A 114,060-nucleotide genomic window follows, 5' to 3' on the forward strand; every position below is an offset into this window, starting at 1 on the left:
AGTGGACATTCGCTACAGCGCGAGCTTGCGCGAAATCCACCTGCTCAGCGGTGAGATCCAGATCGAGACTGCGCCAGACCAACAGGCACGGCCCTTTATCGTGCATACCCCATCGGGCAGCATTCGCGCCCTGGGCACCCGCTTCGTGGTGCGCTACGACGCGCAGCGCACGCGGGTCAGCGTGCAGGAACATGCGGTCGAGGTGCGCAGCGCAAACAGTCTCGGTCCGGCCGTGCGAGTGGATGCCGGGCAGCAGCTCGACTTCGACAGCAATGATACCGGCACGGCGCAGCGCTCCAGTCCCCAGGTCGACGCCTGGACCCGCGACATGCTGGTGATCGATGACTGGCGCCTGGAAGATTTCATCACCGAATTGCAGCGTTACCGTCCAGGTCATCTGGGCTGCGCTCCAGCGGTCGCCGACCTGCGGATTTCCGGCGCGTTTCACCTCGGTAGCAGCGATGCCATCCTCGATAACCTGACCTCGACCCTGCCCGTGCGGCTGCGGCGTTTCAGCCGTTATTGGACACGCGTCGAAGCCATTTGAGGGTTTTTGCAGAAAATTTATCGAAGGGGGTTGTTGATTTTGATTCTCGTTCGACTTTGTAGATAGAGGCGCAAATAGACGCCGCCATTTACTGCCATCGGGCGAAAGGAAACCGCATGATCCCCCGCACCCCCCAGCTGCGCAAAGTCTTCCGCAAGTCTGCCGTCAAACCCCTGAACCGCGCGGTGCATATCGCGCTGCTGGGAATGGCGCTCGCCTTGCCACTGGGTACGGTACTGATTGCACAGCCTGCCTGGGCACAGACCAACATTGAAACCAGCTTTGATATTCCGGCCGGAGCCCTGGGTTCGGCACTCACCCAGTTCGCCGCGACTGCTGGCGTGACGATCTCGTTCGATCCGGTTCACGCCAGCGGGCAGAAGACCGCCGGGCTGCGCGGCCGCTACACCACCGATGCCGGCCTGCAGAAGCTGCTGGCCGGTAGCAGCTTGCAAGCGGTTCTCCTGCCGAGCGGCAGCTACTCGCTGCTGCCAAGGGTGCCGGGCGCTGCGCTGCAGTTAGGTGCTACCACTATTTCCGGCCAGGCCATCGAGTCGGCCTATGGACCGGTCGACGGTTATGTCGCCACCCGCAGCGCCACCGCGACCAAGACCGATACACCGATCCTGGAAATCCCCCAGGCGATCAACGTGGTGACGGCCGATCAGGTCGCCGTGCAGGGCGCACGCAACCTGACCCAGGCCCTGCGCTATACGCCGGGCTTGAGCACTGGCGGTTTCACCGACCGCAATGTTATCGCCGACGAGATCACCAGCCGAGGTTTTGCCCCGACCCCGTTGTACTTCGATGGCGCCTACGTGCCTTATGCCGGCAGCCTGGGCGGGGCTCCGCAAATCGACCCCTACACCCTGGAGCGCATTGAGGTGCTCAAGGGCCCCTCCTCCGTGCTGTTCGGGCAGAACCAGCCGGGCGGCCTTATCAACCTGGTGTCCAAGCGACCCACCAGCGAACAGCGCAGCCAGGTCAAGCTCGGCGCGGGCAGTTACAACCGGGTCAATGGTGCATTCGACACCAGCGGCCCGCTCGACGACCAGAAGGCATTCACCTATCGCGTGGTGGGCCTGGCGAAGAAAGGCAATGAGCAGGTCGCGCACACCAATACCGAACGCATGCTGCTGGCGCCCAGCCTGACCTGGACGCCCACTGACGACACGTCGTTGACCCTGCTGGCGCAAATCCAGCGCGACGATGGCCTGGCCGATTATCAGGCGCTGCCGCGGGTTGGCTCCCTGGATCGCGGTCCGACTGGCCAGAAAATCAAACGGGATTTTTTCTCCGGGGATTCGCGCTACAACGACTACAAGCGCGACCAGTACATCTTGGGCTATGACTTCAGCCACAACCTCAGCGAAGACCTGACGTACCGGTCCACTGCGCGCTACACCGACGTACGTGACCAGTACAAAGGCTTCTACCTGCGCAGCTTCGTCACCGATGATGCCGGTGTGGTTGATCAGACCCAGGCCAATCGCGTCAAGCTGGACTGGCGCCAGCACAACATCGCCTACACCGTCGATAACAACCTGGAATACAAATTCAACACCGGCGCCCTGGAGCACACCACGCTGGCCGGGGTCGACTATCGTCACTTCAGCCGCAAGTACGACGGCTACAACGCCTACAACGTGTTGCCGGTCGACCTTTACGGCAAGAACAACTACGACACCGCAAGCGTAACCCCGGTGCTCGATACCAAGTGGGACAACACCATTCGCCAGACGGGTGCGTACCTGCAGGACCAGATCAGGCTGGACAAGTGGATCCTCACCATCGGCGGCCGCCAGGACTGGGCGGAAATCGACAACAAGGACCTGCTGGCCCATACCGTCACGTCACAACGGGACAACCAGTTCACGGGGCGAGTGGGCCTGACCTACGTCACCGATTTCGGCCTGGCGCCCTATGTCAGTTATTCCGAGTCCTTCCTGCCGACCCTGGGCACTGCCGCACCCGAGCGCGGTGGCAAAGCCTTTGATCCAACTGAAGGCGAGCAGTACGAAGTCGGGGTGAAATATCAGCCGTACGACAAGACGCTGATCACTGCCTCGGTGTTCCAGGTCAAACAGAAAAACGTGCTGACGGGCGACACCGAGTACCCGCAATACTCGGCGCAGAATGGCGAAGTGCGCTCTCGTGGCATCGAACTGGAAGCCAAGTCCAGTCTCGATAATGTCGACGTCATGGCCGCGGCCACCTACATCGACTCCTTCTACACCAAAAGCACCTATGGCGATCAGGGTAACCGCAGCGAAGCCACGGCACCGGTCTCGGCCTCGCTGTGGGTGGATTATCATTTCACCCAGGCGACCATCGATGGCTTGACCTTCGGTGCTGGCGCCCGTTACACCGGACGCAAGCCGGGTGACTCGGCCAACTCCTTCGACGTGCCGGCCTTCGTGGTCTACGACACCACGGTCAGCTATGACCTGGGCAAGCTGGACACCGGCCTGCGCGGCGTGCGCACCAGCCTCAACGTGCAGAACGTCTTCGACCGAGAGTACGTCTCGGACTGTAACTATGCGTTCGGCTGCTACTACGGTCAGGAGCGAGTGGCGTCGGTGGAATTGACCTACGACTGGTGATTCCTTGGGGCAACGAGGCAGCCTTCGCCAGGTGCACAAACACTTCGGTGTCCGATTGCGCAACGCCTGCACCCACGCAATCTATTGGCGAGGCCGGGTGCATGTGGAGCGCAAGCGGACCTTGGCGAAGGCCTGCGTTCCATAAACCCCACCTACTGCATGCCTTGGATATGGAGTCAGGTACCCGAGTTGGAGGCATGCTCCGCTTGAGTTCTCACCCCAAACAGCCGATCGGCTATTTGGCGGCCTCGTTCCATCCCTTCCGGCGTCAACCAGATGGATTTGCTCTTGTTTACCGGATCACGGATGAATCCATGCTCTTGCAATCGGTTCGTGATCTCGAAATCGTACCCTTTCCAAGTATTTCCGTTATCCGCACTGAAGGTTACCAACAGGGCGAGAACGGCTTCTTCAATCAAGCTTTCGTCGTATTTCATGATCGCTGCTCCACTCGTACTCTTTAACTTCCCGTGAGCCCGGAACTCGAATGGTAACTCGAACGAACTCGAACGGGGACGGATCTATTTTTCCCTCTTTCGCACTGGACGATAAAATAAATCCGTCCCCATTTATGGTCCCCATTTATGGTCCCCATTTATGCACGTCCCCATTTATGCATGCCATGAATTCATCCAGCTGGCGTACCATCGGCGCGTCGACAGAATGGAGGTTGATATGGGCAATACTCAGGGCAAACGAGTCGTAGTCGTTGGTGCAGGTATCGTGGGCGCATCACTGGCGCACCACCTCGCGAGTAAAGGCGCGAATGTCACCGTGGTCGAGGCTGAAGGTATAGCGTCGGGAGTGACGGGAAGTTCATTCGCATGGATCAACACCTCACACGGTGAACCTGACCCCATTGCGCAACTGCGCGGTGCTGCAATCAAGGAGTACCGCCGCCTCGAAACGCAGCTGCCGGATCTCGAGATACGGTGGACAGGCGCTTTGTCTTATAGCGCGATGCCGAATGGAGCGCTGCAGGCTTCAGCTAACCAGGTGTCTCGATCGCAGATTCTCGACCTTGAACCCAATCTAAAAAATCCCCCTCAGTCTGCTTTGTATGCGGCTGAAGAAGGGGCGCTGGACGCCGTGGCAGCTACCCATGCGTTGATCGCCGGCGCCAAGGCATTCGGGGCGAAGATTCTCACTCAGACGCGAGTTCTTGGTTTCGTAACCCAGCGTGCAAAGGTAACCGGAGTCGAAACAACACAGGGCATCATCGATGCCGATGTTGTGGTATTGGCCGCCGGGACAGGTATCACGAAGCTGACAGATAGGCTTGAAGTGCCCCTTCCAATAGAGGCCTCGCCTGCCATTTTCATCCGTTACAAGGTCCAACCCGACCTCGTGCACACCCTCATCTCCAGCCCTGAAATGGAAGTGAGGCAAAGTTCGGATGGTGCGTTGCTGGCGGCAGAAGATTACCTGGACAACACCATGGAGAATCAGCCAGCAGCGATAGCGCTCCGCACTGCCAAGACCATCCGCAACGAACTCCATGGGGTTGTTTCCATAGAGCCGCAATGGGCTTGTGTCGGGCTCAGGCCCATGCCCGCCGATGGCATCCCCATCATCGGTTATCTACCAAAAGTCAGCGGCGTCTATGTGTGTGCAATGCACCCCGGAGTTACTTTGGCGGCGATAGTGGGACGTCTTGCCAGCGAGGAGATCGTCGACGACAAAGCGTCCAGTGCCCTTGGCCCATGCCGGCCCGATCGGTTTTTGCGAGCGTAGTGGATGCTCTTCCGGGGCAACTGTCAGTTGCGCCGCAGTCTCCATCGCACTCAAGGGGCTTGACCCTATAGCGGCTATAACCCTCACGCTAGTAGCCAGTTCGTCTCAAATAGGAATTGCTCATGGACAACCGCATCCCTCCGCCGCTGGTTGCTGCCCTGTTCGGTCTGTTGATGTGGTTCGCAGCTCGACACTCACCGGGCACCCTGGAGCTGACTATCGAGTGGCGCATTGCCCTGGCGCTGGTGGTGGCGCTGGCAGGCGTAGCCATTTGTCTAGCCGGCGTACTGTCCTTTCGTCGTGCCCGCACCACGGTCAACCCGCTGAAGCCGCAAACCGCTTCGGCCCTGGTCAGCTCGGGCGTCTACAGATACACACGCAACCCGATGTACTTAGGTTTCGCCACAGTCCTGATAGCCTGGTCAATCTTCCTCGCCTGGCCGCCGGCACTGCTGGGCGTGCCGGGCTTCGTGATGTACATGAACCGCTTCCAGATCGGGCCGGAGGAGCGGGCCCTTGCCAGCCTTTTCGGCAGAGAGTTCACGCAATACTGCAGCCAGGTCAGACGTTGGCTCTAAAACAGAGAACCTCGGTTTCTGGCCGATAGCAGCCCAGCGCAATGAGCAACAGGCCGCCAGAAACCAAACCACCCATTACCCACCCCCACTCGGCACATCCAACCCAACCTTCACCCGATCCAGCGCCACAATCGTCTTGAACCAGGTGACGTTGGTATTCTCCGCAAACAGGCGCCTTGCCAGGGCCTGGTACTCCTGCATGCTGGCGACGGTCAGCACCAGGACAAAGTCCACTTCCCCGGTGACGTAATAGCACTGTTGCACCTCGGGCACTGCGAAGTGGGCCTTCATGGCTTCCAGAGCCTCCAGGCTGGTGCGCTCGGCCATCACTTCGACAATGATGGTAATCGGTCGGCCAACGGCGGTTGGGTCGACGATGGCGACGTTGCCGGTGATCACGCCACCCTCCTCCATGCGCTTGAGGCGTCGCTGGACGGCGGCGGTCGAGAGGTTGACCTGCTCGGCGATCAAGCGCAGCGCCATGGTGTTGTCGCGCTGGACCAGGTCGAGGATCGCGCGGTCGAATTTGTCCAGGGCTTGGCTTGTTGCAGTGGTTTTTATCATGCTGGCTCGCGAGAAATTTTCTCGAAAACTAGCAGAAAACCGCGACCCTTTATCCACTGCCGCGAAATATTATCTTGGCCACACACCGCACCCGCGGCTGTCCGGGCACCCACACAGGATATTATTGGCATGGTCGCGCTGTTTCATCTGTCCCCGTTCCTGTTGGTCACCGCCATGCTCGTCGTGCTGCGGCGGCCACCTGTGCAGGCCGCCGTCGCCGGCACTCTGCTGGTACTGCTGCTGTGGCTCGCCGGTGCAGCCGATGCCTGGCACCTGGGCAGCATGGTGGCCGCCCTCAAGGACACGGCGGTGCTGTTTGCCAGTACCGCCTTCGTGATTGTGCCGGGCCTGGCCTTCGTGATCGTGATCGAACGCCTGGGGGTCAACCTGGCGCTGAGCCAGTGGGTGCGTTCATTGGGCCTGGGCAGCGGCGATCAGGTGGTGTTCATCGTGCTCGGCCTGGCGCCGCTGCTGGAAGCCATGACCGGGTTCGGCGTGTCCTTGATCGCCACGGTGCCCTTGCTGCTGAGCCTCTTCGAGCGCCGGGTCGCGCTGCGCATTGCGCTGGTGGGCATGGCGATCATGCCGTGGGGCACGCTCGGCCTGGCCTCGGTGATAGGCGCTTCGCTGGCGCACCTGGATGCCCGGGCACTGTCATCGACCTCGGCACTGACCAGCGCGCCGGTGTTTTTGCTGCTCAGTGGATTGGCGCTGTATCTGGCGGGTGTGCGTGAGTTGCGGGCATGGGCGGCGCTGGGGATTTACTGGCTGTTGTTTATGGCGGCGCTGTACAGCGCCAGTCGCTGGCTGGGCCCGGAAGTGGCCGGTGTTGCCGCGGCCCTGGTGACGGCCCTGGCGGTGCTGGCTGGCGGAGTGTGGCGCGTGCGACGCAGCGCCAGTCCGCGCATTGCCGTGCACTGGCCGCGTCAGGCATGGCCGTACCTGGTGCTGATTGTCTGCATCGTCTCCTTGAAGCTGATCCTGACCCTGACTTCCTGGCAGGATCAATGGCTGGTGTCTGGTGCCCAGGTCACCTGGAAACCCCTGGCCTCCCCTGGCGTAGCCCTGCTGCTGGTGCTGGTCGGCGTGTGGCTGCATGCGCGGGCCACACCACACAAGGTGGGGTCGGACGGCAGTCTGCCGGTGGCACTGATGGCGCGGGCGAAGCGGCCGTTGCTGACGATTTTTTTCTTCCTGGCGATGTCGCAGATCATGGTCAAGGCCGGCTTCCTGGCGGGATTGATGCAACTGCTGGCCGGCCTTTCACCCACCGCCGCGATGCCGTTGGTGACGATGTTCGGTGCACTCTCGGGCTACATGACCGGCTCGAACGTGGGCGGCAACGCGATCTTCATGCCGGCCATCGCCCTGCTACCCGAATCCGCGCGCCTATTGTTGGCCGCGGTGCAGAACAGTTCGGCAGGGCATGCCGCACTCGGCTCGATATCGATTGTCATGTTGATCGTGGGGCTGGCAAAAACCCAGGCGGAGGAAGAAGGCGAACTGATCAGGTTCGGCTTCGCCCTCGCTTGCCTCAATACGGTGCTGGTGGCGTTGGCGGCCACGTTACTCAGCGGCTGGTTAAGCTGGGCGCTGGTGTGGTGAGCCTTTGTGCCAACGCCAGACGATCAGGCGGTTTGCCGGCGCATCGCGAGAATCGCCGCACCAAACCCGATGAAAGTTACCCCCACCACGCGGCTGACCCAGCGCGACCACTCAGGTCGCGCCAGCATGCCCTTGGCGCGCGAGGCGAGCGCGGCATACAGGCTCAACGACAGCAACGAAAGCGCCATGAATATCCCGGTCAGGATCAGGAATTGTGGAAACAGGGCTGCGCCTTGATCGATAAACTGCGGGAACAACGCGGTAAAGAACAGCGTCGCCTTGGGGTTGGCGAGCGCGGTCACCACCGCTGACCGGTACAGTTTAAAGGGGCTGGGGCGAACGCTCTGCCCCTGCTCAATCCCATCAGCCAGCAATGGCGTCTTGTTGAGCAACTGCTTGACCCCCAGGTAGAACAAATACCCGGCGCCAGCGATCTTGACCATATTGAACATCCATTCCGAACTGGCAAGCAGCGCGCCCAACCCCAGCATCGCGGCCGCCGACAGGCAGAACAGCCCACTGGCATTGCCCAGCGACGACCAGATTGCGCTGCGTTGACCATGGGCCAGGCTGTTGTTGATCGCCATCAAGGTCGCAGGCCCCGGGCTGGCGATGGCAATCGCAGCGACCAGGGTAAAAGCTAACATTGTGTTCGGGTCCATGGTTCCAGCCTCCTTGAGAATGGCGGGTATGCTACCGAATGTTTCATCGCCTGATGATAAAAATCATCTTCGGGAGCAAGCGCCCAACGGTTCATCCGGTTTTTTGCGGGATTAGCTCGAGTGCGCCTAAAAGGCTGCGGGTGAACGCAGCCATCCATCCAGGCGTTTGATCAGGAGAACTCAATGCCACATGAGGTGAGTCGCGCAAAGGGATCTCCCGAGCCGAACTCCCAACCTTCAGGCATGGTGGTTTTCCAGCCACGCTGCTTATCCATCCGGTTTTTTTCTTCTTCCGAGATCAGAACAATCGCCAGATGGCGCTCAATCATCATTGCCACAGCTTCGACCAACTCGCCGGCCTGATACATCTTCATGCTTTGGTCGCGGATCAGGACACAGGGCACGATGTGTTCTCTATACCTGCCGCCGCTGGATGACCTTGCGCATATCAGCCACGCATCAGGAACGACGTGCTCAAAAATCCGCGTACTACCAACCCTGCCCTCTTCCCAATGATCGCGGAATATTTGTGCAAGTCGTTTGATGGCTCTCTGTTTCTGCTCTGCTTGCGTATGTTTAGCGATGTTGGTTGTCATTGGGTCCAGGCCATTGAAGATTGATCAAGTGCTGCCATTGCTTCCCTGCGCTGCGCAATGAGTGCGGCTTTGTCCTGCGCCGAAAGATGTTGGCCGGGGGTCGGCAAGGCACAAGCGGTGGCCTCGCTCCAGCGGTCGAAGGCAGCAGTGGCAACGAACGCGGGGCCTTGGGTCTTGCGCACCAAGGCTTGGTCTTTTTGCTCAGCGATTACTGGATTGACTTTGGCATAGGTAAACCGCGAAGAGGGATGGTTCACCACGGCCACCGGCACATCACCGGCAAGCGAGCGAATCAACTTACCGTTACGTACGCTGAAGCAGACAATCAGATCCGGTGCCAACACCGCCAAGACTTCGCTGAATGCTCGCTCACCCCGCTGCCAAGCGCCTTGCGGCGGCGGAACTCGACTGTCTGGCAGGAACTCCTGCAGAAAGTTGTAATAGGCAACACTGCTCCAGATTGCTGGGGTCGCTGCGCCACCCAACGCAGCCTTCGGCAGCTGCTACAGGTTCCTGTTGTCGCTTAACTGATCGGCATTAGGCACAATCGCCGGCTTTTTTCGCGACAGGCAGTGCGCTCATGCAACGGATTGTAATTCTCGGCAACGCCGGTAGCGGCAAATCTACCCTGGCCCGCGCCCTCGGCAGCCGCCTTGGCCTGCCCGTGGTGCATTTGGACAGGCTGTTCTGGGAGCCTGGCTGGGTCGAGCCAGACGCCGAGCAATTCCGCGCCCGGGTCAAGGCCGCGGTTGCGCCAAAGGCCTGGGTCTGTGAAGGCAACTATGCCCGGCGCACCTTCGACCTGCGCCTGCCCGGTGCCGACCTGATCATCTGGCTCGATACACCGCGGCTCACCTGCTTCACCCGAGTGATCCGGCGCAGCGTCATGAACCGCCCTCGCCCCGACCTTCCCGCAGGCTGCAGCGAGAAGATCGACCGGGCGTTCCTGACCTTCCTGAACTTCGTGTGGAACTTCGACCGTGGCTACCGCCCAGGCATCGAGACGGTGCGCCAGGCCATCGGGCCCCACATCCCTACCCTGCACTTGCGCGGTTCGCGGCAGATCCGTGCCTTTGTCGACAGCTTGCCGGCAACACCTCAATCAATCAGCGTCGACCTGCAGGGCCTGCAGGATAAACCCGAGTGATTCCGGGGCCGCACGGTGATTGTTCGGCGAGCGGTGCTGGTCCCAGGGCATGGCGTCGCCGGTGCAAAAATCGCCGATGCACGCCATGCTCAGCTCAGCCTCCAGCAGCCCCAGGGGAATCCAGAAGTACGGGGTCTGGCGCAGCGGATTCGGCACCGTGGAACCACATGACGAACAAAAGTCGTTGCGGTAGCCGCTGGGTTTTTGCCAACTGCTGATCTGCTCCTGCCCTGCGACCCAGCGAAAATCAGCCGCCTTGACCAGCGTCGCGAGGTTATGGCCGACCCCGGTTTGCTTGCGGCACAGGGTGCAATGGCAGCGATAGAAATAGCGCGGTTCTACCTCCAGGGTAAAACGTACGGCCCCGCACAGGCACTGCCCGGATGTCATGGATAGCTCCTTTGTACAACGATAGTTCGGCATTTCTACAGGCTGGACTGGCCGAGGACCAGAAAAAACACCAGTCGGCAACGAGATGTCCTGCACCTGCGCTACGAGTTCGCGCCGATCCCCCGCACCACCCGCCGGGCCGTCAGGATGCCCAGCAGCGGTGCGAGAGCGAACACGCCAAACAGCCAGCTTGCGGCATTCGCCGTACCAGCGACACCTCCGGGAACAGTCAGGCCGGCGAGGTTCGCCACCATTCCCGCCAGCGCCGCACCGAGCGCGGTCGCGAACAATTGCACGGTGGTGATAGACGCCGATGCCAGGTCTTGCTCTCCCGCCGGTGCCACCTGGAATATCCGGGTCAGTAGATGGGGCCAGGCCAGGCCGACGCCCAAGCCGATGATCACCAGCGCCAGGCAGATTGGCAGGAGTGCCTGCCAGTCGCCGCCACTTTCACTGCGCAGCAGAACGGCCAGCGCCGCCATGCCGGTGAATCCAAGCAGTGGACCGGCGAGGATCACCCGGCCCACTGCCCTGGCGCTCGCGCCTGAACTGCCAATCGATCCCAGCGTCCAACCCGCCGCCATGAGCGCCGCGAGGTAACCGGCCATCAGCGGCGACTGCTGATGGAGGACCTGGAGGAACAGCGGCACAAAGATCTCGCCACTGGTGACCGCGACCGCAAGCAACGACATCGTTGCGTAGAGCACACCGAGCGCCGAGGTCATGGAAAATGCACCGGCCGGAAGCAATCGCTGGCGGGCGCGACTTTCGCTCCAGATCAATAGGGCTGTCAGGATCGCGGCCGCGCCAAGGCCGAGGATATTCCACGACAGCATCGACCCAACGCTGCCCGCCGACACGCAGAGTACCGCCGCTGTCAGCAGCACCAGTTGGACCAACGGCAATGGCACGCGCGACGGTTGGTCCGCGCTGCGCTTGGGCAGTATGCGTGCCGCCAGCAGGGCGAACAGAATGGCGACCGGGATCAACGACCAGAACGCCGCCCGCCACACGCCCAGTTGCGCAAAGATCCCCCCGACGGCGGGACCGACCAGGGTAGCCACCCCCCACATGCCGGAGACCAGGGCCATCGCCCGCGGCCATAGAGCTTCGGCGAAAACCAGCCGGATCATCGCGTAGGACAAGGCGAACAACAACCCGCCGCCCAGCCCCTGGACAAGCCGGCCCGTGAGCATCACGGCCATTGACGGGGCAAATGCGCAGATCAGCGCACCACAGGCAAACACCAGAGTCGCACCAATGTACGCGCCACGAGGTCCCATGCCCGTCAGCCAGCGCGCCGACAGCGCCGAGCCGAGGATCGAAGCCGCGACGAAGAGCGTGGTGTTCCACGCGTAATAGTCCAGGCCGCCGATGTCCTTGACCACCGAGGGCAGGATGGTGGTAGCGATATAGACATTGATCGCATGGAGCACCACGCCACCGGCGAGTGCCAGCGAGCGCACGCCATTGGCCCCCGATAGCAGGTCGGCCCAGCCGGTGCCTGCCGGTGCCACAGATTGCAGATGATCGTCAGTGGGTCCTTCACACGTGTCCATGTCAGCTCCAGTCAGTGATCCCACTCGCCACCGCGAATGGGCGCTTGCAACGGCAAGCCGACCTCCTTATAAAACCTCATCCATAGATGAGGTCAAGAGAAAACTGCCATGTCGATCGATGTTCGCGTGCCTCTATCGGTAGGGGAAGTGTCCCGGCGCTGCGGTGTGACGGTTGCCACCGTGCACTTCTACGAGGCCAAGGGCTTGATCCATGCCGAGCGCAGTGCCGGTAACCAGCGGCGTTATGCGCGCGAAGTGCTGCGCCGGGTAGCCATTATCAAGATCGCCCAGCGCGCAGGCATCCCCCTTGCGACCATCAAGGCGACGCTCGACCAACTACCGACCGGGCGCGCCTTGACCGCGCACGACTGGCAACACCTGTCGACAATCTGGCGCGACATGCTCAGCGAGCGGATTCACAGCCTCACCCAGCTGCGCGATCAACTCGACGGCTGTATCGGCTGCGGCTGCCTGTCGATCGACGACTGCCCGCTGCGCAATCCCGGTGATCGCCTGGGCCAACTGGGCAGCGGTGCGGTCCTGCTCGACCAGGACACGCCGGCCAACAACTGAGTACCGCGACCTGCCCCACGCTGTAGCTCTCCCATAGATTTTTTTCATGGCAGGCTTCTTCGCCGCTGCAATACCTGAGAGAATGTTTGTTAATGATTCTCAATAGCCCTATTTATATCATTAACAACCAGGAACCTACCTTATGCCGCGCGTTACCCCGCTGCGTTATTTGAATGCGCCCCGAAATCTGCTGGCCATGGCCATCTGCATGGCTACCCTGGCGCCAGCCTTTGCCGATGACAGCAGCGCTATGCCAGAAACCTCCAGGCCGACCACCCTGGAACTGGGCGCTACCGAAATTACCAGCACCCAACTGGGTAGCACGACCGAAGGCACGAGTTCCTACACCACCGGCGCCATGTCCACGGCAACCAAACTGCCGCTGACCATGCGTGAAACGCCCCAGGCCGTCACCGTGATTACCCGCCAGCGCATGGACGACCAGGCCATGACCAGCATCAACGATGTGGTCAATGCGACCCCTGGATTGTTCCTCGATTACTCCGGTGGCCCCGGCCGGCAGTCCTACTCGGCACGCGGTTTTGACATCGACAACCTGATGTATGACGGCATCCCGAGCGGCTATCGAGGCGCGGTGGTCGGCGCCCAGCCGAACCTGGCGATGTTCGATCGGGTCGAGGTGGTACGCGGGGCCACCGGCCTGGTGACCGGTGCCGGCAACCCTTCGGCAGCTATCAACATGGTCCGCAAGCGGCCACTGGCCGAGCAGCAAGTCACCCTCACCGGCGCCGCCGGCAGCTGGGACAACTATCGCGGCGAAGTCGACGCCTCCAGCCCGCTCAACGACAACGGCACCTTGCGCGGCCGGGTCGTGACGTCCTACCGCGACACCAACAGCTTCGTCGATGATGTCGATGAACAGCACGGCCTGTTCTACGCGGTCACCGAAGCAGACCTTGGCGAAGACACCACCCTGACCCTCGGTTTCTCCAACCAGAAGGACAAGACCAACTACTTCTGGGGCTCTTCGATGATCGGCCTGGATGGTCATCATCTGGACCTGCCGCGCTCCTACAACCCCGGGACTGACTGGGAAAACAAGGACCAGGAGATCAACACCCTGTTCGCCGAAGTCCGCCAGCAGTTGGCCAATGACTGGAAGCTGCAGTTCAACGCCAACTACGCCGAACAGAACGCAATGTTCACCGGGTCTTACCAGTCGCGTTGGGTCAACAACACCCTGGCCCGTACCGTCTACCAATCCGGCCACGATGAAAACCAGGCCGGCGTGGATGCGTTTCTCAGTGGTCCGTTCGAAGCGCTCGGGCGCAGCCATGAATTGGTCGTGGGCGCCAGCAAGCGCATCTACGACATGACCACCCACAACTACTCCCCGTACGACACCAACTGGCCGATCAATGCCGGCAAACCGGACTTCGTGCACACCGACGACAGCCGCGAAGTGACCACCCAGGACGGTCTGTACATGACCACCCGCCTGAGCCTGGCCGACCCGTTGAAGCTGATCCTCGGCGGCCGCCTGGACTGGTACGACTACGACAACCGCGATGGCGACGGCGACTACAAGGTCACCCGCAACGTCACCCGCTACGCCGGCCTGATCTACGACCTGGACCAGCATCACTCGGTCTACGTCAGCTACAGCGACATCTTCACCCCGCAGAGTTCCAAGGGCACCTCCGGTACTCCGCTCAAGCCCATCGTCGGCAAGAACTACGAGGTCGGCATCAAGGGCGAATACTTCGACGGCGCGCTGAATGCGAGCCTGGCAGTGTTCCGCATCGACCAGGAAAACCGCGCTGTGCAGGTGTACGTACCGAACTGCCCGCAAGCTACCTGCTATGAGGCCTCCGGTGAGATTCGCAGCCAGGGTATCGACTTCGAACTGCAAGGTGCACTGACCGAGAACTGGCAGGTGGGCGGCGGCTATACCTATGCACGCCTGCACACCCTCAAGGATGCGGCCAACCCGCAGAACGAAAACCAGCGTTTCGACACGGACACCCCGGAGCACCTGTTCAAGCTGACCACCAGCTACCGCTTCCAGGGCCCGCTGGAAAAACTGCGGGTCGGCGGCAACATCTCCTGGCAGAGCCGCATGTACAACGACGTCGCGCTGGCAGATGGCAGCACCTACCGTCTCGAGCAGGGTGCCTACGCCATCACCGACCTGATGGCCGGCTACCGGGTCAACCAGAACCTGGACCTGCAACTCAACGCCAACAACATCTTCGACCGCGAGTACTACTCGTCCATCTCCAACTCCACCAGCTACGGTGGCGACACCTACGGCGCTCCGCGCAACATGATGTTGACCGCCAAATACAGCTTCTAGATAGCCCGGGCGCAGGGACGCGCACGATTGCTGATGCATGTTTGAATAGCGCACGGATTGACGGTACTTCTTCTCCCCCACTCCAAGGACAGGCACATGGCTCTGATCTCGCAACGAGTAGAAATGGCGCGCAACGGCGCCAACGACAAGGTTATCTGTCGCCTGGCATCTGGCTGGGTGGTGATGGGCGACGTGCAGTTCCTGCCGGGATACTGCTTGTTGCTGCCCGACCCTGTGGTGCCCAGCCTGAACGATCTGGATGCCCAGGCCAGGGCCACCTACCTGCTCGACATGGCCCGCATCGGCGACGCCGTTCTGCAGGCTACCGGGGCGCTACGGATGAATTACGAGATCCTCGGCAATTCCGAGCCAGAACTGCATTGCCACCTATTCCCGCGCTACGCCTCAGAACCGGAAAAACATCGCAAAATGCCCGCCTGGTTCTACGACTGGAAAACCGCCCCACCCTACGCCGAAGAAACCCACGGTGAGCTGCGCCGCAAAATTGCCGAACTGCTGACTAGCCCGTAGCAGCTGCCGAGCCCGCGAGGCTGCGTTCGGCTGCGAAGCAGACGCCAAGGACCCACGCCCCCCCCGGCGAGGACTGCGTCCTCGAACGCAGCCTCGCGGGCTCGGCAGCTGCTACGCTTTTATTGAACACCCGACACTGCCCAGGTGACTGCCATGAGCACGGCTGCGCTGTCAGAACTCGATGCTGCCCTGCCTGGTCTGGCCCGCAGGATCCGTGTGTTGGACGCGCTGTCCTGGCCGGTCGGGATTGAAGAGGTGTTCCTGGCCAATTGGCGCGCCGGCAAGGCGGCGTTGCCCAGAGTCGAGTTACAAGCGCGTGAGCACAGCGCCGAGATTGCCGCCCTGCAAAGCTTTGCCGGACGCTGTGACGAGGGCCATCCGGCCGGCAATTACCTGGCCATGACCGCCCGCAGCTACGCCACGGCCGGGCGCATGCTGGGGGCCATCGGGACTCCCGATTTCACCCGTTACTCCTCGGCGCTGTACCGGCGTCCGGACTTCTATTACACGAACCTGCACTTGAGCATGCTCGACGCGGCCCAGTTCTTCCTCAAGACCACCGACGCGCTGCTGGGCGGCGCTCGGATTCCCCCAAGCCAGGCCGACATCCCGGCCGAGGCTTTCGCCGCCTGGATGCAACCGGAGCTGGACAGCTTTTTCGGCGCCGGCCAGATCAGCATCGTGCTCGACCCGAGCCTGGCCGCCAAGGCCATTGCCGGCGCAAGCCGAATCCGCCTGCGTGCCAGCGCGCTGTTCTCGGACTTGGACAAACAGCAGTTGCTGCAACACGAGGCCTTCGTACATGTCGCCACGGCGCAGAACGGCGCCCGCCAGAGCAATCTGAAAAGCCTCGGCCTCGGTGCCCCACGCACCACCCAGACCCAGGAAGGCATTGCCACCCTCGCCGAGCTATTCACCGCCAGCATGGACATCAACCGTTTGCGCCGCCTGGCCCTGCGAGTGCTGGCGGTCCAGCAAGCGCTGGATGGCGCCGATTTTATCCAGGTATTCGAAGGGTTCCTGGCGGCCGGCCAATCGCAGGAGGAATCGTTCCGCTCAACCCAACGGGTGTTCCGCGGGGCCGACCTGCGTGGCGGCGCGGCGTTCACCAAGGACGCGGCCTACCTGACCGGATTACTCGGTGTGCATACCCTGCTGCGCATCGCCATCCGCGACAACCGCCCGGACCTGGTCGGACATTTATTTGCCGGGCGCCTGACCCTCGGTGATACCGTACGCCTGGCACCGCTGTTCGAATCCGGCTGGCTCCAGGGACCGACCTACCTGCCCGCCTGGGCCAGTGATCTGCGGCGACTGGCGGCGAACCTGGCGTTTTCAGCCTTCATCTCGCGGATAAAGCTTGAGGTGCTGGATCTGCAGGTGCTGATGGCCTTCGCCGACGAACACGAAAGCGATGCCAGCGCCATGTGAACCATGGACGTATTGGGCGGCAACCAAAGTCCATTCAGGGGAAGCCAGATGAACGCGACAACCGTGGGGAAATGGGCGACCTGCCTGCTCGCCCTGCAACTGCTGCTGATGGCGGGATGCAGCAGCAAAACCAGCCGGAGCACCTATGCGAGCAGCAGCCAGGGCTCCAACTGCTATGCCAAGGCGCTGCCCACCGCCGGGGAAGGCGGCCTGGCCTGGGGCTCGACCTTGGGTGCGGCGCGGCAAAAATCCATGGTGAGTTGTCAACGCTACGCCGGTCGATCCGGTGGCACGCCGAGCACCTGCAAAGTGGTGCTGGCCAAGTGCAAAACCCGCTAACACCGACGGCCAGCAAACGGAGTGGATCGATTCTGCTGCTACGCTTTGAACTCCTCCGAATGGATTAATACGATGTATTGGTGCATCCCCCTCTCCCCATCTGCCTGGACGCGGCCATGAGCCGTCGGCTGATGGCTGGCCTCACCGTGGCGCTTATCGGCGTGACCAGTTACGTGCTGGTCCAGTGGCAGATGGTCAACCAGCACAAGCGCGAGGTGCAGTGCACCGAGGCCCGGCAGGCGCTCAAGGATGTGCAGATTCGGGCGCGCGCGTTGGCGGCCGGTTTGTCGCTGGACGCTTACAGCCAGGAGGAGGAAGCCAAAGTGGCGGCGCTGATCAAGGCGCTCGACGCCGCCAGCAACGAGGCCGAGGTGAATGCGGTGATTGCCGCGCATGCTGCCGCCATCGAGGCCGAGGCGGCGGCGATCGATGCGCAGGTGGACACCCGGGGCGACCAGGTCTTCCTCGAACAGCGCCGCATGGAACAGCGCATCACCGTGGACGTGAAACAGGAACTGCAGCGCGCGGCGAAGGCCGTCAGCGTGACCTGTGACTAGCCTCGGGCCTGGCGCGGCTTGCGCAACTCCGCCACCAGCAAGGCCGCGGCTCCGGCCATGATGGCGATATCGGCCAGGTTGAACACCCCGGTATGCAGCGATCCCAGGTTGAGCACCAGGTAATCCACCACGTGCCCGTCACGCAGCACCCGGTCGATCAGGTTCGACGCCCCACCCAGTGCGATGCAGTACACCGCCAGCGCCTTGCCTGGCGAACTGGCCCAGCGCGACAACGCCCAGCCGATCGCCCAGCACACCACAGCGCCCACACCGACGATGAAAATCAGTTGTTTGACCGCCGGTGCCAGGCCGGCCCCCAGGCTCAGGAACGCACCCGGATTGAGGCTCAGGGCGATATCCAGCCAGGCGAAACTGCCGCCGATCTTGAAGCTCTGCGCCGCCAGAGACAGCAGCGCGAGCACCTTGATCCACTGGTCGAACGCGATAAATACCAGGCCGAGCAGTACGGCAAACCAGCGACTCGTTGTGACTCGTTCCATGAACAATCCTTGGGCTGACTCTCATGCCTGGACAGGAGGCACGCACCGCCGTTTTGGCAGCGGCGGCAAGATAGCGCAGCTGACGAGTGTCGTCCATCCACCGTCAACCGGGAGCGGTCGGTTCCGCTGGCGGCTCAATCCGCCATGCCTGCGCCGGCCTTTTCCTTGAGCCAGTCGATCAGCACCTGCACCCGAGGGGGCATGGGATCGCGATGGGGGTGGACGAGAAAATAGTCGTAGCGCCCCGGCTGGGAAAATCCACCAAAGGGCAGGATCAGTTCGCCCTGGTCGATGCGGCTCTGCACCAGGCGCTGGCGGCCGATGGCGATGCCCGCGTGGTTGATGGCCGCTGTCACACACAAGTCGGAGCGATCGAAGGTCAGCCCGCGTTGCGGCAAGACCTCGAGCAGCCCCTGCTGCCGGGCCCAGAGTTGCCACTCGGCATCGTAGACCGCGTTGTCCCAGGCCAGGGCATCGTGCAACAGCGTGCAGTGACGCAGGTTGTGCGGCGCCTCAAGCAGGCCATGGCGCTCGGCATACAGCGGGCTGCAGACCGGCGCGATGGTCTCGCTCATCAAGGCATGACTGGCCAGCCCAGGGAATTCGCCATTGGCGTAGAGCAGCGCGAGGTCGACGTTTTGCGTGCGAAAATCGATGGCGTCGTTGCCGACGCGGATGTCCAGGGCAATGTTCGGGTAGCGTTGGTGAAAGTCCGCCAGGCGTGGCACCAGCCAGCATTGCGCAGCCGAAGGACGGGCATACAGCGCCACCGACCCGCACAGCTCGGCCTGGGGCGACTGTTGCAGGGCTTCGGACAACTGCTCCATCACCCCTTCGAGGATCGCAAACACGCGCTCGCCCTCCCCCGTCAGGCGCACCCGACGGGTCAGGCGCTCGAACAGGCGCAGGTCCAGGGCTTGTTCGAGGCGGGCGATGCGATGGCTGACGGCGCTGGGCGTGACGCACAGTTCTTCGGCAGCCAAGGCAAAACTCAGGTGCCGGGCGGCGACCAGAAAGGTGTGCAGGTTGGCGAACTGTGAGCTGTTGAGCCGGGAGCTCAATCGAGGAGGCAGGTTCAGCATCGGGGCGTTTTTCCGCGGGCGAGAAACCCGGGGCCGCGCGGCCCCGGGTGCAATGGCTAGTGTGCGGCCAACAGTGTACGTCCCTGCTCCAGGTACGCGTCCATTTCTTGCGCCGGCACCATGCTGCCGCCCGTGCCCCACACCAGGTGCGTGGCGTTGGCCAGGCGCTGTGCGTCGAGACCCAGGCGTTGACGATAGCCCTGTTGCTCTTGCAGCACCCGCAGGAACCCGGGCAATCCAGCCAGCGCCGAGGGCTCCAGCTTCAGGCCTTCCTCGGCATGCAGCAGGGCCAGCAGGCGGTACATCTGCTCGTCGCTGAGGGTGTAGTAGCCGTCGAGCAAGCGTTGCATCGAACGCCCGACAAACCCCGACGGTCGCCCCACCGCCAGGCCGTCGGCGGCGGTGCGGTTGTCGATGCCAAAATCATAGACGCTGACCTCGTCGTGCAGCCCGGTGTAGACCCCCAGCAACATACATGGCGAGTGCGTCGGCTCGGCGAACACGCAGTGCACCGCGTCGCCGAAAATCTGCTTCAGGCCAAAGGCAACGCCACCAGGGCCGCCGCCGACACCGCACGGCAGATAGACAAACAGCGGGTGTTGCGCGTCGACCGTAATCCCCGCGGACACCAGTTGGTGCTGCAAGCGACGCGCCGCCACCGCGTAACCGAGGAACAGATTGATCGAGTTCTCGTCGTCGACGAAATGGCACTTGGGATCGCTCTCGGCCTGCTGCCGGCCCTGCTCGACGGCGACGCTGTAGTCCGATTGATACTCGACCACCGTCACTCCGCAGGCACGCAGGCGGTCTTTTTTCCACTGCCGGGCATCGGCGGACATGTGCACGGTGGCCTTGAACCCCAGGCGCGCACTCATGATGCCGATGGACAGGCCGAGGTTGCCGGTGGAGCCAACGGCGATGCTGTGCTGGCCAAAAAAGGCCCGGGCGGTATCGCTGTCCAGGCTGCTGTAGCAAGCGCCCGGTTGAATCAGGCCGCCGGCCAGCGCCAGGTCCTCGGCGTGCTTGAGCACCTCATAGATGCCGCCGCGGGCCTTGATCGACCCGGAAATCGGCAGCAGGTTGTCGGCCTTCAGCCACAGTGCGCCCTGCACCGGCAGTTGCGCCTCGGCACAGAGGGTAGCCTGCAGGCGCGGCAGCGCGATCAGCGGCGACTCGATGATGCCAGCGCTCGCCCGGGTCTCGGGGAACACCGACTGAATGTAGCTGGCAAATCGCTCAAGCCGGGCGCTGGCGTCATCCACGTCGGCCAGGCCCAGGGGCACATCACTCAAGGCCTGCGCAGTCGGCGCCAGGGCCGGGTTGAACCAGGTGACGGGCTCGACCCGGGTCAACGGTCCAATCAGGGGGTGGCTCTGACACCAGTCAGCCAGGGATTTGTTGTGAATCATGGTTCTACTCCAGACAGTGGACAGCATCGCGGGTGTGCTCAAACCCACTGCGATACCAATAGCGTCATTCCCAGGGCCACGACCGAGGCCAGCAAGGTTCCAACGGTAAATTTTTTCAGCGCCTCGCCCAGGGACACCCCCAGGTATTCCTTGACCACCCAGAACGCCGAGTCGGTCACCGTGGTCCAGCCAATGGCGCCGGCGCCGATCGCAATCACCACGATTTCGCGGTTCTGCCCAGGCATCGCGTCCAGTAGCGGCAGGACCATGCCCGCGGCACTGATCATCGCCACGGTGGCCGAGCCCACGGCCAGGTGCATCAGGCCGGCGACGAACCAGGCCAGCAGAATCGGATTGAGGTCCCATTGCGACAGCGTGCTGGCCAGGACCTTGCCTACGCCACTGTCGATCAGCACGCCATTGAAGGCCCCGCCGGCACCGATGATCAACAGGATATTGGCCAACGGCGTGAAGGACTGCTCAGTCAGGCGCTGCAGCTCGGCCATGCCCAGCCCGCGATACAGGCCCAGGGAACCGTAGGCGAACACCACCGCAATGGCCAGCGCGGTCAGCGGATTGCCGAGAAAGCTCATCAGTTGATAGAAGCCACTGCCCTGGGGCAGGCTCATGGTCACCAGGGTCTTGCCGACCATCAGCAACAACGGCAGCAGGATCACCAACAGCGTCAGCCCCAGGCCTGGCATCGCCCGAGTGTCTGCCAGGCTGGTGGGCGCCGCGGCGAAGCTCTGGCCGCTGGCCGGCTCGTGGCGCTTGCACACCAGCTTGACCCACACCGGCCCCGCCACGATGGCGGTAGGCAGGCCGACGATCAGCCCATAGATAATCACCTTGCCGACGTCAGCGCCCAGCAGTTGGGTGATCGCCATGGCTGCCGGGTGCGGCGGCAACATGCAGTGCACGGTCATCAACGAAATCGCCAGGGGCAGGCCGACATACAGGATGTTCAAGCGGGTTTGCCGGGCGACCACATAGATCAGCGGAATCAGCAACACAAAGCCGACCTCGAAGAACACCGGAATGCCGACAATGAAGCCCACCAGCATCATCGCCCAGGAGGCACGTTGCTCGCCCAAGGTGCTGAGCAGCGTGCGAGCGATACGCTCGGCGCCACCGGACACTTCCAGCATCTTACCCAGGATGCTCCCCAGGCCAATCACCGCCGCAAGAAACCCCAGGGTGCCGCCCATGCCCTTTTCAAAGGAGTCGGCGATGGACGACAGCGGCATGCCCGCACCCGCCCCGACGACAAAACTGGCGAGCATCAACGCCAGGAAGGAATGGACGCGAAACTTGACCACCAGCACTACAATCAAGCCGATAGCCGCCATCAAAATCAGTAGTAAACCCGCCTCTTCGTGCATGACATCCCCTTGTTATTGTAGTGAGCGCATGAGACCGCGCGGATCGCGGTCCGCGGCGATTAAGCGCCAGGGGTCTGGGGGCTTACAAAGGATGGTTCTTCAATGGATGGATGACGTGGGGTCATCTATGGGAGGGCTGGCTTGCCGAGCCCCACAGGGTCTGGTGTATGCAGGGACCTGTGGGAGCTGGCTTGCCAGCGATGGTTGCAAGGACGGCGCGGTGCATCAGGTTGTGCGCGTTATCGTTGGCGACCATCGCGAGCCTGCTCGCGATGACCGTCTACGATGGCGCGCAGTACCGAACCTAAAACCGCTCAGCCAGATCCGTGGTCATGAGCATCTGCTGGAACCTCTCGAGAAATACCGACTCAGCCTGAGTCAGTTTCTGTTCACGGTTCCACAGCAAGTAGACATTCACGTCAATCACTCCCTCCCATGGCGGCAAGCGCCAGACTTCTCCAGCCAGCACATCAGCCGCGACGATGTGCTCCGGCAGGCAACCGATGCCATAACCTGCACCCACCAGTCGGCGGATTTCATCGAGGCTCGGAGACGAAGCAACAATGCGCCCAGTGAACCCTTGCTGATCACGAAACACCGTAAGCGGCGACAGGTTGCCGCCAATCTGGTCGCTGGTAAAACTGACGAAGTTTTCACTCTGCAAATCCGCCAGGGTCAGGTTCGTGCGACCGAACAGCCGGTGCCGCTTGCCGCAGAAAAACGCATAGCGCTGCTGCAGCAACACCCGTTGCTCAAGCTTGGGCTGTGGGGTGCGGCACAGGCTCAGGCCGAACGAGGCGGTTTTTTGCAGCAGTGCGCTGGCCACATCCGAGCTGCGCAGCACATCGACCTCGAACTCCACCTGCGGGTATTCAAGGTGAAATTGCGCGAGGAACTCATCGTAGCAGCGTGATTGAATACGACTGATGGTCAGCATGCGGATCTTGCCCACCACCGTCTCGGCAGGTGAATCCAGGGCTGGGCCCAGGCGCGAGACCGTGCCGTACAGTTCGGCGGCGATCTGCATGACTTCTTCACCGGCCTTGGACAGGCTGATACGCGGCCCACGGCGCACCACCAGCGCGCTGTCGAGTTGCTCCTCCAGGCGCCGCAGGGCCTGGCTGATGGCCGGCTGGCTCAAGTGCAGGCGCGCGGCGGCCCGGCTGATGCTGCCTTCCTGGCCGATCACCAGGAAGGTGCGCAACAGATTCCAGTCCAGGCGGTCGTTGAGGAAGCGCTTGGCGTCGGGATCGCGTAACGAAGGGCCGGCAGGGATCATCATTATTCCTGGTGCTTATACTTGAGTATTTAGATTAGAAGCTTTTCCTAGCATAGGGGCTGGCGCAAGATCCAGCAACGCACCGCCAGAGTGCGAACGTCGTGCCTGCGCATGACACACATTTCCTCCTGCTTATAACAATGACGTCCAGGAGCTACAGATGACGAGCACTACCTCAAGTCCGCGACGTGCCGCGGCAGCGGCCTTTATCGGCACCACCATCGAATTCTACGACTTCTACATCTATGCCTTCGCGGCAGCGCTGGTCCTCGGCCAGCTGTTCTTCCCCAGTGAAAACCCGATGCTCAGCACCATGGCCGCGTTCGGCAGCTTCGCGGTCGGCTTTATCGCCCGCCCGTTCGCCGGCATGGTCTTCGGCCATCTGGGCGACCGCCTGGGGCGCAAGAAAATGTTGCTGGTGACCATCGTGCTGATGGGGGTGGCGACCACCTGCATCGGCTTGCTACCCACTTATGCCCAGGCGGGTATCTGGGCCCCGATCGGCCTGGTGGTCCTGCGCTTACTGCAAGGGATTTCGGTCGGTGGCGAATGGGGTGGCGCGGTGCTGATGGCCAGTGAACACGCGCCCAAGGGCCGCAAGGTGTTCTTCGCCTCGTTCGCCCAATGGGGCAGCCCGGCGGGCCTGCTGTTGGCGCTGATCGCATTCCGCTGCATCAGTGAAATGGAGCAGGACGCACTGATGAGCTGGGGCTGGCGTATTCCGTTCCTGATGAGCGGCGTGCTGATGATGGTCGGCCTGGCGATTCGTTTCGGCGTGCCTGAGTCGCCGGAGTTTGCCGCGGTCCAGGACAGCGGCCAGACCGCCGAGAACCCGGTGCTGGAAGTTATCCGCAAGGACTGGAAGAGCATTCTGTTCGCGGCCCTGGCAGTGACTATCGGCTCGGGCGGTTTCTTCTTCACCAACACCTTCATGATCACCTACGTCACGCAGTACCAGGGCATCGCCAAGACCACGATCCTCGACTGTCTGTTCGTGGTCACCGTGCTGCAATTTCTCTCCCAACCCTGTTCTGCGCTGTTGGCCGAACGCCTGGGCGAGGGACGCTTCCTCAAGTGGGTGGCGTCGCTGTGCATCCTGGTGCCGTACCCGATGTTCCTGCTGGTGCAGACCGGCAACCTGTTCTACATGACCGCGGGGATTGCCCTGGCGGTACTGCTGCTGGCAGCACTGTACGCGGTGATCGCCGGCTACATGGCTGAAGCCTTCCAGGCGCGGGTGCGTTACTCGGGCATCTCGATTGCCTATCAGTTGGGCAGCGGCGTGAGTGGTGGCCTGACGCCACTGATCGGCACCTTCCTGGCGGGGCATTTCGTCGGTCAATGGTGGCCGCTGGCAGTCTTCTTTAGCGGGCTGGCGCTGATGTCGTTGATCGGTGTACTGGGCCTGGCTTATTTGCGCGGCGTCAATGCCAAGCCGGTCGGGCTGCCCCTTTCCCAAGGAGTTGTTTAATGAGCAAGCCAAGCGCTATGTCGCAAATCGAGTGGCAGTCGCGCTGCGAGTTGGCCGCGCTGTATCGGCTGGTCGCCTACTACCGCATGACCGACCTGATCGACACTCACATCACCCTGCGTGTGCCCGGGCCGCAGCGGCATTTCCTGATCAATCGCTACGGCGTGGCGTTCGAGAAAATGCGCGCCAGTGACCTGGTCCTGATCGACCTCGAGGGCAACGTGGTCGATGGTCAGCACGGTGGGCACGTGAATGCGGCCGGGTTCGTCATCCATTCGGCGATTCATGAGGCTCGCCCGGATCTGCACTGCATCATCCACACCCACACCGCTGCCGGTATGGCGGTGGCCGCCCAGCGCGACGGGCTGTTGCCGCTGACCCAGCACGCGCTGAAGTTCTACGGCAACCTGGCGTACCACACCTACGAAGGCATCGCGTTGTCGATGCACGAGCGCGAGCGGCTGGTGACTGACCTGGGCCCGCACAAAGCGATGATCCTGCGTAACCACGGCCTGCTTGCGGCCGGTGACAGCGTGGCGGCGGCGTTCCACGAAATCTACTTCCTGGAGCGCGCCTGCCAGGCGCAGATCCAGGCGATGTCCGCCGGGGTAGCGCTGAACATCCCCGACGAAGCCGTGTGCCGGCACACCGCCGCGCAGTTTGGCCGTGAGGGTATCGAGGGGATCATTGATCTGGCCTGGCAGGCCGCGCTCAGTCTGATCGACGAGCAGCGCGCCGATTGGTGCCGTTGACCATGGCCAGTCTCGTGTTGTTGTGCCAGAACCCTGCGCTGACCGATTGGCTGGCCGCGCTGTTTGCCAGCCATGCACCGCACTTGCAGGTGCTGCGCCCTGAAGATTCAGGCGCACAGCAGGCCCAGGTTGCAGTGTGCTGGTTCCCACCAGCGGGCAGCCTCGGCGCCTTGCCGAACTTGCGCCTGGTGTACTCGATTGGCTCGGGGGTCGACCACCTGGCCCAGGATCCTTCGCGTGATCCGGCGCTGCCGGTATGCCGGGTGGTCGACCCGGATCACACCCAGGGTATGAGCGAGTACGTGCACTGGGGGGTGTTGCATTTTCACCGCGGCTTCGACCAGGTGATAACCGGCAACGCTGCACAACGCTGGCAGCGTCCGCTGCAGCGCCGTGCGCAAGGGTTCCGGGTCGGGGTGATGGGCCTGGGAGCGATCGGGGCACCGGTGGCCATGCGGCTGGCCGAGGCCGGCTACGACGTGCGCGGTTGGGCGCGCACGCCGCGAGCAATCGATGGCGTGAGCACCTTCAGCGGAGCGTGTGCACTGCAGGGGTTTCTTTCGGAGCTGGATGTACTGGTCAACTTGCTGCCGCTGACCGCCGCCACTCAAGGTGTGTTGGGCCGCGAGGTGTTCCAGTACATGGCGCGAGGCAGTGCCTTGATCAATTGCGGGCGTGGCCAGCACCTCAATCATCCGGACTTGCAACAAGCCCTGGCGAGCGGGCAATTGCGTGGCGCCTTGCTGGATGTGTTCGAGCAGGAACCGTTGCCTGTGGACTCGCCGCTGTGGCGCACCCCTGGGGTCTGGGTGACGCCGCACATGGCGTCCGCCGCCTCGGACCAATGCATCGCCCAGCAGGTCGCCGACAACGTTTCGCGGCTCGCCGCGGGACTGGCATTGAACAATCTGGTCGATCCCGAACAGGGATATTGAGCGGACCGCTAATTAATCACTGCGCGTTATGTGCCGCGTTATCGGCCAACGCACATGCAACCTGAATTGTCTTGGCATGAGGTCATCCATGAAAACATTTTTCCACCCGGCACAACGTCTGCACCATCCACGTTCCTACCTCTCGCGCGGGCAGATGCGCGAGCCGCAAGAGGTGCCCGCGCGTATCGACCCACTGCTGGCGGTGGTCAAGAAGCTCGGCTACCCGCTGCAGGAACCGCTCGACTACGGTCACGCGCCACTCGCCGCCGTGCACAGCCCGGCCTACCTGGATTACCTGAGCAGCGCATACCAGCAATGGCACGAGGTGCCGGAAGACTGGGGCGATGAGGTGATGTCGAACATTTTCATCCGCGAAGGCAATCCGCTGCGCGGGATCCTGGGCAAGACCGCCCGCTACCTGGCCGACGGCAGTTGCCCGATTGGCCAACACACCTGGCAGGCCGCTTACTGGTCAGCGCAAAGTGCGGTGGCCGCCGCCCAGGCGATTATCCAGGGCGATGAGGCGGCCTACGCCCTGTGCCGTCCACCAGGACACCATGCCCGTGCCGAAGGCGCTGGCGGCTTCTGTTTTCTGAATAACGCAGCAATTGCCGCCCAGGCGTTGCGGGGCACGTTCGCCAAGGTCGCGGTGCTGGATACCGACATGCACCATGGCCAGGGCATCCAGGAGATTTTCTACGACCGCGACGACGTGCTCTACGTGTCGATCCATGGCGACCCCACCAACTTCTACCCGGTGGTGGCCGGCTTCGACGACGAAACCGGCACTGGCCGCGGTGAAGGTTTTAACCTGAACCTGCCGATGGCCCACGGCTCCAGCGAGGCGGATTTCTTCGCGTGCATGGACCAGGCCGAGGCCGCCTTGCGCGCCTTCGCCCCAGACGTACTGGTGCTGTCGCTGGGTTTTGATATCTACGAAAACGACCCGCAGTCCAAGGTCGCGGTAACCCATGAAGGTTTCCGAGTACTGGGCCAGCGAATCAAGGCGCTGGGCCTGCCATGCGTGGTGGTGCAGGAAGGCGGTTACGACATCGCCACCCTCGACGAAAACGCTGCGCGGTTCTTCGACGGCTTGACCGCCTCGCGCTGAGCCTCAATCGCCCGGGCTGGTTAACCCACCAAGGGTTGCAGCCTGGGCTTACCGAGCAATACCTAAAACAACAAGGGTGCAACTTACGCCTCGGCGCAAGTTAGCGGTCGGGCTTGACCTTGCCCGCAGCAAACACACCTGGTCCAGAACAATAAAAATTCACGCTGCCACTCTTAAACGTTGGCAAAAAGGAAGTGCACCATGTGGTTCAAACTTTTCACCCTGGGGATGGCCGGCGCCAGCGTCTGCCTGAGCAGTACCGTAGTGGGCGCGGCAGAGTCGGCCAGCGGCTTTATTGAAGACAGCACGACGTCGGTAGGTTTGCGCAACTTTTACTGGAATGCCGACAACCGTAGCGGCAGCTACCGCAACCCCGAAGGCGAACGGCAAAGTTATCGTCAGGAGTGGGCGCAGGGGGTACTGGCCAAGTTCAACTCAGGTTATACCCAGGGGCTGATTGGTTTCGGCATGGATCTGCATTACATGGGGGCGCTCAAACTCGACGGCGGCAACGGACGCGTCGGGGATGGCATCGGCAATGGCGGCATCGTTGCACGGGACAATCAAGGAGAGCCTAAAGGTGGCTACTCCAAGGCCGGTGGCGCGGTGAAGATGCGGGTCGGCCATACCGAGTTGGCCTACGGCGATCTGTTTCCCGACTCGCCAGTGCTCAAATACGGCGACATTCGTCTGTTGCCGCAAACATTAAGGGGTTTCAACGCCACGGATCGCTCGCTCGACGGCCTGACCCTGAATGCCGGGCGTTTTGTCTCCAGTAGCGACCGCGCGCAACCCAATCATGGTGGGCATCTGGGCACGGCCTACAGCGGGCGCCAGGCCGATAGCGAGTTCGTCAGTTATTACGGCGGTATTTACACGGGGGTCAACAACCTCAAGATCAAGCTATTTGGTTCCGAACTCGATGACATCTGGAATCAGCAGTTCGCCTCGCTTGACTACCGCCTGCCATTGACCGTCGGCGGCGTGGTGAATACCGGCGTCAACTATTACCGTACCCGCAATACCGGCGCGGCATTGCTGGGCGATATCCGCAACGATGCCTGGAGTGCGCGTGCGGGGTATGCGCTGGGTGGGCACAAGTTTGAACTGGCCTATACGCAGATCGATGGAGACCAGCCATTCGACTATGTCTGGAACAGTTTTGATATCGAACTGGATGCGGCCTCCCAGGGCAGTGACTTCAACAGCCCCAACGAAAAGGCCTGGAGTGCCCGCTATGACTTGGATGCCGCCGTGCTCGGCGTGCCGGGCCTGACCTTCACCGCGCGCTACATTCGTGGCACTGACATCGACGGCAGGGATGCCGGCGGTGCCTACTCCCGATACCAGGCGGTGCACGATGGCTCGCAGTGGGAGCGGGACCTGTGGGTCAAATACGTGGTGCAGTCAGGACCGGCGAAGAACCTGTCGCTGCGCTTGATGCTCGCCTCGATGCGGACCGGTGGCGATTACGGCGCGATTGCCAACGACCTGGATCAAACCCGGATCATCCTGGACTACCCCTTGGACCTGGGTTTCCTGCGCTAGCTTGAACGCGCTCCCAGCGAGCGCAATCAACAGAGGCCATCGCCGGCACCGCCGTGTATGGCCTCCCCCCCGCCAAGAACCTCGCATTGATTGCGCTGATGATTACTATCGAGCGGCACGCCTGTTGAATATCCAGGACTGATTCCTATAATCGCCTCCCTTTTCCCCCCGCCTGCCTGCAGGCGACCTGTCCCTCTGGAATCAACACCATGCCAAGCGCCAGCCAGGCCCCTCGCGACATCCCCGAACATAGCCAGCAAAGTGTCAAACAGCAGTGGTTGGCGATTCTCTCCGTCGCCGTAGGTGCATTCGCCCTGGTCACCAGTGAGTTTCTTCCGGTGGGCGTACTCAACGATGTCGCCAGCGACCTTGGCATCAGTGCCGGCCACGCCGGCCTGATGGTTACCCTGCCCGGCATCATGGCCGCCCTGGCCGCCCCCTTGCTGTCTGTGGGGATTGGCGCCATGGACCGTCGCTATCTACTGATCGGCCTGACGTTGATCATGATCATCGCCAACTCGGTCGTGGCCTTCGCCAGCGACTTCAACCTGCTGCTGTTCGGGCGCGTACTGCTGGGCATCAGTATCGGCGGCTTCTGGGCGACGGCCATCGCGCTCAGCGGCAGGCTGGCCCCCAAGGGCGTTGGCGTCGCCCAGGCCACCTCGATAATCATGGTCGGCGTGACCTTGGCCACCGTCCTTGGCGTGCCCGTAGGCACCTGGCTCAGCGGCCTGATGGGCTGGCGCATGACGTTCCTGATCACCGCGTTGATGGGTATTCCGGTGCTCCTGGCGCAGGTCTTCCTGCTGCCTCGCCTGACCCCGGAAAAGGCCATCCGCATCAGTGACCTGCCAGCCCTGTTCGTCAATCCACAAGCGCGCGTTGGCTTGATTGCGGTATTGCTGATCGGCCTGGCGCACTTTGCCGCCTACACCTACGTCGCCCCCTTCTTTAAACACAGTGCCGGCTTCGATGGGCCGACTATTGGCTCGTTGCTGCTGCTCTTTGGCGTGGCCGGGGTCATGGGTAATATTTTTGCCGGCTTCGCCGCCAACCGCAGCGTACGCCATACCCTATTGCTGGTCGCACTGATGATCGGCACCAGCACCGCCCTATTCCCCCACTTCGCCACCGGCATGACCGGCGCGGCGATGCTGATCGCGCTCTGGGGTTTCGCCTTCGGCGCCTTCCCGGCCTGCGCCAGTATCTGGATGTTCGTCGTAGCGCCCAAGGATGTCGAACGCGGGATGCCGCTATTCGTCGCCTTGTTCCAGGTGATTATTGCGCTGGGTTCGTTTTTCGGCGGGCAGATCGTCGACCACCTGGGCAGCTCGGTGCTGCTGAGCCTCGCCACGGCGCTGGTAGGTTGCGGTTTTGTCACGGTGCTGGTGCTGGGGCGGAACATCACCAATAGCCTGGCGGCCCAGCCCTGCTAACCCGGGCCAATTTGTGAGCGCCCTGCAATAGCGCTCACAGTTCCTTCGATTGTTGCGCGGGTGCGGTAAACCATTTGTCCTTGGGTACACGCTTCTCTTCGCTGGGGTCACCGAGATAGTGCGGCGACATAATTTGCACTGAGTACTCGTTGAATACGTCCTGGATATTGGCGTGCAACAGGCTGAGCAATACCGCCCGCGGTCGAGGTTGACTCGGAATTGCCTGGGCCACCAGTCGATACTCGGGATAGAAGTCCGACAACGCGGTCTGGAACACCTGCGCCGGAGGGTCTTCGAGAACACCGGGGGTGCGCCTGGCGGCCTCCAGCAACATCGCCTCGACCTGCCGCCACGGCGTGTCGTAACCGATGGTCACGACCGTGTCGACCACATACCCAGGACCTTGCACGGTACGGGAGTAGTTCTTGGTAACGGTGGCGGTAATCATCGAATTGGGCAGCGTCAACACCTCCCCCAGACCTGTTCGGATGCTAGTCGTGAACATGCCCAGCTCTGTGACGGTGCCTTCATAGTCGCCAATGCGCACGAACTCCCCGGGACGCAAGGTTCGGGTGTACGTGAGGATCAATCCGGCCGCCGCCTGCCCGACCACACTGGTGGCACCGAGGGAAATCATCAAACCGATCAGTACCGACAAACCTTTAAAGGCATCTGTACCGGCGCCGGGCAAATAGGGATAAGCCATGGCCAAGGCAAACAGCCAGATAGCCAGGGAGGTCAAGCGCTGGGTCGGGTGCAGGGTTTCTTGATTCAGCCAACTGAAGGTGCCGGGGACCGCCATGCGGCGCAAGATCCGGCGACTGAAAGCTGAGATACCACGGGCAATGAAAAAGATTGCGACTGCGACGCCGAAACCAGGAATTGCACCGACGATCCCTTCGAGTAGATATCCCGCGACGTCCAACAGATAGTTGTTGAGGCTTTCGCCCCAGGGCCGGGTATAGGGAAACCGCGACAAAATAAAGCCAAGCCATTCATACGTGAGCAACAGCACGACGAGCCAGCGCAGTAACCCGAGTAAACGACTGACCAGCGGATACAGGTAATTGGCATCTATTACCTGTACACGTCCGACTTTCAGCGCCTGTGTATGCCGATCCATCAAGTCCGGCAGTTTCCTCAGCAATCTGCGGCGCAGATACGCCATGCCCCAGAGCGCGGCAATCAGAATACCGGTGGCAAGGGCTGCAGCTGCCAGTGACCTGAAAATGAAATGCAGGCTGCGGGCTTCCTGGGTTTCGCTAACCACCTGGCGCAGTTTGTCGGCGGCGCTTTCTGCGGCCTGGCGCACTGATTCAAATTGGCTGGCATCGACATCCTGGGGAGAAACAATAAACGCGCGCCTGGAGCCCAGCAGCACCATATAACTGTTCTGAATGGAGTCGAGGGTGACATTCAGATCGTCTGACTCATCCATTGCCTCACTGATCGCCGCTTTCGCACGCTTGACCCGTATTTCCGGTATTTCACCGTATAACGCGGCGCGGAAAACCATGACGCTGCGGTTGTAGATTTTCAGTTCCGCGGAAGCAGGTTCTACCGTTGCGCGAGAGTCCTGCGCGAACGCGAAAACTGAGCAAAACAACAAGAAAACAGCAATCAATTGCGCGAGAAACCTGCTCCGCATGCGTCAGTTCCTTACTTGACATAATTCAGGTCAGGGGTACGTATCGCAGCGTAGCTCAACGACGGGCTGTTTGCTGATTGAGGGGTGCCCGAGCACGTTGGCGAACACCGCATTGGCGGCGGTGGGAGGCGTACTTTCTAGCCAGGTAGCTATTGCAGGGCGATTACAACTATAGACCTTTAGTTGGAATTCGCAGATCGGCGGCAAAGGAGTCACGACGACCCAAACTCCATTAGGTTTGGGTCGGTGGTGTAATGGTTAGCGCAATCGGTTCCGTCCACTTGCGAAAACGCTCACACCTCAGAATCGCCAGGTCATGTTGCCGCTGAGGGCTTGGATCCAGGCGTCGCCGTACTCCCCGGAGACTTGATGACCCGAGATCGACTTGGTCTGGTCCACAGGCATATCGCCTAGCCAGACCATGGCCCAACTGACGTTGATGTCGGTGTCTTGATTAAGCGCATAGGTTGCGCCTGTGGCGATGCGCCAGGATTCGCCCATGGGTACAATCACGCTGCGTTTGCTGTCGGAGACGGCGCTGCTGTCGTAGGCCATACCAACATTCCACAGCCATTGCTCGGTAGCCTGGTACTGCGCGCCCAGGGACAGGTGCCAAGTGTCCTTGAACCCGGCATCGACTGATTTCGACTGTGCGCCCAACGCCGTGGTGTCGACCTGTACACCGATCTCACCGAACTGCGACCAATCCTGCCAATTAGCCGAGGCCAGCAAAGCCCATTGCCGGTCCAATTGCTGGAACAGGCTGAGGGTCACGGTCTGCGGCACGCTGGTGTCGAGTTTGGTGGCGGTGTCGTTGATGCGCTCCAGCAGACGCCCGTCGCCTTTCACATCCAGCCGGTCTTCGAAGTCCAGATCGACTTTACTGGTGTAGGTCAGGCCAATACGCGTGCCGGATTGCGGGGCGTAGATTACCCCGACATTGGCGCCATAACCCCAGGCCCCGTCCTTGTATTTGTACTGACCGTCAGCACGATCGGTGAAGCCGAAGGGAGCGCGGTCGATGGCGGTTTGCGCCTGCATCATGCCGTACATGGCCTTGACGCCAACACCCACCGACCATTGCTCATTAAATCGGTACGCAACGCTGGGTACCAGGGACAGACCCAGCAGACTGGAGTTCTGCGCGAAGTAGCGACCGTACCAGTCATTGTCGTAGTTGACCGCCAGGCCGAAGTCACCGTACTGGCCGAAGCCGACGCTCCAGTGGTCGTCGAGTTCATGGCTGATAAAGAAACTGCCACCGGGAATCGGGTCGAGAGCGTTACCGCTGCCGGTTCCTGCGACATTGCTACCGGCGTCGCGATCGAAGCTCAGGTCGCCATACAGCACTTGCAGGCCTGCGGTAATTTGTGTGCCTGACAGGTAACTCATGCCCGCGGGGTTACTGGCGATGGTCGATGGGCCCTGGGCGCGCGCAGCGGCACCGGCGTTGGCCAGGCCGGCATTATCGGTGCCAACTTCGTAGAGCAGAATGCCGCCGGCCCAGGCTTGCTGGCAGCACAGTGCCAGGAGTGTGCAGGCGGGCATGACACTACTTCTGGTTGGCATGATTAACCTCACAACTATCCATTGTGCGAATAACGTAGCGCACGCACCCGACTCCAGGGCGTAACAGTTGGTGCGACCGCGCACGCTCAAGTCGAATAGATACTAGTCAAGAAAACACAAACCATGCTCTTCGAAGCTGCTTGGTATTGAGGCGGTAAAGGTGAACGACCTCAACAGTGAATCCGATTTCGCGCAAGATGCCATTAACCTACTAGGCTCTTTGGGTGCTTTGAATTAAACGGGAGTTCTTTCGATGGGTCGGTTGGCCCCTTGAACTGCCTTTTGGCACGGCGTAGGGGGATTTACTCACCGAGATCCTGATCGTTGCGTACTTGATGTATGAGTAACAACTGAAAGGGTCAACCTTCGATAGGGTACCGCTTATGAAACGGCTCTCACATCGTACCAAGTTCTACCTTGCGTGCTCATTGCTCATCGCCCTCAACGTTGCCCATGCAGCCCAGACCGAAAAACCCAATATCCTGTTCATAGTCTCCGACGATACCGGCTACGGTGACCTCGGCCCTTATGGCGGCGGTGTAGGTCGCGGCATGCCGACACCGAGCATCGACGAACTTGCGGCGCAAGGCACCACTTTCTTTTCGTTCTATGCCCAACCCAGCTGCACTCCCGGCCGGGCAGCCATGCAGACCGGGCGCATTCCCAACCGCAGCGGCATGACCACTGTGGCATTTCAGGGCCAGGGTGGCGGTTTGCCGGCAGCCGAATGGACCCTTGCCTCCGTTCTCAAGACCGGTGGCTACGACACTTACTTCACCGGCAAGTGGCACCTGGGCGAAGCCGATTACGCCATGCCCAATGCCCAGGGCTACGACGTCATGAAGTACGTCGGCCTTTATCACCTCAACGCCTACACCTATGCCGATCCAGAATGGTTCCCGGACATGGACCCCGAGACCCGCGCCATGTTCGCCAATGTCACCAAGGGCGCGCTGTCCGGCAAGGCAGGTGAAAAACCGGTCGAGGAATTCAAGATCAACGGCGAGTATGTCGATACGCCGGTTATCGATGGAAAACCCGGTGTGGTCGGGATTCCCTACTTTGACGGATATGTCGAGAAAGCCGCCATGGAGTTTCTCGATACCGCCGCCAAGTCCGACAAGCCGTTTTTCATCAACGTCAACTTCATGAAAGTGCATCAGCCGAATTTGCCGGCACCGGAATTCGTACATAAGTCGATTTCCAAATCCAAGTACGCCGACTCGGTGGTGGAACTCGACACCCGGATTGGCCGCATCATGGACAAGCTCAAAGCGCTGGGCATGGATAAGAACACCCTGGTGGTTTACACCACCGACAACGGCGCTTGGCAGGACGTTTATCCGGATGCCGGCTATACGCCCTTCCGCGGCACCAAAGGCACGGTACGCGAAGGTGGCAACCGAGTACCGGCAATCATGGTATGGCCGGAAAAAATCAAACCTGCGATGAAAAACCACGACATCATCGGAGGCCTGGATCTGATGGCGACATTCGCGTCGGTGGCCGGCATTAAACTGCCGGAGAAAGACCGCGAAGGTCAGCCGATCATGTTCGACAGCTACGACATGACCCCGGTATTGCTGGGGACCGGCCCCTCACCCCGCAAGGAGTGGTTCTATTTCACGGAAAACGAACTGTCGCCCGGTGCCGCCCGTGTCGGCAACTTCAAGGCCGTTTTCAACCTGCGCGGCGATGACGGCGCCCAGACCGGTGGCCTGGCGGTCGACTCCAATCAGGGCTGGAAAGGCGCCAGCAAGTACGTGGCAACCGTACCGCAGGTCTTCGACTTGCTGCAGGACCCGCAGGAGCGCTATGACATCTTCATGAACAACTTTACCGAACGCACTTGGTCGATGGTTCCTATCAGCATCGCCATCAGCAACTTGATGAAGACCTACGTGCAATACCCGCCTCGCAAGATGCAAAGCATGACTTACGACGGACCGATCGAGCTGTCGAAATATCAAAAGTTCCAGTCGGTTCGAGAGGAACTGCAAAAAGAAGGCATTCACTTGCCGATGCCCGCCGGAAACTAGTTAAGCAGGCAATGAGCGGCGGCTTTATCTACGGCCGCCGCTTAATGACAGCGTCAACCGTGTTCTTTCGCAGAAATATCGGGTCATGCCCAGTGTCCAGTCAGTGCCAGGCGGTTCGCGAAGGCAGGACACCCTGCACGGCGCTGCAAAAAATCTGGCAATATTCGGCCGCACTGAGGACACAGGCATTACTGTCCGAAGAGGAGATACCGGCGAGCACCTGCTCCCCGACCCATGCCGCAGCCTCTGCATCGAGACCGATTTCATTCAGTGAATGAGCAATCCCCAGCAATCGGCTAGGGCTAGACTGTTACTTTGTGGGAAATGAACCTCTGCCGTTTCTGCTTATTTCAGTTAAATAGATCTGTCCCCTCTTGGGGTTACCATCCGCCACCGAGTGCTTTGAATGCAGCAACCGCCGAGCGCGCCGATTCCGTTTGTGCCTGGGCCCGGGCGTCGGATGTCTGCAGGAGCTTTTCATCGGCACGTAGCACCTCAATCAAGCTGATCGCGCCTTTTTGATATCCCATGAATGAGGATTGTCTCGCTAAGGCAAGAGCGGTTTCACCTCTGCCCAGCGTGGCAGCCTGGGCTTGGCGATTGGCCAAGGAGGAGAAGGCGTTCTCAACATCTGCAGTGGCTTGCAGGACTGACTGGCGGTAAGCGGCCAGGGCTTGCGCTTCGCTGCCCTTGGCCTGCTCGATCTGAGCGTTTACTCGGCCGAAATCGAAAAGCCTCCATCGCAGCCCTAGTACGGCTGCCGATTGGCTCGCTCCGCTGCTGAACAGATTAGCGCTTGAAACGGCTGTCGCACTGCCCAGCAACGCACTAAGGGAGAGCTTCGGGTAATACTCGCTCATCGCCATTCCAATGCGCGCACTTGAGGCGGCGAGGCGACGCTCAGCCACGATGAGGTCAGGCCTGCGGCGCAGCAGATCCGCGGGTGTACCGGTCGACGTCAACTGCGCAGGTTGCGGAATACCTTTGGCTGTCGCCAAGGTTTGACGATGGGTGCCGGGGGGGACGCCCAGCATTATGTCCAGCGCATTCATGGCCGCATCAAGTCCGGTGCGCAGGACCGGCACGCTCGCCTGGGCCTGCGCAAGCTCGCCCTCGGTCTGGCGCAGTTGGTATTGCGCAGCCAGACCCTTGCCGTAAAGCAGCTGAACCTTGTCTAGCAGATCCTCCTGCGTTTTGACCTGTTGCTGGGCAATGGCCAATCGGGTTTGCAGGCCCCGGATGGTGATGTAGGTATCAGCCGTCAGAGCGGCGACTGCAAGCCTTGCTGCAACGACACTTGCTTCAGAGGCCTCGTACTCAGCCAATGCAGCCTGTCTGCCGCGGCGCAGACCGCCGAACACATCCAACTCCCAGCTTGCGCTGAGGTCAGCTTCGTAGGCGTTGCCGTAGCGATCATAGCCGGGCGTCGAGTCAAGGACTTGGCCGAGTGGCGTTTCAACTGATTGATAGGCACGTGCCGCTTGGGCGCTGGTGCTGCCCGAGGGTAGAAGTGCCGCCGTTGCAATGCCCAGTGCTGCCCGTGCCTGGGTGAGTTGCGCATTGGCCTGGGCCAGGTTGAGATTCTTGATCAGGGCCTGTGAGACAAAGTCGCTGAGCATGGGATCTGCGAAACCTTCCCACCAAACGACATTGCTTGCTGAGCGCACGGTAATATTCGGTTCTTTACCCGGTTGCGTCAGAAAACGATCATTGATTGGAGCATCTGGACGCTGATAATCCGGACCTACGGCGCAACTCGCCAGTAGGCCGGTACTTATGACCAGTGCGTACGTAGAGAGCGGGCGCATTGAACTTCCCCTGAGCAGATTTAAGTTGTGACGATATTACAATATGGTCACTCGTTGTCAATCAGGGCTCGTGGAGCTAAGCTGCAAATATGACTAATCAATCGAAGACGACCCCGGCACGCGGTCCATCGGACCATAGCGTGCGTGACCAGGTCGTGGAAGCGGCCACCCAGCACTTCGGACACTACGGATACGAGAAGACCACGGTCTCCGATCTGGCCAAGGCCATTGGCTTCTCCAAAGCCTATATCTACAAATTCTTTGACTCCAAACAGGCTATCGGTGAGGTGATTTGCGCCAACAGGCTGGCAATGATCATGGCCATCGTGGAGGCGGCGATCGCGGATGCGCCAACGGCCTCCGAGAAGCTGCGGCGCTTGTTCCGCGCGCTCGTCGAGGCAGGCAGCGACCTGTTTTTTCACGACCGCAAGCTCTATGACATCGCCGCTGTCGCGGGTCGCGACCAGTGGCCCTCTGCCAAGGCACACGACGAGCGCCTGCGCCTGCTGGTCCAGGAGATTGTTCTCGAAGGGCGGCAGTTGGGCGAGTTCGAGCGCAAGACTCCCCTGGATGAGGCTGTCCAGGCGATTCATCTGGTTATGCGCCCCTACATCAGCCCAGTGCAGTTGCAGTACAACCTGGACATCGTCACGACGGCCCCGGTGCACCTGTCGGCCCTGATACTGCGTAGCCTGGCGCCTTGAGGCGGTGACTATTGACTATATTGGTCACTAAATAGAGAATCGGTTCCCTGTTCACTTGATATGAGTCAGGGATCCCATGCTTCGGTCCAGATCTGCAACCATTGCCGTTTGCTTATTGCCTTTCGTTTTGACTGCCTGCGGCGAATCGTCGAGCGCGCGCGATCCGCGAACTCAACCGCCCCTGGTAAGAGCCGCTACTGTCGCGAGCGCTGATGGCGCATCGCGCTCGTTTACCGGTGTGGTGGTCGCTCGTGTGCAAAGCGATTTGGGCTTTCGCGTGTCGGGGAAGGTGCTGGAGCGCTTGGTTGATACCGGGCAGGCAGTCAAACGGGGCCAGCCCCTGATGCGCCTGGATCCCATTGACCTTGGTCTCCAGGCTCAAGCCCAGGTGCAAGCCGTTGCGGCCGCGGCTGCCCGGGCCAAACAAACAGCCGATGACGAAGCGCGTAACCGCGAACTGGTCGCCGCCGGTGCAATCTCTGCCTCGGCGTACGACCGGATCAAATCCATGGCTGACACGGCAAAGGCAGACCTCAACGCGGCGCAAGCCCAGGCCAATGTCGCTCGCAACGCCACTGGGTACGCCCTTTTGCTCGCCGATGCCGACGGTGTAGTGATTGACACGTTGGCCGAGCCTGGGCAGGTCGTCAGTGCCGGTCAACCCGTTGTCAGGTTAGCGAAGGCCGGGCCACGGGAGGCTATCGTCCATTTGCCCGAAACGTTGCGCCCCGCTGTTGGCGCCCAGGCTCAGGCCAAATTGTACGGCAATGGTACGACGACACTCCCTGCGAAGCTGAGGTTGCTGTCCGACGCAGCTGATCCGCTCACGCGTACGTTCGAAGCGCGCTATGTGCTCGATGACTCAAGCGCCAACCCGCCGCTGGGATCTACCGTCACGCTGCGCATCGCTGACGACACGCCTGCCCAGCTTGCGCTTGCGGTTCCAATGGCCGCCATCTACGACGCCGGTAAGGGGCCGGGCGTATGGATCGTAACGGGCACGCCAGCAATCGTCTCATGGCGCGCTGTGCAACTGCTGGGGTTGAGCGACGAGTCGGCGGCGGTCAGTGGCGACCTCAAGCCCGGTCAACAGATCGTTGCCTTGGGAGCGCATCTGCTCCACGAGGGTGAGGAGGTGCTGGTCCAGCAACCGGATCACGTTATCAAAGGGGAACGACCATGAGCGGGGGCCGTTTCAACCTTTCTGCACTGGCCGTTCGCGAACGGTCCATCACGCTGTTCCTGATTTTTTTGATCGGCGTGGCGGGAACGCTTTCATTTTTTAAACTGGGCCGCGCAGAAGACCCGCCATTCACCGTCAAACAGATGACCGTGATTTCCGTATGGCCAGGTGCGACCGCGCAAGAGATGCAGGACCAGGTCGCTGAACCGCTTGAAAAGCGCCTGCAGGAATTGAAATGGTATGACCGTAGCGAGACCTACACCCGGCCAGGCCTGGCTTTCACCATGGTCTCACTCTTGGATAAAACCCCACCTTCGCAAGTGCAGGAGGAGTTTTATCAAGCGCGTAAAAAACTCAATGATGCATCGAAAAGCTTACCTGCGGGCGTCATCGGCCCGCTGGTCAATGATGAATTCTCGGACGTGACCTTCGCCCTTTTTGCGCTAAAGGCTAAAGGTGAACCTCAACGCTTACTCGTGCGCGATGCTGAATCGCTGCGCCAGCGTTTGCTTCATGTACCGGGTGTGAAAAAGATCAATATCATCGGTGAACAAGCCGAGCGGATCTTTGTATCGTTCTCCCATGAGCGGTTGGCCACCCTGGGTATCTCTGTGCAGGAGATTTTTTCGGCACTCAATAACCAGAACGTTTTGACCCCTGCCGGTTCGATTGAAACCAGCGGGGCCCAGGTGTTTCTCCGTCTGGATGGGGCCCTCGACACACTGGGGAAAATCCGCAACACACCCATTGTGGCGCGGGGCAAAACCCTGAAGCTATCAGACGTCGCGACAGTCGAGCGTGGGTACGAAGACCCCGCGACTTTTCTGGTGCGCAACCAGGGTGAACCGGCCCTGTTGTTGGGCGTCGTGATGCGCGACGGCTGGAACGGCCTGGACCTGGGTAAAGCGCTGGATGCCGAAACGGCCAAAATCAATCAAGGCATGCCGTTGGGAATGACGCTTGCGAAGGTCACTGACCAATCGGTGAACATCAGTTCGGCCGTTGATGAGTTCATGATCAAATTCTTCGTCGCGCTGCTGGTGGTGATGCTGGTCTGCTTCCTCAGTATGGGCTGGCGAGTGGGTGTGGTCGTCGCCGCGGCCGTGCCGCTGACACTGGCGATTGTCTTCGTGGTGATGGCGGCCACAGGCAAGAACTTTGACCGAATTACCCTGGGGTCATTAATCCTCGCGCTGGGCCTGTTAGTGGATGACGCGATCATTGCCATCGAAATGATGGTGGTGAAGATGGAAGAAGGTTACGACCGCTTCAAGGCATCCGCTTACGCCTGGAGCCACACCGCAGCGCCGATGCTTGCCGGTACATTAGTGACCGCTGTCGGCTTCATGCCCAACGGTTTTGCGCAGTCGACTGCTGGCGAGTACACCAGCAACATGTTCTGGATTGTCGGCATCGCGTTGATTGCCTCCTGGGTAGTTGCAGTGGTCTTCACGCCTTATCTGGGGGTGAAGCTGTTGCCTGCAATCAAGCCCGTTGCAGGGGGACATGCCGCTATTTATGACACCACCCACTACAACCGTTTTCGAGGACTGCTGGCTCAGGTGATTGCCCGCAAATGGTGGGTGGCAGGTGCGGTGATCGCTGCGTTTGTGGTGGCGATTCTCGGGATGGGATTGGTTAAGAAACAGTTTTTCCCGACATCGGATCGTCCCGAAGTACTGATCGAAGTGCAAATGCCCTACGGCACCGCCATTGCGGTGACCAGCGCCACGACAGCTAAAATCGAGGCATGGCTGCAACAGCAGGATGCAGCAAAGATCGTCACGTCTTATATCGGCCAGGGTTCGCCGCGTTTTTATCTGGCAATGGCACCAGAGCTACCGGACCCATCGTTCGCCAAGATCGTTGTACTGACGCAAAGCCAGGAGGCACGCGAGTCTCTCAAGCTACGGATTCGTGAGGCTGTTGCTCAAGGGCTCGCACCTGAGGCTCGGGTTCGAGTTACGCAACTTGTGTTCGGTCCTTACTCACCGTTTCCGGTTGCGTATCGGGTGACGGGGCCGAATGCCGACACGTTGCGAGAGATCGCTGGGCGAATTGAAACCGTCATGCAGGCGAGTCCGCTGATGCGCACCGTCAACAGCGATTGGGGGCCACGAACGCCCACGCTGCATTTCTCTGTGGATCAGGATCGATTGCAGGCGTTCGGGCTGACGTCGAGCGCAGTTGCCCAGCAATTACAGTTCCTGCTCTCAGGTATCCCGATCACTTCTGTGCGCGAAGACATTCGTTCAGTGCAGGTGGTGGGGCGAGCAGCGGGTGATATTCGGTTGGATCCTGCGAAGATCGAGGGTTTCACACTGGTGGGCGCCGCCGGCCAGCGCATTCCCCTTTCACAGATAGGTGAGGTCAGGGTACGTATGGAGGACCCGATTCTGCGCCGTCGAGACCGGGCACCGACCATCACCGTACGCGGTGACATTGCCGAGGATCTGCAACCACCGGATGTTTCCAACAAGATAATGAAAGAACTGCTGCCGATCATCGCCAGCCTTCCAGATGGCTATCGCATCGAGCAGGCCGGATCTATTGAAGAGTCGGCTAAGGCCACTGTGGCATTGGCACCACTGTTTCCGATCATGATCGCAATCACCTTGCTGATCATCATCCTTCAGGTACGTTCGATGTCGGCGATGGTGATGGTGTTTTTCACCGCACCGCTGGGATTGATTGGAGTAGTGCCAACCCTGCTGCTGTTCAACCAGCCATTCGGGATCAACGCCCTTGTCGGGCTGATCGCACTTTCCGGGATCCTGATGCGCAACACGTTGATCCTGATCGGGCAAATCGATCACAACGTCAAGGACGGGCTTGAGCCGTTCAATGCGGTGGTCGAAGCGACTGTACAGCGCGCTCGCCCGGTATTGCTCACAGCAGTTGCGGCGATCCTGGCATTCATCCCGCTCACGCACTCAGTGTTCTGGGGCACGCTGGCTTACACCTTGATTGGCGGCACCCTCGTGGGGACCGTCATGACGCTGGTGTTCCTGCCAGCGATGTACTCCATCTGGTTCAAGATTCGCCCGGTGAAAGCGGCAAATTGACTGCAAAAAAAAAGGTTCTTCACGGATTACCGGGAAAGACGCTCTTGATCTTCATGAAAAAGAATTCGCTGTCCCGGTAACCGTACGCCATCCGCTTGATGACCTTTATTCGATTGTTTATTCCTTCCAACTGACCGGTGTGCATCGGCCAGCGAACCCGGCTGACGATGCCCCGCCAGTAACCCTTTAGCCGTTTGGCGAACTGGATCAGAGCTGGTATTTCGCTTTCGTGCGCATGGCGCAGCCATTGCTTCCAGGCCGATCGCCAACCCCAGGCAGTACTCGGGGTCCAGAGTGTTTTGAGTTCAGCCTTCATCAAGTAGACCGTCATCAACGCTTGGTTGGCCGCCAGTAGATCCTCCAGGCGGACCTGTTGTTCCGGCGTTTTCAAGTTCTGCGGATTGCGCAGCAACAGCCATCGCGCCTGCTTGATGACCTTGCGGGCAGGCTTGTCGTGACGCAACCGGTTAGCCTCGTCGACGCGGACCCGATCAATCACCTCTCGGCCATATTTGGCCACCACATGGAAGAGGTCGTAGACCACTCGCGCGTTGGGACAGTGCTGACGAACCTCCAGGTCAAAAGCGGTGTTCATGTCCATCGCCACCGCTTCGATTCGAGCACAACCCTCTGGCCCCAGTTCTTCGAAGAAAGGCCTGATCGCTGCTCGGCTGCGACCTTCACCGATCCACAGCACTCGTCGTGTATCCGCATCCAGCACCACGCTGGCGTAACGATGACCTTTGAACAGGGCGAACTCGTCCATCACCAGACGTCGCGGTTGCGCCTTTGGCAAAACGCTCAACGCCGCTTGCAAGGCTCGACGCTCCAGCAACCGAACGGTGTCCCAGTGCAGCCCAAACAGTTGAGCCACGTGCAGTGTGGGAAGGCGCTCGCAGGCTTGAATGACCGCCTCGGCCAGACGCCGCGTCATGCGGGCATAGCGGTCCAGCCAACTGACGGCCTCCATACGTTTACCGCAGTCACGACAGCCAACACGCCTGAGCAACACGCTGAGGCGCACCGCACGGCCGAGAATCGGTAAATCGCGGACGGTCCGCTCGCAATACTCATGCGTGGTTGAACAGGGTTTTTGGCAGCCGCTACAGGAAGGGAACCGGGTGGCGTGGGGAATCAGGTCGATCTGAAGCGCGTCGCCATCAGGCTTGATGGTGACGACAGAAAAGCCCTCCCAAAAAGGAAGGAAAGTATTAATATCGCGCATAAGAACGCCGTTTTGTTAGATGTGTTTGCTCGCACGAACATCATCAATCAAATCGGCGTTCTTGTTTCTGTGTTTCCCGGGATTCCGTGAAGAACCAAAAAAAAGGCGCCACTAGGGCGCCTAAAACCGCCCCCCAAACCAAGGGAGCAACAAGGGGGCGGGTATTTGCCAGGGCTGCTAATGCTTATGTTTTCAAGCCGTACACATCAGATAACCCAGTTTAGAAATGCCACTCAAGGTGCATTGTCGGTGCGTAGGTGTCAGTCCCGGGCTTGTTGATCGCGCCATATTTGTGCTTCCAATATTCGTAACCCGGGCCGATCAACAGTTTGTTTTTCGTGCCAAAGGTCATTTGTCCGACATCGACCAACAGCGACGCACGAACCAGACTTTCTTCAGCCGTATCCTCCTTGAAGTAGTCTTTGCCTTTTGCTGTCTTGTAGCTGGCAAACCCCTGGAATTTGAGCGGTACACTTCCCATCTGGAAAGGAAACCCCCAAACCATATGAAGCACATAGTACGGATCGAACTGTATATTTTCGGTCTGGCACGCATTTAATCCGCAATGGTTCCACTCCATGGCGTAAAGCAGACTGATATCCAGGTAACCCGGCACGTCGAACTTGAGCGTCGGTCCAACGACCAACATGCGCTTACGGGTAGCGAACTCGGTGTTTTTGTAATTGAGCTCTACCCCGCTGCTCAGCGCTACTTCTTTCACCGGACCGAAGGCCAGCGATCGGTCAAAGACCTTGCTCAGGAACAGTTGATGGCGATAGACCAGGTAGGCTTCAGTGGCACCTGAATCGCTGTCTTTTTTAGGGTCGTTGCTGTCGGACTTGAGGACGTCGAGGTTGAAGAAGTTGGAGCCTGTCTCATTGCCGCTGGCATGGCCCAATTGGTAAATCTCCTTCTGGACTTTGCCCTGGACACTCGGCTCAGTGAAGTCGGTGCCATAGCGAAAGCCGATAAAGGTATCGCTCCAGTCTTTGGCATGTGCGTGATTCGAGGCCAGGCTCATTGCGCCCGCAGCCAGAAGTGCCCTGAAATACGTTTTTTGTAATTGTTGTACGTACATATTCAAGATTCCAATAAGTCAGCAGTTCGGTAGGGATATGCAAGACGACGAAGATCTCCAACCGCTACAAGTTCCAGGCATAAGTACGCCGTGCCCGATTAACCGTAACGGTCGGGATAAAGTTGTCCGCTGTGCTGTTAGTTGCTGAAAAAAACGCCACGCGGGTGATTCAATATCGCGCGCAGACCATCGCCCTCAGACTTTCGAATACCGGGTGGACTGCCAGGCCATCATTTGCCAGCCGGTTTCGGCCTCTCTCCAGACACTGATGTAACGCGAGTTCAATAACATGGGTTCACCTCGGATAATCACGTCCATGTCGATCAGCCCCGTGACAACGGCGCACTCCCCTACCCTGCGGATCTGTTCTTGCCGGCTTTCGAAACCCCGATAATTCCAGATACCTGCACGCATGCCTTGAAGGTAACTGCTCTTGCTGTCGCTTTGGCCATCCGAGTGGCTATAGGTAAGATCGTCGGTATATAGGTTTTCGAGAAACGCCATATCGCCATCGATCATCGCCTGGCGACGGCGCGCCTCCAACTGTGCCAAGTGTTGTATTACGTCTTGCTCTGACATGTATTACCCCTGCGCATGGATATCGAATAGTTCGCGAACCCTCTGGATCAGGGACGAGTAGTTTCCAGTGACACGTTCTGTGCGGGACTCGCCTGGGCTATTTCCACCTGAGGCATGAACAGCATGGTCAAGGTTGCCAGTGCGAAGAAGCCGGCACACACCAGAAGTCCAAGCGCCAAGCTGTAGCTGGTTGCGATGCCACTCAACAGCAATGGGGCAAACGCCGCCAACCCCCGGCCGAAGTTGAAACAGAAACCGGCGCCGATAGTGCGCACTCGTGTGGGGTAAAGGGCACTGAAGTAGGATGCGAACAGGCTGGCGAAGGCATAGAAGAAGGCATAGATCGGCCCCAGCCAAAACAAGATGGCGTTATTCGTCGTGAGCGCATAGATCGACAGCATCACCGCACTCCCCAGCAGCGACAGCAGCGTGGCGTTACGCTTGCCGATGGAGTCTGCGATGAAACCGAAGGCATTTATGCCGATGAAAGCGCCGATGTTCAGGATCGCCATGAAGTTGGCCATCATCGCGATGTTCAGGCCACGCTCTTGCACCAGGTAGGTGGGTAACCAGGTGCTCGCGCCCCAGAATCCGATGACCGCGCAACTGGCTGCCAGGGTGCCCAGCAAGGTCAACCGGAGAAGTTCAGGGGCAAAGATTTCGCCGACCGATACATTCTTATGTAGCTGGGGGCTGGCAATGCTCTTGGCTCTCTGCTCTTGCCACTCACGAGATTCGGGAACAAAGAAAAAGATGTAGGCCACCGGGATAAGCGTCGAGATACCCGCCAGCATGAACAGTACTTTCCAGTCTGGCAGCAGCGTTGCCGCCGCCAATGCCGCGATCGCGGCACCAATCGGAAAGGAACTCAGCACAAAACCGATCGCCCGTGCGCGCTGATGTGCAGGCCAGGTCTCTGTCACATAGGCTGAGACAATTCCCCAGACTCCACCCAATCCCAACCCGGAAAGGAATCGCAGCAGCAAGAGCAATCCCCAGTTGTGGGTGGTTGCTACCAGCGTGGTCAGTACACCGAAAACCATCAGCGATATGAGCAGCGCTTTGCGTCGACCATAATTGTCGGAATACCAACCGGTGGTGATGCTACTGAATCCGATACCGAGCAGAGTCGCCGAAGCGAGCATTCCGGCCTCGTTAAAGGTCAAGCCAAGGTCCTGACGGATAACTGGCAAGGCGATGGTAAGCAGGATGATTTCCATGGCATCGAATAGATAAGCCAGGAAACCGCCGACAAGTACATGCCATTTCGAAATGGACTTCATAGAGGTGTTTTCCTTTTTGTTGTTGTTTTGCCTGACCGATTGATTGAGCACGATGAGCCGCAGCGCTCAATCAGTCGGGCTGGAGGAATTGCATGTTTGATCGTTGTGCAAACAGCTACAGCAGTGAGCAAGCCTCTTCGAAGTCGAGACGGGGGCTGCGTGAAAACAACTTGCCCGGGTCGCCATAACCGAGGTTGCAGAGGAAGTTCGATTTGATCTGCATGCCGGCGAATCCATGCGATCGCCCGGCGCCTGCGGTGAAGAACTCCTGGTCCACCCATTGATGGTCAAATCCGGACATTGGACCGCAGTCGAGCCCCAGTGCACGGGCTGCCAGGATGAAGTAGCCGCCCTGCATTGAACTGTTGCGCAGGGCCGTGGACTCAATCAGTTCAGGCTGCCCGGCGAACCAATCGCGCACACCGGGGTTGTGGGGAAACAGCTTGGGCAGTTGCTCATGGAAGCAGGTGTCATAACCGATGATTGCGGTCACTGGCGCGCTCAACGTCTTTTCCATGTTGCCAGCGCTCAATGCCGGCAGTAAGCGCTGCTTGGCCTCGGCACTGCGCACAAACACGATGCGTGCCGGGCACCCATTGGCGCTGGTCGGCCCCCAGCGCATCAGGTCATACAGTTCTTTGAGGGTGTCATCACTCACCGGTTGGTCGAGCCAACCGTTCTGGCTTCTGGCCTGACGAAACAACAGGTCGAGCCCCTGCCCTGTGATTGCTTGGTTCATGGCATCTGTCCTCTAACGATTGATCAACCGCGGCGCTGGCGCAACGTTGCGGACCGGGGAGCGGTCTGTTTGGCTGCACATTTGCCGCCAAGGAAATACTCCACCGACATCGGAGGCCCCCACTGATAAAGGCTGTCGTCGCAGGCTTGGGTGAAGCCGGAGGGTGAGTCCTGATTGAAGAGGTCGCCGTCGGTGAAATGCTCGATGAGGTTGCCGGACGGGTCACTCCAGTAGTCGAAGATCTGGCTGCCCAACACATGCCGACCAACGCCCCAGAACGGCCGCCAACCTTGTTGGGTCATCCAGGCATGCCCCAGGCACTGCGCGTCGAAGTCCTGCACCTCGTAAGAGACGTGATGGACGAAATCCTTCTCCGCCTGGAACAGGGCAATGGTGTGGTGGTCGGTCCATGCACTCCCGCGATTCAATCGCAGGAAGGCAGCAGTCGGGCAATCTCGATTGGGTTCTTCAACCACCAGATCGGAGGGCAACATGCCAAGCACCTGCGTGTACCAGTCCAGGTGCGCGACCATGTCCTGCACACCGATTGCCGCATGTCCGAGACGCAACACCTGCGCGGCACCTTTACCGGGGCGCTGCACGTCGCCGAAGCGCTGTTTGTCTTGGGCCGAGTTGATGGTCAACGCCGCGCGCAGGGTTAACGCACCCACCGGTTCAATGCCGTGGACCAGTTCGATGCGGCGGCCGGACGGGTCGTGCAGTACGACGCATTGCCCGCCCCCGGGGCCATCAATCGCCTGGATGGAGGAAGCGCCAGGCAGTCGTGTTGCCTGTTGCAGGTCATCGAGCGTCTCGACAGCAAAAGCAATGGCTCCAAAGCTGCTGTGCTCGGCTTTCTCGGCGATGTACACATAAGGCAGTGAACAGGCCCCACGCAGGTAAAGCCGCTGTTCGGTACGGTGCATGACGACCAGACCGAAGTCGGTCAGGAAGCGCTCTATCACTGCTAGATCGGGGTGACGGTAGACGACGTGGTTGATGTCTTTTATCTGCAACACAATAGTGCCTCCTTGGCCGCTTGCAGAGTGGTGCCTCTAGAAGCGGGCCAGCGACAAAACTCAGGGTTACCCGGTCGGATTTGCTCGGGCACACCCTTCAAGGGGAGGAACAGCAGGCCGATCGATTTCAGGGCAGCCGAGTCCGCGAACGGCCATGCAGTTCGGTAGAAATGTGACTGCCTTGGGTGGTGCGTCAGCCTTCGACCACAGGTTAAACCGGGTCAATTGTTCCGCTATCTCGAAAGCAAAAACGCCCGCCTGGATTCAGGCCGGTGGTTGCTCGTCAGCGATTGGATTGCTCAGCGTGCCGAGCCCTTCAATCTCTACTGTGCACAGGTCACCCGGCTTCATGAACAGGGGTGGGCGGCGCGCCCAGCCGATCCCTGCAGGCGTGCCAGTGACGATGACATCACCGGGCTCCAAAGTGACCGCTTCGCTGAGGATCGAAATCAGGTCAGCGACGCTGAAAACCATGTCGGCAGTATTACCTTGCTGCACGATCGCACCATTGAGACGGGTCACCAGACTCAGGCCGCTTGCACCTGGCGGCAGTTCGTCAGCACTGACGAAGGTCGGGCCAAAGGCGCCGGTGGCGTCGAAGTTCTTGCCAATCGTCCATTGCGGCGATTTGAACTGGTAATCGCGGATCGAGGCTTCGTTGAAGATCGCATAACCGGCAACATGCTCCAGCGCACGATCCTTGGAGATATGCCGACCACCGATGCCAATAACAACCGCCAATTCACCCTCGAAATCCAGTTGCTCGGAGACGCGCGGACGAACAATGGATTCGCCATGACCGATCAGGCTCGAAGCGAATCGAGGGAAAAAGGTTGGATAGGACGGCTGCTCGTACGGGCTTTCCTTGGTGTGATCGGCATAATTCAAGCCGACACAGACAATCTTGCCCGGACGCTCGAGGGGCGGCAGGTAGCGTATTTGCGAAGGGTCAAGTAAACGTGCATCGCTCAAGCGATTGTGGGCGGCCTTCAGCGCACCTGCGCCTGCATTGAGCAGGGAGTGCAGTGAGCCGGGGTAGCCTGCTTCATTTTCGTTCAGGCCACGCAGGATGCCCGCTTGGTCGACGGCCAGCCCTTTAGCGCCATCTTCTGAAAATTGTACAAAACGCATGATCTGTACCTCTGTTGTTATTATGCTCTTACGTAATGGTACGGTACGTTACCGTACCGTCAGGGTGAAAGGTGCACCCAAACGAAATGCTCGTCAAGCGTGCAGAATGGCTTTTTATAAAATATTCTGGCCCGAGCTTGCGCCCGGTGTACGCCTGTCCGGCTGGAACGCATACACCGAGCGGCGTACGCTATGGCGAACTTCGTAATGTACTTTCAGGAATACCCGAGACACATGGAAACCCCCCGGCAAACAGCGAAGCGTCAAAGCATTCTCAAGGTAGCGACGGACATGTTCCTCACGGAGGGTTACTCCGGGGTCAGCGTTGACGGGCTCATTGCAAAAACCGGCGGATCAAAGCGCACGATCTATAGCTACTTTGGCGGCAAAGAGGGGCTGTTCGCCGCGATTATCCAGCAGCTCTGCGCTGAGAACGTCAGCCCCCTCACCCACATGGATCTCAAGCAACGGCCCTTGCAGGAGGCCCTGTCGAGCATTGCGGGGATCTTCCTGGATGTGGTGCTATCGCCCCGCACCATCGCTTTGCACCGCCTGATCGTCGCTGAAGCGCTGCGTGCTCCAGACGCGGCCCAGTCGTTCTTTGACGCAGCTCCGGCGACTGCTTACAACTGCCTGGCCGAGTACTTCACCTGGGCCCAGGAAACCGGGCTGATCGTGCCAGGCAACGCCGATATCCGCGCAAAGATTTTCCTCGACGCCCTGACAGGCGACCTGCAATTGCGCTGCTTGCTCGGTCTTGGCAAGTGCCCTTCGAAATTGGAACGTGAACAGCTGATCACGGAGACCATCTCAATCTTCATCAAGGGATTGTTGCCTGCGGCCCGCTAAACCGCGCGAAATCGAGAACTAGAATGCGTGCAGGTAACGCAACGTCAGTTGTGTTCCCTGCGAGCGATTTTCAGCCCCGCTTTCAAAATACAGGTTGGCAAACAATGTCTGCTTTCCTTGCTGATACATCACGCCAGGCCCGATCCCCAGCACTTGCTCGCGTGAATCTTGCTGGCGATGGCCGTCGATCCGGTCATCACTGATTTGCTTGAGCTGATAACCCGCCACGCCTAGCCGCCAGTTGTCGGACACGGCATAGGAAACCGCCAGATTACTGTGAATGGCCTCCCCGGGCTGGATGCTGTCGGCCTTTAACGCGGACGCCGGATCATGGTTGCGACTCGACCACGCATAGTGAAAGCGACCGCTGACTTCCAGGCGATCAGTCAGTTCCCAGGTGAACACATAATGGGGGTTAAACACCCAGACATTGCTGCCGGTATTGATATCCGAGTCAGCGCTGTAGGATCCCGTAGGCAACGAAAAAACAAAGTTCAACCGTTGCCAGTAAGGCCTGCCAAGAACCGAGCGCGGCGACCACTGCAACAGCAGAGGACTGATGACCATGTCGCCCTGTCGCGTACGACTGCCGTCGGGGCCTTGGTCGATATCCAGGTCCAGATGAACCATCGGCAGCAGCACCTCGGCTCCGTAGTTGGCCCCCAGGAAGGTGTTGGAACTGAAGTAGGCAAAATGCGGAAGCACGGTACTGCTACGAACTTTTTGCGTTCCCGGTAAAGCATGGCCTTGGGCATCACGCGCCGAGTTGCTGCGATAGATTTGCGCGGGCAATTCAAACAGCATCCCCGGGCCTGCCACCCCATCCATGAAACTCGCATTGCCCAATGCCAAGGGCGGCAAGCTGACGCTATCGGCCTCGCTCGATAGGCAAACAAAAACCGAGCCGATGCCGATGGCCTTGATTAACCCTGCCTGTTGGCGCATGTCATGCCTTCTTATGTTGCTGGTAAAAAAATCCTGAACGGATAATCCACAATCACGCGGTACCCATCGGCGTTTGACCCGCCCCCAGTGATGAGCACCTTTTGCGAACGCGTTGTCGATGTAGCCGCGACGCCTACCTTTCGAGCACCGTCACGGTGGCCGTGGTGCCCGCACGCAGGCTGCCCTTGCGAGCATATTGCGGGTCTATCTGGATCCTGACGGGTACCCGCTGGGCCAGTTTCACCCAGGTGTAGCTGGGGTTGATGTTGGCTAGCAGGCGATTGCCCGGAGAGTTCTCCCGATCGGTAATGGCAAAGGCGATGCTCTGCACGATTCCGCCGAACGCCTCGCCACTCATCAGGTGGATTTGTACCCGGTCGCCCACCGCTATTCGCGGCAGCTTGGTTTCCTCGAAGTAGCCACTGAGATAAAACGAGTCACTGTCAACCAGCGCCAGCAGCGCGCTACCCGCACTGGCGTAATCGCCTTCGCGGGTCAGCAGGTTTGTCACGTAACCGCTGACAGGTGCCGTCACCCGAGTTCGTTGCAGGTCCAGTTCGGCCTGGGTCAATGCCGCAATGGCCAATTGCACATTGGCTTGCGCCAGGCCCAGGTTGGCCTGGTTGCTCAGCAGGTCCGCACGGGCAACCGCGACTTCAGTGCTGGCCTTCTCCCACTCCTCGCCGGAGATTGCAAAACCCTGTTTAAGGGTCCTTCTCCTGCGCTCCTCGCTCTGGCGCTGCTTGAGCAGTGCCTCACTGGAGATGATCGCCGCCTGGGATTGACCCTGCGTCGCCTTCGCCACTTCGACTGAGCGCTTGGCATGTTCGACCGCCAACGCGTAGCGTGCCGGATCGATTTGCAGCAGCAACTGGCCCTTCTCCACGTGCTGGTTATCCTGCACATGCAGGCTGACAATGCGCCCCGAGACATCGGCGGACAGCGTCACCACATCGGCGCGAACCCGCGCATCACGGGTCCAGGGCGAACGGGTGTAGTGATCCCAGGCAAACCAACCGAGCACCACGGCCAGTCCGACAACGACCACGGTCACCAGTTGGGCGACGATTTTCTTGTTCATTTTCATGAGGCACCCATCAGCAAAATCACCACCGCGCACACGCAGGCATACAGCGCACCTTCAAAAAGCGCTTCATGCCAGACAAACCTGAGCAACCCGACCCGGCGCAACCCCCAGTCCAGCAACAGGAAAATCGGCAAGGCCAACAGCAAGGCCTGGGCAATGGGCGGCAAGTAGACCCCGCCTACTTCGAAATCAATGGGCAAGGGCCGGGACTCCTGTGTCCACAGGTTGAAGAAACTCGCGATAACGCTCGATGAACGCGGCCACGATCAGCAGGGCCACGCGGATGCGGAAGACTGACCACAGGTGCTCATGCCCCGCTGCCAATTCACCGGAATGCAGTTGGTCCAGTTCGTCGCCCAGTTGGCGCAACTCTGCGGTCAAGCGCTGCAGGTCAACCCCTGGGCGATCCGCAACCAGACGCCCGGACTGCTGCAGCACCGATTGCAATCGGTCCTTGAGCTGCGGGCTCATCAGTGCATTGCCCTGCCCTTGCTGCTTGAGCTGATTAAGGGCCACTCCGAGCGCCATGCACGCCAGGCTGACTTCATAGAGTTGATTGCTGCGTGGGTCATTGGCCGCCGGCAGCAACCCCAGCATCATTGTCAGGCGATCGACCATGCGGCTTTCAAAGGCAAACTGCTGTTCATCGGCGGCCGAGGTCTTGAGCAGCAGATACACCTGTTCGCGAGTCTCACGAAACAGCCGATTGATACGCTGTGCCGGATTGAAGGGAAACACCCACGAATACACCAGCAAAGACAGCACACCGGCACAGACATAGGCGCCACTGAACTCGAACCACTGGATGGCGGTGTTCTGCCAGGCTCCGATATTTTGTGGGCCGACCATCAGAAAGGTCGACAGGCCCAGGCCCATGCCGATTCCGGCAGTCGCCGGACTGGCTAATCCCACCGCGATCACATACAGCAGCGGTGCGAGAATCAGCGCGAGCATTTCGAAATCAGCGATCGCGGGCACGAGCATGAACTGGTAGATCGCCGAGACAATCAGCGCCAGGCCGAGGCCCCGTACATAGTTCTGGCTGGCCAGCAATGGCCGTGGAAAGGTCGCCATCAACGAACACAGAATGCCCACCAGAATCATCCCGGCACGGGCCCCATCCCACCCGGTTTCGATCCAGATCAGGCCGGATACCAGCAACGCGGTAAAGGCGCGCACGGCATTCATCGCGGCCAGTCGAAAGTCCAGGTGCAGTGGATTGCTGCGGGGCTGCTGGTAGACGCAGCTGGCCTCGCGACCGTTCTGAATCGCGTCACTGAGCTCGAGGATTTCCTCCAGTTGTTGCAGCAGCCGAGCCTGTTCCCAGCGCAGTGCCCACGCCAGCGAACGCAAGGTGGCCGGCAGGTTTTCGCTCAGACGCTCGGCTTTTTCCGCCAGATGATCGAAGCGCTGCTGGAGCACCTTGAACTGATGCCGGGCTTCGCTGGACAGCGAACGACCCTGACTGGCCAACTCGTCGAGAAACAATAATTCGTCTTCGCGTAAGCGTTGGATATGCTCCGGAAGCTCGCCTTCCCAGCGCTCGGCGATCAATTTGCGTTGATGGCGCAAGACCGTCAGGCGCGAGGTCAGCAACACCAACTGATTACCCAGCAACTGCACCAGGCCGTTGGCGCTGCGCAAGCGCGGGGCATCGAAATACAAGTGCCGACGCAAGCCCTCCAGTGCGCTGATCTCCCCCAGCAGTTGCAGTTGACGCTTATGAAAGTCGGCCTCGCTTTCTTCGGTACGGATCACTGCCGCCGCGTGTTGCGCCATCAGCTTGAGCACTAGATCGACCTTGGCGAAGTAACCCCGGGCCACCGCTTCCGGGCGCGCGGTCAACAGACTGACCACGCAGACGCAGGCCACCGCCAACAAGGTCTCGGTAATCCGGGTAATGGCCAACATCAGCGTGTTGTCCTGCTCGGGCACTGCCAGGAGCGCCACCACTACCGCAGTGAAGCCACTGAGCACGAACGCGTGTGAACTGGTGTAGCGCAGCAGGGTGCCCCCGGCCGTGCATATTGCCAACCACAGAGCCAGGGTGATGATGAATGGCAGTGGCGCCTGAGGAAAGATCGCCATGATCAGCACCGCCACCGCCGCCCCTGCCGTGGTGCCAATGATCTGCGAAAAGCTGCGTTGCAGAGCCATGCCCCCCAGCGGCTGGCTGACGATGATCACCGCCATCACCGACCATTTCGGTTGATCCAGATCGAAAATGAACGCCAGGTACAGCGTCAACAGGCCGGCGGCGACTGTGCGCAAGGCAAACAGCAGCACCCCTAGCCCGGGGTTGAACACGACCTTGAAGTAGTTGATCAGTGGTTGCATGAACGTGCGCTATTCCCTGGCATTACCCACGCTGCCATGGCAATGGCGGGGCCACGAGGCGCTCACCGTCGAAACCTTCAACGTCCCCGAAGCGCTCCAGGTCGCGACTGTTCCAGGCTTCAAGGGCCTGGGCAATCTCCTGTTTGCTGTGGCCGACGAAGTTCCACCACAGCTGTATTTCTTCCTCAAAGGGTTCGCCGCCTAACAACAAGGCGCGAGCGCCCGCCGTCGATGACAGTTCAATCTCGTTGAGGCCACGTCCCAGGTAGGCCAACTCATCGCTGGCAAAGGCCTGCCCATTGATCGAGAACGTTCCTTCGAGAGGCAGGATGCCGTATTCGAATTCGGGCTCCACGGCCAATCGAACGCTGCTCGCGCCCTGGCTCCACACATCCAGCCCAACCAACGGGGAGTAGATACGGCTGGGCGCTGTATGACCGGCGAAATGTCCCGCCAACAAGGTGAAGCGCATCGCGCCTTCATCCCAGACCGGCAGTTGTGCGTAGTGATCGAACGCCGGGGCGCAGTCCTTGTGGGCATCGGGCAAGGCAATCCATAGCTGCGCAGCATGCAGATGATGCTCTTCGGGCAACGAAACCTCGGTGTGCGTGATACCTCGCCCGGCAGTCATCAGATTCACTTGCCCGGGGCTGATCACCTGTACGTTACCCAGGCTATCGCGGTGCAGGACTTCACCTTTGATCATCCAGGTGAAGGTCTGTAGGCCGATATGGGGATGGGGGCCGACGCGCAGCCCGGCATGGCTCTGGAACACTGCCGGACCCGCATGATCGAGAAAACACCAGGCACCGATCATCCGCCGCTGGCGCGAGGGCATCAGGCGATTGACGGTGATCCCCCCACCGACTTGCGCAGAGCGTGCGCTAATGCGCTGGATCGTCCGGCCACCGGCTTGCATCGGGCAATCCGATGAGTTCGACAGTTGGCATTCGGGTTCTTGATTGCTCATTTTTATCTCTCCTGTGGCCAGGCTTTGAACTCAACTCCCGACAGGAACAGGCCCCGATAGAGCAGGGCCTGTTCCGACACTTACAAAAAGCCAGCGGCGCTGATACCGCCCTGCTCCGCACTTACTTGTCGGAAGTCAGCTTGGTGTAGCTGGTGATCAAGTTGCGATAGTCCGGAATGTGGTTGGAGAACAACGCTCCCAGCCCTTCGATATCGTTGCGCCAGTCGCGGTGCAGCTCACAGGCCAAGCCGAACCAGGTCATCAGTTGTGCGCCGGCAGACGACATGCGGTTCAAGGCTGAATCGCGGGTCAGGGCATTGAAGGTGCCGGAAGCGTCGGTCACCACAAACACTTCAAAACCGGCCTCAATCGCCGACAGTGCTGGAAATGCTACGCAGACTTCGGTCACCACCCCGGCGATGATCAGTTGCTTTTTACCAGTGGCTTTGATGGCCTTGACGAAATCCTCGTTGTCCCAAGCATTAATCTGGCCTGGACGCGCAATGTAAGGGGCGTCGGGGAACAACGCTTTCAACTCCGGCACCAACGGGCCGTTCGGCCCCGTTTCAAAGCTGGTGGTGAGAATGGTCGGCAGTTTGAAGTACTTGGCCAGATCGGCCAGCGCCAACACATTGTTCTTGAACTTGTCCGGGTCGATGTCGCGGACCAGCGACAACAGACCGGTCTGATGGTCGACCAACAACACAGCCGCTTGATCTTTATCCAGACGTTTATAGGCAGTGGACATTTTCATTCTCCTGGTGAACAACGCAAGCCCCGAGGGCTTCATCTGATGAGGGGAACTCCCCCCGTGACGTACCCGATTACTTGCGCTGGGAATCCAGCACTTCATTGTTTTTTGCTACGTCTTGAGCCCTCATGTAGCTTTCGATCAGTAACTGATAGGCCGGGAAAATCTTGGTGTACACCTCAGCCCATTGTTGTGCATCGTCGCGGTTCCAGGATTTTTGTATCTCAGATGCAACAGCACCGGTATCCATCGGCACCACACCGGCCTGGACCACTCGGGCGAGCGTAATTTCCTGGGCCATTTTGCTGTAGGTGCCGGACGCATCCACCACAGCGAAGACCTGATAACCGTCATACACGGCGCTGATTGCCGGGAACGCCATGCACACGCTAGTGATGGTGCCGGCGATGATGAGTTGCTTCTTGCCCGTGGCTTTCACTGCAGCCACAAATTCGGGGTTGTCCCAAGCATTGATCTCACCCTTGCGCGCCACATATTGGGCGTGAGGAGCATTTTCATGAATCTCAGGGATCAATGGACCATTCGGGCCTTGCGGCACAGAGGCCGTGGTAATGACCGGGATCTTGGCCAGGGACGCCATTTTAGCCAACGCCGCAGCACGCAGGCGTAGCTCGGGCATCGGCATATCGCCCACGGTCTGGAACAGACCACTCTGGTGGTCGATCAACAGCATGACGGCATTGGAAGGATCAATGACGGGTCTTTGGTTATTGAAGTTCGCCGGGGTACTCATAACGTGCTCCTTTGAGAAAAGACGGCCTCGCGGCCGACAGGTTTCGCAATGCCAAGCAATGACACTGCAAAATGATCAAGGGGGTCTGTTCAACATAGCCGTTGTTGAAGTCGGCGATGGCCTGGACTATTTCTACTTCGCTAATCATGACAAAAGGACCATGGCCAACCAGGGGCTCATCGATTCGCCCTGTGCAGAGCAGGACGGTTGCCAAAAGACCTGAGGGAACGAACCTTAGTCGTCGAGGTTGGATGCCGGTAGTGGCTGGATTAGACTTCACAGTCTCAAAAATGGAACGATCGAGGCCTCGAGTGATTGATCTCAATGAACTCTTTCTGTACGCAAAAGTGGTGGAACATGCCGGCTTCGCTCCGGCAGGTCGCGCCCTCAACATGCCAAAATCCACCTTGAGTCGACGGGTCAGTCAGTTGGAGATGCGGCTGGGCGTACGCCTTATTCAGCGCTCGACCAGGCAATTCCAGGTTACCGATATCGGTCAGGCCTATTACCGCCATTGCGTGGCCATGATGGCGGAAGCTGAGTCGGCGGAAGATGTCATCGAACAGAGCCGGTCAGAGCCCCGAGGGGTGATTCGCCTGAGTTGCACCACGCCACTGCTGAATTTCTGGGTAGCCCCACTACTGGGCAAGTTCATGGCGCAATGCCCTTCGGTGGAACTCTATGTAAAGAGTTTCAACCGAAGGGTTGATGTCATCAGCGAGGGATATGACATCGCCTTGAGCTTATGTTTTCCACCGCTGGAAAGTAGTGACTTGGTCATGAGAGTCCTGGCCAGGAGTCCACAGGTACTGGTTGCCAGCCCGGTTTTCATGCAGCGCTATCCACGGTTGGAACTACCGACGGACCTGGTGGATCTTCCAAGTATCCACTGGGGAGCACCGCTGCCGAATTACAACTGGCACTTGAACGGCCCCAACGGGGCCACCGCACTCATCAGCCATATTCCGCGCTTGGTCAGCGACGATATGGCAGTACTGAAAAGTGCAGTGCTTCAGGGGGTCGGCATTGCCAGCATGCCGTTGACCGTGGTCCGGGAAGAAATCGCCGACGGTCGTTTGTTGACGCTCATTCCACAATGGAAGCCCGATGAAGGGGTGATCACCGCCGTATTCCCCTCGCGCCGAGGCCTACTGCCTTCCGTACGCTCGCTAATTGACTATCTCGCCAATTCATTTGAGCACAATGATCAATAAGCTAAAGGGGCTTGTTGGGGTTGGTATACCGGGATGGTTCAGTCGCAGTGCAACCACTGCACCGGCGCCTCCCCCCACTGCTTATTGATAATCCAGCGTGAACGTGGCGGTCGCATTGGCCGGCCCCGGTGTCACACTGCCCCCGAACTGGAAGTACCGCGCCTTCAACGGGATGCTATAGAACCCTCCTTCAATCCCGGAAGGGGTTATGCCGCTGGGACGCAAGACCGACAGCGGGAACGGCGTACCCGAGCCGGTGCCGATTTGCAAACCGACTCCCGTCGCCGCCGGACTGTCGCCCGGGGCACTGGGATTGAGACTGAGGATGCCCTGGGCCGGATTGTATGCACCCAGCGTCGGGTCGATACGCACCTGCAGGACGTTCGCCTGGCGCTTGTTAAGGTTGGTGACGACACCGTCAGTGCCCCAACCGGGACCGCTGGTTTTGTAGAAGCCATGGCATGAAGACCGACCACAGTTTGTCCACTGTCCAAGGCATACACACTCTCACGAACGGTGTCTGAGCGAACCACCAGAACGCCCGCCAAATACAGCTCAAGCATTCGCGACTGATCGACGTCGGTGGCCCGGTCCGTGGCAGCCGATCCGCGCAGTGGGCCGACAGCGCTGTCGCCACCCAGGGTATTCCTTGATTGCTGAAAAACCCATCTATTGTTATGTTATAACGATGTGTCGACGCGTAAAATTTCAGCCTACCCACGCACCTCCGGTCTCTCAATGACAAAAAAATCCTCCTCTAAACACCTCTTTCTGGCTGGGATCGCGTGCATGTTTTCCCCGCCAGGGAGCGCAGATGATTCGACTCTCGAGCTGGGCGCGACGGAAGTTTTCGGTACCCGTGAACAAGGGTACCGCTCGACCATAGCGCCGACGGCAAACAAGAGCCCTACCCCAGCCAAGGAAACGCCTTTCTCCATTCAGACGGTTACCCGCGAACTGATTGAAGATCGGGGAGTCACGACCTTGGGTGAGGCGATTCGGACCGTGCCGGGAGTTACCAACCAAGTGGGTTTTGGCGCTCTGAATGATCGATTCCGACTGCGTGGTTTTGCCACGGAAAGCAATCTGAAGAACGGCATTCGCCGTAGCAGCTTCGCCAGCGTCGACGAACTGGTCAACATCGAACAGATAGAAGTATTGAAGGGGCCGGCGTCCGCCCTGTACGGGCGTTTTGAGCCCGGTGGCGTGGTCAATCTGGTGACCAAGAAACCCCAACACGAGCAGCGCACTCAGGTCGATGTGAGTGCCGGCCGCTACGACTTCTACCGCACCACACTCGACAGCACCGGCCCCCTGGGCGAAACACTTGACTATCGCTTTACCGCTGCCTGGCAGGACAACGGCAGCTTCCGTGACTTCGTCAATAATGAGAGCAAATTCTTCTCGCCCGTGTTGACGTGGCAGCTGGCACCGCAGACCTCACTGACCTTCGAGTTTGAATACGCGCGCAAGGTCGCCGACATGGACCGCGGATTCGGTAACAACCCTCGTTATCTGGATGCGCCAATCGAGCGCAACTTCGCAGAGCCTGACACCCGCAACAGCGCCATCAGCAAGCTGGCCTCGGTAACCCTGGACCACGCCTTGACGGATGACTGGGATCTGCATGCGGCCATTCAAGCCTCGGATTCGCGTTTGCAAACCTCGTGGTACGCCTACGGCTTTGTCAATGGCGGAATCGGCGGTAGCGAGGACAATCCCACCGTCAGCCGGCGGCCGCAGCTCAATCATGATCGCCAGATAGACGCGACCGCGCTGGCAGAAATCAGTCGCAGCTTTCGCACTGGCCCGATCAATCACCGACTGCTGTTCGGTGCCGAGTACAGCCGGGACTGGTGGGATTACGATTCCGCGGCCGGTACCAGCAGCACGATCGATTTCAATAATCCGGTGTATGGCACGCCTCCCTCCCCCCTGAGCCGGACAGGCGAAGGGCGCTTCATCAACGACTCATGGGCGCTGTACACCCAGGACGAACTGAGCTTTGGTAGCAGGGAGCAATGGCGCCTGTTGCTGGGGGGCCGCTTCGATCAAATCGACGCCTCGGCCATCGACGACTACTACGGGCTGAGTGAGCCATCAACCGCAACCTTCAACGCCTTTTCCCCCCGAGTGGGTATCACCTGGACGCCGGTCGAAGCCTTATCACTCTATGCCAGCTGGTCGCGTTCAATGCGCACCGAATTGAACAACGGGATCCTGGAAGGCGGTCAACTCGCCAAACCGGTGAAAGGCGAGCAGTTCGAAGTGGGTACCAAGCTCAGCCTGCTCAATGGGCGCTTCACCCCGACCTTGGCGGTTTTCGATATTCGCCGTCGTGATGGCCTGGTCGCCGACCCGAACGACCCTACGTTCACCTACAGCATTCAAGTGGGCGAGCAACGCAGCAAAGGCTGGGAGCTTGACTTGCCGTTCGTGGTCACCGAGCGCTGGCGCCTGCTTGCCAGCTATACCCAGCTTGATACCACCATCAGCAAAGACAGCGACGGTGGCCTGCAAGGCAATCGCCTGGCCAACGCACCGCAACGCAACGCCAGTCTATGGAGCACCTACGATTTGCCTGGTGTTTCGGGGTTGAGCATCGGCATGGGTGCCAATTACGTGGGTGAACGGCAGGCGAACAACAGCAATACCTTTACCCTGCCCTCCTATACCCGCTGGGATAGCAACGTTACGTATCGCTTCGGCCAGGCACTGCGCTACCGCGTACAACTGAATGTGCAGAACCTGTTTGACAAGCGCTACTACGATTCGGGCGGCAGTTTCGTGCCGATGTATCCGGGGGCTCCGCGTACTGCAATGGTTACCCTTGGCGCGGCGTTTTAAGCATGCTGCGTAGCTACGCACTAGAAGTCGGATACCGCCGACAAGCCGTACTCGGTCCCCTCGACCTGCATTTACCCAAAGGGCGCCTGGTGTGTCTGCTGGGCGCGAATGGCGCCGGCAAGTCGACGCTGATCCGCACATTGAGCGCCATGCAGCGGGCTGTCTCAGGGCGCATCGAATTGGATGGGCAGCCGCTTGATTCCCTCGCCCCGGCAGAACGCGCCAAACGCATGGCCGTGGTGTTGACCGATCGGGTCGATCCGGGCGCACTTAGCGGCTTTGAACTGGCCGCGCTCGGACGCTACCCGCATGTCGGCTGGGCTGGAAGACTCAACGAACACGATCGGCACATCGTCACCCAGGCACTCGAACACGCAGGCGCTGCGGGTCTGGCAGCCAAGGCGGTGGCAAACATGTCCGACGGCGAGCGCCAGAAAGTCCTGTTGGCACGCGCCTTGGCACAACAGCCCAAGGTGCTGATCCTGGATGAGATCACCGCCTTCCTGGACCTGCCGCGGCGTATTGAAACCTTGCGGCTGCTGCAGCAGCTGGCACGAGAGCGGGATCTGGCCATTCTTTTGTCGTGCCATGACCTTGAACTTGCCCTGCGCTGCGCCGATCTGCTGTGGCTGATCGATCAGTCGCGCCAATTGCAGTGTGGCGCCCCGGAAGACCTGGTGCTTGATGGACGGCTTGGGCAAACCTTCTCCAGCAATGGCTTGCACTTTGACCTGGAGCGTGGCGAGTGGGGCCTTGCAGCCATGCCGGGGCGTCCCGTGCGCTTGCAAGCATCTGGGATCACACGCGTGTGGACGCAACGCGCCTTGCACCGGATCGGCTATCAGGAGGCCGAGCACGCCGCGCTGCATATCAGCGCAGAGTCGATGGATTTTCGTCTGCGTGACGGTGAGCGCACTCAGCGCTTCAGCAGTCTCGGACAACTGGTTGTGGCGCTGGAGGCATTGCCATGAGTTGGCATCTGTGGGCGGTGCTTTTACTGTTGATTTGTGTGCCAGGATGCGATGCGCGCCAAGCTTCGCTGGCTCGCGTTCAGCCTGCGCATAACGTCGGTATGCAGCCCGAACACAACCAACTGGAGGCATGCGTTGCTGACTATCATGCCGGTGTCGACTACTTTCCGCAGCGCGCCAGTTTTAGCTGGTCAGATCAGTTGTCCGTCGAATACGGACTGAATTTCAAACGTTTGCGATTTCGCTCCAGCGTCAATGCGGGAGAGCCCCTGGAGATTGTTTTAGTCCAGTGTGGTACGCCGACACCTGCGCATTCGCCTGCAACACTGGTGGTCCAGGTACCGATTCAGCGCCTGGCAACCGGTAACTCGGCAATGTTGGGGGCGGCGGATGAGCTAGGTATCGTTGACCGACTGGTGGGCATCGAGAATGTCCGCGCGCCTACCGTGGAATCAGTGCGCAAACGAGTTGCAAGCGGCCACATCCACGAGCTGTGGGGCAATGCCCACTCAAATATCGAACCGATCATGGCGGCCCAGCCGGATGTCTATCTGAGCTTCTTCTCCGCCTACCCGCAATTCAATATTCATCCGCAGTTGCAGCAAGTCGGCGTGCTGGCCCTGCCTCAGGCCGATCATCTTGAAAGCCACCCTCTTGGCCGGGCTGAATGGTTGAAGTTCCTGGCGTTACTGGTGAACCGCGAAGCTCAAGCCAATCGCCAATTCGCTGCGATTGAACGCGACTATCTGCGTTGGTCCGCATTGACCAGCGATCTGCAGCAGCGTCCTCTGGTCATGGCGGGCTTCCCCTCTGGTCGTGGCAGTTTCGAGGTATTTGGCGGCCTCAATCAGCGGGCCCGATTGATTGCCGATGCGGGTGGGCAATACGTGCTTGAGCAGTCCCGGGAACGAGGCAGCCTGGTGCAGGTAAGTTTCGAACACCTCTACGAGAAAGGCGCCGCGGCCCCCTTCTGGCTGGGTGCCAAGCCTGGGTACGCCTCGCTGCCGCAGATGCTCGCAACCAGCCCCCACAGTCGCTGGTTTCGTGCAGCGCGTGAGGGCCGGGTATATGCCTTCGACCAAGGCTACACAGGTGCCTGGGCTTCGCCCTATCAGGACCAGAGCATGACCCGGCCGCACGTGTTGTTGGCCGAACTGGTCCAAGTGCTGCACCCACAACTGTCGCCTTCCGCCCTCCCCTCCAACGTATTTGTTCGCAAGTTGCCATGACCATGATCATCAAACACGCCCCTTCATTTACTTACCTGCCCGTTGGGTGTCGCTACGTGTTGTTGGCGCTCTTGACCCTGACCTTGCTGATCGCTGAATTGACCATCGGCGCTGTAGACATCCCGGTCACAGCGATTCTTGGCGCACTGGCGGGCGGTTCGATCGAGACTGTCTGGCACAACATCCTTTTTCAGTTTCGTCTGCCTCGCGCCTTGAATGCGCTGGTCAGCGGAGGAGCGCTGGGGGCAGCAGGATTGTTGCTGCAGACGCTGTTTCGCAACCCCCTGGCAGACCCGTATGTCCTCGGCATCGTCCACAGCGCGCGGTTGGGCGCCGCCGTACTGGTGACATTCTCCGGGGTGGCAGGTAACGCCTGGTTGAGCCAGTTCGGCTTGGCAGGCGACGTAGGACTGGCGCTTGCCTCCGTTGCAGGATCGACCTTGCTGTTGAGCCTGCTGGCGTTTATTTCCGGGCGGGTCAACACCATCACCCTGCTGATCAGCGGGCTGATGCTCGGTTACATGGCCGTGGGCTTGATCAGTGTGTTGCTGCACTTTGTCGATGAGAACCAGGCGCGGGCTTTCAAGGCGTGGGATGACGCAAGTTTCGCTGGCGCGACTGGCGCGCAGTTGCGCTTGCTGATACCCGGAGTCCTGCTTGGCTTTGCCGCCCTATGGGCACTGTCCAAGCCTCTTAACGCGCTGCTCCTTGGCGACCGTTATGCGGCATCGATGGGCATGCCGGTAAAACGCATTCGCCGGATTGCCCTGTTCATCGCGGCATGGCTCTGCGGGCTGGTCACCGCCTATTGCGGACCGGTGGCTTTTCTTGGCCTGGTCGCAGCGCAAGTCGCCCGAGGGGTCATACCCAGCGCAGATCACCGACTGCTGATGCCTGCGGCCGTGCTCCTGGGTTCCTCGCTTGGGCTGGCGGCCGATCTGGTCACTCATCTGCCGTGGAGCCGACACGTGTTGCACCTCAATGCCGTGATCGGCCTGGTGGGGGCACCCATCGCGCTCTACGTATTGCTGCGTCCACACGCCAGGCCATGATCCCCCACCTCACTCAGCCAGCCCCTCTCGAACCACGTTAAAAAACGTCGTCAGGATACGCCGCGAACTCTGCGCGCGCAGGCACACCAGCGTCTCGGTGAAGCGCCGCTGACAATCGACGATGGGCAACCCGCGAAGCCGTGAATCAGAGCCCAGCTCGGTCGCCGAGACAACCCCGACACCCATGCCAATCGCCACCGCTTCACGTGCGGCTTCGCGCCCATCCACTTCGATCGCCTTGCGGATGCGCAAGCCTGCGGTGGCCATTTCTTCCTCCAGGCACAGGCGCGTCATCGAGCCTTTTTCCCGCAGCACTAGCGGCGTGTCGTGCAGGTCGCCAAGGCTGATGGATTCGCGTTGCGCCCAGGGATGATCAAGCGCGACGAACGCCAGCATCGGATCGCTGCGCAAGGGCAGCGACAGCAGTCGGTCGTCCTCGATAGTGCGACCCAGCAGGGCGATGTCGGCCTGATGAGCGAATAAGCGTTGCAGCACCTCATCGGTATTGGCGGTTTCAATCTTCACATCGATACCGGGGTAACGCCTGCAAAAGCGTGCGACATAGGGCAGCACATGCACCGGCGCATCCACGGCGAGGTTCAGGGATCCCGTGGACAGGGTGCGATAGTCCATCAGCATGTCGTGGGCATCGACACTGATATCAAACAAGCGCCGGGTCAGGCCGAACAACCGCTCGCCCACTTCAGTCAGGCGCACCTGGCGCTTGTCGCGGTAGAACACCATCACCCCGTAATAGTCCTCGAGCTTGCGTACCTGGTCGGACACCGCCGGTTGAGACAGGCAGAGCTGCTCGGCCGCGCGGGTGAAACTGCCGTTGACGGCAACCGCGTGGAACGCCTTGAGTTGGGTATGGGAAATGGTCATCGCGGCAGCCTTGGCATAGGTTCAACTTATTCATGCATACGCTAAATCGATTTTATTTATAGACGATGAACTGCAAGCATGGTTTTCGCAAGCCCCGGACCAGTGTTCGAACACTGCCGCCCTCGTCTCAGCCCGGAAGCACTTTATGCAAATCGAACGTTTCGCCGCGACAAAACGCCGCTCGGACATGGTCCGCTATGACAACCACCTCTATATCGGTGGCCAGGTTGCCAGCGACCTCAGCGGCGACATCGAGGCCCAGACCCACGAGGTGCTCGCCGGTATCGAGCAGCTCCTACTGAGTGCCGGCAGCAGCCGCAAGCAGGTACTTTCGGTACGTATCCTGCTCGCCCATCGCGACGACTACGCAGGGCTCAACAGGGTCTGGGACCAGTTCTTTCCCGAAGGCCATGCCCCAACGCGAGCGTGCACCCTGGCCGATCTGATCGACCCCGGTTGGCGCGTGGAAATGATCGTGGTCGCTGCATGCGCCTGATTGCCTGCTCAAGCCCTGCCCCCAAAACCGCTGCAACGGAGATGACGTCATGCGCCCCTACTGGCTCGATCAGGCCCTGAAAACTCAACCCGACTCGCCCTGCCCGCCGCTGCGGCAGAACACCCGCGCCGATGTCTGCATCGTCGGTGGCGGTTACACCGGTTTGTGGACTGCGATCATGCTCAAGGAACAGAACCCCGAGCTGGACGTGGTCATCGTCGAAGCCGACATCTGTGGTGCCGGCGCCAGTGGACGCAACGGCGGCTGCGCGCTGTCCTGGTCGGCCAAATACTTCACCCTGGAGCGGTTGTTTGGGGTCAACGAGGCAATACGCCTGGTCAAGGAATCGGAGCAAAGCATCTACGCCATCGGCAGCTTTTGCGAGAAGTACGCGGTTGATGCCGATTACCGTCTCGATGGCACGCTTTACACGGCAACCAACCGTGCCCAGGTCGGCTCGACCGACAGCGTGATCGCCGCGCTGGAGCGCAATGGCATTAACTCTTTCTCCAAGTACGCGCTAGCTGACGTGCAGCGCATGGCGGGCTCGACCCGACACATTGAAGGCTGGTTCTCGCCTGCGGCAGCCAGTGTGCAGCCGGGCAAGCTGGTGCGCGGTCTGCGTCGAGTCGCACTGCAATTGGGTGTGCGTATCTACGAAGGCTCACCGATGACCCATTTGCAAGAGGGTCAGCCTGCCACCGTCAACACCCCGAACGGCAACGTCACCTGCGACCGGGTCGTGTTGGCGATGAACGCCTGGATGGCGCGTGCCTTTGCGCAGTTCTCGCGGTCAGTTGCCATCGTCTCCAGTGACATGATCATTACCGAGCCTCGACCCGACCTGCTCAAGCGGATCGGCCTGACCAGCGGGGTCACCGTGCTCGACTCACGCATCTTCGTGCACTACTACCACAACACCCCGGACGGCCGGATCATGCTCGGCAAAGGCGGCAATACCTTCGCCTACGGCGGGCGCATGTTGCCGGTATTCGACCAGCCATCGCCCTACAAAGGATTGTTGCGCAACACCCTTGCCGAGTTCTTCCCCGACTTTGCCGATGTCGGCATCGCCGCCACCTGGAATGGCCCGTCCGATCGCTCCGTCACCGGGCTACCGTTCTTCGGCCGGATGGGCGCAGGCGGCAATATCTTTTATGGCTTCGGCTATTCCGGCAGCGGTGTCGGCCCTTGTCACATGGGTGGACAGATCCTCTCATCGCTGGTGTTGGGGCAGGACAACCCCTGGACACGCTCGCCGCTGGTGCAAGGTCCGCTCGGCCATTTCCCACCGGAGCCGATCCGCTACCTCGGTTCGCTGATGGTGCGCAATGCCATTCGGCGCAAGGAGCACGCCGAGGATCACAACCTGCACCCGCGTCGACTGGATGTGCGCCTGGCGAAATTCGCCGCGGCGGCCGGCAAGTCAGACAAGGGCTAACGCCCCGCTCACACAGCGACCGCTCACTTGAACAGCAACCCAGGGTCTGATCTGGAGGGTAGACGAATGATTTCGACTTATAAGCTCAGCTTGTTTGTGACATGTGATAAATCGATTTCAGTTATTTTTCCGCAGATGTTTTGATCACGCCATGCATCACTCCCCCACAAAAACAAAACCGCCGGAGAAGATCATGACCAAAGCTGAATTTCCGACCACACAGGCACTGGCTACCCCAGCCCTGGGTGAACCCTACCTGCTGACCCCGGGCCCCTTGACCACGTCCAAAGCGACCAAGGAAGCCATGCTGCGCGACTGGGGTTCATGGGATGTTACCTTCAACCAAGTCACTGCCGAAGTTCGCCAGAACTTGCTCAGCATGGCCGGTGTCCAGGACGACAGCTTCGCCTGTGTGCCGTTGCAAGGCAGCGGTAGCTACTCGGTGGAGGCAGCTCTGGCCACGGCCATCCCGCGTGACGGTAAAGCACTGGTGCTGATGAATGGCGCCTACGGCCAGCGCGCCACCAAGACCTTGGAGTACCTCGGCCGCGCGTTCATTACCTTGGACAAAGGCGATTATCTGCCACCGCAGCCTGAGGAGGTGGACGCCCTGCTCAGGGACAATCCCGACATCACCAACGTCTTCCTGGTCCATTGCGAAACCAGCTCCGGCATTCTCAATCCGCTGCGCGAAATCGCCGATGTGGTGAAGGCGCATGGCAAGAGCCTGATCATCGATGCGATGAGCTCCTTCGGAGCCGTGCCGTTGACCATCAATGAGATTGCTTTCGACGTGGTGGTGTCCTCCGCCAACAAATGCATCGAGGGTATTCCCGGCTTCGGTTTCGTCATCATCCGCCGCTCCGTGCTGGAGGCCGCCAAAGGCCGCGCCAACTCCCTGAGCCTCGATCTGTATGAGCAGTGGGTCTACATGGAGCGCACGGGCCAATGGCGCTTCACGCCGCCGACCCACAGCGTCGTAGCGTTCCATAAAGCCTTGGAGCAACACACTGCCGAAGGCGGTGTGCATGGCCGTCTGGCGCGCTACACGCGCAATCGCGATGTGCTGGTCAAAGGCATGCGCGAACTGGGCTTCAGGACATTGCTTGAAGACCGTTGGCTGTCGCCAATCATCACCACGTTCTTCAGCCCGCAACATCCCAACTTTGAGTTCAAGCGGTTCTACGATGAGCTCAAAGCCCGTCAGTTCATCATCTATCCCGGCAAGCTGACCGTAGCCGAGAGTTTCCGTATCGGCTGTATCGGCCAGATCGACGAATACATCGTCCATCAGTTGCTGCGCGCCATCGCCGACAGTCTCGTGGCGATGAACGTCGACATGCAACAGCCGGCGGCCTGACGGCCCTTCAAAGGTCCTTGTCGATTCACGCACGGGTGCAATGGGTAGCACCTGTGGGCAGGGGTCTTTTTTAACCATGGATTCGGTGACTTACCGCTAGGCACAGCCGAGCAGGAGTCAGCGACCGCGTCAATTTAATACCGAAAGCCTGATGCCACCTCACTGCCATCTGATCGATGCCGTGTGCGTGGAGAGATTTTCTGTACCGAAAATAAAAACAAAACCCATTACTTTGCGCTGTCTGGCACCACATACGGGATCAGAACACCATGAACAAGAACGCTACAAACCCTCTCGCAACCGGCTGGAAATCGCTCCAGCGCTGGCGCGTGCAAATTTTCCTTATCACCTGGGTGGCCTACGCGGCCTTCTACTTTACCCGCAAGGCTTTTTCTGTGGCCAAACTGGGGATTGGCGAAGATCCGGACTTCATGCTCGAAAAGAGCATGATGGCCAACCTCGATGCCCTCTACCTGATCGCGTATGCAGTCGGCCAGTTTCTGTGGGGCAACTTCTCTGACCGCTTCGGTCCCAGGGTCGTGGTCCTCAGCGGACTGGTGATCTCGGCGCTGGCGGCGCTACTGATGGGCACCTACGCCACGCTACCGATCTTCGCCTCCTGCATGCTGATCCAGGGCCTGGCTCAGTCCACGGGTTGGTCGGGGCTGTGCAAGAACGTTGGGAGCTTCTTCAGCACTGGCGAACGTGGCCGCGTACTGGGTTACTGGAGCACCTGCTACGCCTTTGGCGGCCTGGTTGCCACACCGTTTGCCGGTTGGTGGGCCTACAACGCCTACCATGACTGGCGCATCGCGTTCATCAGCAGCGCCGTGGTGGTGCTGGTGGTAGCGGTACTGTTCTTTTTCCTGCAACGCAACCAGCCAGAAGATGTCGGGTTGCCGCCTGTAGAGATCGAGATCGAACCCGTCAGCAAGGTCGCAGTGCCGCGCGAAAGCATGTGGGCCGGTTTGCGCACGGTGATGAAAAATCGAACCGTACTGGTGCTCGGCCTGGCCTATTTCATGCTCAAGCCAGCGCGCTACGCGATTCTGCTCTGGGGGCCGGTGATTATCTACGAGCGGATGCCAGAGATTGGCAAAGTGGCATCCGCCATCGTGCCGACGGCTTTTGAACTGGCAGGCCTGGCAGGTCCGATCCTGATTGGTATCGCCTCAGACAAGTACTTTGGCGCTCGGCGGATGCCGGCCTGTGTCCTTAGCCTGGTTCTGCTTACCATTTGCCTCGCGCTGTTCGTCCCTGCCATGCAGAGCGGCAGTCTTTACATGGTGGTTGGCCTGCTGTTCATGATGGGCCTGACGCTTTACGGGCCGGACTCGATGATGAGCGGCTCGGCGGCCATTGATTTCGGCAGTAAGGACGGAGCGGCCTCCGCCGCAGGCTTCGTCAACGGTTGCGGTTCGATAGGCGCGGTCCTCGGCGGCCTGTTACCCGGTTACTTCGACACCACCACCATCTTCCTGGTGTTCACCGTCGCGGCACTACTGGCCAGCCTGATGTTGATTCCATTCTGGAACAGCCGCCCGAAAACCGTGGAAAGCACGGCGCTGGCCTCGGCTCCGATACAAACGGTCATCGTTGGCACCACCCCCTGAATTCGAATTAATCATTCACCATTCATTGGAGCTATCACCATGCATTACCAACAACCTTCCCAACTGCAGGGCGTGGTACTGGACTGGGCCGGCACTGTCGTTGATTTCGGTTCTTTCGCACCGACTCAGATCTTCGTCGAAGCCTTTGCCGAGTTCGGCGTTGCAGTCTCCCTGGCAGAAGCTCGCGGGCCTATGGGCATGGGCAAATGGGATCACATCCGCACGCTGTGCAACGAACCGCAGATCGCCGAACGCTACCGTCTCGCCTTCGGCCGATTGCCCACCGACGATGATGTCACTGCCCTCTACGAGCGCTTCATGCCTTTGCAGATCGAAAAGATCGCCCTGCATTCGGCGCTGATTCCCGGTGCGCTCAATACCATCAATGGCTTGCGCGACAAGGGACTGAAAATCGGTTCTTGCTCAGGCTACCCGGCCGTGGTCATGGAAAAAGTCGTGGAGCTGGCTCGCAAGAACGGCTACGTCACCGACCATGTGGTGGCGACCGACGAAGTGCCCAACGGTCGTCCACACCCCGCACAAGCGTTGGCTAACGTGATTGCGCTGGGCATCAGTGATGTAGCGGCCTGCGTCAAGGTCGACGACACCTGGCCGGGGATTCTCGAAGGCCGTAGCGCTGGAATGTGGACGGTGGCATTGACCTGCTCCGGTAACGCATTGGGCCTGTCCTATGAAGAGTTCAAGGATTTATCCCTCGAGGAGCTGGCCGAGGAACGCGCGCGCATCATCAAGATGTTCGAAGGCTCTCGCCCGCACTATCTGATCGACACCATCGTTGATTTGCCAGAGGTCATCGAAAACATCAATGCCCGCCTGGCACGTGGAGAAACCCCGCAGGGCTCCTGACCCCTTGGGGATGGTGCAATTGACAGTGGCCGTCCACTAGACGGCCACACCCCACAACAACCAGAGAACACCACCATGAAATACGCCCACCCCGGCACTCCCGATGCCATCATTTCCTTCAAGTCCCGCTACGGTAACTACATCGGCGGCGAGTTCGTCGCGCCTGTCAAAGGCCAGTACTTCACCAACACCTCGCCGGTCAACGGCCAGCCGATTGCCGAATTCCCCCGCTCCACGGCCGAAGACATCGAAAAAGCCCTGGACGCGGCCCACGCCGCGGCCGATGCCTGGGGCAAGACCTCGGTCCAGGACCGCTCCCTGGTGCTGTTGAAAATCGCCGATCGCATCGAGCAGAACCTCGAAGTCCTGGCAATCACCGAATCCTGGGACAACGGCAAGGCCGTGCGCGAAACCCTGAACGCCGACATCCCGCTGGCGGCGGATCACTTCCGCTACTACGCCGGGTGCATCCGCGCGCAGGAAGGCAGCTCTGCGGAAATCAACGAACACACCGCGGCCTATCACTTCCACGAACCGCTGGGCGTGGTCGGCCAGATCATCCCGTGGAACTTCCCGATCCTGATGGCCGCCTGGAAACTCGCGCCGGCCCTGGCTGCCGGTAACTGCGTGGTGCTCAAGCCGGCCGAACAAACGCCGCTGGGCATCAGCGTGCTGCTGGAACTGATCGGCGACCTGCTGCCACCGGGCGTGTTGAACGTGGTGCAAGGGTTCGGCAAAGAAGCCGGCGAAGCCCTGGCCACCAGCAAGCGCATCGCCAAGATCGCATTCACCGGCTCGACCCCGGTCGGCTCGCACATCATGAAATGCGCCGCCGAAAACATCATTCCGTCGACCGTGGAACTGGGCGGCAAGTCGCCGAACATCTTCTTCGCCGACATCATGCAAGCCGAAGAATCGTTCATCGAAAAAGCCGCCGAAGGCCTGGTGCTGGCGTTCTTCAACCAGGGTGAAGTCTGCACCTGCCCGTCTCGCGCCCTGGTGCAAGAGTCGATCTACGACGACTTCATGAAAGTCGTGATGAAGAAGGTCCTGCAAATCAAGCGCGGCGACCCGCTCGACACCGACACCATGGTCGGCGCCCAGGCTTCCGAACAGCAATTCGACAAGATTCTCTCCTACCTGGAGATCGCCAAGGGCGAAGGCGCCGAGCTGCTGACCGGTGGCAAGGTGGAAAAACTCGAGGGCAACCTGGCGACCGGCTATTACATCCAGCCGACCCTGCTCAAGGGCACCAACAAAATGCGCGTGTTCCAGGAAGAAATCTTCGGTCCAGTGGTGAGCATCACCACCTTCAAGGACGAAGCCGAAGCCCTGGCCATTGCCAACGACACCGAGTTCGGCCTCGGTGCCGGTCTCTGGACCCGCGACATCAACCGCGCCTACCGCATGGGCCGGGCGATCAAGGCCGGTCGCGTGTGGACCAACTGCTATCACCTGTACCCGGCGCACGCCGCGTTCGGTGGCTACAAGAAGTCCGGCGTCGGCCGTGAAACCCACAAGATGATGCTCGATCACTACCAACAGACCAAAAACCTGCTGGTGAGCTACGACATCAACCCGCTGGGCTTCTTCTGATCTTCTACGAGACCGAGTAACGGCGATCGCGAGCGCCCCCCGGACGCCTACAGGATTACGTCGTTCCTGTAGGCGCTAGCCTTGCCGTTGAGACAACTATTTCACCGAGGTAAAGAAAGATGAGTGCGGCTTCTCTGTATCCCGTTCGTCCCGAGGCTCTGGCCAATACCCTGACTGACGAGGCGACCTACAAGGCCATGTACCAGCAGTCGGTCGTCAACCCGGACGGCTTCTGGCGCGAACAAGCCAAGCGCCTCGACTGGATCAAGCCTTTCACCACGGTGAAGCAGACCTCGTTCGACGACCACCATGTCGACATCAAGTGGTTCGCCGACGGCACCCTCAACGTTTCCTACAACTGCCTCGACCGTCACCTGGCCGAGCGCGGTGACCAGATCGCGATCATCTGGGAAGGCGATGACCCTTCCGAGAGCCGCAACATCACCTACCGCGAGCTGCACGAACAAGTCTGCAAGTTTGCCAACGCCCTGCGTGGCCAGGATGTGCACCGCGGCGACGTGGTGACTATCTATATGCCGATGATCCCCGAAGCCGTGGTCGCCATGCTGGCCTGCACCCGGATCGGCGCGATTCACTCGGTGGTGTTCGGCGGCTTCTCGCCCGAAGCCCTGGCCGGACGGATCATCGACTGCAAATCGAAAGTGGTGATCACCGCTGACGAAGGCCTGCGTGCCGGTAAGAAAATTTCCCTCAAGGCCAACGTCGACGACGCGCTGACCAACCCGGAAACCAGCAGCATCCAGAAAGTCATCGTGTGCAAGCGCACCGGTGGCGACATCAAGTGGAACCAGCATCGCGACATCTGGTACGAAGACCTGATGAAAGTCGCGGGCACCGTCTGCGCGCCGAAAGAAATGGGCGCCGAAGAAGCGCTGTTCATCCTCTACACCTCCGGCTCCACCGGCAAGCCAAAGGGCGTTCAGCACACCACCGGCGGCTACCTGCTGTACGCGGCGCTGACCCATGAGCGCGTGTTCGACTACCGTCCGGGCGAAATCTACTGGTGCACCGCCGACGTCGGCTGGGTCACTGGCCACACCTACATCGTCTACGGCCCGCTGGCCAATGGCGCGACCACCCTGCTGTTCGAAGGTGTGCCGAACTACCCGGACATCACCCGGGTGGGGAAAATCGTCGACAAGCACCAGGTCAATATCCTCTACACCGCGCCGACCGCGATCCGCGCCATGATGGCCTCCGGCACTGCCGCCTGCGAAGGCACCGATGGCAGCAGCCTGCGCCTGTTGGGTTCGGTGGGTGAGCCGATCAACCCAGAAGCCTGGGACTGGTACTACAAGAACGTCGGACAATCGCGTTGCCCGATCGTCGACACCTGGTGGCAGACCGAAACCGGCGCCACCCTGATGAGCCCGCTGCCGGGCGCTCACGCCCTCAAGCCAGGCTCTGCGGCGCGTCCGTTCTTCGGCGTGGTACCGGCGCTGGTGGATAACCTGGGCAACATCATCGAGGGTGCGGCCGAAGGCAACCTGGTGATCCTCGACTCGTGGCCAGGCCAGGCCCGTACCCTGTACGGCGACCATGACCGTTTTGTCGACACCTACTTCAAGACCTTCCGCGGTATGTACTTCACCGGCGACGGTGCTCGTCGCGACGAAGACGGCTACTGGTGGATCACCGGCCGGGTGGATGACGTGCTCAACGTCTCCGGCCACCGCATGGGCACCGCCGAAATCGAAAGCGCGATGGTCGCCCACCCGAAAGTCGCCGAGGCCGCGGTAGTCGGCGTGCCGCACGACATCAAGGGTCAGGGGATCTATGTCTACGTCACCCTCAACGGTGGCGAAGAGCCGAACGAAGCGTTGCGCCTGGAGCTGAAGAACTGGGTGCGCAAGGAGATCGGTCCGATCGCCTCGCCGGATGTCATCCAGTGGGCGCCAGGGCTGCCGAAAACCCGTTCGGGGAAAATCATGCGCCGCATCCTGCGCAAGATTGCCACGGCTGAGTACGATGGCTTGGGTGACATCTCGACCCTGGCCGACCCGGGTGTGGTGCAGCATTTGATCGATACTCACAAGACCATGAACGTCGCGTAAGCGCGGTTCTCGAGTCACCAAAAGCCCCGCCGGCACTGCGCCGAGCGGGGCTTTTTCGTAGTGCACGCCGTTTGCTGGGAAATGCCCAATCCCCCGTAGCAGCTGTCGAGCCCGCGAGGCTGCGTTCGAGGACGCAGTCCTCGCCGCCCTTCGCTCAATTTGCATGTGGTTCAGTGCCCCGCAACCGCAGGCCTGCCAGCCGCACGCGGGCCCGATTTGAAGCCGTGAACCCGAGCGCTCCAGACAATTGCAAACCCCACACCCACCAACACCACCATTGCCCATGGAAAAGAGGCGACGCCCCACCTATCCAGCAACACCCCACCCACCACCCCACTCCCCGCAATCGCGCTATTCCAGGCCACTACATTCAACGACAACGCCACATCAGCCCCATCCCCGGCCGCATCCGCCAGTGCCGTTTGCAGCAACGTCGCCGCCCCACCGAAGCTCAACCCCCAAACCGCCACACCGATGTAGATCACCTCAGGCACGCGACCCAAAAAACCTAACATCACGCAAACCGTCACAAACGCTGCCAAGCTCACCAACACAGTCTTGCGCAACAATGGCTCAACCAATTTGGCAGTCACCCAAATCCCCACCAACGCCGCAATACCAAACACCAACAACACCAAATCCACTTGATCCCCCAACCCCGCCGGCGCCACAAACGGAGCGATGTAGGTGTAGAGAATGTTGTGTGCCAGCATCCAGCTGATCACCACCGCTAGCACAGGTCGTACGCCCGGCGTGGTCAGCACGGTTCGCAGCGACATGCGCTGGTGCGCAGCTTGGGGTGGGTAGTCAGGGACTTTCACCAGGACCCAGGCAATCAGCACCAGGGTCAGGGCCGACATGATGCCGAAGGTGGTGCGCCAACCTACGAGGCCGCCCAGCCAAGTACCGAGGGGTACGCCTAGGGCCAGAGCAATCGGTGTGCCGACCATGGCCAGCGCCAGCGCCTTGCCCTGTTGATGGGGCGCAACCATGCGACGTGCGTAGCCGGCCAGCAGGCTCCAGGCCAACCCCGCCGCGACACCGGCGAAGAAGCGCGCCACCAGAGTCACGCCATAATGGGATGACAGCGCGGTGATGGAATTGAACAACAAGAAACCGACGATGGTCAGCAGCAGCACGTTACGGCGGCGCCAGCCACGGGTGGCGATGGTCATGGGGATGACCGCCAGCACCGAGCCCAGAGCGTAAGCGGTGACCATCTGGCCGGCCATGGAGGGGGAAATCGCCAGGCCTTCACTGATCAGCGGCAACAGCCCAGCGGGCAGAGTTTCGGTAACGATGCAGATGAATCCGGTCATGGCCAGAGCAAGCAACGCGCCGATGGGCAGACGGTCGGGCGCTGCCGATAAGGTGATTGTGGGTGTCACGGGAGACTCCTTGAGCGAGGACTTCAGATTTAAATACTGATCGATACATATGTTGAGGACGGCAAGCGCTCGTTGTCAACGACTTATGTATCGACTAGTATTTATCTCGTCATTCAGAGGAGCCTTGTAATGGCGCAAATGGGCCGCCCCCGCACTTTCGACCGCGACCACGCCGTGGAACAGGCCTTGCACCTGTTTTGGCAACACGGCTACGACGCGACCTCCCTCGCTCAGTTGAAAGCCGGACTCGGTGGCGGGATCTCCGCGCCGAGCTTTTACGCGGCGTTCGGTTCCAAGGAAGCATTGTTTGATGAGTGCGTGCAGCGTTACCTGGCGACCTTCGCCCAGGTCACCGAATGCCTGTGGGACGAGAGCCTGCCGCCACGCCAGGCCATCGAGACCGCGCTGCGCCAGTCGGCGCGCATGCAGTGTGAAGAAGGCCATCCCAAGGGCTGCATGGTGACCCTCGGCATGATGAGCGCGCCCAACCCAGAGAATGCTCGGGTGGTCGAAGCCCTGACCCAATCTCGCGCCCGCACTCGCGCGGGGATTTTGGCGTGTGTTGACCTGGGTGTGAGTGCCGGCCAGTTGCCGGGCAATATTGACGCGCCCGCGATGGCTACGGTGTTCGACAGTTTCTTGCAGGGTATTTCCATCCTTGCTCGGGATAACACGCCGCATGGGCTCATTGATGCGGCCATCACCCAGGTAATGCTGACGTGGGACATTGCTGCCTCTACCGTGCCGCCCACCCATTGCAATGGTTAAAAGAGACTGATTGATTTAGCCGGTGAAAGATGTGTGTGAACCAACGTTCGTACCACGAGGCTATTGCCAAACTTTCCTTTCAACCGCTTCACTTAATAGGCAGCAGTCGGCCAGGAGCGGACGCTGGACAGCCGTTTCGAATAGGCGATAGTGTCGACACGATTAGCCAACAACTGTAAGGACAAGGAATGTTGCGCATACTGGGTAAGGCATCATCGATCAATGTACGAAAAGTACTCTGGGCCGTGCTGAGATAGAAATCCCCTTGACGCGAGCGCTTACATCCGGTGATGTTCCAGCAAGAAATCCACGAACAACCGCACCCGCGCCGGCATTGTCGAACCACCGACGAACACCGCATGAATCGGTTCCTGGTCGCCTGGGTTCCAGGCTTCCAGCAGCGGTATCAGGTCGCCGCGTTGCAGATCCTCGCTCACGCTGAATTCGCCGATACGCGCAATGCCGGCACCTACTCGCGCGAGTTGTGCCAGCGCTTCACCACTGCTGCATTCGATGTTGCCGCTGACCTTCAGGGAAAACTCACGTGCGTCGCGGATGAACGGCCAATTGGGTTCTGCACGTCGGAAGTTGAAGCGTAGGCAGTTGTGCCGTAGCAGGTCTTCCGGTTCCTGGGGGGTACCGTGGCGCTGCAGATATTCGGGCGATGCCACCACTACCTGGCCGGTGGCGCCGATCCTGCGCGCGGTCAGCGGGCTGTCCGGCAGATGGCCAAAGCGTACCGCCACGTCGGCCTGGCCGCCGAGAATGTCGACGACTTCGTCGCCGAGGGTGAGGTCGACGACGATGTTCGGGTAGCGAGCACTGAAAGCTGCCACCAAGGGAACGATGGCCAGCCGCCCATGGCCAAGGGCGGCGCTGACCCGCAATCGGCCCCTTGGTACGCCCTGGTCGGCGATGGCTTCTTCGACCTCGGCCATGTCGGCCAGGATCCGTCGGGCGCCCCGCAGGAACGCCTCGCCCTCTGCGGTGAAGGTGATCGCTCGAGTGGTTCGCAACAGCAGGCGGGTACCAAGACGTTGTTCGGTACGCGCGATGATCCGACTGACCGCCGAGGGTGTCAGCCCCAATGCACGCGAGGCGGCCGACAGGCTGCCTTCCTGCGCCACGGTGGCGAACACGGCCATTTCACCCGACTTGCCGCTGAAGTCCATTTGTGCCCCTTACGCAAAGGTGATTGCCAAAAATGCTATCTACCGCTTGAAAAGGCTGGATCGTAGCATTGGCAGCATAGATAAGGAGCCTTCCATGCGTATCAATCCACCACTAGTCGCACTCGCCATAGGTGCCTTTGGCATTGGCGTTACCGAGTTTGCCCCCATGGGCATGTTGCCGGGTATCGCTGCCGATCTCGGCGTTTCCATTCCCGCCGCAGGTCTGTTGGTCAGCGCTTACGCCCTGGGCGTACTGCTCGGCGCGCCGCTGATGACCCTGACCACCGGCAGGATTCCCCGGCGCTATCTGCTGATCGGGCTCATGGCGATTTTCACCCTGGGTAATCTGATGTCAGCCCTGGCTACCGATTACTACAGCCTCATGGTCGCCAGGGTGGTGACCTCGCTGAACCACGGTGCGTTCTTTGGCGTAGGCTCGATCGTCGCCGCCAGCGTGGTCGCCCCTGAGAAACGTGCCGGGGCGGTTGCGGCAATGTTCATGGGCCTGACCCTGGCGACCATCGGCGGCGTGCCGCTTGCCGCCTGGTTTGGCGAACTGTTCGGCTGGCGCACCGCATTCTGGGGTATTACCGGCCTCGGCGTGGTGGCCATGGCGGCGTTGTGGTTCGCCCTGCCCAACCTGCCGGCGCCGAAAAGCGTCGGTGTACTGGCCGAGATTCGGGCACTGGGCCGTGGCCCAGTGTTGGGGGCGCTGGCCCTGACCGTAGTCGGCTCGGGGGCAATGTTTACTGTCTTCACCTACATCGCGCCCATCCTCAGCAGCGAGACCCACGCGTCCACCGCTTACATCACAGCCATGCTGGTGCTGTTCGGTGTGGGGTTGACGCTGGGCAACATGTGGGGCGGGAGGGCCGCCGACCGCTCGATAGATCGCACCCTGATCGTTTCGCTGAGCGTACTGATTCTGGTCTTGCTGGCGTTCACCGTACTGATGCGTTGGCCGCTGCCGGCCGCCGTTGCCATCTTGATATGGGGTATCGCCAGCTTCGCCCTGGTGCCGCCGCTACAGATGCGCGTCATGGAAGCGGCCAAGGACGCGCCCAATTTGGCCTCTGCGGTGAACATCGGAGCGTTCAACTTCGGCAACGCGATTGGTGCGGCGCTGGGCGGCGCGGTGATCAATGCCGGGTTGGGTTATCCAGCGATCTCCCTAGCCGGAGCGGCTATGGCGAGTCTGGGGTTGCTGATGGTGTTGGCGTATGCCTGGCGCTCCAGATCGATTGCCGCAGCGCTTGTGTGACGATGATGTGAGGGGGCTGTTAGTCGCCATGGATGAGTGACGGCTAGCGGCCAGACACAACCTAGGGAGGATTGAGCCTGGTGTCCAAAGCGAATTGTTCTTGGCTAACGAGCTCAAACAGATCCTGCGCAGCAGCGGGATTCATCAGCACATTCCAGCTGTGCCGAGAAACCGCCGAAGGTATCAATACGAAGGGATGCTGAGCTAGGAGGCCGTCACCGAACTGCTGTTGGCCGCGGCCGGGGGAGCCTGGAAATAGCCAGTTGGCATTCGGTACCGAGTTCGGCATCACCCGGTGAACCAACTTGGTTTCTTTTACCCGGGCACACGTCAAGACGTGTGGGACAGTGTCCAATGCCTGAAAGCCTTTATGCACCGCCACCTCAAGAATTGCCGTGGAAGGATCCGCCGAACAATACACAGCCTTGCAACCTTTAGAGTTCCACCGGCCGCCGGCAATTTCAGCGCCTATACCGGACGACCAGGTGGACGCATGCTTCTCCTGATCAAGACGCCACAAATACAACTCACCATTGCCTGGCACTATCGTCATCAGGAATACACCCCATACTCCATGCGCGTCAAAAAGTCCTCGACAAGCTCGAAGCCCATTTGCGTGGTCAGAAGATCTATAGGCGCCTTCCCTTCAAGCCCCATTGCTGGCGACGTCATCCAATTAACCGCTTGCTGACGATCACCCAACACTTCTTCAGCCTTGCTCAACACCGTAGCCAAGCGCCAGGTGCCGTTTGTTTGTTCAGCGGTCAGCGGCTCAGGACTCTTGATCCGACGCTGCACCGTACGATCAGACAGGCCAATGATCCTAGAAAAAACGTGATGGTCACGGAACTGGCTGTACGATTGAACAAACGAGATGACCAGGTCCGACGGAAAACCTTTCTCCATGAGCGCGTGAAGCTCAAATGCGTTGGTGGCTTTGAGCTTTTTCCCCTCACCGAACAGCAATTGCAGCGGACGTATTGGGTCGTACGCTATTGGATAGGACTCTTTGCCTGCAGCAATCATGATCGCACTCCTCTGCCATATGGCTAAAATATAGCGCCACTTGACAGAAATTGCCAGCTACGTCGAAAGAGGTCACTTCCCGATGATAGGACCGAAGGGGGACGACCGAAGGGGGACGGATTTATTAATAGGGCAGGCAGTCCGCCTTTGGCCGATAGCTGCCCGTTACGAAGGGCCCCAATCGACCCATAGTTGCCGTTGACCAAAGGCAGAAAACGGCCAGAAGCTGGCAATGAGTTGTCTATGGAATGTCACCAACCCAGCAGTGGGTACACCTCAACTGTGTGGGTTCACCGCCACCAAATAAACCATCGACGCAAATCAAGCTTTTGTTCTTGCCCTAGAGGTGAGGTGCAGGCAGTCACGACCGTGGATCGAAGGGATTGCTCACAAGCTTCGCTTGCAACGTGGAGGGCAAAGTCAACGGCTGGGTTTCGGCATTATATAGTGCGTACTCTAGATGATTGGTGCATAAGCATTGTGAACTTGAAACCGTAGCTGAGAGGTAGGTTCCGTGCGATCATTCACGTTATTGGCACTGCATAGTGCATTAGCTACAAGGAAGTCTAGTTGATGGAATTACCCGATGCGGAACCAAGTCTCGAAAGCACCTACGAAGACTATACATACTCTGGGACTGCAACTTTCTTGTATTCTTCGAAGATTACTGGAAACGTGAATCTCGAAGGAATGTGCGAAATCCTTGCTGAATCTGATGCCTTTAGTTTCGCTTTAACTAGCAGTGGAAAAATCTACTTCACAGAAGACGGCAGGCTTCGATCACAACAATTAAGCATTGAGTCAACAATAACTGAACAAGGTATGACTGTATCTGGACATAACGATTTTCTCAAAGCGAACTCCGGAGACTCCAACACCTATGCTTTATCTTTAGCTCTCAATTTACTCTTGTCTGACAAACGCTTGTTCAACTCTGCGTATGGCTTCCCCACAGAAAGCGCTAGAATATTCATGCGCCCAATTGCCATCAGATGCGAAGATGACGAAGATCATGAGCTAGTAATTCCTTACATCAGAGTTTACACGGGCGGCATAATCAGTATTTCGTTGCCAGCCATTGCTGGCTTTGAGGAGTCTACGACTCAAAGAGTAGTGCGTAGTGAAGTAAATAAATCGCAACGAAACCTTACATCAGTATTGTGTGAAAGAGAATTGCACTTAGCTTGCACCGAATGTCAGATGGCCCAGATGTCTCGGAGGGAAAGAATTGTTCAGCGAGAAGCATTTGAAACCATCATGGGTGCAGCGCTGAACACTCCGGGAAAAATGGAATTCGTAGACGAGCGTCTAACTGTCTACGAACTTGTACACACCGATCAACTTACCCTCACCGACATAGCGCGAAATTTGTTATCGGTGGTCGCGCGCACTATTGCGGCAGGTGCCGTTCAAACCCGCATCAGATGGTATGGCAGCCAGTACAAAGACGATTCCATAGGACAACACTGGCGTGGCAAGCCGATACTTTACATTCGCTCCCATACCAATCAAAAATGGAGCTCATCCGAAAACTGGTCTACCCACAAACAGCTAGTCAACAGCGTAATGGCTCGAACGTTTCTATCGGACAAGATAACTCACACCGACTTAAATCATAAGGATATGAGGAACTTTGACGACTACAACAACTTTTACTCTGAGCCTGTATCATTGATGCTAGCATCCTCGCAAGTGGAGGATTTTGTCGAGCAGCACGACTCTTACACCTTCAATAACTTAACCTCCGACATCCAGGTGCTGAATGAAGCATCACACTTCATACAAACATACTATTCCTACGCTTCCCTAGAACTAGACAAATGCAAGACAGCAATAGACGTTGCCCGCCTCGAACTCGACATATTGGGATTTGAGGAGACCCTCCTGTCTGCGCATAAATATGGTGAAATCGCCAAATATATCGAAGAAGTACAGAAAAGCGACCACCTAACTACGATCTACAAGCTACTGCACAAGAAGATTGAAACTGTTCGTAAAGCCCTTGATCTAGACGATAAGATCAAATCAGAATCTTACACGCTCCGAATCACAATAATATTCGGAATTATTGCTTCTGCCACGCTATCCCCTGAACTGATGCAGCCAATCGCTAAATACTTTGCTGTCGCCCCCGAAAACGGCGACCTTGCAAAAATATACGGTATAGGCGCTTCAGTAATTGTTGTGGCGGGTTTATTAGTTCTCAGTCACTACACTTTCAAACTGAAAGACTGGATTATAAAAACTCTGAACGGGTTTTGATTTTCCAGAAGCTGCCCCCCGTTTTTTTCGGAAGTTGCACAGGTTGGGGAAAAGACAGTCGCTTGTTAGCGGCTGCTTTTGGCCGGATAGCGCCCCCCACGCTGTGTGACTGATCCATCCTTGTCCTCCCTCAACGTGGAGGACAAACCATGAACACTATTGCTACATGCAGCCATCAGCCTTGGAACAAGGGAAAGCTTGTCGGGCAGAAAACCCCGCTCCGAGTCAGAGATATTTAGGCCATCCGGGTCAGGCTCCAGCTTGCGGAGAAGACACGGGATCTGGCTCTCTTCAACCTAGCCATCGACAGCAAACTGCGTGCCTGCGACTTAACCAAGCTGCGAGTACGAGACATAGCCCATGGGGAACATGTGTCGTCACGGGCCATGGTGATGCAGCAGAAAACTCAGCACTCAGTGCAATTTGAAATCACTGAGCAAACCCGAACGGTTCTGGAGGCTTGGATGCATCAGGCCCAACTCCGCAGTGAGGACTTCTTGTTTCCGACCCGGTTGCACGACTCAGATCATCTCTCCACCAGGCAATACGCTCGAATAGTCAAAGCCTGGGTGACAGCCATTGGCCTTGACCCAACTATGTACGGTACCCACACGCTACGGCGAACCAAGGCATCACTGATCTATCGCAGGACGAAGAACCTGAGAGCTGTCCAACTCCTGCTCGGTCATACGAAGCTTGAAAGCACCGTCAGATACCTGGGAATCGAGGTCGATGACGCCCTGGAATTGGCGGAACAGACCGAAGTCTGACCACCCACTGCGACGGTCGATGCCAGACCGTCGCTGTCCGACCCATAGCTGCCTGCCAGCAAAGGCATAAATCGACCCAAAGAGGCCCTTCGCGAAAGGCGGGTAACGAATCACTGCTGCCAGTTGTACGTGTCTCCGATAACAGAGACGATTCACACTGACCGATGTCTGAACACAAAGCATTGCAATGCTGTTGAGATTTCCTGTTGAAAGCCTTTGTTCACCCAGACGTCGACTCTTGCAGATCGATACAAGGGACGGAGAACGTGTACGATAGATGAGTGCTGGCCAATTGATGTTAATTTGCTTATCCTGCTACGAGCGCTTTCCGTGGGACTTCACAATAATTTCGGTGGTAGGTTTGGAAATTGAATATTAAATACAAGAAAAGACTGGTTGCATTTATTGATGTACTTGGCTTTAAAAATCTTGTCTATGCCTCTACTACCGAGTCTATAGATACTTATTATACTTTTATCTTGTCAAATTTTCAGTCCGCAGTTGCGAAGCGAAATTTTGATTTTTTACTGATAAGCGATTCAATTGTTATTTACTGTGATGAGTCATCTGACAATCTTTTTGAGTTGATAAAATTGTCAAGTATTTTGCAGTGCGGACTACTCGCCAAAGGAATTCCTGTTCGAGGGGCAATCTCTCATGGAGATCTTTTCGTTGACAAGCTTAATAACATAATAGTCGGGGCGGGGTTGGTAAACTCCTACATTCTTGAAAGTTCAGCAAAATATCCTAGGATAATTGTTGATCGCTCGCTTATTTTGAAGTATTACGGCTCTATGAAGGAGGCGTTGAATGAGTGCATTGTCTCTGGGCTTCCGCATTTGTCGATTAGTTCACATAATAGAGGGGTGGTAGATTATCCATATTTAAACTATGGAAGGCTCTTATCCACATCCAAGAGCAATGCGCCGTTCGAAGGAGCTCTAAGCTTGCTCAAAAATAATTTTTATAAAAATGAAAACACTGAAAAATATGAATGGTTAAGACACTATCTTATTTCGGCTTTCACTGAGCAAAAAGAACACTTCGAAAATATGCTTGAGCTTAAGCCTAGTGAGCGGTCACGCTTGAGGCGAGTGTCAAAATACATCGACTCCTTTGGATGCCTTTGATCTATTGAGGTGCTTAGGTACGCTGGTTGCAAAGCGATATTCAACATCGTTAGGGGTTTGCGCCTAGCATCACTCTCAGCTGCTGAGTGTCCGTTTCTGGCCGATTGCTGCCCGATACTACAGGCAGAAATCGGTCAGAAGTGAACGTTCGAGCGCTTGCTTTTCTCGATGGCTATTGCAATGGCCCGATTGCAGCGCTGCGGGTCCCGGCGAACGCACTCGTGCCAAGCCAGCGCCATAGGTTTTGCGCATCCTGTACAGCCCCGTCTACACGCAGTTCTTGCGACTGAAGAACCTCCTTTGGTGTTCGGTCGCCCGCCCAGACCTCAGTTAACGCGCGCACGCTAGAGTCCACGACGAGGGTCAGCTCGCGTCCGGGATCGTCGCGGCACAGATCTGCCACACCGTGTTCGACCACCAGCCACCAATCTTGCTCGCCGGCCCGCGCGTCGCGGAATCTGAAATGGATGACCACTGTCCTGGGTGGGAACATCTCGATGCGTGCGAACCGGCGCACGTCCCACATGAGCAAGCCCGCGTCGAGTTCGTTATCGCGAAGGCGACTGCCTATCCAACGCGCGCCCCAATGGCCAAGCGCCATAATGATCGGGCGCAACTCCTCGCCGGCCTCAGTCAGGCTGTACTCCCAGACGTTGCCTGTGGCCGTGCGATGTACGACACCGATATCTTCCAAGTGGCGCAACCGCTGTGCCAGCAAGCTGGTGGACATCCGGGGTACGCCTCGACGCAATTCATTGAAGCGCTTACTGCCGCATAGCAGCTCGCGCACGACCAAAGGCGTCCAGCGCTCACACAGTGCTTCAGCACCGCGCGCGACGGTGCAGAACTGACCGTAGCTTTCGTCCATCGCCTGTACTCCGCAACTAAACGCTTCAGATTCTGAACTAGTCGCGCGACGTCGCCGCGCGCACGCTGAACTCCTCGATAGCCCACCGCCACAGGAGAACGTCATGACCAAGATAGCCATCATTCAGCGCCCGCCAGTGCTGCTCGATCGCAGCGCGACGATCGCTCGAGCCGTGCAATCGGTCGCGGAAGCTGCGCAGGCGGGAGCCTCGTTGATTGTGTTGCCCGAATCGTTCATTCCCGGTTACCCGTCGTGGATCTGGCGGCTAGCGGCGGGAAAAGACGGCGCGGCAATGGGCCAGTTGCATACGTGCCTGCTGGCGAACGCCGTTGATATCGCCAACGGTGACCTGAAGGAATTGTGCGAGGTCGCCAGCGCTCACGCCGTGACAATCGTGTGCGGCATCAATGAATGCGAGCGGCATAACGGAGGCGGCACGCTATATAACAGCGTAGTCGTTATCGGTACCAACGGCGAAGTACTGAACCGCCATCGCAAGCTGATGCCAACGAACCCCGAGCGCATGGTCCATGGTTTCGGCGATGCGTCGGGGTTGCGTACGGTCGATACACCCGTCGGCCGCATCGGTACGCTCATCTGCTGGGAAAACTACATGCCCCTGGCGCGCTATTCTTTGTATGCACAGGGCGTGGAAATCTACGTCGCCCCCACGTACGACACCGGCGAGGGCTGGATTAGCACGATGCGTCACATTGCACTCGAAGGCCGTTGCTGGGTGCTCGGCAGCGGTACGTCGCTGCGCGGTAGCGACATTCCTGATGACTTCCCATCTCGTGCGCAACTGTTTCCCGATCCGCAAGAGTGGATCAACGACGGCGACTCGGTGGTGGTCAACCCTCAAGGCCGCATCGTGGCCGGCCCATTACACCGAGAGATGGGCATTGTGTATGCGGACATCGATGTCTCGCTCGTGGCGCCAGCACGGCGGACGCTTGACGTCACCGGGCACTATGCGCGCCCTGACATTTTCCAACTGCAGGTTCGACGCACGCCAGCAACTGCGGTGCACTACATTGACGGGTGAAGCCCGCTAACACGTTGACGGCCCCTCCCCACTCCGGCGGCAGCCGTAACCACTGATCAAGGAGTCATTCCATGAGCATAGAAAAGTCTTACAAAGGCCGTTGTTTTTGCGGCGCAGTCGAGTTCACCGTCAGCGGTGAACCGGCCGCCATGGGCTATTGCCATTGCGAGTCGTGTCGACATTGGTCAGCGGGGCCGGTCAACGCGTTCACACTGTGGAAACCCGAGGCAGTGCAAGTCACTCGGGGTGCTGAGAGCATTGGCACCTACAACAAGACACCGCGCAGTTATCGCAAATGGTGCAAGCAGTGTGGCGGGCACCTCTTCACCGAACACCCGGAAATGGGGCTCATCGACGTGTATGCCGCGCTGATCTCGGATCTCGCGTATTCGCCAAGCGTCCACGTCCACTATCAGGAGACCAGACTGCCCATCAAAGATGGGCTGCCCAAGCTCAAGGATGTCCCCAGCGAATTAGGGGGATCGGGCATCAGCGTGGACGAATAGAGTTCGCACGGTAGCGTGGGGCGTGCCAACCTCGCTTGGTTACGCCCTCGCCTCACATTCATCATTGCTCTGGCGTAACTCGGGTTTTGCCCTGCGTCAAAGTCAGGCTCAACAGGACCGAAATCAACAGAATGCCGCCGACCATGGCCAGCGACCATTGAACTGGCAGATGCCACCACGGCGCGACCAGCATCTTGCTGCCGATGAACACCAGTACGACGGCCAGGCCATATTTGAGCAAGTGGAAACGGTAGGCCATGTCGGCAAGCAGAAAATACAGTGCGCGCAGGCCCATGATGGCGAAAATGTTGGAGGTGAACACGATGAAGGGGTCGGTGGTCACGGCGAAGATCGCCGGGATGCTGTCGACCGCGAACACCAGGTCACTGGCCTCGATCAGGACCAGCACCAGGAACATCGGCGTCGCCCAGCGCAGGCCGTTCTGGCGCACGAAGAAGCGCTCGCCGTGAAAGCCGTCGGTGATCCGCAAATGGCTACGTAGCCAGCACAGCAAAGGGTTTTTATCGAGATCGGGTTGCTGGTTGGCGAAGATCAGCATCTTGACGCCGGTGATAACCAGGAAAGCGCCAAAGACATACAGCAGCCAGGCAAACTCCTGCACCAGCCAGGCACCGGCGAAAATCATCCCGGCGCGCATGATGATGGCGCCGAGCACGCCATAGAGCAGGACGCGGCGCTGCAACTCTGGCGGCACGGCGAAATAGCCGAAGATCATCACGAAAACGAACATGTTGTCGATCGACAGCGACTGCTCGATCAGATAGCCCGTGAGGAATTCGAGCGTTGTACGCTGGGCCACTTCGGCGCCGAACTGGCTGCGCAGATACCACCAGAGCAGCCCCGCGAAGACCAACGCCAAACTGCTCCAGGCGATGACCCAGGACAGCGCTTCACGCACCGAAACACGATGCGCCTTGCGCCCGCCGAAGACGAAAAGGTCCAGCGCCAGCATGGCGAGAACGAATCCGATGAAGGCGGCCCACATCCAGGACTGGCCGACGCTGATGGCGGTCATTCAACTATCCAGGTTTGGTCGATACTCATGCAGAGCGGCGCGATTACTCGCCTAATGTCAGTGATCATGCTATCGGGCATGTCGCAACAACAAAAATCGTTTATTCGTGGCTTGTTGTTCGTTTTTTCCGAAGTATTAAAGCCGGCAGTGCAGGCCTATATTGAATAGTGTCGATCCAGTTAGTTGACGCGTTAAGAGATCGCCAAGGGTGGACAAACGACAGTGCTGGGGGCACTAGCGGATAACCCAGAATGTTTGGAGGTGCCACATGAGGAAGTATCAACAACTCTTTCTGATCGCAGGTTCAACCATGCGTCACTCGCCAGCGATGGAGCGGGCAATCGCACTGGCCGATGCCACCGGTGCAGCGCTGCATATCGCGGTGTTCATCGAAGACTTCGACCATATGCGGTTAATGAGCAACAGCGAACAACTGCATGAGCGTTGCCGGCAGGAGAACCAGCAGTGGTTGGCGGATGAGGCCGAACTCATGCGCAGCAAGGGCATCAATGTGACCACCGAAGTTGCTTTGACCCGCGACCCGCTGCAAGAGATCCTTGAACATGTGGCTCAAATGCAGCCCGACCTGGTGATCAAGGACGTCCATCATGAATCAGCGCTCAAGCGCGTATTCGTCACGCCTTTGGATTGGCAGTTGTTGCGCGATTGTCCGACGCCTGTACATCTGGTCAGCGAAGTCAGGTGCCCGCTTCCTCGGGTGATAGTGGCCGCGGTTGATCCATCGCATCCAGAGGGACAGATCCGCGCAATCAACGACAGCATCATTCAGGCGGCGAACGAATTGGCGGCACAATGTGCTGCTCAGGTGCACCTGCTGTATGCCTATGAACTGACACACACCCATTTCTCTGATGCAGGTGCTGGTGCCGTGACGATGCCAGGCTTCAGCAACGACGTGCGGCGGTCACTTGAGAAGTGCTTCGTTGCCCTGGCTGAACGATACGGCGTGCCACCTGAGCGCCAACACTTTATTGCGGGGCCGCCCACCAAAGCGATGGTCGACTTTGCGACGCATACGCGAGCGGATGTCTTCGTCATGGGAAATACCCATCACCAAGGGGTGGCCAAGCTGCTTGGCAGTACCACGGAGCATGTCCTGTATCAGGTGCCCTGCAGCGTTTTGGCCATCAAGGTAGAAGGAGCAAGGAAAGCGGCCCGATGCTGACTACAATGTTGCGCTTTTGGGAATGCCATGACCCTACTGAGCGAGATGTCCATATCCAGCCGCGCGGGTGAAGTCGGCCAACTGCCAAACATCACCGTTCGCCCCCCACGTGCCATCAACCACATCCTGGATTTGTATTGAGGTCAGCAATTGGCGTTGATCGTCCGGTGCAAGGCTCGATTTTATTGCTCCGTGCAGTCCACGCACGTAGCGCTGGCGCATCGGTGCATCAAGAACGCCGGCAGGCACCTTGACCATGACAATGCAGGGGACAACATGGGCATGAGGACCCACGCCTCCACACAGCCAATTATCTGCCTGGACTTCTTCGATAAGCACCCAGCACAAAGCACGCTGCTGTGGGGCGTCACCCATCTGTTCATTATCCATCGCCACGTCACTCACGCTGCGGAGCAGTTGTTGGCGCTGAGTCGGATTGAACGCTTCGGTAGGCACCTTGATCAGGATGTTCGGCATGACAAAACCTCGTTGTTATCTGGAGGCGCCATTGAACCCGTTCCTTGCGCTCAGGATAAGTGACCGATTCGTCTTCTTTCGGGCATAATCGGACAATGTACGATTTCACTATTGTGGTCATTCCCGGGGCGTTCGCCTCAAGTGTCGCGGCCACTCTGGATATCCTTTCCACCGCTGCGACACTTGCAGTGCGGCAAGGTTTTGCTGTGCCACGCTGGCGAGTGTGTGGACCACGGCCAGGGCTGATTCCCCTTGGGCAAGGTATGCTCCTGCAGGTCGACGAACTGACTACAGACGTCGAGGACAATTCCTGCTGGGTTATTCCCGGCCTTGGTATCAGCGATGTCGACGCGCTGCGCAACCGTCTTGAGGAAGACTGGGTACTTCAAACACTGCCCGCGCTGAGGGCACATGCGGCCCAAGGCAAGGACATTGCAGCTTCATGCTCGGCGGTTTTTCTGCTGCATGCCGCTGGATTGCTGAAAGGCCGACAGGTTACGACCACATGGTGGCTCGCCCCACAGTTGTCGAGCATCGCGCCTGACTGCCTCGTCGACCCCAATGTCATGGTTCTCTGCGATCCACCTCTGACAACCGCTGGTGCCGCCTTCGCGCAGACCGACCTGATGCTACATCTACTGCGCAGGCGCCTATCACCCGAACTCGCCGACTATGTGGGCAAGATCCTTCTACTCGATGGTCGACAGTTGCAGTCTCCGTTCATCAACCCCGCGATCATGGCCCTGGGCAATTCGCTTGTCGCCAACCTCACCACCTACATAGAAGCACGGCTGCCCTATCCGCCCAGTGTCCCGAGTCTTGCGGCATACGCCGGCATGTCTGAGCGAACGTTGTCCCGCCACCTTCGAAAAGCAACCGGTCTTTCAACCCAGCATTTGATCCAGCGTGTGCAGTTGCACAGGGCCCGCGTGCTGCTGGAAACCAGCAGATATTCCGTTGAATCTATCGCCGAGCAGGTGGGCTACCAGGATGCCACGGCCCTACGGCGTCTGATGCGCCGCCTGTTGAACGTTTCGCCAAAACAACTGCGCCCGTCAGCGGGCATCTGATACATGGCAAAATTGCTGCGTGAGCCTGTCCGTCTAGCGGAGGGGGTTCAAGGTGGCGCTCTGGACGAAATGGCGTTGGATCGTGGATGTATCGAAACTCAAGAAGACAATACTTGCGAGTGTTGTTGTGCTGGGGCCTCGTGTCTGAGCGATTGCTGCCAGGTTAGCTGCTCCCGAACTTTAGCTACTGCATCCAAGACGCTCTGTGCCCAGTTCTCATCTTCAGGATGCACGACAACCACGCGAAAACCGTGATCATGCCCTTCAGTCCGCACGCCGTCGGAATCATCGACATGCAAGTCGATATCGAAGGCTGGCGGAAATTTCGAGGGCGAGTTCGCAAGCCCATGCGCCGTCAGGGCGTGGTAATGCCGAACACTGTTGACCACACCGTCGACGCGGATACCGTAGAGCAATAGCCAACGCCGGATGTAGGACGGAGTGCGGCCGGACGAGGTGTAGACCCAGATGCTGCAACCCTGGCGACGTAACTCTCGGGTCAGGGAACGCGTTCCGATACGCAACGGCTCCCCCAGCCAACGATGAACACAGGCCGGCAGCCAGCTTTTTTCAACGGCGCAGTGGTGCAGTTTGCAAGCCAGCGTGTCATCAATATCGAACGAAATCCGTATGCGCTGACGTCTGAACACGTGCATCGGGATGACACACTGGATTGCTTGCCATACCCGGCTACCGGAAGTTCGGCATTTTGCGAGCGTTGGATACCAGTTCATCAATGCCCTCTCTGATAGACGGGCGAGGGTTTGTCGCTCAGGAAAAATCTCATTGAGTCAGGCGCCTGCTCTTCCAGGAAAGCTGCATACTTTTTCTTGATCTTGGGCAATTCGTACAATGCCTTGACACCATGCTTGGCGGAGTTTCGTATGACCGATGACGGGTTGAAGTAACCCTCGGCGTTGTCCAGTGCCAACACGAACGGCGGCAGTCCTGCGCGCATCAGCAAGTAGCTGACGATCAGTGACCCGCTGCGGTTATTGCCTTCAATGAACAATTGCGGCTTGCTGAGGATACGTACATAGACACCGGCCGCACGCTTCCAGACTGATTCGCTGCGATACGCGCCGTACCAATTGTATAAGTCCTTGATTCCTCCCTCTACATTGTTGAAGAAGTGCTCCTCAGTCGCAGCAAGGTGCTGGGCATACTCCCGTCGGCGCGCTGGGTTTCGACCGCAGAGAACGGTGGCATTGATTTCCAGCATCAGGTTCAGTTGCTGAAGATCAAACAAGTCGACGCCTCTTGCAACGTAGTCGTCGATCAGCGCATAGCCCTCGAGCACATTGTGCAGCACTTCATCAGTCAAGGGGTCACGCGCCTCTGTAAAGTGCCTGCTTAGCTCGGCAAAGCGGCTTTGCACCTCACGCAGTGCGTGCTCAATCGCTGGCAAATCAAGACGGCGCGTTGCAGACATTGGCAATCCCGAGAGACGGTAGAAAAGAAGGAAAAACGACCGGACGCCTCCAAAGCACTTTGACTTTTGGGGACATGCGGCCTTGACCGGACGGTGTTACTTAACTGAATTTCCCGCTGATGTAGTCCTCAGTCATTTGTTCGCGCGGGCTGCCAAAAATCTGGGTCGTTGGGCCCATCTCAACTAGATAGCCGGTGCGCGTACCCTGAGAAATATCCACCGAGAAAAAAGCCGTCGTATCGGCAACACGGATCGCCTGCTGCATATTGTGGGTCACCAGAGCAATGGTGTAATCCTTCTTCAACTCGACCATCAACTCCTCGACCCGGCGGGTGGCGATCGGATCAAGCGCCGAACAGGGTTCATCCAGTAACAGCACTTCCGGTTCGGTTGCGATAGCGCGGGCGATACATAGCCGTTGTTGCTGCCCACCGGAAAGTGACAGGCCGCTGACCTTGAGCTTGTCCTTGACTTCATCCCACAGTGCGGCGCCTTGCAAGGCGTGCTTTACGCGGTCGCCCAGATCACCTTTGTAGCGATTGAGGCGCAGGCCAAATGCAACATTGTCGAAAATGCTCATCGAGAACGGGTTCGGCTGTTGAAATACCATGCCGATGTAGCGGCGCACGACCACCGGATCAACGCCCTTGCCGTAGACGTCTTGCCCGAGGAAATGCACATGACCCTCAAAGCGAAAGCCTTTGACCAAGTCGTTCATCCGATTGAGGCTGCGTAGCACGGTGCTCTTGCCACAGCCGGAAGGACCGATGAAGCCAGTGATCTTGTTTTTTTCGATCGGCACATGGCTGTCACGTACCGCCATGAAGTTGCCATAGAAAATCTTGTCCAGTTTGCAGTCCATGACCACAGGCGCTTTGGTGACAACCGGAGCGGCTTTTTGCGCAATTGATACGTTCAAAATTCAGATGCTCCCGCTCTCAATACTTGGGCTTGCCGAAAATACGGCTGATAACGTTCACGACCAACACGATCATCACCAGCACCAGCGAGGCCGCCCATGCGAGTTCAAGTTGGTTATCGAAGGGCATGCCGGAGAAGTTGTAAATCAGCACGGCAAGCGATGCCGTCGGATTCATCACCGCAAGGCTGCCATCGTGGTAGATCCAGTAGTTGCTGAACAGCGCGGTAAACAACAACGGCGCTGTCTCACCCGCGGCGCGTGCCACGGCCAGCATCACGCCGGTGAGGATCGCCGGCAGGCCGGTAGGCAAGACGATTTTCCAGATCACCTGCGAGCGGGTGCAGCCCATACCATAGGCGGCATCCTTCATGATTTTGGGCACCATGCGCATCGACTCTTCGGCTGTCAGCACGACAATGGGCAGCATCAGTACCGCCAGGGCCACACCACCCGCAGGTGCCGAGTAGGTACCAGTGGTCATCACCACCAGGGCATAGGCAAATACCCCAGCCAAAATGGAAGGCAGTCCTGTGAGCATCTTTGCGGCAAAACGCGCAGCGTTTGCCAGCTTGCTGTCTGGCCCCAGTTCAGCCAGGAAGATGGCCGCCATGATGCCGACCGGCACCGCGATTGCGGCCGCGATACCGACCATGACAAAGGTGCCTGCCATCGCGTTGCCGAAGCCACCGCCAGTCTCGAAACCCGTCGGCGGCAGCTCGGTAAACACCTCCAGGCTCAGACGAGCCCCTCCACGCATAATCAGCATGTAGAGCACGGAAATCAGCGGCACGCTGGCAAGTAGAGCGCCGCCCCAAACCAGCGTGGTCAACACCAGGCTGCGCAGGGCGCGACCTTCAAACTTACGCTGAAGGCTTGGCAAATCGGTTATAGGGGAAGTGAGGTCAGTCATCATTTAGTACCACGTTGGGCATAGACCATAATCATGGAACCGATGATGTTCACCAGTAGCGTGATCAGCATCAGCACCAGTGCGGCGTACATCAAGACCTCGATCTCGTTTGGCCCGGCTTCAGGGAAATTCAGCGCCAGCAAGGCCGCCAGCGTATTGGCCGGAGCAAACAGAGAAAGGGAAATATTGTTCGCGTTGCCTACCAGCATGGCCAGGGCCATGGTTTCACCCAGCGCACGGCCCAGACCCAGTACCAGGGAGCCGAAGATTCCAGTGGCGGCGGATGGCACCATCACCTTGAGAATCGCTTCCCAATGGGTGGTTCCCATGCCATAGGCGGCCTGCTTGGTTTTCATCGGCACGCCGGTGAGGGCGTCCTGCGAGACAGCGGCGATGGTGGGCAGAATCATGATGGCCAGCACTAATGCCGCAGGGAGCAGTCCCGGCCCGCTCAAGGACGTGCCGAAAAAAGGTATCCAGCCCAGCTCGCTGTTCAACCACGCCGTCAGCGGGCGAATCGCCGGAATCACCACATAGATCCCCCACAGCCCATAAACCACGCTGGGAATGGCGGCGAGCAATTCGACAATGGTGCGAAAAACGGCGGCAAGCTTGGCGGGCAGAAAATCCTGGGTCAGGAAAATCGCCATGCTGACGCCGAAAAAACCAGCAATCACCAGGGCGATCAGGGCGCTGTAGAGCGTGCCCCAAATGGCGGGCAGAATGCCGTACTTGCCTTGATTTACGTCCCAGACAGTGCCGAAAACGACGTCCAGACCGTGCTTGTCCATGCCCGGAATAGCCTTGCGCCCCACCTCAAATACCAGCGCAAACACCAACGCCAGAACGAGAACCACGCCTATGCGTGAGAGCGCACGGAAGGTGCGATCCACCAGATAGTCCTTCGTAGAAGGTGGTTGGCAGGCAGAGTCCGGGTTAACCGGTACGACAAAAGGTTTGTTCATTGGTTAATTCCGGAACAGGGGGAGGAACTCTCCCGGCATGAGTGACATGCACATACCGAAAGAGACTCACGAGCGTTACTGGATGTTGGCGGAAGCTTTACGAACCTGGTCGATGACCGATTGTGGCAAGGGGATGTAACCCATTGAGTCGGCAATTTTCTGCCCCTCGGTCAGGCTGTACTCGACCATTTCGCGCATGGCCTTGGCCTTAGCCGGATTCTCGTTCTGCTTGCGGAAGATCATCCAGGTATAGGAAGTGATCGGGTAGGATTTGGCGCCGTCCGGATCAGGCAACCAGGCCACCAGGCTCTCCGGCATCTTCACCGCCGCCAGAGCCTCGGCACCACTTTCGGCGTTTGGTACAACGTACTGGCCGGCTTTGTTCTGCAGTTGGGCAAAGTCAACCTTGGCCAGCTTGGCAAAGCCGTATTCGATGTAGCCAATGGCGCCCGGGGTCTGGCGTACGGTGGCGGTCACACCATCATTCTTGGGTGATTTGATGAATTTGTCGCTGGCAGGCCAGTTGACGGTGTTGCCCTCACCCAGCGTCTGCTTGAACTCTTGATTGATCGCCGCCAGGTGCTTGGTGAACACCGCAGTGGTACCGCTGGAGTCTGCGCGCACGACCACGGTGATCGGCGTGTCGGACAGTTTCAGGTCCGGGTTGGCTGCGATGATCTGCGGATCGTTCCAGCGAGTGATCTTGCCGAGAAAAATGTTGGAGTAAACGTCGCGTGGCAGTTTTAGCCCCTTAGGGTTGCCCGGCAGGTTATAGGCCAGCACGATTTCACCCGCCGTCATCGGCAGTAACTGAGCACCCTCGGCGACCTTGGCAATGTCTTCGTCTTTCATGGCCGAGTCACTGGCAGCGAAATCAACGGTTTTGTTCAGGAAGTCCTGTACACCCGCACCACTGCCCTTGGATTGGTAATCCACCGTGACACCTTCGGTTTTCTTGCTGAAATCTTTGAACCAAGTGAGGTAGATCGGTGCCGGGAAACTGGCTCCGGAACCTGTTAGGCGGACGCTCTCACCAGCGAAAGCCACCGAGGTGGCACAAAGAGAAACCGTAATAGCGAGCGCAGCAGACTTCATCAAACATTTCATTAAAAAACTCCTTGTCATGACGGGCTCAGGGAGTCTGCGATAATCCTGTTACGTTTTTATGAAAGACGATGGCAAAACACTAGCCAGCCCCCATACCGCCGCCGCAATGCCTTCTGATGTAATTACTCCGTAACAAATTGCGAATAAGACTTTTCCATCCCTTACGACGGAATTTCTCCCATGTTCTCAACTGAAGAGACCCTGATACAGCGCATCCACCGCGAGCTGCTTGATCACAGTGACGAAGAACTGGAACTGGAATTATCCGAAGACGGGCACGACCTGAATGCACTGTTCGATGAACACGCTCAGGAAGGAAGTGCACGGGAGGCCCGACGACTTTACTTCAGCGAACTGTTCCGCCTGCAAGGTGAGCTGGTGAAGCTGCAAAGCTGGGTCGTCAAGACTGGCCACAAAGTAGTGATCCTGTTCGAAGGGCGCGATGCCGCCGGCAAAGGTGGCGTGATCAAACGCATCACCCAACGACTCAATCCACGGGTATGCCGTGTCGCGGCCCTGCCTGCGCCGAACGACCGCGAACGCACGCAATGGTATTTCCAGCGCTATGTTTCGCATCTGCCAGCAGCGGGCGAAATCGTGTTGTTCGACCGAAGTTGGTACAACCGCGCCGGGGTCGAAAAGGTCATGGGGTTTTGTGATGACGATCAGTACGAAGAGTTTTTCCGTACAGTGCCAGAGTTCGAGCGGATGCTCGCTCGCTCCGGTGTACAACTGATCAAATACTGGTTCTCAATTTCCGACCAGGAACAGAACTTGCGTTTTCTCAGCCGCATTCACGACCCGCTCAAGCAGTGGAAACTCAGCCCAATGGATCTGGAGTCCCGTCGGCGTTGGGAGGCCTATACCAAGGCCAAGGAGATCATGCTCGAACGCACTCACATTGCCGAAGCGCCGTGGTGGGTGGTGCAGGCTGATGACAAGAAGAAAGCGAGGCTCAACTGCATTACCCATCTACTGGCGCAAATGCCCTATGAGGAGGTGGAACTACCGGTGATCAATTTACCGCAACGTGAGCGGCAGGAAGACTACTTCCGGAGTCCAACGCCAGCCGAAATAATCGTGCCTCAGGTTTACTGATATTCATTACCGGATTGTTGTATCAGCTTTGCGAGTGACTGCACTGGCGTGCAACAAATGAAGCCGAATAGATCTCTGAATACCTGTCGAAAGCGACAGACGCCCGAATCAACCACAGCCAACCGGTCGACGGTCCTAGGCCTAGCAAAGCAGCTCGGCCACCAAGACTGGACCATGATCGCCAAGGTGTATGGTCGCTGGATGCCCTCCGCTGATGTAGGAGCCGGAGGGCAGCCGAGGCACTTCCAACGGGTATTACCAGGGTTCTGCCAACCTCCCTTCTAGACGCCGCGATCTAACTCGAATCGATCCAGGTTCATCACCTTGGTCCAGGCCGCCACGAAGTCCTTGAGGAACGCCTGTTGGCCGTCGCTGCTGGCGTACACCTCCGCCAGCGCACGCAGTTGCGCGTTGGAGCCGAAGACCAGGTCGACGCGGGTGGCGGTCCATTTCACTGCCCCGCTATTACGGTCGCGGGCTTCGAAGGTCTCGTTGCTGTCCGAGGTGGGTTTCCACTCCACGCCCATGTCCAACAGGTTGACAAAAAAGTCGTTGCTCAGGGTTTGCGGCCGTTGGGTGAAGACACCGTGGGCGGTGTGGCCGACGTTGGTGTCGAGCACGCGTAAGCCGCCCACCAGGGCAGTCATTTGCGGTGCGGTGAGGGTCAGCAACTGCGCCTTGTCGATCAGCAACGCCTCCGCCGACACCCGGTAACGGGTCTTGAGGTAGTTGCGAAAGCCATCGGCGATCGGTTCGAGGAAGCCGAACGACTCGACATCGGTCTGCTCCTGGCTGGCATCCATGCGCCCCGCAGTGAACGGCACCGTCAGGCTGTGCCCGGCGTTTTTTGCCGCCTGCTCGATCCCGGCGCTGCCGCCCAGGACAATCAGGTCCGCCAGGGAGATTTTCTTGCCGCCGGCCTGGGCGTTGTTGAACTCGCGCTGCACGGCTTCGAGTTTGCCCAGCACCTGGGACAGTTGCTCGGGTTGATTGGCCTGCCAGAACACCTGTGGCGCCAGGCGCAGGCGTCCGCCATTGGCGCCGCCGCGTTTGTCCGAGCCACGGAAGGTCGAGGCCGCGGCCCAGGCGGTGGACACCAGTTGCGCCACGCTCAGGCCCGAGGCCAGGATTTTACCCTTGAGCGCGGTGACATCGCTGTCGTCGACCAGGGCGTGGTCAAGCGCAGGAATCGGGTCTTGCCACAGCAGCTCTTCGTTGGGCAGTTCCGGGCCGAGGTAGCGCGAGAGCGGGCCCATGTCGCGATGGATCAGCTTGAACCAGGCGCGGGCGAAGGCGTCGGCCAGTTGCTCGGGATTGTCGAGGAACCGACGCGAGATTTTTTCGTAGATCGGGTCGAAACGCAGGGCCAGGTCCGAAGTGAGCATGCTCGGGTTGCGCCGTTTCGAGGGGTCATGGGCATCGGGAATGGTCCCGGCACCGGCACCGTTTTTCGCCGTCCACTGGTTGGCGCCCGCCGGGCTTTTGCTTGGCTCCCAGTCGAAACCAAAGAGGTTTTCCAGGTAGTTATTGCTCCAGCGGGTCGGTGTGGTGGTCCAGGTCACTTCCAGCCCGCTGGTGATGGTGTCGCCGCCCTTGCCGGTGCCGAAGGTGCTTTTCCAGCCCAGGCCCTGCAACTCAAGGCCGGCGGCTTCCGGTTCGGCGCCAACATGATCGGCTGGGCCTGCGCCGTGGGTCTTGCCGAAGGCGTGGCCACCGGCGATCAGGGCCACCGTTTCTTCATCGTTCATGGCCATGCGCGCGAAGGTTTCGCGGATGTCCTTGGCCGAAGCCAATGGATCCGGATTGCCCTCGGGGCCTTCCGGATTGACATAGATCAGGCCCATTTGCACAGCGGCGAGCGGGTTCTCCAGGTTGCGCCCCTGGTCGGTGCGGCTCTCTTCCTCGCCATGCAGCTCAGGCTCGGCCACCAGGGTGCCGTCGCCAGGTTCCTGCATCGGTTCCTGATCCTTGCCATAGCGTGTGTCACCGCCCAGCCACTTGTTTTCCGAGCCCCAGTAGACATCTTCATCGGGTTCCCAGACGTCCGCTCGCCCGGCGGAAAAACCGAAGGTCTTGAAGCCCATGGACTCCAGCGCGACGTTGCCGGTGAGGACGATCAGGTCGGCCCAGGAGATGTTTTGCCCGTACTTCTGCTTGATCGGCCACAGCAGGCGGCGGGCCTTGTCGAGGCTGACGTTGTCCGGCCAACTGTTGAGCGGGGCAAACCGCTGCTGCCCGGAACCCGCCCCGCCCCGGCCGTCACCGGTGCGGTAGGTGCCTGCGGCGTGCCAGGCCATGCGGACAAACAGCGGCCCGTAGTGGCCGAAGTCCGCCGGCCACCAGTCCTGGGAGTCGGTCATCAGTGCGTTGAGGTCTTGCTTGAGCGCCGCAAAGTCGAGGTTTTTGAAAGCCTGGGCGTAGTTGAACCCCGGGTCCAGCGGGTCGGACAGCGAAGAGTGCTGGTGCAGGATGTTCAGGTTCAGTTGGTTCGGCCACCAGTCGCGGTTCTTCGTGCCACCGCCAGCGGCGTGATTGAACGGGCATTTCGATTCAGTTGCCATGTGTGAGCTACCTTTGGTCGAATTCATCCAGCTATTCGGCCCGGGATGGGCGCGATATAGCGACGAGCGAAATCAATGACATAGGCTGCAGGGCCGAGAGCTCGATCAACCGATCGGGAGGGTCACACGGCAAAACATGCGCGCGGCAAGCAGCTTGCCGGCAACGGTGACCAACGTTAGGCCTGGTAAACGTGCAACGTCTTCCTGTCTCCTAGTCAGCGCTAATCCGGCCGGCTCGCGCCAGCGCAGGATTAAGGCTAGTCCCCAGTCATGGACAGGGCAAATAGCGCCAGTATTGCTTGGCGATAGAGATAATCTTTTATCCGCGCCCATAACGCCGTGCAAGCATCAAGGCTGTCAGCGTTCTGCTGTACGGGCGAGGTCCCGACCATGAATACGCGCGCATGCTCCACGGCATTCCACGAAGCGGGCCATGCCTTGGCTTTCTGGTGGAATGGCCGGCCTATCGAACGGGTCACCGTTCGCACCCCGGCCGAAGCCGCCAGCGGCCCGATGCTGGATCTGCACGGCAATCTGCAGCAGGTCGAGGGCCTGGTAGAAGCCAGTTATTTTGTCCTGCGTCCGTCCGCCGAGGCCCCCGGGGTGGCGGAATACCTGCCGTCGATGGTGGAGTGGATCGAGCGTGACCTGCTCAACTGTTTTGCCGGCCCGATAGCTGAAGCGATCTACCAGCAAGCACCGCCCGAGCAGTGCTTCAAGGGTGGAGGCCGAGGGGACTGGCTGCGGGGCGAAGAGTTGATTAGCCTGCTGCCTGCGCGAAAGTTGCTCGACGCCCACTCCCGCGCTATCGCCCGCTCCCACTGCCTGCTGCAGCGCTATTGGCCGGCTGTCAGCACGCTGGCGCAGCGACTACAAACCCAGGGCACGCTAGACGGGCAAACCATCACCGCACTGTTGTGGGAGCTCAGCGGTGAATCCCCCGAGCGCCGCGATCACACCCTGGCGAGCCTCGACCGGCCTGGCGGTTGATTGCCTGCTTGTAGGAGCGGGTGCCCGCTTGCGGCCTGCTCGCGAAAAACCTGAGAGCGGCGCATTTACTCAGGAAGCACGCGTCATCGTTGACGACCATCGCGGGCAAACGGAGCGCTCCCACCACTCATTCCAACCCCTCCTGCAACAGCGCCCGCCTCACCGCCGGCCGCTGATAGACCCGGGCGTACCACCCCTCGAGATGGCTCAATCCGTCGAAGTGAATATCGGCCTTGTAGTAAGAGCGCAACCACCCCGCCTGGCCCCAACCGATGAGGGCAAACAGGTAGGCATCGGCGACCGTGAACCGCTCGCCGAGCAAATACTCACGGTCCGCCAGTTGCTCGTCGATCCAGGCAAAACGCTGTTCAAGCTTGGGCTTGGCGGTGTCCACATACTTGCCGGCCAACCCGGCATACAGCAACGGGATGAAGCCTTTGTGGATCTCCGAGGAGAGAAAACTCAACCACTCCTGCAACCGGTACCGCGCAAGCGTGCCATTGGCGGGTGCCAGCGCGGATTCGGGCCGCTGATCCGCCAGGTACTGCACAATCACCGGCCCCTCTCGCAACCGCGTGCCATCGTCCAACTCCAGGATCGGCACATAGCCCAGCGGGTTGACCTGCAGATAATCACCTTCGCCCACCACCGTGTGCTGGCGGTGATCGACCTTGAGCAACTGGACGTCCAGCCCCAGTTCATTAATCACGATATGCGGCGACAGCGAGCAACTACCGGGGATGTAATACAGCTTCATGGGCGACTTCCAAAAAGGGTGAAGCCACATTCTTGGCGATCAGGTATATAAACGGAAGAAGGCACTTTTTTATCATCTAGGTACATAAAATATACCTGCCCGCACCCTGAGGAAGGCTCGATGAAACACAACGTGACCGGCTGCTCCGTCGAAGAATCCATGCGCCTGCTCGGTGGCCGCTGGCGCTTGCTGCTGGTGTCCTACCTGCTCGATGGCCCCAAGCGCTTCAATCAACTGCGCCGTGACGTCCCCGGGATCTCCCAGCGGATGCTGACCCTGGACCTGCGCGCCCTGGAAGACGTCGGCCTGGTCAAACGCACGGTGTACCCGAGCGTCCCGGTCAAAGTCGAATATGAACTGACCGAAGACGGCAACCGCCTGCGCCCGGTGGTGGCGGTGATGCAGGAATTTGGTGTGTGGCTCAAGCTCAGCGGCCGCGCACGGATGCCAGTGGAGACTGCAGGACTGGCAGCAGAGGGATGAACCCTGGCTGTGGCAAACTGCGGCTCGATCGGCACAGCACCACTCGTCACTCACCATTCAACAGCAGGACTGCTCAAGCAAGGAGAAACAAGCCAATGCCAACCGTGCGCGTTCGCCCACTGCTCAAGACTGACATTCCAGCCTTGCTCAGATTTGAAATCGCCAACCGCGACTGGTTCGAATCGCAGATCGATCCGCGCGCCGCTGACTTCTACTCAGTGCCGGGGATTACCGCGCACGTCGAGGACTATCTGCGCGGGTTTGCCGAAGGGACCTGGCAGCCCCTGGTGCTCGAAGAAGCCACGCAGGGCATTGTCGGGCGGGCCAACCTGAAAGATATCGACTCGACCCTGGGCTGTGCAGAGGTCGGTTATCGGATCGATCACCGCTTCTGCGGCCAGGGCCTGGCCACCCTGGCCCTGCGGCAACTGATCCACCAGGCCCGCGAGCGCTGGCAACTGCAGCATCTGCTGGCGGATGTGTACAAACGCAATGTCGGCTCAAGCAAGGTGCTTGAACGCTGCGGATTTGTCCTTGATCCACGACCCGCCGCAGACCCACGCAAGCTCGATTACCGCCTGGTCCTGGGGTGCTGATGGGCGGTCACTGCGCCTGGAAGGTCTGCAGGTAGGCCAGCAGGTTGTCGATTTTCTGCGGATCGCTCAGGCCCCAGAAAATCATGCGGGTGCCCGGCACGACTTTTTTCGGCGCCTCCAGATAGGCGGTGAGGGTTTCGCGGGTCCAGACGAGGTTGGCCGCGCGCATGGCGTCGGAGTACTGATAATCCGTGGTGCTCGCGCTGGGGCGGCCGAAAATCGAGTTCAGTTGCGGGCCGAACGAGGCGCGCGCCGATTCGCCGACCTGATGGCAGCCGCCGCAAATGCGGCTGAACAGCTTCTCGCCGGCCGGCACATCGCCCGCGGCCCAGGCGCCGGTGCTGAGCAGCCAGGCGAGCGTCAGTGCTACGGTGTTCTTCATCCTGTGGATCCCATCGGTTATTGCTGACCAGCAGTGTGGGCGGCTATTGGAGCACGCGACCCGGCCTCAGCCCAGTCTCGGCTGAAATTTCTTGCGGTAGGCCGCCGGCAACAGGCCAACCCGTTGCTGGAACAGTCGGCGAAAAGAATTGCCATCGGCGTAACCCACCGCGTAGGTGATGCTGTCCAGGGTCATGCGGGTGGATTCCAGCAGCTGCTTGGCCTTTTCCAGGCGCAGGGTCTGCAGGTAGGCAATGGGCGTAGAGCCGGTGGCTTCCTTGAAGCGCCGCTTGAAGTTGCGCACCCCGAAGCCGAATTGCCGGGCGATGTCGTCGATCAACAGCGGCTGGGCAAAACGCTCCTCCAGCCACTCCTGGACCCGCAGGATCTCGCCATCGCCATGGTTCTTGGGCAAGGACCACAGCGCGTACACCGTTTGCTCGCGGCGCACGTTATCGATCAGCAGGTACTTGCCACAGGTGTGAGCCAGCTCCAGTGAGGCAAAGCGGCGGACCAGGTGCAGCAGCAGGTCAATCGCCGCACTGGCCCCTCCGCTGGTGATCAACTGCTGGTCTTCACAGATCATCTGGTCCTCGTCGAGATCGACTTCGCGGTAACGCCGGCGCATGTAGTCGGCAAACGCCCAATGGGTGGTGGCGCGCCGACCATCCAGCAAACCGCTCTCGGCCAGCATGAACGATGCGGTGCAAATCGACGCCATCACGGCGCCCTGCTGGTGCTGTTGCCGCAGCCACGGCCCATAGACGGCGAAGGTCGGCAAGGCATCCTTGAGGGTGAAGAGGAACCCGGGAATCAGCACCAGGTCGGTGCGGTGGATCTCGGCCAGCCCATGATCGACCCGCAACATCTGCCCTCCCCCAGCGGCAACAGGAGCGCCATCGAGCGAAGCGCTGACCACCTCGAATGGCGGACTGTCGCTGAACAGGTTGGCCGCATTCAGCACTTCCAGGGCAATGGTGGCGGCGGCGGCAGAACAGTGCTCGGCCAGTAGCAGGGTGATATGCATGGAGGACTCGTTTGCGCTTTTCGCATGGTTTAAGTCATTTGTGCACCTAGCTTAGCCGATTGGCCAGCTCTACAGTGCAGCGATTGTTTTCCTGGCTCCCGGTTCCGGGAATACGCTTTCGCTGGCCAACCAGCTCCATAAAAGGTACCCCGTATGAATCTGTGGTTTCGCTTGCTGTGCATGCTGTTTCGTCGACCGTGGCGCCAACCGGTGAACGGCCTGGCCACCACCGTCGTGCGCATGCGCGTCTGGCCGCTGGACCTGGACCTCAACCGCCACGTCACCAACGGTCGCTATTTCACCCTGGCCGATGTCGGGCGCATGGACTACGTACTGCGCAGCGGGGCATTTCGCGTGGCCCTGCGGCACAAGGCGGTGCCGATAGTCGGTGATGTCTGGGGCAAGTTCCGCCGCGAGCTGAAGCTGTTCGAACGCTTCGAGATCCACACGCGGATACTCGCCTGGGACGCCAAATGGAATTTTATGGAGCACCGCTTCGTCAGCAACGGCCGGGTGGTGGGCGTGGTGGTGATGCGCGGGCTGTTCCGGTCCGGCAAAGGCACGGTAGCGCCCAGCGAGTTCGTCGAGGAGATAGGCCTGGCTCCGCAGTCACCGCCGCTGCCCGAGTGGTTGGCCGCCTGGTCCCAGAGCTGTGACGACCTGAGCCTGCAACTGCGCGACGAGGAACGGGTCACGGCCTGAGGTGCTGTGGGGTGAAAGGAAGAAAAACCGAATTTCGTATACCCTATAGCAACCTCATTCCGAAGATTCGCCGCCGTGACCCAATCCAGACTCAACGCTCCCGACCTAGGCAATACGCCTTCGACTTCGGAAATCATCACCCGCCATCTGCGCGACGCCATTGTCGCCGGGCATTTTGCCGAGGATGAGCCGATTCGTCAGGATGACATCGCGCGCCAGTTCAACGTCAGCAAGATCCCCGTGCGCGAAGCCCTCAAGCGCCTGGAGGCCGAAGGCCTGGTGATGTTCCAGCGCAATCGCGGGGCGATGGTCACGCGCATCTCCGATGCCGAGTTGGCGCAGATGTTCGAGGTGCGCATGTTGCTCGAAGACAAGGTGCTGCGCCTGGCCATTCCCAACATGACCGAAGCCACCTTCGCCCGGGCCGAGAGTATCTGCCAGGAGTTCATTGGCGAAGATGACGTCGGGCGCTGGGCCGAGCTCAACTGGCAACTGCACGCCTGCCTCTACGAGCCGGCGCAACGGCCCTTCCTGGTCAGCCTGATCCGCTCGGTCAACGACAAGCTGGAACGCTACCTGCGCATGCAGATGAGCCTGTCGGCCGGTAAGGAACGCGCCGACCACGAACACCGGGAAATCCTCGCGGCCTGCCGGGCCGGCGACGTCGACCTGGCGGTAAAGCTGCTCGATGAGCACATCGCCGGGGTCTGCCAGACCTTGTTCGAGCACCTGCCCCACGCCCATTGACTTTGCGCTGCACTGTGCCGATTTCGTCATCGGCAGCAGGTAAATCCATCAAGCCGGCACCCCGCTGCAAAGGCCACTCTTCTGTTCACTCATCTGAACGGACGTGGCCCTCCCATGAAACGCATCACCGTGATCGACTCCCACACCGGCGGCGAACCGACCCGCCTGGTCACCGCCGGCTTTCCTGACCTGGGCCGTGGCAGCATGGCCGAGCGACGCCAGCTGCTGGCCGAGCACCACGACCAGTGGCGCGCCGCCTGCGTCCTCGAACCACGGGGCAGCGATGTGCTGGTGGGAGCCCTGCTCTGTGAGCCAGTGGATCCGAGCGCCTGTGCCGGGGTGATTTTTTTCAACAACACCGGCTACCTGGGCATGTGCGGCCACGGCACCATCGGCCTGGTGGCGTCCCTGGCGCACCTGGGCAAGATCGGCCCCGGCGTGCACAGCATCGAGACCCCGGTGGGCACGGTGCAGGCGACCCTGCACGAAGACCAATCGGTGAGCGTGCGCAACGTCCCGGCCTACCGCTACCGCAAGGCGCTGGCGCTGCAGGTGCCCGGTATCGGCCAGGTGGTCGGCGATATCGCCTGGGGCGGCAACTGGTTCTTCCTGATTGCCGAACATGGCCTGGCCATCGCCGGCGACAATCTGGAGGCCCTCACCGCCTACACCTACGCCGTGCAGCAGGCGCTGGAAGTCCAGGGTATCCGCGGTGAAGACGGCGGCCTGATCGACCATGTCGAACTGTTCGCCGCCGACCAGGACGCCGACAGCCGCAACTTCGTGCTATGCCCCGGCAAGGCCTACGACCGCTCTCCGTGCGGCACCGGCACCAGCGCCAAATTGGCGTGCCTGGCGGCCGACGACAAATTGCCGCCCGGACAGATCTGGCGCCAGGCCAGTGTGATCGGCAGCCAGTTCGAAGGCTCTTATGAATGGCAGGGCGAACGCATTATCCCGACCATTCGCGGGCGGGCCTTCATCAGCGCCGAAGCCAGCCTGATCATCGAGCAGGACGATCCGTTCGCCTGGGGCATTCGCCCGTGAGCGAGGGCCAGGTAGCCGATGTGATCGTGATCGGTGCCGGCATCATCGGCGCCGCCTGTGCCCAGGCGCTGGCCCGACGTGGCTTGCGGGTGCTGGTGCTGGACGCCGGCCTGCATGGCGCCACGGCGGCCGGCATGGGCCACCTGCTGGTGCTCGACGACAACCCGGCCGAACTGGCCCTGAGTCAGTATTCCCTGCAACGCTGGCGTGAACAGGCGCCGGCCCTGCCCGACAGCTGCGCCTACCGCAGCAATGGCACCCTGTGGCTGGCGGCCAATGCCGAGGAAATGGCCGTGGCCCATGGCAAATTCCTCAACCTGCGTGCCCAGGGCGTGGCCTGCCAACTGATCGGCGCCAGCGACCTGCGCCGACGCGAACCCGAGTTGCGCGAGGGCCTGGAGGGCGGGCTGCTGATCAATGGCGACGGCATCCTCTATGCCCCCGCCACCGCCGACTGGATGCTGCAAACACCGAACATCCAGCAGCGTCGGGCACGGGTCAGCGAACTCGACGGCAACCGCGTGCGCCTGGAAGACGGGCAATGGCTGAGCGCTGCAGCGGTGGTGTTGGCCAACGGCGTGCAGGCCCCCGAACTGTGCCCGGAACTGCCGATCGAACCGAAAAAAGGCCACCTGCTGATCACCGATCGCTACCCCGGCACCGTCACCCACACCCTGGTGGAGCTGGGTTACGTCACCAGCGCGCACAACGCCAGCGGCCCGTCGACTGCCTGCAACATCCAGCCACGGCCGACCGGGCAATTGTTCATCGGCGCCTCCCGGCAGTTCGGCACCAGCGATCCGCAGGTCGAGGGCTGGATGCTCGCCAAAATGCTCAAGCGCGCCTGCGACTACATGCCAGGGCTGGCCCAACTCAATGGCATTCGCGCCTGGACCGGCTTGCGTGCGGCCAGCCCGGACGGCCTGCCGCTGGTGGGCCAGCACCCGCAACAACAAGGCCTGTGGCTGGCGGTCGGTCACGAAGGCCTGGGGGTGACGACGGCCCCCGGTACCGCCGACTTGCTGGTGGCGCAACTGTTCGACGAACCCTCGCCCCTGCCCGCCCAACCCTATCTGCCGCAACGTTTTCTCGGAGAGCCCGTGTATGCCTGAATTGATGCTCGACGGTCGCCGCCTGCAGGTCAACGAGGGCACCAGCGTGGCCGCCGCGCTGGCCCTGGGTGGCGACGGCTGCAGCCGCACCTCGGTCACCGGCCAGCGCCGCGCGCCAGTGTGTGGCATGGGCATTTGCCAGGAGTGCCGGGTGACCATCGACGGCCGCCGGCGCCTGGCCTGCCAGACCCTGTGCCGGGATGGCATGCAGGTGGAGACCCGCCCATGAAGCACTACGCCGACCTGCTGATCATTGGCGCCGGCCCCGCAGGCATCAGCGCCGCCCTGGCAGCCGCGCCCAGTGGCGCGCGCATCGTCCTGCTCGACGACAACCCGCTGCCGGGTGGGCAAATCTGGCGCGACGGCCCAGAGGCCCATCTGCCGCGCCAGGCCCGTAACCTACGGCAGCGCCTGGACGCCTGCAGCAACATCCGCATTCACTCCGCCACCCGGGTGATCGCCAGTAGCGGACCAAAACAGTTGCTGGTGGAAGACCCGGAGCATGGCTGGCTGATCGAGTACGACAAGCTGATCCTGTGCACCGGGGCCCGCGAATTGCTGCTGCCCTTCCCCGGCTGGACCCTGCCCGGCGTCACTGGCGCCGGCGGTCTGCAGGCGCTGATCAAGGGTGGCCTGCCGGTGCAGGGCGAAACCCTGGTGATCGCCGGCAGCGGCCCACTGTTGCTGGCCAGCGCCGCCAGCGCCAAACAACACGGCGCACATGTGCTGCGCATTGCCGAGCAGGCCTCGCGCAGTGCGGTGGCCGGGTTCGCCACACAACTGCCGCGCTGGCCGGCCAAGCTGCTGCAGTCGTTGCGCCTGTTCGATCCGCAGTACCGCACCGCCAGCCATGTGCTGGCCGCCTTGGGCAGCGATCGCCTGGAAGGGGTGCGTCTGCAACAGCAGGGCAAAATCGTTGAACTGCAATGCCAGCGCCTGGCTTGCGGTTTTGGCCTGATCCCCAATATTCAGCTAGGCCAGGCCCTGGACTGCGCCATCGACGGCCAGGCCATCGCCGTGGATGCCTGGCAGGCCTGCAGCCGTACCGATCATTACGCTGCCGGGGAATGCACCGGGTTTGGTGGCAGTGAACTGGCGCTGGTGGAAGGCGCGATTGCCGGACATGCAGCGGTGAACGAGCGCCAGGCGGCCCAGCAACTTTGGCCGCGTCGGGCGCGTTGGCAGGGATTCGCCAAGGCCTTGAACAACGCATTTGCCCTCGACCCGCAGCTCAAGACATTGGCCCAACCGGACACCCTGGTGTGCCGCTGCGAAGACGTACCCTATGCGGCGCTGACCGAACACCACGACTGGCGCTCGGCCAAGCTTGCCACTCGCTGCGGCATGGGCGCCTGCCAAGGCCGGGTCTGCGGCGGTGCGGTGCAGCACCTGTTCGACTGGCCGGCCGCGGCCCCCCGCCCACCCTTCAGCCCGGCGCGAATCGAGACCCTGCTGTGCCTGGATGAGCAGTCGGCGCCCTGAATCCCATGCCGGCACTTTGCGTTGGACCGCCTTGCCACTATGATCCTGAGGGTCGCCACCAGACCCTCAGCGCCATGTACCCCACCCTCAACAGCTTCAAACCCTGCGACCTGCCGACCTTGCTCAGCAGCCTGCAAGCGATAACGCCGCTGCTCGACTCCCTGGCGGACGTGGTGTTTTTCATCAAGGACCGCGAGGCCCGCTACGCCTTCGTCAACCAGACCCTGGCTCGGCGCTGCGGCAAAAAACACAGCGACGAGTTGCTCGGGCTTACCGCCGACAGGGTGTTCCCGGCACGCTTCGGCCCGCTGTACACCGAGCAGGATCGCCGGGTCCTGGCCAGCGGCCGGGAACTGTCCGACCAGCTTGAGCTGCACCTTTATTACGGCAACCAACCGGTCTGGTGCCTGACCCACAAACTCGCCTTGCGCGACCTGCAGGGGCAAATAGTCGGCCTGGCCGGCATTTCCCGCGACCTGCAACTGCCCCAGGCCAACCATCCGGCATTCCACAAACTCGCCGCGGTGGACGCCCATATCCGCAGCCACTTCGCCCGCCCCATCAGCCTCGCCGAACTGACCGCGCTCGCCGGGTTTTCCGTGGCGCAACTGGAGCGCCACTGCAAACGAGTGTTCCAGCTCACCCCACGGCAGATGATTCACAAGGCGCGGCTCGAGGAAGCTTCGCGACTATTGCTGGACAAAGACCTGCCCATCACCGAAATCGCCCTGCGCTGCGGCTACACCGACCACAGCGCCTTCAGCCGCCAATTCCGCGCCCTGACTAGTCTGTCGCCAAGCCAGTATCGCGATAACCAGCCCTAAACAGCTTGAGACCGCTATCGCGAGCAAGCTCGCTCCCACAGGTTTGGTGCCTGCAACATCTGCGAGCACTCGAAACCACTGTTGGAGCGGGCGCCCGCTTGCGGCCTGCTCGCGAAGAACCCCATTACGCCGCGCTGAATCAGGTGCCACGCGCTGTAGTTGCGGTGGAACATCCGACAGCTCTCTCCCCTTGCCCCAGGTGTTCCTAAAAGGGGCGTGCGCCCACCCATTGCTCCCATATGTAACACCGCCCCCCCACCTCACCCGACGGCCATGCTGTCACTCTGCCTCCAGCCAATTCGCCGCAGCACGCCTACCGCAAGGGCTGAGAAAAAAATCTGCTTTTACACTGGAAACAGGCACGTTGATTGCTATTGTTAATATCGTATACGAAATCCCCAATACGCTACCCAACAGCACTTCACCCATCACGAGGCCTCTATGAAAAACCCCGCATTTGCCGTAGCCCTCAGCGCTGTGCTCAGTACCTCCTTTATTGCCACCGCCCAGGCCGACAAGCTCGACGACATCGTCGGTTCGGGCAAGCTGCGCTGCGCCGTGACCCTGGACTTCCCGCCCATGGGTTTTCGCGATGAAGGTAACAACCCGGCGGGTTTCGACGTGGACTATTGCCACGACCTGGCGAAGATCCTCGGGGTCGAGGCTGAAGTGGTGGAGACGCCGTTCCCCGACCGGATTCCGGCGCTGGTCTCCGGGCGTGCCGACGTGATCGTTGCCTCCACTTCCGACACCCTGGAGCGGGCCAAGACCGTCGGCCTCACCGTGCCTTACTTCGCCTTCCAGATGGTGGTGCTGACCCGCGACAACACCGGCATCAACAGCTTCGACGACATCAAGGGCAAACCCGTCGGCAACACCAGCGGCACCTATGAAGCGATTGCCCTGGAAAAGGACGTGAAGAGCTGGGGCAGCGGCAGCTTCCGCGCCTACCAGTCGCAGAACGACACCTTGCTGGCGGTCGCCCAGGGCCACATCGACGCCACGATCGTGACCAACACAGTTGCCGCCGCGACCATTAAGTCGGGCAAATACAAGAACCTGAAAATCGCCGGCAACGCCCCCTACGTGATCGACTACGTGTCGCTGGGCGCCAAGCGTAACGAGTACGGCCTGCTCAACTACCTCAACCTGTTCGTCAACCAGCAGGTGCGCACCGGGCGCTACAAAGAGCTGTTCGTCAAATGGGTCGGCACCGAGATCCCGCCGACCAACCTGACCGTGCCTCAGGTCTACTACTAAGGTGTCCGGCATGCCTAGGCTCACTTCTCTGACCGGGCGCTGTCTGGTCCCGGGCGCCGCCGAAGGCGCCTTGCTGTTCGCCGATGTCGGCCTGAGTTTCTGGGGCGGGGTCGATCCGTGCAGCGGTGAGGTCATCGACCGTCACCACCCCCTCAGCGGCCAACACCTGGCCGGCCGGGTGCTGGCGATTCCCAGCGGCCGCGGCTCCTGTACTGGCAGCAGCGTGCTGATGGAGTTGATCAGCAACGGTCATGCCCCAGCGGCACTGGTGCTGGCCGAACCGGATGAGATCCTGACCCTGGGCGTGCTCGTGGCGCAGACGATTTTCCAACGTTCCCTGCCGGTGCTGTGCATCGGCCGGGAGGCCTTTGCCACCCTGCGCGGCATGGCTGTCGCGCGGGTCGAAGACAGCGCCCTGAGCCTGTTCGAGCAAGCACCCGAAGATGCCTGGCAGGCACCCGACAACACCCTGCGCAAACCCGACAACCATAGCACCCTGGAGCTCAGCGAACTGGATCAGGCACTGCTCGCCGGCCACCATGGCCAGGCCGCGCAAGTGGCGATGCAGATCGTCCTGCGCATGGCCCGGTTGCAGGGCGCGCAACGCCTGGTGGATGTCACCCAGGCGCACATCGACGGCTGCATCTACACCGGTCCGGCCAGCCTGCGGTTTGCCGAACAACTGGTGCAGTGGGGCGCGAAAGTGCGCGTGCCCACCACCCTCAATTCGATCTCCGTGGACCAGCGCCGCTGGCGCGAACTGGGCATCGATCCTGCCCTCGGCGTACCGGCCAGTGCCCTGGGAGATGCCTACATGGCGATGGGCGCACAACTGAGCTTCACCTGTGCACCGTACCTGCTCGACAGCGCCCCCCAGGCCGGCGAGCAGATTGTCTGGGCTGAATCGAATGCCGTGGTCTACGCCAACAGCGTGCTCGGCGCGCGGACCCTCAAGTACCCGGACTACCTGGACATCTGCATTGCCCTCACCGGCCGTGCGCCCCTGATCGGCTGCCACCTGGACGCCCAGCGCAAGGCCGGTCTGCAGGTGCAGGTACCCGAACTGGCGGACCTGGACGACGCGTTCTACCCGCTGCTCGGCTACCACATCGGCGCCCTGGCAGGCAGCCGCATTCCCCTGGTGCTGGGCCTGGAACAGCGCCAACCGAGCCTGGATGATCTCAAGGCCTTCGGCGCGGCGTTCGCCACTACATCGGCGGCGCCGATGTTCCATATTGCCGGGGTCACCCCCGAGGCGCTCGACCCGCGCCAGGTGCTGGAGGCCGACGTCCTGCTCCCCCAGGAAAACATCCACCTGCAAGACCTGCTGGTGAGCTGGCGTGAACTCAACAGCGCCCGCGACAGCCGGGTCGATATGGTCTCCCTGGGCAACCCGCACTTTTCCCTGAGTGAATTTGGCCACTTGGCGCGCTTGTGTCGCGGCCGGCACAAGCACCCCGCGGTGGTGGTCGCCATCACCTGCGGCCGTGCAGTGCTGGAGCAGGCGCGGGCCGCCGGGCACATCGCGGTGATTGAAGCCTTCGGCGCGACCCTGGTCACCGACACCTGCTGGTGCATGCTCGGCGAGCCGGTGATCCCGCTGACGGCCACCACCCTGATGACCAACTCGGGCAAATACGCCCACTACGCACCCGGCCTGGTGGGGCGCAAGGTGCACTTCGCCAGCCTCAAGGAATGTGTCGAAGCCGCCTGCACCGCCACGGCCAGCGGACGCCTGCCGGCCTGGCTGCAACCTGCTGCCCGCCTGGAGAATCCTGCGCATGTTTGACTACAGCTTCCAATGGCGCTCGGCCCTGCGCGCCCTGCCGGACATGCTTGCCGGCGCCCTGGTGACCTTCGAGACGGCAGCCCTGTCGATGATCTTCGGGGTGCTGATCGCCCTGGCCCTGACGGTGATGCGCGAAACCCGCAACCCGCTGCTGCGCGGGATCGGCAACGGCTGGGTATCGATTGCCCGCAACACCCCGTCGCTGTTCCAGATCTACGTCCTGTACTTCGGCCTGGGTTCGCTCGGCTTGCATGTCAGTTCGTGGTTCGCCCTGCTCGCCGGGATCACCTTCAACAACGCCGGCTATCTGGCGGAAAACTTTCGCGGCGGCCTCAAGGCCGTGCCCGACACCCAGGTGCGTGCCGCACGCTCGCTGGGCATGAGCGCGTTCCAGGCCTATCGCCTGATCATCGTCCCGCAACTGCTGCGCATCGTCTTCTACCCGCTGACCAATCAAATGGTCTGGGCGGTACTGATGACCTCGCTGGGGGTGATCGTCGGGCTGAACAACGACCTGACCGGGGTGACCCAGGACTACAACGTCAAGACGTTCCGCACCTTCGAGTACTTCGCCATTGCCGCGGTCCTGTACTACCTGATTGCCAAGGCGATCGTCGCGGTGGCCCGACTGCTGTCGTGGCGGCTGTTCCGTTACTGAGGAAGTGAGCATGTTTACCACCAGCTTCTCGATCAATGACCTGCTGTTCCTGCTCAACGGTGCCTGGGTCACGCTGCAACTGACGTTCTGGTCGATCATCCTCGGCACCGTGGCCGGGCTGCTGTTTGGCTTGCTGCGCGCCCTGATGCCACGGGCCAGCCTGCCCCTGGCCTGGGTGCTGGACGTGTTTCGCAGCGT

109 protein-coding genes and 1 pseudogene (2 of these 110 only partly in view) are annotated in these 114,060 nt (G+C 59.9%); 61 read left to right on the forward strand and 49 right to left on the reverse strand.

Going from position 1 to position 114,060, the window contains the following annotated elements:
* A protein-coding gene (locus PspS04_RS15290; protein ID WP_159996303.1) for a FecR domain-containing protein crosses the window boundary here: on the forward strand, positions 1–547 show its 3' portion. It extends 404 nt beyond the left edge of the window; only the last 547 of its 951 coding nucleotides appear in the window; its start codon lies beyond the left edge, outside the window; the stop codon is at positions 545–547.
* A 116-nt stretch (positions 548–663) separates the two neighbouring features.
* Positions 664–3,150 (forward strand): TonB-dependent siderophore receptor, encoded by a 2,487-nt coding sequence (locus PspS04_RS15295; RefSeq protein WP_159996305.1) that lies wholly within the window; start codon positions 664–666, stop codon positions 3,148–3,150.
* Between the two features lie 176 nt (positions 3,151–3,326).
* Here PspS04_RS15295 and PspS04_RS15300 read toward each other — a convergent pair whose 3' ends face one another.
* Positions 3,327–3,587 carry a DUF6429 family protein gene (locus PspS04_RS15300; RefSeq protein WP_159996307.1) on the reverse strand — a complete coding sequence of 87 codons (261 nt, stop codon included), beginning with the start codon at positions 3,585–3,587 and terminating at the stop codon, positions 3,327–3,329.
* A gap of 160 nt (positions 3,588–3,747) precedes the next feature.
* On the opposite strand from PspS04_RS15300, the gene PspS04_RS15305 reads away from it, so the two are divergent.
* Complete coding sequence (locus PspS04_RS15305; RefSeq protein WP_335929795.1) at positions 3,748–4,884, forward strand: NAD(P)/FAD-dependent oxidoreductase; 1,137 nt, start codon at positions 3,748–3,750, stop codon at positions 4,882–4,884.
* Between the two features lie 122 nt (positions 4,885–5,006).
* A complete protein-coding gene (locus PspS04_RS15310) occupies positions 5,007–5,462 on the forward strand; it encodes a methyltransferase family protein (RefSeq protein WP_159996309.1) in 456 nt (151 codons plus the stop codon).
* A 75-nt stretch (positions 5,463–5,537) separates the two neighbouring features.
* On the opposite strand, the gene PspS04_RS15315 is transcribed toward PspS04_RS15310, so the two are convergent.
* Positions 5,538–6,026 (reverse strand): Lrp/AsnC family transcriptional regulator, encoded by a 489-nt coding sequence (locus PspS04_RS15315; protein WP_095168664.1) that lies wholly within the window; start codon positions 6,024–6,026, stop codon positions 5,538–5,540.
* Positions 6,027–6,155: 129 nt separating this feature from the next.
* On the opposite strand from PspS04_RS15315, the gene PspS04_RS15320 reads away from it, so the two are divergent.
* A complete protein-coding gene (locus PspS04_RS15320) occupies positions 6,156–7,631 on the forward strand; it encodes an L-lactate permease (protein WP_159996311.1) in 1,476 nt (491 codons plus the stop codon).
* A 23-nt stretch (positions 7,632–7,654) separates the two neighbouring features.
* Here the strand turns inward: PspS04_RS15320 and PspS04_RS15325 are convergent, their stop codons facing one another.
* The 3 genes from PspS04_RS15325 to PspS04_RS15335 form a co-directional block, all read right to left on the reverse strand.
* Positions 7,655–8,293: a LysE family translocator gene (locus PspS04_RS15325; protein WP_095168660.1), complete on the reverse strand. Its 639-nt coding sequence runs from the start codon at positions 8,291–8,293 to the stop codon at positions 7,655–7,657.
* A 170-nt stretch (positions 8,294–8,463) separates the two neighbouring features.
* Positions 8,464–8,889 (reverse strand): hypothetical protein, encoded by a 426-nt coding sequence (locus tag PspS04_RS15330; RefSeq protein WP_095168658.1) that lies wholly within the window; start codon positions 8,887–8,889, stop codon positions 8,464–8,466.
* A complete protein-coding gene (locus tag PspS04_RS15335) occupies positions 8,886–9,374 on the reverse strand; it encodes a hypothetical protein (RefSeq protein ID WP_159996313.1) in 489 nt (162 codons plus the stop codon). The genes PspS04_RS15330 and PspS04_RS15335 overlap by 4 nt, the downstream gene beginning before the upstream one ends.
* 95 nt (positions 9,375–9,469) lie before the next feature.
* On the opposite strand from PspS04_RS15335, the gene PspS04_RS15340 reads away from it, so the two are divergent.
* Positions 9,470–10,036, forward strand: a complete 567-nt coding sequence (locus PspS04_RS15340; protein ID WP_159996315.1) for an AAA family ATPase — start codon at positions 9,470–9,472, stop codon at positions 10,034–10,036.
* Here PspS04_RS15340 and PspS04_RS15345 read toward each other — a convergent pair.
* Together PspS04_RS15345 and PspS04_RS15350 are read right to left on the reverse strand one after the other, a co-directional pair.
* On the reverse strand, positions 9,992–10,426 hold the full coding sequence (locus PspS04_RS15345; protein ID WP_159996317.1) for a GFA family protein: 435 nt from the start codon (positions 10,424–10,426) through the stop codon (positions 9,992–9,994). The genes PspS04_RS15340 and PspS04_RS15345 overlap by 45 nt on opposite strands.
* 101 nt (positions 10,427–10,527) lie before the next feature.
* Entirely contained in the window at positions 10,528–11,985 is a 1,458-nt protein-coding gene (locus PspS04_RS15350; RefSeq protein ID WP_159996319.1) for an MFS transporter, read from the reverse strand.
* A gap of 108 nt (positions 11,986–12,093) precedes the next feature.
* Between PspS04_RS15350 and soxR the strand changes: the two genes are divergently transcribed.
* The 6 genes from soxR to PspS04_RS15380 all read left to right on the forward strand — a co-directional run bounded on the left by soxR (position 12,094) and on the right by PspS04_RS15380 (position 17,733).
* On the forward strand, positions 12,094–12,558 hold the full coding sequence (gene soxR, locus PspS04_RS15355) for a redox-sensitive transcriptional activator SoxR (protein ID WP_095168650.1): 465 nt from the start codon (positions 12,094–12,096) through the stop codon (positions 12,556–12,558).
* Between the two features lie 142 nt (positions 12,559–12,700).
* The gene (locus PspS04_RS15360; RefSeq protein WP_174244580.1) at positions 12,701–14,875 is read left to right on the forward strand and encodes a TonB-dependent siderophore receptor; all 2,175 of its coding nucleotides are present in this window, start codon (positions 12,701–12,703) and stop codon (positions 14,873–14,875) included.
* Positions 14,876–14,971: 96 nt separating this feature from the next.
* The gene (locus tag PspS04_RS15365) at positions 14,972–15,406 is read left to right on the forward strand and encodes an HIT family protein (protein WP_159996321.1); all 435 of its coding nucleotides are present in this window, start codon (positions 14,972–14,974) and stop codon (positions 15,404–15,406) included.
* 153 nt (positions 15,407–15,559) lie between these two features.
* A complete protein-coding gene (locus PspS04_RS15370; protein WP_159996323.1) occupies positions 15,560–16,837 on the forward strand; it encodes a flavohemoglobin expression-modulating QEGLA motif protein in 1,278 nt (425 codons plus the stop codon).
* Positions 16,838–16,885: 48 nt separating this feature from the next.
* Positions 16,886–17,176, forward strand: a complete 291-nt coding sequence (locus tag PspS04_RS15375) for a hypothetical protein (protein WP_159996325.1) — start codon at positions 16,886–16,888, stop codon at positions 17,174–17,176.
* Between the two features lie 116 nt (positions 17,177–17,292).
* Complete coding sequence (locus PspS04_RS15380; protein ID WP_095168642.1) at positions 17,293–17,733, forward strand: hypothetical protein; 441 nt, start codon at positions 17,293–17,295, stop codon at positions 17,731–17,733.
* On the opposite strand, the gene PspS04_RS15385 is transcribed toward PspS04_RS15380, so the two are convergent.
* From PspS04_RS15385 to PspS04_RS15405, 5 genes are all read right to left on the reverse strand, one after another.
* The gene (locus tag PspS04_RS15385; protein ID WP_159996327.1) at positions 17,730–18,233 is read right to left on the reverse strand and encodes a signal peptidase II; all 504 of its coding nucleotides are present in this window, start codon (positions 18,231–18,233) and stop codon (positions 17,730–17,732) included. The two genes, PspS04_RS15380 and PspS04_RS15385, sit on opposite strands and share 4 nt — an antisense overlap.
* Before the next feature lie 134 nt (positions 18,234–18,367).
* Positions 18,368–19,315, reverse strand: a complete 948-nt coding sequence (gene dsdC, locus PspS04_RS15390) for a DNA-binding transcriptional regulator DsdC (RefSeq protein ID WP_095168638.1) — start codon at positions 19,313–19,315, stop codon at positions 18,368–18,370.
* 56 nt (positions 19,316–19,371) lie between these two features.
* Entirely contained in the window at positions 19,372–20,724 is a 1,353-nt protein-coding gene (locus PspS04_RS15395) for a D-serine ammonia-lyase (RefSeq protein WP_159996329.1), read from the reverse strand.
* A 38-nt stretch (positions 20,725–20,762) separates the two neighbouring features.
* A complete protein-coding gene (locus tag PspS04_RS15400) occupies positions 20,763–22,106 on the reverse strand; it encodes a GntT/GntP/DsdX family permease (RefSeq protein ID WP_159996331.1) in 1,344 nt (447 codons plus the stop codon).
* Positions 22,107–22,410: 304 nt separating this feature from the next.
* Positions 22,411–23,385, reverse strand: a complete 975-nt coding sequence (locus PspS04_RS15405; protein ID WP_095168630.1) for a LysR family transcriptional regulator — start codon at positions 23,383–23,385, stop codon at positions 22,411–22,413.
* 160 nt (positions 23,386–23,545) lie between these two features.
* Here PspS04_RS15405 and PspS04_RS15410 point away from each other — a divergent pair, with 160 nt between their 5' ends.
* The 6 genes from PspS04_RS15410 to PspS04_RS15435 all read left to right on the forward strand — a co-directional run bounded on the left by PspS04_RS15410 (position 23,546) and on the right by PspS04_RS15435 (position 30,638).
* Positions 23,546–24,856, forward strand: a complete 1,311-nt coding sequence (locus PspS04_RS15410) for an MFS transporter (protein WP_159996333.1) — start codon at positions 23,546–23,548, stop codon at positions 24,854–24,856.
* Positions 24,856–25,608: a class II aldolase/adducin family protein gene (locus tag PspS04_RS15415; protein WP_159996335.1), complete on the forward strand. Its 753-nt coding sequence runs from the start codon at positions 24,856–24,858 to the stop codon at positions 25,606–25,608. The genes PspS04_RS15410 and PspS04_RS15415 overlap by 1 nt, the downstream gene beginning before the upstream one ends.
* A 2-nt stretch (positions 25,609–25,610) precedes the next feature.
* A complete protein-coding gene (locus tag PspS04_RS15420; protein ID WP_159996337.1) occupies positions 25,611–26,543 on the forward strand; it encodes a 2-hydroxyacid dehydrogenase in 933 nt (310 codons plus the stop codon).
* An 88-nt stretch (positions 26,544–26,631) separates the two neighbouring features.
* Positions 26,632–27,654, forward strand: a complete 1,023-nt coding sequence (locus PspS04_RS15425) for a histone deacetylase family protein (RefSeq protein ID WP_159996339.1) — start codon at positions 26,632–26,634, stop codon at positions 27,652–27,654.
* Between the two features lie 201 nt (positions 27,655–27,855).
* Complete coding sequence (locus PspS04_RS15430; RefSeq protein WP_159996341.1) at positions 27,856–29,202, forward strand: OprD family porin; 1,347 nt, start codon at positions 27,856–27,858, stop codon at positions 29,200–29,202.
* A gap of 209 nt (positions 29,203–29,411) precedes the next feature.
* Positions 29,412–30,638: an MFS transporter gene (locus tag PspS04_RS15435; protein WP_095168620.1), complete on the forward strand. Its 1,227-nt coding sequence runs from the start codon at positions 29,412–29,414 to the stop codon at positions 30,636–30,638.
* Between the two features lie 34 nt (positions 30,639–30,672).
* Here the strand turns inward: PspS04_RS15435 and PspS04_RS15440 are convergent, their stop codons facing one another.
* Both PspS04_RS15440 and PspS04_RS15445 read right to left on the reverse strand, forming a co-directional pair.
* On the reverse strand, positions 30,673–32,286 hold the full coding sequence (locus PspS04_RS15440) for a mechanosensitive ion channel family protein (protein WP_159996343.1): 1,614 nt from the start codon (positions 32,284–32,286) through the stop codon (positions 30,673–30,675).
* Between the two features lie 300 nt (positions 32,287–32,586).
* Positions 32,587–33,834 carry an OmpP1/FadL family transporter gene (locus PspS04_RS15445; RefSeq protein WP_414860984.1) on the reverse strand — a complete coding sequence of 416 codons (1,248 nt, stop codon included), beginning with the start codon at positions 33,832–33,834 and terminating at the stop codon, positions 32,587–32,589.
* A gap of 404 nt (positions 33,835–34,238) precedes the next feature.
* Between PspS04_RS15445 and PspS04_RS15450 the strand changes: the two genes are divergently transcribed.
* Positions 34,239–35,894: an arylsulfatase gene (locus PspS04_RS15450; protein ID WP_095168613.1), complete on the forward strand. Its 1,656-nt coding sequence runs from the start codon at positions 34,239–34,241 to the stop codon at positions 35,892–35,894.
* 380 nt (positions 35,895–36,274) lie between these two features.
* Here PspS04_RS15450 and PspS04_RS15455 read toward each other — a convergent pair whose 3' ends face one another.
* Positions 36,275–37,702: an efflux transporter outer membrane subunit gene (locus PspS04_RS15455; protein ID WP_159996347.1), complete on the reverse strand. Its 1,428-nt coding sequence runs from the start codon at positions 37,700–37,702 to the stop codon at positions 36,275–36,277.
* 89 nt (positions 37,703–37,791) lie between these two features.
* Here PspS04_RS15455 and PspS04_RS15460 point away from each other — a divergent pair, with 89 nt between their 5' ends.
* From PspS04_RS15460 to PspS04_RS15470, 3 genes are all read left to right on the forward strand, one after another.
* Positions 37,792–38,406 carry a TetR/AcrR family transcriptional regulator gene (locus tag PspS04_RS15460; RefSeq protein ID WP_095168605.1) on the forward strand — a complete coding sequence of 205 codons (615 nt, stop codon included), beginning with the start codon at positions 37,792–37,794 and terminating at the stop codon, positions 38,404–38,406.
* A gap of 76 nt (positions 38,407–38,482) precedes the next feature.
* Positions 38,483–39,589, forward strand: a complete 1,107-nt coding sequence (locus tag PspS04_RS15465) for an efflux RND transporter periplasmic adaptor subunit (protein ID WP_159996349.1) — start codon at positions 38,483–38,485, stop codon at positions 39,587–39,589.
* A complete protein-coding gene (locus PspS04_RS15470) occupies positions 39,586–42,654 on the forward strand; it encodes an efflux RND transporter permease subunit (RefSeq protein WP_159996351.1) in 3,069 nt (1,022 codons plus the stop codon). The genes PspS04_RS15465 and PspS04_RS15470 overlap by 4 nt, the downstream gene beginning before the upstream one ends.
* A 19-nt stretch (positions 42,655–42,673) precedes the next feature.
* Here the strand turns inward: PspS04_RS15470 and PspS04_RS15475 are convergent, their stop codons facing one another.
* Positions 42,674–43,870, reverse strand: a complete 1,197-nt coding sequence (locus PspS04_RS15475) for an ISL3 family transposase (protein WP_237235012.1) — start codon at positions 43,868–43,870, stop codon at positions 42,674–42,676.
* Between PspS04_RS15475 and PspS04_RS27825 the strand changes: the two genes are divergently transcribed.
* A complete protein-coding gene (locus PspS04_RS27825) occupies positions 43,781–43,969 on the forward strand; it encodes a hypothetical protein (protein ID WP_237235034.1) in 189 nt (62 codons plus the stop codon). The genes PspS04_RS15475 and PspS04_RS27825 overlap by 90 nt on opposite strands.
* A gap of 130 nt (positions 43,970–44,099) precedes the next feature.
* On the opposite strand, the gene PspS04_RS15480 is transcribed toward PspS04_RS27825, so the two are convergent.
* From PspS04_RS15480 to PspS04_RS15505, 6 genes are all read right to left on the reverse strand, one after another.
* Positions 44,100–44,957 carry a hypothetical protein gene (locus tag PspS04_RS15480; RefSeq protein WP_095168599.1) on the reverse strand — a complete coding sequence of 286 codons (858 nt, stop codon included), beginning with the start codon at positions 44,955–44,957 and terminating at the stop codon, positions 44,100–44,102.
* 195 nt (positions 44,958–45,152) lie between these two features.
* Positions 45,153–45,536, reverse strand: coding sequence for a nuclear transport factor 2 family protein (locus tag PspS04_RS15485; RefSeq protein WP_159996353.1), 384 nt, complete (start codon positions 45,534–45,536; stop codon positions 45,153–45,155).
* A 47-nt stretch (positions 45,537–45,583) separates the two neighbouring features.
* Positions 45,584–46,819 (reverse strand): MFS transporter, encoded by a 1,236-nt coding sequence (locus PspS04_RS15490; RefSeq protein ID WP_095168595.1) that lies wholly within the window; start codon positions 46,817–46,819, stop codon positions 45,584–45,586.
* A 115-nt stretch (positions 46,820–46,934) separates the two neighbouring features.
* Positions 46,935–47,558, reverse strand: coding sequence for a malonic semialdehyde reductase (locus PspS04_RS15495; protein WP_159996355.1), 624 nt, complete (start codon positions 47,556–47,558; stop codon positions 46,935–46,937).
* Positions 47,559–47,581: 23 nt separating this feature from the next.
* Entirely contained in the window at positions 47,582–48,577 is a 996-nt protein-coding gene (locus PspS04_RS15500; RefSeq protein WP_159996357.1) for a 2,4,5-trihydroxytoluene oxygenase, read from the reverse strand.
* Positions 48,578–48,841: 264 nt separating this feature from the next.
* Complete coding sequence (locus PspS04_RS15505; protein WP_159996359.1) at positions 48,842–49,708, reverse strand: fumarylacetoacetate hydrolase family protein; 867 nt, start codon at positions 49,706–49,708, stop codon at positions 48,842–48,844.
* A gap of 234 nt (positions 49,709–49,942) precedes the next feature.
* On the opposite strand from PspS04_RS15505, the gene PspS04_RS15510 reads away from it, so the two are divergent.
* On the forward strand, positions 49,943–50,557 hold the full coding sequence (locus PspS04_RS15510; protein WP_095168760.1) for a TetR/AcrR family transcriptional regulator: 615 nt from the start codon (positions 49,943–49,945) through the stop codon (positions 50,555–50,557).
* Positions 50,558–50,575: 18 nt separating this feature from the next.
* On the opposite strand, the gene PspS04_RS15515 is transcribed toward PspS04_RS15510, so the two are convergent.
* The 8 genes from PspS04_RS15515 to PspS04_RS28115 all read right to left on the reverse strand — a co-directional run bounded on the left by PspS04_RS15515 (position 50,576) and on the right by PspS04_RS28115 (position 57,795).
* Positions 50,576–51,502 carry a SphA family protein gene (locus PspS04_RS15515; protein WP_159996361.1) on the reverse strand — a complete coding sequence of 309 codons (927 nt, stop codon included), beginning with the start codon at positions 51,500–51,502 and terminating at the stop codon, positions 50,576–50,578.
* A gap of 133 nt (positions 51,503–51,635) precedes the next feature.
* On the reverse strand, positions 51,636–52,589 hold the full coding sequence (locus PspS04_RS15520; RefSeq protein ID WP_159996363.1) for an HlyD family secretion protein: 954 nt from the start codon (positions 52,587–52,589) through the stop codon (positions 51,636–51,638).
* Entirely contained in the window at positions 52,586–52,789 is a 204-nt protein-coding gene (locus PspS04_RS15525; protein WP_159996365.1) for a DUF1656 domain-containing protein, read from the reverse strand. Before PspS04_RS15525 ends, PspS04_RS15520 begins: the two co-directional genes overlap by 4 nt.
* Positions 52,779–54,926 carry an FUSC family protein gene (locus PspS04_RS15530; RefSeq protein ID WP_159996367.1) on the reverse strand — a complete coding sequence of 716 codons (2,148 nt, stop codon included), beginning with the start codon at positions 54,924–54,926 and terminating at the stop codon, positions 52,779–52,781. Before PspS04_RS15530 ends, PspS04_RS15525 begins: the two co-directional genes overlap by 11 nt.
* Before the next feature lie 22 nt (positions 54,927–54,948).
* The gene (locus PspS04_RS15535) at positions 54,949–55,896 is read right to left on the reverse strand and encodes a pirin family protein (RefSeq protein WP_159996369.1); all 948 of its coding nucleotides are present in this window, start codon (positions 55,894–55,896) and stop codon (positions 54,949–54,951) included.
* Between the two features lie 121 nt (positions 55,897–56,017).
* Positions 56,018–56,644 carry an isochorismate family cysteine hydrolase YcaC gene (gene ycaC / locus PspS04_RS15540; RefSeq protein WP_159996371.1) on the reverse strand — a complete coding sequence of 209 codons (627 nt, stop codon included), beginning with the start codon at positions 56,642–56,644 and terminating at the stop codon, positions 56,018–56,020.
* A gap of 76 nt (positions 56,645–56,720) precedes the next feature.
* Positions 56,721–57,401, reverse strand: a complete 681-nt coding sequence (locus tag PspS04_RS15545; RefSeq protein WP_095168578.1) for a hydrolase — start codon at positions 57,399–57,401, stop codon at positions 56,721–56,723.
* Positions 57,376–57,795, reverse strand: coding sequence for a pirin-like C-terminal cupin domain-containing protein (locus tag PspS04_RS28115; protein WP_159996373.1), 420 nt, complete (start codon positions 57,793–57,795; stop codon positions 57,376–57,378). The genes PspS04_RS15545 and PspS04_RS28115 overlap by 26 nt, the downstream gene beginning before the upstream one ends.
* Between PspS04_RS28115 and PspS04_RS15555 the strand changes: the two genes are divergently transcribed.
* Positions 57,713–58,615 (forward strand): LysR substrate-binding domain-containing protein, encoded by a 903-nt coding sequence (locus PspS04_RS15555; RefSeq protein WP_159996375.1) that lies wholly within the window; start codon positions 57,713–57,715, stop codon positions 58,613–58,615. The genes PspS04_RS28115 and PspS04_RS15555 overlap by 83 nt on opposite strands.
* 81 nt (positions 58,616–58,696) lie before the next feature.
* Here the strand turns inward: PspS04_RS15555 and PspS04_RS15560 are convergent, their stop codons facing one another.
* Entirely contained in the window at positions 58,697–58,987 is a 291-nt protein-coding gene (locus tag PspS04_RS15560; RefSeq protein WP_159996377.1) for a fimbrial protein, read from the reverse strand.
* Positions 58,988–59,404: 417 nt separating this feature from the next.
* On the opposite strand from PspS04_RS15560, the gene PspS04_RS15565 reads away from it, so the two are divergent.
* The 4 genes from PspS04_RS15565 to PspS04_RS15580 are packed head-to-tail and all read left to right on the forward strand — an operon-like array spanning position 59,405 to position 64,714.
* Positions 59,405–61,462, forward strand: a complete 2,058-nt coding sequence (locus PspS04_RS15565) for a TonB-dependent siderophore receptor (protein ID WP_159996379.1) — start codon at positions 59,405–59,407, stop codon at positions 61,460–61,462.
* Positions 61,463–61,464: 2 nt separating this feature from the next.
* The gene (locus PspS04_RS15570; RefSeq protein WP_159996381.1) at positions 61,465–62,433 is read left to right on the forward strand and encodes an ABC transporter ATP-binding protein; all 969 of its coding nucleotides are present in this window, start codon (positions 61,465–61,467) and stop codon (positions 62,431–62,433) included.
* On the forward strand, positions 62,430–63,662 hold the full coding sequence (locus tag PspS04_RS15575; RefSeq protein WP_159996383.1) for an ABC transporter substrate-binding protein: 1,233 nt from the start codon (positions 62,430–62,432) through the stop codon (positions 63,660–63,662). The genes PspS04_RS15570 and PspS04_RS15575 overlap by 4 nt, the downstream gene beginning before the upstream one ends.
* 2 nt (positions 63,663–63,664) lie before the next feature.
* Positions 63,665–64,714 (forward strand): FecCD family ABC transporter permease, encoded by a 1,050-nt coding sequence (locus tag PspS04_RS15580; protein WP_159996385.1) that lies wholly within the window; start codon positions 63,665–63,667, stop codon positions 64,712–64,714.
* A gap of 9 nt (positions 64,715–64,723) precedes the next feature.
* Here the strand turns inward: PspS04_RS15580 and PspS04_RS15585 are convergent, their stop codons facing one another.
* The gene (locus PspS04_RS15585; RefSeq protein ID WP_095168558.1) at positions 64,724–65,599 is read right to left on the reverse strand and encodes a LysR substrate-binding domain-containing protein; all 876 of its coding nucleotides are present in this window, start codon (positions 65,597–65,599) and stop codon (positions 64,724–64,726) included.
* Positions 65,600–65,744: 145 nt separating this feature from the next.
* Between PspS04_RS15585 and PspS04_RS15590 the strand changes: the two genes are divergently transcribed.
* The 7 genes from PspS04_RS15590 to acs all read left to right on the forward strand — a co-directional run bounded on the left by PspS04_RS15590 (position 65,745) and on the right by acs (position 75,047).
* On the forward strand, positions 65,745–66,095 hold the full coding sequence (locus PspS04_RS15590; protein ID WP_159996387.1) for a RidA family protein: 351 nt from the start codon (positions 65,745–65,747) through the stop codon (positions 66,093–66,095).
* Between the two features lie 49 nt (positions 66,096–66,144).
* Positions 66,145–67,536: an FAD-dependent oxidoreductase gene (locus PspS04_RS15595; protein WP_159996389.1), complete on the forward strand. Its 1,392-nt coding sequence runs from the start codon at positions 66,145–66,147 to the stop codon at positions 67,534–67,536.
* 193 nt (positions 67,537–67,729) lie between these two features.
* Complete coding sequence (locus PspS04_RS15600; protein WP_159996391.1) at positions 67,730–68,896, forward strand: 2-aminoethylphosphonate--pyruvate transaminase; 1,167 nt, start codon at positions 67,730–67,732, stop codon at positions 68,894–68,896.
* A gap of 269 nt (positions 68,897–69,165) precedes the next feature.
* A complete protein-coding gene (locus PspS04_RS15605) occupies positions 69,166–70,509 on the forward strand; it encodes an MFS transporter (protein WP_159996393.1) in 1,344 nt (447 codons plus the stop codon).
* A 39-nt stretch (positions 70,510–70,548) separates the two neighbouring features.
* On the forward strand, positions 70,549–71,376 hold the full coding sequence (phnX, locus tag PspS04_RS15610; RefSeq protein ID WP_095168550.1) for a phosphonoacetaldehyde hydrolase: 828 nt from the start codon (positions 70,549–70,551) through the stop codon (positions 71,374–71,376).
* Between the two features lie 75 nt (positions 71,377–71,451).
* Entirely contained in the window at positions 71,452–72,972 is a 1,521-nt protein-coding gene (gene exaC / locus PspS04_RS15615) for an acetaldehyde dehydrogenase ExaC (RefSeq protein ID WP_159996395.1), read from the forward strand.
* A gap of 119 nt (positions 72,973–73,091) precedes the next feature.
* On the forward strand, positions 73,092–75,047 hold the full coding sequence (gene acs / locus PspS04_RS15620; RefSeq protein ID WP_159996397.1) for an acetate--CoA ligase: 1,956 nt from the start codon (positions 73,092–73,094) through the stop codon (positions 75,045–75,047).
* Between the two features lie 170 nt (positions 75,048–75,217).
* Here acs and PspS04_RS15625 read toward each other — a convergent pair whose 3' ends face one another.
* Entirely contained in the window at positions 75,218–76,435 is a 1,218-nt protein-coding gene (locus PspS04_RS15625; protein WP_159996399.1) for an MFS transporter, read from the reverse strand.
* Positions 76,436–76,564: 129 nt separating this feature from the next.
* Here PspS04_RS15625 and PspS04_RS15630 point away from each other — a divergent pair, with 129 nt between their 5' ends.
* Both PspS04_RS15630 and PspS04_RS28120 read left to right on the forward strand, forming a co-directional pair.
* Positions 76,565–77,203, forward strand: a complete 639-nt coding sequence (locus PspS04_RS15630) for a TetR/AcrR family transcriptional regulator (RefSeq protein WP_159996401.1) — start codon at positions 76,565–76,567, stop codon at positions 77,201–77,203.
* 188 nt (positions 77,204–77,391) lie between these two features.
* Positions 77,392–77,472 (forward strand): annotated as a pseudogene (locus PspS04_RS28120) (glutathione S-transferase); the annotation flags it as partial.
* A gap of 9 nt (positions 77,473–77,481) precedes the next feature.
* Here PspS04_RS28120 and PspS04_RS15635 read toward each other — a convergent pair.
* Positions 77,482–78,375: a LysR family transcriptional regulator gene (locus PspS04_RS15635; RefSeq protein ID WP_159996403.1), complete on the reverse strand. Its 894-nt coding sequence runs from the start codon at positions 78,373–78,375 to the stop codon at positions 77,482–77,484.
* 94 nt (positions 78,376–78,469) lie between these two features.
* Here PspS04_RS15635 and PspS04_RS15640 point away from each other — a divergent pair, with 94 nt between their 5' ends.
* Positions 78,470–79,636: an MFS transporter gene (locus PspS04_RS15640; RefSeq protein ID WP_159996405.1), complete on the forward strand. Its 1,167-nt coding sequence runs from the start codon at positions 78,470–78,472 to the stop codon at positions 79,634–79,636.
* A 61-nt stretch (positions 79,637–79,697) separates the two neighbouring features.
* Here the strand turns inward: PspS04_RS15640 and PspS04_RS15645 are convergent, their stop codons facing one another.
* Positions 79,698–80,189 carry an RES family NAD+ phosphorylase gene (locus PspS04_RS15645; RefSeq protein WP_159996407.1) on the reverse strand — a complete coding sequence of 164 codons (492 nt, stop codon included), beginning with the start codon at positions 80,187–80,189 and terminating at the stop codon, positions 79,698–79,700.
* Entirely contained in the window at positions 80,189–80,662 is a 474-nt protein-coding gene (parS, locus tag PspS04_RS15650) for a type II RES/Xre toxin-antitoxin system antitoxin (RefSeq protein WP_159996409.1), read from the reverse strand. The genes PspS04_RS15645 and parS overlap by 1 nt, the downstream gene beginning before the upstream one ends.
* A gap of 573 nt (positions 80,663–81,235) precedes the next feature.
* Here parS and PspS04_RS15655 point away from each other — a divergent pair.
* The 3 genes from PspS04_RS15655 (at position 81,236) to PspS04_RS15665 (ending at position 84,824) form a co-directional block, all read left to right on the forward strand.
* Positions 81,236–82,924, forward strand: coding sequence for a hypothetical protein (locus PspS04_RS15655; protein ID WP_159996411.1), 1,689 nt, complete (start codon positions 81,236–81,238; stop codon positions 82,922–82,924).
* 242 nt (positions 82,925–83,166) lie between these two features.
* Positions 83,167–83,694 carry a tyrosine-type recombinase/integrase gene (locus PspS04_RS15660; protein ID WP_237235020.1) on the forward strand — a complete coding sequence of 176 codons (528 nt, stop codon included), beginning with the start codon at positions 83,167–83,169 and terminating at the stop codon, positions 83,692–83,694.
* Between the two features lie 368 nt (positions 83,695–84,062).
* Positions 84,063–84,824, forward strand: a complete 762-nt coding sequence (locus PspS04_RS15665) for a hypothetical protein (RefSeq protein ID WP_159996413.1) — start codon at positions 84,063–84,065, stop codon at positions 84,822–84,824.
* A gap of 172 nt (positions 84,825–84,996) precedes the next feature.
* On the opposite strand, the gene PspS04_RS15670 is transcribed toward PspS04_RS15665, so the two are convergent.
* Positions 84,997–85,692: a winged helix-turn-helix transcriptional regulator gene (locus PspS04_RS15670; RefSeq protein WP_159996415.1), complete on the reverse strand. Its 696-nt coding sequence runs from the start codon at positions 85,690–85,692 to the stop codon at positions 84,997–84,999.
* 103 nt (positions 85,693–85,795) lie between these two features.
* Between PspS04_RS15670 and PspS04_RS15675 the strand changes: the two genes are divergently transcribed.
* Together PspS04_RS15675 and PspS04_RS15680 are read left to right on the forward strand one after the other, a co-directional pair.
* Positions 85,796–86,737, forward strand: a complete 942-nt coding sequence (locus tag PspS04_RS15675; RefSeq protein WP_159996417.1) for a carbon-nitrogen hydrolase family protein — start codon at positions 85,796–85,798, stop codon at positions 86,735–86,737.
* Between the two features lie 71 nt (positions 86,738–86,808).
* Entirely contained in the window at positions 86,809–87,243 is a 435-nt protein-coding gene (locus tag PspS04_RS15680; protein WP_159996419.1) for a GFA family protein, read from the forward strand.
* Between the two features lie 61 nt (positions 87,244–87,304).
* Here the strand turns inward: PspS04_RS15680 and PspS04_RS15685 are convergent, their stop codons facing one another.
* Positions 87,305–88,279: a TerC family protein gene (locus tag PspS04_RS15685; RefSeq protein WP_159996421.1), complete on the reverse strand. Its 975-nt coding sequence runs from the start codon at positions 88,277–88,279 to the stop codon at positions 87,305–87,307.
* A gap of 268 nt (positions 88,280–88,547) precedes the next feature.
* On the opposite strand from PspS04_RS15685, the gene PspS04_RS15690 reads away from it, so the two are divergent.
* Positions 88,548–89,465, forward strand: coding sequence for a universal stress protein (locus PspS04_RS15690; protein ID WP_159996423.1), 918 nt, complete (start codon positions 88,548–88,550; stop codon positions 89,463–89,465).
* 33 nt (positions 89,466–89,498) lie between these two features.
* On the opposite strand, the gene PspS04_RS15695 is transcribed toward PspS04_RS15690, so the two are convergent.
* Positions 89,499–89,942: a tautomerase family protein gene (locus PspS04_RS15695; RefSeq protein ID WP_095169143.1), complete on the reverse strand. Its 444-nt coding sequence runs from the start codon at positions 89,940–89,942 to the stop codon at positions 89,499–89,501.
* 95 nt (positions 89,943–90,037) lie between these two features.
* Here PspS04_RS15695 and PspS04_RS15700 point away from each other — a divergent pair, with 95 nt between their 5' ends.
* Complete coding sequence (locus PspS04_RS15700) at positions 90,038–91,012, forward strand: GlxA family transcriptional regulator (protein ID WP_095169142.1); 975 nt, start codon at positions 90,038–90,040, stop codon at positions 91,010–91,012.
* Between the two features lie 98 nt (positions 91,013–91,110).
* On the opposite strand, the gene PspS04_RS15705 is transcribed toward PspS04_RS15700, so the two are convergent.
* From PspS04_RS15705 to pstS, 6 genes are all read right to left on the reverse strand, one after another.
* Entirely contained in the window at positions 91,111–91,746 is a 636-nt protein-coding gene (locus PspS04_RS15705; protein ID WP_159996425.1) for a hypothetical protein, read from the reverse strand.
* Positions 91,746–92,444: a hypothetical protein gene (locus PspS04_RS15710; protein WP_159996427.1), complete on the reverse strand. Its 699-nt coding sequence runs from the start codon at positions 92,442–92,444 to the stop codon at positions 91,746–91,748. The genes PspS04_RS15705 and PspS04_RS15710 overlap by 1 nt, the downstream gene beginning before the upstream one ends.
* A 100-nt stretch (positions 92,445–92,544) precedes the next feature.
* Positions 92,545–93,306 (reverse strand): phosphate ABC transporter ATP-binding protein PstB, encoded by a 762-nt coding sequence (gene pstB, locus PspS04_RS15715; RefSeq protein ID WP_045058436.1) that lies wholly within the window; start codon positions 93,304–93,306, stop codon positions 92,545–92,547.
* 76 nt (positions 93,307–93,382) lie between these two features.
* Positions 93,383–94,276: a phosphate ABC transporter permease PstA gene (gene pstA / locus PspS04_RS15720; RefSeq protein WP_095169167.1), complete on the reverse strand. Its 894-nt coding sequence runs from the start codon at positions 94,274–94,276 to the stop codon at positions 93,383–93,385.
* Complete coding sequence (gene pstC, locus PspS04_RS15725) at positions 94,276–95,241, reverse strand: phosphate ABC transporter permease subunit PstC (RefSeq protein WP_159996429.1); 966 nt, start codon at positions 95,239–95,241, stop codon at positions 94,276–94,278. The genes pstA and pstC overlap by 1 nt, the downstream gene beginning before the upstream one ends.
* A gap of 75 nt (positions 95,242–95,316) precedes the next feature.
* Positions 95,317–96,348, reverse strand: a complete 1,032-nt coding sequence (gene pstS / locus PspS04_RS15730; protein WP_159996431.1) for a phosphate ABC transporter substrate-binding protein PstS — start codon at positions 96,346–96,348, stop codon at positions 95,317–95,319.
* Positions 96,349–96,528: 180 nt separating this feature from the next.
* Here pstS and ppk2 point away from each other — a divergent pair, with 180 nt between their 5' ends.
* Positions 96,529–97,446 carry a polyphosphate kinase 2 gene (gene ppk2 / locus PspS04_RS15735; RefSeq protein WP_095169136.1) on the forward strand — a complete coding sequence of 306 codons (918 nt, stop codon included), beginning with the start codon at positions 96,529–96,531 and terminating at the stop codon, positions 97,444–97,446.
* Positions 97,447–97,727: 281 nt separating this feature from the next.
* Here the strand turns inward: ppk2 and katG are convergent, their stop codons facing one another.
* The gene (gene katG / locus PspS04_RS15740; RefSeq protein WP_159996433.1) at positions 97,728–100,007 is read right to left on the reverse strand and encodes a catalase/peroxidase HPI; all 2,280 of its coding nucleotides are present in this window, start codon (positions 100,005–100,007) and stop codon (positions 97,728–97,730) included.
* Between the two features lie 390 nt (positions 100,008–100,397).
* Between katG and PspS04_RS15745 the strand changes: the two genes are divergently transcribed.
* On the forward strand, positions 100,398–100,997 hold the full coding sequence (locus PspS04_RS15745; protein WP_159996435.1) for a hypothetical protein: 600 nt from the start codon (positions 100,398–100,400) through the stop codon (positions 100,995–100,997).
* Positions 100,998–101,124: 127 nt separating this feature from the next.
* Here the strand turns inward: PspS04_RS15745 and gstA are convergent, their stop codons facing one another.
* Positions 101,125–101,754: a glutathione transferase GstA gene (gstA, locus tag PspS04_RS15750; protein ID WP_095169130.1), complete on the reverse strand. Its 630-nt coding sequence runs from the start codon at positions 101,752–101,754 to the stop codon at positions 101,125–101,127.
* Between the two features lie 120 nt (positions 101,755–101,874).
* Between gstA and PspS04_RS15755 the strand changes: the two genes are divergently transcribed.
* Positions 101,875–102,237 carry a winged helix-turn-helix transcriptional regulator gene (locus PspS04_RS15755; protein WP_159996437.1) on the forward strand — a complete coding sequence of 121 codons (363 nt, stop codon included), beginning with the start codon at positions 101,875–101,877 and terminating at the stop codon, positions 102,235–102,237.
* Between the two features lie 95 nt (positions 102,238–102,332).
* On the forward strand, positions 102,333–102,833 hold the full coding sequence (locus PspS04_RS15760; RefSeq protein WP_159996439.1) for a GNAT family N-acetyltransferase: 501 nt from the start codon (positions 102,333–102,335) through the stop codon (positions 102,831–102,833).
* Positions 102,834–102,840: 7 nt separating this feature from the next.
* Here PspS04_RS15760 and PspS04_RS15765 read toward each other — a convergent pair whose 3' ends face one another.
* Together PspS04_RS15765 and PspS04_RS15770 are read right to left on the reverse strand one after the other, a co-directional pair.
* On the reverse strand, positions 102,841–103,215 hold the full coding sequence (locus PspS04_RS15765) for a c-type cytochrome (RefSeq protein WP_159996441.1): 375 nt from the start codon (positions 103,213–103,215) through the stop codon (positions 102,841–102,843).
* Positions 103,216–103,281: 66 nt separating this feature from the next.
* Entirely contained in the window at positions 103,282–104,241 is a 960-nt protein-coding gene (locus PspS04_RS15770) for a GlxA family transcriptional regulator (RefSeq protein WP_159996443.1), read from the reverse strand.
* 153 nt (positions 104,242–104,394) lie between these two features.
* Here PspS04_RS15770 and PspS04_RS15775 point away from each other — a divergent pair, with 153 nt between their 5' ends.
* From PspS04_RS15775 to PspS04_RS15825, 11 genes are all read left to right on the forward strand, one after another.
* Positions 104,395–104,943 (forward strand): thioesterase family protein, encoded by a 549-nt coding sequence (locus PspS04_RS15775; protein ID WP_159996445.1) that lies wholly within the window; start codon positions 104,395–104,397, stop codon positions 104,941–104,943.
* Positions 104,944–105,018: 75 nt separating this feature from the next.
* Complete coding sequence (locus tag PspS04_RS15780) at positions 105,019–105,690, forward strand: GntR family transcriptional regulator (RefSeq protein WP_095169124.1); 672 nt, start codon at positions 105,019–105,021, stop codon at positions 105,688–105,690.
* Between the two features lie 114 nt (positions 105,691–105,804).
* A complete protein-coding gene (locus PspS04_RS15785; RefSeq protein ID WP_095169123.1) occupies positions 105,805–106,737 on the forward strand; it encodes a 4-hydroxyproline epimerase in 933 nt (310 codons plus the stop codon).
* Positions 106,734–107,849 (forward strand): NAD(P)/FAD-dependent oxidoreductase, encoded by a 1,116-nt coding sequence (locus tag PspS04_RS15790; RefSeq protein WP_159996447.1) that lies wholly within the window; start codon positions 106,734–106,736, stop codon positions 107,847–107,849. Before PspS04_RS15785 ends, PspS04_RS15790 begins: the two co-directional genes overlap by 4 nt.
* On the forward strand, positions 107,842–108,078 hold the full coding sequence (locus PspS04_RS15795) for a (2Fe-2S)-binding protein (protein ID WP_159996449.1): 237 nt from the start codon (positions 107,842–107,844) through the stop codon (positions 108,076–108,078). The genes PspS04_RS15790 and PspS04_RS15795 overlap by 8 nt, the downstream gene beginning before the upstream one ends.
* Positions 108,075–109,331: an NAD(P)/FAD-dependent oxidoreductase gene (locus PspS04_RS15800; protein ID WP_159996451.1), complete on the forward strand. Its 1,257-nt coding sequence runs from the start codon at positions 108,075–108,077 to the stop codon at positions 109,329–109,331. The genes PspS04_RS15795 and PspS04_RS15800 overlap by 4 nt, the downstream gene beginning before the upstream one ends.
* 74 nt (positions 109,332–109,405) lie before the next feature.
* Entirely contained in the window at positions 109,406–110,155 is a 750-nt protein-coding gene (locus PspS04_RS15805) for an AraC family transcriptional regulator (RefSeq protein WP_159996453.1), read from the forward strand.
* A gap of 441 nt (positions 110,156–110,596) precedes the next feature.
* On the forward strand, positions 110,597–111,415 hold the full coding sequence (locus PspS04_RS15810) for an ABC transporter substrate-binding protein (RefSeq protein WP_095169118.1): 819 nt from the start codon (positions 110,597–110,599) through the stop codon (positions 111,413–111,415).
* Positions 111,416–111,425: 10 nt separating this feature from the next.
* A complete protein-coding gene (gene lhpI / locus PspS04_RS15815; RefSeq protein ID WP_159996455.1) occupies positions 111,426–113,204 on the forward strand; it encodes a cis-3-hydroxy-L-proline dehydratase in 1,779 nt (592 codons plus the stop codon).
* The gene (locus PspS04_RS15820; RefSeq protein ID WP_095169116.1) at positions 113,197–113,862 is read left to right on the forward strand and encodes an amino acid ABC transporter permease; all 666 of its coding nucleotides are present in this window, start codon (positions 113,197–113,199) and stop codon (positions 113,860–113,862) included. The genes lhpI and PspS04_RS15820 overlap by 8 nt, the downstream gene beginning before the upstream one ends.
* Before the next feature lie 10 nt (positions 113,863–113,872).
* Positions 113,873–114,060, forward strand: the start of a protein-coding gene (locus PspS04_RS15825) for an amino acid ABC transporter permease (protein WP_095169115.1). It continues 463 nt past the right edge of the window; 188 of the gene's 651 nt are visible here — the first part of the coding sequence; its start codon is at positions 113,873–113,875; the stop codon falls past the right edge of the window.

This window comes from Pseudomonas sp. S04 (genome assembly GCF_009834545.1).
Lineage (GTDB): Bacteria > Pseudomonadota > Gammaproteobacteria > Pseudomonadales > Pseudomonadaceae > Aquipseudomonas.

Coding starts and splice junctions, on each gene's coding strand:
- PspS04_RS15295 (WP_159996305.1), top strand. CDS start 664: ATGATCCCCCGCACCCCCCAGCTGCGCAAAGTCTTCCGCAAGTCTGCC.
- PspS04_RS15300 (WP_159996307.1), bottom strand. CDS start 3,587: ATGAAATACGACGAAAGCTTGATTGAAGAAGCCGTTCTCGCCCTGTTG.
- PspS04_RS15305 (WP_335929795.1), top strand. CDS start 3,748: ATGCACGTCCCCATTTATGCATGCCATGAATTCATCCAGCTGGCGTAC.
- PspS04_RS15310 (WP_159996309.1), top strand. CDS start 5,007: ATGGACAACCGCATCCCTCCGCCGCTGGTTGCTGCCCTGTTCGGTCTG.
- PspS04_RS15315 (WP_095168664.1), bottom strand. CDS start 6,026: ATGATAAAAACCACTGCAACAAGCCAAGCCCTGGACAAATTCGACCGC.
- PspS04_RS15320 (WP_159996311.1), top strand. CDS start 6,156: ATGGTCGCGCTGTTTCATCTGTCCCCGTTCCTGTTGGTCACCGCCATG.
- PspS04_RS15325 (WP_095168660.1), bottom strand. CDS start 8,293: ATGGACCCGAACACAATGTTAGCTTTTACCCTGGTCGCTGCGATTGCC.
- PspS04_RS15330 (WP_095168658.1), bottom strand. CDS start 8,889: ATGACAACCAACATCGCTAAACATACGCAAGCAGAGCAGAAACAGAGA.
- PspS04_RS15340 (WP_159996315.1), top strand. CDS start 9,470: ATGCAACGGATTGTAATTCTCGGCAACGCCGGTAGCGGCAAATCTACC.
- PspS04_RS15345 (WP_159996317.1), bottom strand. CDS start 10,426: ATGACATCCGGGCAGTGCCTGTGCGGGGCCGTACGTTTTACCCTGGAG.
- PspS04_RS15350 (WP_159996319.1), bottom strand. CDS start 11,985: ATGGACACGTGTGAAGGACCCACTGACGATCATCTGCAATCTGTGGCA.
- soxR (WP_095168650.1), top strand. CDS start 12,094: ATGTCGATCGATGTTCGCGTGCCTCTATCGGTAGGGGAAGTGTCCCGG.
- PspS04_RS15360 (WP_174244580.1), top strand. CDS start 12,701: ATGCCGCGCGTTACCCCGCTGCGTTATTTGAATGCGCCCCGAAATCTG.
- PspS04_RS15365 (WP_159996321.1), top strand. CDS start 14,972: ATGGCTCTGATCTCGCAACGAGTAGAAATGGCGCGCAACGGCGCCAAC.
- PspS04_RS15370 (WP_159996323.1), top strand. CDS start 15,560: ATGAGCACGGCTGCGCTGTCAGAACTCGATGCTGCCCTGCCTGGTCTG.
- PspS04_RS15375 (WP_159996325.1), top strand. CDS start 16,886: ATGAACGCGACAACCGTGGGGAAATGGGCGACCTGCCTGCTCGCCCTG.
- PspS04_RS15380 (WP_095168642.1), top strand. CDS start 17,293: ATGAGCCGTCGGCTGATGGCTGGCCTCACCGTGGCGCTTATCGGCGTG.
- PspS04_RS15385 (WP_159996327.1), bottom strand. CDS start 18,233: ATGGAACGAGTCACAACGAGTCGCTGGTTTGCCGTACTGCTCGGCCTG.
- dsdC (WP_095168638.1), bottom strand. CDS start 19,315: ATGCTGAACCTGCCTCCTCGATTGAGCTCCCGGCTCAACAGCTCACAG.
- PspS04_RS15395 (WP_159996329.1), bottom strand. CDS start 20,724: ATGATTCACAACAAATCCCTGGCTGACTGGTGTCAGAGCCACCCCCTG.
- PspS04_RS15400 (WP_159996331.1), bottom strand. CDS start 22,106: ATGCACGAAGAGGCGGGTTTACTACTGATTTTGATGGCGGCTATCGGC.
- PspS04_RS15405 (WP_095168630.1), bottom strand. CDS start 23,385: ATGATCCCTGCCGGCCCTTCGTTACGCGATCCCGACGCCAAGCGCTTC.
- PspS04_RS15410 (WP_159996333.1), top strand. CDS start 23,546: ATGACGAGCACTACCTCAAGTCCGCGACGTGCCGCGGCAGCGGCCTTT.
- PspS04_RS15415 (WP_159996335.1), top strand. CDS start 24,856: ATGAGCAAGCCAAGCGCTATGTCGCAAATCGAGTGGCAGTCGCGCTGC.
- PspS04_RS15420 (WP_159996337.1), top strand. CDS start 25,611: ATGGCCAGTCTCGTGTTGTTGTGCCAGAACCCTGCGCTGACCGATTGG.
- PspS04_RS15425 (WP_159996339.1), top strand. CDS start 26,632: ATGAAAACATTTTTCCACCCGGCACAACGTCTGCACCATCCACGTTCC.
- PspS04_RS15430 (WP_159996341.1), top strand. CDS start 27,856: ATGTGGTTCAAACTTTTCACCCTGGGGATGGCCGGCGCCAGCGTCTGC.
- PspS04_RS15435 (WP_095168620.1), top strand. CDS start 29,412: ATGCCAAGCGCCAGCCAGGCCCCTCGCGACATCCCCGAACATAGCCAG.
- PspS04_RS15440 (WP_159996343.1), bottom strand. CDS start 32,286: ATGCGGAGCAGGTTTCTCGCGCAATTGATTGCTGTTTTCTTGTTGTTT.
- PspS04_RS15445 (WP_414860984.1), bottom strand. CDS start 33,834: ATGCCCGCCTGCACACTCCTGGCACTGTGCTGCCAGCAAGCCTGGGCC.
- PspS04_RS15450 (WP_095168613.1), top strand. CDS start 34,239: ATGAAACGGCTCTCACATCGTACCAAGTTCTACCTTGCGTGCTCATTG.
- PspS04_RS15455 (WP_159996347.1), bottom strand. CDS start 37,702: ATGCGCCCGCTCTCTACGTACGCACTGGTCATAAGTACCGGCCTACTG.
- PspS04_RS15460 (WP_095168605.1), top strand. CDS start 37,792: ATGACTAATCAATCGAAGACGACCCCGGCACGCGGTCCATCGGACCAT.
- PspS04_RS15465 (WP_159996349.1), top strand. CDS start 38,483: ATGCTTCGGTCCAGATCTGCAACCATTGCCGTTTGCTTATTGCCTTTC.
- PspS04_RS15470 (WP_159996351.1), top strand. CDS start 39,586: ATGAGCGGGGGCCGTTTCAACCTTTCTGCACTGGCCGTTCGCGAACGG.
- PspS04_RS15480 (WP_095168599.1), bottom strand. CDS start 44,957: ATGTACGTACAACAATTACAAAAAACGTATTTCAGGGCACTTCTGGCT.
- PspS04_RS15485 (WP_159996353.1), bottom strand. CDS start 45,536: ATGTCAGAGCAAGACGTAATACAACACTTGGCACAGTTGGAGGCGCGC.
- PspS04_RS15490 (WP_095168595.1), bottom strand. CDS start 46,819: ATGAAGTCCATTTCGAAATGGCATGTACTTGTCGGCGGTTTCCTGGCT.
- PspS04_RS15495 (WP_159996355.1), bottom strand. CDS start 47,558: ATGAACCAAGCAATCACAGGGCAGGGGCTCGACCTGTTGTTTCGTCAG.
- PspS04_RS15505 (WP_159996359.1), bottom strand. CDS start 49,708: ATGCGTTTTGTACAATTTTCAGAAGATGGCGCTAAAGGGCTGGCCGTC.
- PspS04_RS15510 (WP_095168760.1), top strand. CDS start 49,943: ATGGAAACCCCCCGGCAAACAGCGAAGCGTCAAAGCATTCTCAAGGTA.
- PspS04_RS15515 (WP_159996361.1), bottom strand. CDS start 51,502: ATGCGCCAACAGGCAGGGTTAATCAAGGCCATCGGCATCGGCTCGGTT.
- PspS04_RS15520 (WP_159996363.1), bottom strand. CDS start 52,589: ATGAAAATGAACAAGAAAATCGTCGCCCAACTGGTGACCGTGGTCGTT.
- PspS04_RS15530 (WP_159996367.1), bottom strand. CDS start 54,926: ATGCAACCACTGATCAACTACTTCAAGGTCGTGTTCAACCCCGGGCTA.
- PspS04_RS15535 (WP_159996369.1), bottom strand. CDS start 55,896: ATGAGCAATCAAGAACCCGAATGCCAACTGTCGAACTCATCGGATTGC.
- ycaC (WP_159996371.1), bottom strand. CDS start 56,644: ATGTCCACTGCCTATAAACGTCTGGATAAAGATCAAGCGGCTGTGTTG.
- PspS04_RS15545 (WP_095168578.1), bottom strand. CDS start 57,401: ATGAGTACCCCGGCGAACTTCAATAACCAAAGACCCGTCATTGATCCT.
- PspS04_RS28115 (WP_159996373.1), bottom strand. CDS start 57,795: ATGTTGAGGGCGCGACCTGCCGGAGCGAAGCCGGCATGTTCCACCACT.
- PspS04_RS15565 (WP_159996379.1), top strand. CDS start 59,405: ATGTTTTCCCCGCCAGGGAGCGCAGATGATTCGACTCTCGAGCTGGGC.
- PspS04_RS15570 (WP_159996381.1), top strand. CDS start 61,465: ATGCTGCGTAGCTACGCACTAGAAGTCGGATACCGCCGACAAGCCGTA.
- PspS04_RS15575 (WP_159996383.1), top strand. CDS start 62,430: ATGAGTTGGCATCTGTGGGCGGTGCTTTTACTGTTGATTTGTGTGCCA.
- PspS04_RS15580 (WP_159996385.1), top strand. CDS start 63,665: ATGATCATCAAACACGCCCCTTCATTTACTTACCTGCCCGTTGGGTGT.
- PspS04_RS15585 (WP_095168558.1), bottom strand. CDS start 65,599: ATGACCATTTCCCATACCCAACTCAAGGCGTTCCACGCGGTTGCCGTC.
- PspS04_RS15590 (WP_159996387.1), top strand. CDS start 65,745: ATGCAAATCGAACGTTTCGCCGCGACAAAACGCCGCTCGGACATGGTC.
- PspS04_RS15595 (WP_159996389.1), top strand. CDS start 66,145: ATGCGCCCCTACTGGCTCGATCAGGCCCTGAAAACTCAACCCGACTCG.
- PspS04_RS15600 (WP_159996391.1), top strand. CDS start 67,730: ATGACCAAAGCTGAATTTCCGACCACACAGGCACTGGCTACCCCAGCC.
- PspS04_RS15605 (WP_159996393.1), top strand. CDS start 69,166: ATGAACAAGAACGCTACAAACCCTCTCGCAACCGGCTGGAAATCGCTC.
- phnX (WP_095168550.1), top strand. CDS start 70,549: ATGCATTACCAACAACCTTCCCAACTGCAGGGCGTGGTACTGGACTGG.
- exaC (WP_159996395.1), top strand. CDS start 71,452: ATGAAATACGCCCACCCCGGCACTCCCGATGCCATCATTTCCTTCAAG.
- acs (WP_159996397.1), top strand. CDS start 73,092: ATGAGTGCGGCTTCTCTGTATCCCGTTCGTCCCGAGGCTCTGGCCAAT.
- PspS04_RS15630 (WP_159996401.1), top strand. CDS start 76,565: ATGGCGCAAATGGGCCGCCCCCGCACTTTCGACCGCGACCACGCCGTG.
- PspS04_RS15635 (WP_159996403.1), bottom strand. CDS start 78,375: ATGGACTTCAGCGGCAAGTCGGGTGAAATGGCCGTGTTCGCCACCGTG.
- PspS04_RS15640 (WP_159996405.1), top strand. CDS start 78,470: ATGCGTATCAATCCACCACTAGTCGCACTCGCCATAGGTGCCTTTGGC.
- PspS04_RS15645 (WP_159996407.1), bottom strand. CDS start 80,189: ATGACGATAGTGCCAGGCAATGGTGAGTTGTATTTGTGGCGTCTTGAT.
- parS (WP_159996409.1), bottom strand. CDS start 80,662: ATGATTGCTGCAGGCAAAGAGTCCTATCCAATAGCGTACGACCCAATA.
- PspS04_RS15655 (WP_159996411.1), top strand. CDS start 81,236: ATGGAATTACCCGATGCGGAACCAAGTCTCGAAAGCACCTACGAAGAC.
- PspS04_RS15670 (WP_159996415.1), bottom strand. CDS start 85,692: ATGGACGAAAGCTACGGTCAGTTCTGCACCGTCGCGCGCGGTGCTGAA.
- PspS04_RS15675 (WP_159996417.1), top strand. CDS start 85,796: ATGACCAAGATAGCCATCATTCAGCGCCCGCCAGTGCTGCTCGATCGC.
- PspS04_RS15680 (WP_159996419.1), top strand. CDS start 86,809: ATGAGCATAGAAAAGTCTTACAAAGGCCGTTGTTTTTGCGGCGCAGTC.
- PspS04_RS15685 (WP_159996421.1), bottom strand. CDS start 88,279: ATGACCGCCATCAGCGTCGGCCAGTCCTGGATGTGGGCCGCCTTCATC.
- PspS04_RS15690 (WP_159996423.1), top strand. CDS start 88,548: ATGAGGAAGTATCAACAACTCTTTCTGATCGCAGGTTCAACCATGCGT.
- PspS04_RS15695 (WP_095169143.1), bottom strand. CDS start 89,942: ATGCCGAACATCCTGATCAAGGTGCCTACCGAAGCGTTCAATCCGACT.
- PspS04_RS15700 (WP_095169142.1), top strand. CDS start 90,038: ATGTACGATTTCACTATTGTGGTCATTCCCGGGGCGTTCGCCTCAAGT.
- PspS04_RS15705 (WP_159996425.1), bottom strand. CDS start 91,746: ATGAACTGGTATCCAACGCTCGCAAAATGCCGAACTTCCGGTAGCCGG.
- PspS04_RS15710 (WP_159996427.1), bottom strand. CDS start 92,444: ATGTCTGCAACGCGCCGTCTTGATTTGCCAGCGATTGAGCACGCACTG.
- pstB (WP_045058436.1), bottom strand. CDS start 93,306: ATGGACTGCAAACTGGACAAGATTTTCTATGGCAACTTCATGGCGGTA.
- pstA (WP_095169167.1), bottom strand. CDS start 94,276: ATGACTGACCTCACTTCCCCTATAACCGATTTGCCAAGCCTTCAGCGT.
- pstC (WP_159996429.1), bottom strand. CDS start 95,241: ATGAACAAACCTTTTGTCGTACCGGTTAACCCGGACTCTGCCTGCCAA.
- pstS (WP_159996431.1), bottom strand. CDS start 96,348: ATGAAATGTTTGATGAAGTCTGCTGCGCTCGCTATTACGGTTTCTCTT.
- ppk2 (WP_095169136.1), top strand. CDS start 96,529: ATGTTCTCAACTGAAGAGACCCTGATACAGCGCATCCACCGCGAGCTG.
- katG (WP_159996433.1), bottom strand. CDS start 100,007: ATGGCAACTGAATCGAAATGCCCGTTCAATCACGCCGCTGGCGGTGGC.
- PspS04_RS15745 (WP_159996435.1), top strand. CDS start 100,398: ATGAATACGCGCGCATGCTCCACGGCATTCCACGAAGCGGGCCATGCC.
- gstA (WP_095169130.1), bottom strand. CDS start 101,754: ATGAAGCTGTATTACATCCCCGGTAGTTGCTCGCTGTCGCCGCATATC.
- PspS04_RS15755 (WP_159996437.1), top strand. CDS start 101,875: ATGAAACACAACGTGACCGGCTGCTCCGTCGAAGAATCCATGCGCCTG.
- PspS04_RS15760 (WP_159996439.1), top strand. CDS start 102,333: ATGCCAACCGTGCGCGTTCGCCCACTGCTCAAGACTGACATTCCAGCC.
- PspS04_RS15765 (WP_159996441.1), bottom strand. CDS start 103,215: ATGAAGAACACCGTAGCACTGACGCTCGCCTGGCTGCTCAGCACCGGC.
- PspS04_RS15770 (WP_159996443.1), bottom strand. CDS start 104,241: ATGCATATCACCCTGCTACTGGCCGAGCACTGTTCTGCCGCCGCCGCC.
- PspS04_RS15775 (WP_159996445.1), top strand. CDS start 104,395: ATGAATCTGTGGTTTCGCTTGCTGTGCATGCTGTTTCGTCGACCGTGG.
- PspS04_RS15785 (WP_095169123.1), top strand. CDS start 105,805: ATGAAACGCATCACCGTGATCGACTCCCACACCGGCGGCGAACCGACC.
- PspS04_RS15795 (WP_159996449.1), top strand. CDS start 107,842: ATGCCTGAATTGATGCTCGACGGTCGCCGCCTGCAGGTCAACGAGGGC.
- PspS04_RS15800 (WP_159996451.1), top strand. CDS start 108,075: ATGAAGCACTACGCCGACCTGCTGATCATTGGCGCCGGCCCCGCAGGC.
- PspS04_RS15805 (WP_159996453.1), top strand. CDS start 109,406: ATGTACCCCACCCTCAACAGCTTCAAACCCTGCGACCTGCCGACCTTG.
- PspS04_RS15810 (WP_095169118.1), top strand. CDS start 110,597: ATGAAAAACCCCGCATTTGCCGTAGCCCTCAGCGCTGTGCTCAGTACC.
- lhpI (WP_159996455.1), top strand. CDS start 111,426: ATGCCTAGGCTCACTTCTCTGACCGGGCGCTGTCTGGTCCCGGGCGCC.
- PspS04_RS15820 (WP_095169116.1), top strand. CDS start 113,197: ATGTTTGACTACAGCTTCCAATGGCGCTCGGCCCTGCGCGCCCTGCCG.